This is a genomic window from Agrobacterium vitis (assembly GCF_014926405.1).
Classification (GTDB): domain Bacteria; phylum Pseudomonadota; class Alphaproteobacteria; order Rhizobiales; family Rhizobiaceae; genus Allorhizobium; species Allorhizobium vitis_H.
On sequence record NZ_JACXXJ020000003.1, the window covers coordinates 1,104,730 to 1,220,072 of the forward strand.

Sequence of the window (115,343 nt, forward strand, 5' to 3'; positions counted from 1 at the left end):
TTGCAAGCAACATTGTTTTCCACAATAACAATATTACCCATATTATTTGTCGACATGTCTATGTCGCATTCAGCACAGAAACGGGACCGAGGCCATTAGTGCAGATGTGCTATACGCGACATCGAACTTCGCAGAGCGATCAACCTCTCCACCTTCGCTCCCGCGTCAGAGCCGTATTCTTGAAGTTTGGAGCCGGTGGGAACGGGTCGGTTTTAGACCTTAAAGCGAACCTGAAAGACCCCGGCACGCCTTGGGCCACGCATTGATAAACTGGTCATCGCAGGCGCGTGACGAGATTTATTGAGCGCCCTCATTTCTCTTCACCACATTGAGAGAGGAAAAAAACCAAGCTACAGGCGCATCAATTGAATAATTAAAATCTATAAAATCGATAGATTAAGAATGATAAATCTTTCCCTGATTTCCATGCTCGTCTAGCTTGTTGTTACAGCTTCTCACCAATCAAGGCAGGAACGCACCGTGACCATCGCAGCGACAAAGCGCGCCACCTGTTTGCGCTCAAAATCAAAATAACCTCCGCAAACGGGGCTGTCCGTCCGTCCCGACATAAGACGCCACCCGACCAGGACCTAATTCATGATCAAACATTCCGATTCTCTGGCTGTTTCCCGACGCAGGTTGCTGCTTGCCGGTTCTGCAATCCTCTCTGTCGCTCTTGTCACATCAACTGGCTTGAAGCCCGCTCATAGCGCGGACAATGCGAAAGACGGCGGCGATATTACGTTCCTGATCGACTCGTTGGGCAATACCTGGATACCCAACAACAGCGCGATCTCCAGCTTTCAGGGGCATGTCTGGGGCCACGTGGCCGACAAGCTCGTCTATGTAGATGCCGATGGCAAAGTGAGCCCGTGGATTGCTGAGCGCTGGGACCAGAATGAAGGTGCCACCGAGTTCACCCTTCACCTTAAAACGGGCGTGACCTTTTCCGATGGCACGCCACTTGATGCGGCTGCTGTCGTTGCAAATCTCGACATCTGGTATGCAGGCCGCAAGAGCGAAGGCATCAACCCGATCGGCCTTTTTCCCAAGACCTACGATCACGCAGAGGCGATTAATCCCTCCACGGTGAAAGTCGTCTTCAAAAAGCCGACACTCGGCTTCATTCCAACCCTCGGCTATCACGGCTCGATCCTGATTTCCCCCAAGACCATCACCCAGCCAGCGACACAGCAGGCTGACCTCGGCAAGACCTCTGGCAGCGGCCCTTACGTGGTTGAAGCCTGGAAGGAAGGCGATTTCGTCAAACTGGTGAAGCGCAAGGATTACAATTGGGGACCAGCAGCTGTTGGCCATACCGGACCAGCATTTCTGGATAGCATCACCTATAAACTGGTCTCCGAACCATCGCTTCGGGTTGCGGCGGTTCAATCCGGGCAGGCCGACATTGCCTATAATGCCTCGCCCCAGGAGTTGAAGTCGCTCAAGGACGATGGCTTCACCGTTGCCACGCCGCGCTATCTCGGTTTCGTCAATGGCTGGGCGGTGAATACCAAGCTCGAGCCCTATAACGATGTCAGGGTGCGCCAAGCCCTTCAGTCTGGCATCGATCGCCAGGAAATCATCGATACGGTCTATACATCGGATTGGAAGCTGGCGACCTCGTTTATCCAGAGCAACGTGCCGGGCGCAACCGACCAGAGCACACTTTTGGCCTACGACTCCGCCAGGGCGGAAAAGCTGCTGGATGACGCAGGCTGGACGAAAGGCACAGATGGTATCCGCGCCAAGGATGGAAAGCCGCTTTTGCTGACGCTTTACTCCAACCCCTATCTTGCCACGTCGAAGGCGGTGGACGAACTCATTGCCCAACAGCTCGGCAAGATCGGCTGGAAGGTCAATATCCGCACCTATGACGTGGTGACCTTCACCGAAAAGGTCAAGTTCGCAGGCCCAGCCGTACCAGCCTATGAAGTCACCCGCAGCTTTATCGATGCCGGGACCGTGGCCAGCATTCTGACCGATGCCAATAATGGCGAAAACTGGTTCGCGCTGGACCAGAGCGACCAGAAGATCAATGAGCTACGCGATAGAATTGCAGGTGCCCCTTCGTTAGAGGTGCGTGATCCGCTGCTGAACGAACTACAGAAATACGTCATCGAGCAAGGGTATTTCATCCCTCGCACCCAGATCGTTCAGCGCATTTATGTCCAGTCCCCGAAGCTTTCAGGCGAAGTCTATAACGGCATTGCCTATGCCAGCTACTACACCGCAAAAATCAGCCAATAACCAGCAATGTAAGGAGGCCTCGGTATGCGCAACGCCTACTTGACATATGCTGCAAAACGACTGGCCCAAGCTTTTGTGGTCATCCTGATGGCCTATGTCTTTACATTCGTGGTGGTCAGCATTCTGCCGGGCGACCCGGTCACCTCCGTCCTGCGTGATCCGCAAAACGGCTTCACCGAGGCGGAGATTGCCGAGATCATCGCCGCCCAGGGATTGGACAAGCCGATTTCGGTCCAATTGTGGACGTCACTCTCTCACTTCGTCACCGGCGATTTCGGCCTGTCGATGCGCTCCAGCCGCCCGGTGGCGGCGCTGATTGCCGAAGTCCTGCCCTCAACGCTGATCCTTGCATCGACGGCCCTTGCCTTCGCGCTTGCCCTGGCGCTGGTGATTGCCTACGGCACGCAGTTTCTGCCAAAACGGTTCGGACAGGGCCTGCTGCGGGGGTTTCCCTCCCTGTTCCTATCGGTCCCGAATTTCGTCATCGGGCTGGCCCTGATCCATATTTTCGGCTTCCAGCTGGGCATTTTCCGGGTCATTGAACCGGATAGTGTCTGGGCAACCCTGTTTGCGTCAATTGCACTCGGCATTCCCGTCTCCGCACAGATAGCGGAAGTTCTGATTGCCAACCTCGACCATGAAGCAAGCCAGGACTATGCCACTGTGGCGCGGGGTCGAGGTCTTTCCCAGGCGCAGATGTTTTTCAAACACCTGTTGAAGCCCTCATCATTGCCGGTGGTCACCGTGATTGCCCTGACCGTCGGCGAGTTGCTGGGTGGTTCGCTGATAACCGAAACGGTTTTTGGGCGAACGGGCATCGGCAGCCTGGTGCAGCGCTCGGTCACAACACAGGATCTGCCTGTTCTTCAGGCGGTCGTCTCGCTGGCAGCAGTGGCCTTCGTTCTCGTCAACCTGATCGCAGACCTCGTCTATCCCCTGCTTGACCCGCGAGTGAAACTCCTCGGCGTCCAACGGCCTCGCACGTCCGCTGAGGACACAAGCTCTACCGAAACCTCCCGTGCGGTGACGATATGACGATCGCTTTTTCCTCCTCGAATGGTGGTGTGCAGGCAGCCAAAAAATGGTCGGCAGTCCACATGCCGCCAACGGTGTTCATCTCGTTCGCCATCATTGCCCTGGTGATCGCCTGGGCGCTCGCCCCCGGCTTGTTCACAAGCCATAGCCCCGTCGTCGGCGTTCCCGCTCAAAAACTGCTGGCACCCAGCGCACAGCATTGGTTCGGCACAGACCAGCTCGGGCGCGACCTTTACGCGCGCGTCGTCTATGGCACTGCGTCTTCGGTGACCAGTGCGCTGATCGCGGTTGTCATTGGCGTTGTCGTCGGTGGCCTCATTGGCCTTCTGGCCGGCTTTCTCGGTGGCTGGGTCGATATCGTGCTGGCGCGCCTGGTCGATATGCTGCTGGCGATCCCCAGCTTCCTGCTGGCGATTATCGTCGTCACCGCACTCGGCTTCACCACCACCAATGCCGCCATCGCGACCGGCGTCTCCGCCGTGGCGGTCTTTGCCCGGGTGATGCGGGCAGAGGTGATCAAAACCCGGCAAGCGACCTTCGTCGAGGCATCGTTTCTGCTGGGAGGGTCACGTTGGTATATCCTTCTGCGCCACGTGTTTCCAAATGCGTCACGCTCGCTTCTGACGCTTGCCGTCCTGCAATTTGGCCTTTCCATTCTGGTGATCGCCGGTCTTGCCTTCCTCGGCTATGGCGATCCGCCACCCGCCTCGGATTGGGGCCTGCTGATTTCAATCGGCAAGGATTACCTCAAATGGCCGTGGCTGGTTTACGCGCCTGCGTTCGCCGTGATCGCAACCGTCCTCTCCGTCAACAGGATCAGCCGATGGCTCCGCAAGACAGACTGACCTCCACACTCCCCTGGTTTGCAACCGCTGCTCCATCGCTCCAGCCATCCGCTCCGCTGCTGAGAGTTGAAGACCTGTCGGTATTCTATGGGGCTCGCCAAGTCGTGAAGACTGCCGGGTTTGAGCTGGACCGAGGCAAGAGCCTGGCGTTGATTGGAGAATCCGGCTCGGGCAAATCAACCATCGCGCGGGCCATTCTGAGGCTATTACCCCAAGGCGGACATGCGACGGGAAAAATCGAGTTCAACGATCAGAACATCTTGAGCCTTGCCGAACGTAAGTTCCGGCCTCTGCGGGGGCGCGCTATCGGCTTTGTTCCGCAAGATCCCGGCAACGCGCTCAACCCGGTGCGCACCATCGGCGCGCAAGCCATGGAAGCGGCAGCCCTTCTCGGTGAACAAGACAAAGCCATCCGCAAAGCGCTGATCCTGGACACATTCGCGGAGGTCGGCCTCGACAAGCCGGGTCGCGTCTACGATTCCTATCCGCATCAACTGTCAGGCGGCATGCTTCAACGGGTGCTGATCGGCCTTGCCGTACTGCCGCGCCCGGCCCTTCTGGTGGCGGACGAGCCGACCTCCGCACTGGATGTGACGATCCAGAAGCGCATCCTCGACCTTCTGACACGACTTCAGCAGGATCTGGATATCAGCCTCCTGCTGATCACCCACGACCTCGCAATCGCTTCCGAGCGGGCAGATCAACTGGTCGTGCTGAAGGATGGCGTTGTGCAGGAGGCGGGCAATACCCAGGCTGTCTTTGCCGCACCGGCTTCGGCCTATGCCAGAAAGCTGCATGCCAATGTTCCCGCCCTCAATCCTGATCGTTATGCCAAGCTGCGCGATGGCGGGTTTCATAGGCTAAACAATGCTGCGGGTACTGACACCAAAATCGAGGTCAAAGGTGTGACGAAGACCTTCACGGTCGATGGCAAATCCCTGACAGCTGTCGATAATGTGACATTCTCCGTACCATCAGGCAATACACACGCTCTGGTTGGTGAATCCGGCTCTGGCAAGACAACGACGATCCGGCTGCTTCTGGGCCTTGAGGAACCCGATACCGGCCAGATCTCGGTCGCCGGTGAGCAGTTTTCAAGCCGTAATCCCCAGTCCAGACGAGCCGTTTGGCGCCATCTTCAACTCGTCTACCAGAACCCTTTCACCTCACTCGATCCCACCTGGAAAATCGAGAATCTGGTACGCGAGCCGCTGGACCGGTTCAAGATTGGCACTGCAAAGGAGCGAAGCGAGCGGGTGCGCGAAGCCCTGTCCAATGTCGGGCTGGGCGAGCATTTGCTTGGCCGCAAGCCGGGCGCACTGTCCGGTGGCCAGCGTCAGCGCGTCGCCATCGCCCGATCGCTGGTTTTAAAGCCGGATGTTATCGTGCTGGATGAGCCGACTTCAGCGCTCGACGTCAGTGTCCAGGCCGATATTGTTGACGTGCTTTTGACGCTACAGGCCAATCTGGGCCTGACCTATGTGTTCGTTTCCCACGATCTCGCCCTGGTGCGCCAGTTGGCCCATACCGTCTCGGTCATGCATCGCGGACGCATCGTCGAGCACGGCACCGTCAAAGCCGTCTTCGACACTCCCCGCCAATCCTATACCCGGTCGCTGCTGGCCTCGATCCCCTCAGGTAGCACCCACGCGACGCGCTCGGGTGCCCGCGCTGTTTTCAAACAGGACGAACTCGCGTGATCGCAACCGCGCAGGACAAGACCTCAGCATAGCGTTCACCAAAGACTCAAAACCAAATGGAGTATGCACAGAATGGCTGCCGAATTCATTAGCGCAAGTTTCGCCAACGGATCGAATGATCTTCGCCCCATCCCCGATGCGCCGGTGGACCCCGATTTCCTGCAACGCTACGCACGTGCGCTGGACGATTACGGTTTCAACTACACACTGATCCCCTATTCTTCCGCTTCCTTTGATCCTTTCACGCTGGGTGCGACCATTCTGGCCCATACCAAGCAAATCAAGATCATTGTCGCCCTGCGCCCGAACACCATCTACCCGACCGTTGCGGCGAAATCGCTGGCAACACTGGACCAGTTGAGCGGCGGCCGTGTTGTCGTCCATTTCATCGCCGGCGGCAGTGATGAGGAGCAGGCCCGCGAGGGTGATTTTCTGACCAAGGAGCAACGCTACGAGCGTCAGGAAGAATATATCCGCATTCTGCGTCTGGCCTGGACCTCGACAGAACCCTTCGATTTCGATGGGAAATACTACCAGTTCAAACAGTTCCGCAGTGCCGTGCGCCCGACCAACGGCCTGATCCCGATCTCGCTCGGCGGCTCGTCGGATGCTGCCTATCGGATTGGCGGCTCGTTATGCGATATTTTTGGCCTTTGGGGCGAGCCTTTGGCAGAAACCAAACAACAAATCGACCGCATCTATGCCGAGGCGGCCAAGGCCGGACGCAAGGATCGCCCGCGCATCTGGGTCACCTTCCGTCCGATCATTGCCGAGACTGACGAATTGGCCTGGCAGAAAGCCCACCGCATTCTCGACACGCTGAACGAAAATCGCGAGAAAGGCCTCAGCAGGACACCCTTGTCCGCGCCGCCTCCAGCCAATGTCGGCTCACAGCGTCTTCTGGATATCGCCAAACGCGGCGATGTTCACGACCGGGCTCTCTGGTATCCGACAGTGACGGCCACAAACGCTAGCGGCGCAACCACCGCCTTGGTCGGTTCTCCTCGCACCATCGCCGATTCCATATTGGACTATATCGACCTCGGCGCCGACCTGATCTCGATCCGTGGTTATGACAACTACAATGATGCCGTGGATTATGGTCGCTATGTCCTGCCGCTGGTCCGCGAAGGCATCCGTGAACGCGAAGAGGCCAGGAAGAAGGCCGCCGCGTGATGAGCGTCACCCGGCGGCTTTATAGACAGACATTCAAAAGGCTTCAAAACCATGGCCCATGATCAAACCCTGCTTGACGCAACCGTGCGGATCGTTGCAAAGGCCGCGCCGGATGCTGACCGCAGCGGACAGTTTCCGTGGGCGGGCATTCGTGCCGTTCACGACAGTGGACTTCTCGAAAGCACCGTTGCGACGCGATATGGCGGCCAGGGTGGGACGCTCTACGATGCCGCACATATTCTGGCGGCTCTTGGCCGTGGCGATCCATCGGTTGCTCTGATCAGCGCCATGACAATCTTCAATCACCTCGGCCAAGCCTCAAGAAACCATTGGCCTGAAGATCTCTATCAACGGCTCCTTGCCGAGGCAAAACAGCGCCCCTTGCTGCTAAACGCTGCCCGGGTCGAGCCGGAGCTTGGATCGCCAGCCCGTGGCGGCCTGCCGGCAACACGTGCCCGCCGCACCTCGACAGGCTGGTCGATCACTGGTCGTAAGCGTTTCGTAACGGGTGCGCATGGCCTTACGCATTTCCTGGTCTGGGCGCATACGGACGAAACGCCAACCCGCGTCGGAACCTTTATTGTGCAGAATGGACTGCCCGGCATAAGCGTCATCGAAAACTGGAACAGCCTCGGCATGCGGGCGACAGGCTCGCATGATGTTGACTATGCCGATGTCGAAATCCCTCTCGAAAATGTACTGGATCTGACCGGTACAGAAATCGCCCAGCAGGACAATCGCGGCCATGCGCCGATTACACTTGCGCTGACGGCGATCTATCTTGGGGTTGCTGAAGCGGCACAAGCCGCCTTCAACCATTTCGCCCATGACCGTGTTCCAACCAATCTGGGCCATCCCATCGCCCTTACCGAACGGTTCATAACGCTATCAGGCGAAATCGACCTGCTGGTCGGCGGCGCGCGCCAGATTATCTTCGATGCGCTTTTGTCCGGTCAAGGCGATGCGGAACGACTGATGCGTGCCAGACTTATCGCTGGCCGCCAGTTGCGGAGCGCCGTGGAAATCGCCGTGCGCGGCATCGGCAATCCGGGCCTTAACGCCGATATCGGGCTTGAACGCCACTTCCGTGACATTCAGGCCGTGCTTGTTCATGCTCCGCAGGAAGATACATCCCTGTCGATCCTCGGCCGTGCGGCGTTTGACCGCTGGCAGCGCCAGGAAACGGCACAGCTAAATCCGGTCGCAAAACACTCCGCGCTGAAAACCGCCTGATGGCATGGTGGTGTTTGGAAATGCCGTCAAAACGAGGATACGTAAGCATCCTCGTCTTGGTATAAGCCTTACCTCATCAAGAGGACAGGTTTGGCCGGGATACGCCCAGATGATCGCGTAATGTCACACCACTATAGTCTGTCCGGAACAGGCCACGTTCCTGAAGGATTGGCACCACCAGACGAGTGAAATCCTCCAGGCCCTCCGGGAAGAAAGGCGGCATGATGTTGAAGCCATCGGCGGCGCGTGTTTCAAACCATTGCTGCATACGGTCGGCGATATCTTCGGGCGTGCCGAGCACGATATGATGTCCCCGCCCGGCGGCAACCCGTAGGGCCAATTGCCGAATGGTCAGATTCTCCCGGCGAGCCAACGCGGTTAGCAGTTCGGCGCGGCTGCGCAGCTGGTCGGAAATCGGCAGGTCCGGCAGCGGGCCGTCAGGATCGTAATCGGCAAGACTATGGCCTATCCGCTCTTCGAGCAGCGGCATGGCACTTTTCAGCTCGGTCCATTGGTCGAGTTCGGCCAGCTTGTCGGCAGCCTCCCGTGCCGTGCGGCCGATGACCGGCAGAAAGCCCGGCATGACCGCGACATCATCGGGATGCCTGCCAAAACCGGTGACACGATCCTTGAGGCTTTTGTAGAAAGCCTGTGCTTCATCAAGGCTTTGCTGAGCCGTGAACACCACATCGGCGGTCCGGGCCGCGAGGTCTTGCCCCGGACCGGATGAGCCGGCTTGAATCAGAATTGGATGGCCCTGCGGAGACCGTGGAATATTCAGCGGACCTTTGACCGAGAAATATTTGCCCGCGTGGTCGAGGAGATGCACCTTATTGGGATCGGCATAGATGCCGTTCTGCTTGTCCTTGATGAAGGCATCGTCATCCCAGCTATCCCAAAGACCGCGCACCACATCGACAAATTCTTCGGCGACGGCGTAGCGTTCGTCATGGCCTGGATGGGATTTGGAAAAATTATTGGCGGTCCGGGCATAGGATGTGGTGACGATATTCCAAGCGGCACGCCCATGGCTCAAGTGGTCAATGGAGGAAAAGGCGCGGGCCACATGGTAGGGCTCGCCATAGGTGGTCGAGGCGGTTGCGGCAAGGCCGATCTTTTCGGTCACCATGGCAAGTGCCGCCAACAGGGTCAGCGGTTCGAACCGGGCAATGGTCGAGGGATGCGCATCGACGCCGCTCGTCAGCCCGTCGGCCAGGAACACCATGTCGAATTTCGCCTGCTCGGCGAGCTGCGAGACGCGACGCAGCAGGTCGAAATTTTCGCTACCGGCTTCCGCATTCGGATGCCGCCAGCCGGAGACATGGTGGCCAGCCCCTTGCAGGAACAGGCCGAGGTGAATTTCTCTCTTGCGGGTCATGGCACAGTCTTTCGTCACGTTTGGGTATGGCGTCATTTACGGGTATTGGAGGCGTCCTGGTTAAGAAGGGCAAGCAGGTGGCGCAGATCGGCACTGCTGCGCATATCCCGGACGAGCGAAGGGATTTCGGCAAAGGAGGCATCCGCCGCGGTCGCCTCGCGGAATTTGTCGGCTGGATCGGCAAGCCCAGGCAGGCCGTCGAACCGGCGCTGGATGGTCCCGCCGTCTCTCAGCACGATATCGAGGATGACAAACCGCGTCTTCGGATCGCTCGACATCCGGGGAGCATTCTCCTGATGCCGCCGACCAGCGCGGGCAGCGAGTGCCATCAACCTTGGCTCCACAGGCCGCTCATCGAAATGGTCCAGCCGCAAGGCTCCGTCGATCAGGCTGGCGGCAAAGACATATTCCGGGCTGAAGCGCGCCTCGATCCCATTTGTCGGCTTGGTGACGACGAGTGCAGCATCGGCACCGGGCGGATAGGTGAAGGTGATCGTGTCGATGGCGTCAGCGGCAAGGCCCTCGCGATGCAGGTCTATGCCGAGGGAGGCGACCGGATGGCTGGCCGTGCAGCAGGGATAGGCTTTCAGCGTCAGGCCGGGCGACACGATCTGCCAGGGCGTACCCCAGTTCTCAACGATTGATTCAGGATGCCCGGCTCCAAAAGCATAGGCGGAATGAAAGCCAACCGGATTATCGAGGAAATCCGGCGCGCCTCCGAAACCTGCCGAGGCCAGCCGCGCCGCCAACAGGCCGGAGCGCGCCGCCATGCCCGCATGATAGGGCTTGGCATCGAAACCAAACTGCAACCTGAGGCCGGAGGATTGCGTGGCGGCAAGGCCAAGCGCCACCGCCGTTTCTTCCGGTGATGCCTGCGTCACATGGCAGATCGCTGCCGCAGCACCCACAGTGCCAAGGGTCGCCGTGGCGTGAAAACCGTTTTCGTAATGCCGGGAACCGAGCGACAGGCCAAGCCGGGCCATGGCCTCCAGCCCGACAACGTAGGATGCGATCATTGCATCTGCGGTAAATTCGCGCTCCGCAGCCAGGGCAAGCAATGCCGGAATGATCACGGTCGTCGGATGGCCGCGCACGCTGGAATGCACATCGTCATAGTCAAGCACATGACCCGCATAGGCGTTGACGACAGCCGCAACCAACGGATCGGCGCGGCGCGCGCTGCCGATCAGGATGGCGTCGCCGCCGATACTCCCGCCGAGTGCGGTTGCGACGATAGCCGTTGTCCGCTCGCCCGCTCCAGCGATCGCGCAGGCCAGAAAATCAATGATCGCGGTACGCGCTGCTGCCATCGCCGCATTGTCGCGGCCCGGCTCAGACTGCACAATTGCCCCTGCGAAAGCGCTGGTCAGTGGCGCGGCTATGGTCGTCGTCATGGCGGCTCCTATATGCCTTCGCCTTCGCGCACCGTACCCCGGCCCGACAACCCGCCAACGAACTGGCGGATACGCGGATTGTCGCTCTTATGGAAGATCTGCTCCGGCGAGCCTTGGCCAACGATGCGGCCATTCTCGGTAAACACCACCGTGTCGCTGATCTCTTCGGCAAAGCGCATTTCATGGGTGACGAGAATGCTGGTCATGCCCTCGCGGATCAGGTCACGGATCACCCACAAGACCTCGCCGACGGTTTCGGGATCGAGCGCCGATGTGACCTCGTCGAACAGCACGAGATCGGGTTTCATCGCCAGCGCCCGGGCAATCGCCACGCGCTGCTGCTGCCCACCGGAGAGCTGGCCCGGATAAGCATCAGCCTTTTCGCCAAGCCGCACCTTGTCCAGCAATTCACGCGCGACCTTTTCCGCTTCGCGTCTTGCCGTCCCCAGAATGCGGGTCGGGGCAAGCATGATATTGTCGAGCACCGTCAGGTGCGGAAAGAGATTATATTGCTGGAAGACGATGCCGACCCGCTTGCGCAGCGCAATGCGTTCGCTTTCCTTGGTCAATTGGTCCACGCGGGTCCCCGCCACGGTGATGCGACCGCTTTGGGCCGTCACCAGCGCGTTGATGCAGCGCAGGATGGTGGATTTGCCCGAGCCGGAGGGACCGATGATCGACACGGCATCGCCCTTGTTGACCGTCAGGTCGATGCCCTTCAGCACCTGCGTCTGGCCGAAGGACAGGTGCACGTCTTCCAAGCGGACGATGGCATTGTCGGTATTTGCAATCATTCTCTCAAATCCTCAGGCCGCCTTGAAACGGCGCTCCAGGCGGCGGGTCAGGCGGGCGATCGGGTAGCAAAGCGCGAAGAAGGCGGCCATTACCACAACATAGGCAATGACGGTAAAATCAAGCCGGCGCACGGATGTGCTGGCATCGGTGGCAGCATGGAGAAGTTCATGGACGCCGACCAGCGAGGCCAGCGAAGTCCCCATGGTGATTGAGGCAAGCACATTCATCCATGGCGGCAGTGATCGGCGCAGGCATTGCGGCAGGATGATCCAGCGCAGCGCCTGCCAGCGTGAAAAGCCAAGGCCTTGCGCCGCCTCCCATTGCGCGGTCGGAATGGACAGAATGGCACCACGGGTGATTTCGGCGATATAGGCGCTTGCCGGGATGGCGAGACCGACCATGGCTTTCACCCAATCGGGAAAGGATAGATAATTGCCAAAGACGATGATCTCGAAGGGAAAGATATAGGTTGTCGCAAAGATCAGCACCAGATGCGGCGCATTGCGAAACACCTGCACATAGACCGCAGCCGGGTAGCGGACCAGCCGGAATGGCACCATTTGCAGCATGCCAAGCAGGATGCCCAGCACGCTTCCCAGCGTCATCGCCGACAGGCTGATGACGATGTTCATCGCAAAGCCGGAGCCGAGATAGGGAAGCCATTGCACCAGTTCACGGCCAAGCGACAGATCGGCCAGCGCCCAGATAAGGATCGCTAGCGGCAATGCGACAAGAGCTATATTGCGCAGCGCGGGGCTGCGGCCCGCATGGTTGTGAAGCATTGGCGACATCATAGCCCATATCCCGGAATGGCGAGCTTGCGCTCCACCCAAAGGCCGACGCGGGCGACGACCAAATTGATGAGGCTGAAGAAGGCCAGGATAACGATCATCAACTCTATGACATTGTCACGCTGGGTCCAGACCATGATCGACGCATAGGTGATTTCGCTGACGGCAATTGCATTGCCGACCGTCGTCAGCTTGACGAGATTGATCAGGTTGTTGACGATGGCCGGTAGCGACGCCCGAAAGGCAAGCGGCACCTCGACGTAACGCAGGATCTGGAACTGGCTGAAGCCAATGCCGCGAGCCGCCTCAATCGTCGAAGCTGGCACGGCTTCGATCCCGGCGCGGATCGCTTCGGAATGCAAGGCCGCCACATGCAGGCCCACCACCGCAACCACCCAAAAAAACGGCGTCAGCGGATTGTTCTGCGTGCCACCGACAAGATTGGACACAACCGTGTTCAACACCAGAAAGCTGAACATCAGCTGTACCAGCGTCGGCGTATTGCGGGTCACCTCCACGAACGCCCGCACCGGCGCGGAAAGCCATGACCTTCCCGATGTCAGGCAGGCCGCAAACAGCAGACCAAACAGCAAACTGACGGGAATGAGCAAAGCCACCAGATAAAGCGTGGTCAAAAAACCATCCCGCCAGATCTGCGCCTCATATCCCGTTGCCAGGAACTCAAAATTAAGACCGATACTGCCCGTCAGACGCACGAACAGATCGGTGAGATTGATATCCTGCATGTGTCTCTACCGTTGCGCCGCTGATACAACGAGTCTTGTACCATAAGTCTTGGAAAATGACGCGCCGTATTTCATTTTCGAATATCCCAAGCCTTTGATGGGTTTGAGATATTCGAAATCCTCTGAAGTCGAAGATGCCTGAGCATCTTCGCGCCTTCGTCTTACTTGGTCGCAGCGAGCGCCTTGTGTTCCTGCTCGAGATAGTCGGTATTCAGCAGGCGGCTGGACTTGGCGAAATCGAGCAGTTTGCCGGAAACATGCAGTTTTTTAACGGCGTTGTCGAGGGCGGCCTGGGTATCCTTCTCGCCCTTGCGCAGCCAGATGACCGAGTCCGAGGGAACCAGTTCGGTTGGGAACGGAATAGCATAGTCCTTCCATTCCTCCGGGCGATCCTGCAACAACAGCCCCACAGTTGCGCCGACATGCACAGCAGCCACGCAATTGCCGCCTTGCAGCGCCAGCAGCGATTCCGGCTGGCTTGGCAGCGCCTTGACGATGGCACCATATTCCTCGATCAGCGGCTGGGTATAGTTGGAACCCTGCGAGACGCAGACCGGCTTGCCCTTCAGGTCCGCCCAATCCTTCAAACCGCTATCCTTACGCACCACGGCAGCACCGCCGCTGCGATCATAAGGCGTCGGCACAAAATCCAGCACCTTGGCACGGTCTTCGGTATACTGCATATTGGCGATCAGGATATCAACTTTGCCCTGCTGGAGAAACTGCACGCGGTTGGGCGGCGTAACCGTCACCGTTTCCAGCTTGACCCCGAGATCATCAGCCAGTGCCTGGGCAATATCGACGTTAAAGCCTTTCTGCTCCTGGCTTTTCGGATCGATATAACCAAAAGGTGCGCCAGACAGGATGACGCCGACAGTGAGCTTGCCACGTCCCTTGATGCGGTCAAGCGTGGCATCGGCCGAGGCATGGGTTGCTGCAAGGGTGGATATCGAAAGAACAAGCCCAAAGATTGTCTTGGTCATGGTGGCGGACAGCATGGAGAGGCTCCTTATTTTTGGCGACACCGTATTGAAGAGCCGCACCGATCACGAGCAATGGCGTTCCTCCATACGCAGCCATCAAGGATCGGTCTACCGGAGATTACGACTAAAGTAGAATTTTCTTCATTCCTCCCTGGCTTCGCCTGTTTGGCAGACGCACGATCCTGGTAAGTTTGAGACTGCACCAACAAGGCAACACTTGTTTCCCCTATAGGCTCCGAGACCTGTCTTTACCGATCACGACGGGCGCGCCGTTTTGAAGCTCAGGGCTAGCACGGAGAAAATCAGCAGGCCCGTTGCAACCTGTTGCCAATAGAAATTCAAACCGGACAGCAGCAACCCGTTCGAGACGAGGCCAAGCAGCAGAACGCCAAGCACGGTGCCAACCACATTGGGACGGCGCAGCGGATGGAGTGTCGTGCCGATAAAGGTCGCGCCAATGGCATTCAGCAGGAAGGCATTCCCGGATGATGGAATGTAGACATTGACCGTTGCCGTCAAAAGGATGCCAGCAATCGCGGCAATCAGGCCGGCCAGAATATAGGCGCTTGCAACAACTGAGGCGACAGACAGGCCGGAATAGCGCGCCACGCTGGCTTGGGTGCCGATGGCCGTCAGGACCCGCCCGAAACGGGTCATTGACAATAGCACACCAGTCAAAACAATCAGCGACAGCGTGACGACCAGCGGCACGGGTACGCCAAGCAGCTGCCCATGACCGATAAACGAAAAGCCTGGCGGAATGGCGACTTGGGACAGATAGACCGGATTGCCGCCATTGGTTAGCAATTGCTGCACGCTGCGGCCGATGAACAGCGTTCCAAGCGTCGCCAGAAACGGTGAGATGCCGATTGCCGAAATCAACAGACCATTCAAGGCACCGACCAGTCCGCCGACAAAGATTGCCGCCAGCACCGCGAAGCCGACGGGCACACCACCCAGCACCAGCGAGACAAAGGTGAAACTGGCAAAATCCACCGCCGTCGCAACCGAAAGATCGATGCCGCCGGAGGCAACGGCAAAGGTCATCGCAATCGACACGATGGCGAGCAATGCAACATTGTTGACCAGCACACTCAACAGGTTGGCGCCCGTCAGAAAGCTTGGCGCCACCGTTGAAAATATCGCGATGACCGCGAGGATGGCAAGGATTAGCGCATAGCGCACCAGATATCCGATCCGCAGGTAACCGGACGCCAAGGCCCCAGCCGTCTGCGTTTTGGTGTCAACCGTTGACATGATGACTCTACCTCCTGCGTAGCAAAGTGGTGGCCGAGACGACCAGAAGGATCAGCGCGCCCTGGACGCCAGCCACCAATGTGCTCGACAGATTGAGCAGTTGAAACCCATTGATCAGCACACCGACAAAGATCGCCGAAACCAGCGTACCGGGAATGGTCGGCACCAGCCGCCGTGAAAACACCGAGCCCAGCAGCGTGGTCACCACGACGGTCAGCAAGATATCGCCAGCGCCGGTGGAACTGCCGCTGAGATAGGACGTATTGAGGATACCGGCGATACCGCCCAGCAGACCCGCCGCGATGAAGGCACCTGCCGTCAGGGTTTTGACCCTGAGGCCCGCCGCCCTTGCTGCTTCCGGAAATTCACCGACCGCGTAAAGCCTCAATCCCAGCGGGGTATATTGGACGACAGCTCCGACCAGCAAGGCTGCCCCCAGCAGAACATAGGCCAGCACCGGCAGACCGAATGGCCCTGTGGCTGAAAGCAGTGAGAGAAAATCGGTGGAGGCAGGAATGACGGTGTTTTGGGTCAACACCAGTTCGAGACCGGCCACCACATTCATCACCGCAAGCGTTGCCAGAAGCGGCACGATACCGACAATGACAACAGCCAATGCATTGACGAGACCGATGACCAATCCGGTGGCCAACGCCCCCAAAACAGCAATGCCATCGCTCCATCCCAGTTGCACAAGGCTGGCATAGACCGCTGCGCTGAGGCCCATATTGGCGGCCAGCGACAGATCGATCCCGCCCGTCACAACATTCGACCCGCCCGCGATGATCACAAGAGTCAGCCCGAAGGCCAGCACTCCGAGAATGGCCGACTGCGCCAGCACATTGCCCAGATTGCCGAGGCTAAAAAAGAAGGGCGCCGCCAGCGAAAAGAACAGGAAGACGCCGAGGATTCCGAGTATGGACCCGGTCCGTAGCAGCCAGGCCGCGCCCCAGGGTGCACCCTTGCGGGGCTGGGCAAGCTCACCTCCCTGGGACGAGCCGTGATGACGTGTGCGGGTGGCTGTTGGCGACCTCACGCCAATCGAAACGGAATTGACCTCAGTCGACATGGCGCAATCCTTCCTTCGACCCCGTCACGGCATCCGAGCCGGTCGCGCTCGCAAAGACTGCGTCCGCCGTCGTCTGGCTCGATGTGAGTTCCGCCGTGATCCGGCCCCGGAAAAACACCAGAATCCGGTCGGTTATGCCAACCAGTTCCGGCAGGTCGGACGACAAGATGATGACGCCAGCACCCTTTTCGATGAGTTCACCGATAAGCTGGTAAATTTCGACTTTCGCGCCGATATCGACGCCAACAGTCGGCTCATCCAGAAGATAGATTTCCGATTGACGGCTCAGCCATTTTGCAATCGCCACCTTCTGTTGATTACCACCGGACAGGGTTCGGACCGGCGCTTCGCCGCCTGCCGTCTTGATCTGCAATTGCCCGATCAGCTGGTCCACAGCAGTCTTTTCGAGACCGGTCTTCAGAAAACCCGCCCTCGAAAAACGGTCGAGACTGGCAAGCGTGGTGTTTTCCGCCACCGTGAGGTCCAGGGCCACGCCATTACCGCGCCGGTCTTCCGGAACAAGCGCCAGATTGCGCAACACGGCTTGGCGAGGATTTGCAAATGACACCACCGTCTCGCTCGTTTGAATCTCACCAGCACTTGCTGTTTCCAAACCAAACAGCGTTTGCAACAATTCCTTGGCACCGGAGCCTAAAAGACCGGTAATGCCGAGCACTTCGCCCCGGTGCAGGCTGAAGGACACGTCCTCATACCGGCCTTCGGCTGTCAAACCACGAACGTCCAGCAGACGCTCACCCATGGCAACGACCGGTTTTGGAAACATCTCGGCAATGTCGCGCTCCACCATCAGGGTTGCGATCTGTTTTGCCGAAAGACCGGCAAGCGCGCGGCTAGCAACCACCTCACCATTGCGCAGCACGGTTACGTCGTCGCAAAGCGCTTCGATTTCGGCCAGGTAATGCGAGATATAAACGATCGTCACCCCCTCGTCCCGCAGCCGCCGGATCAGGGAAAACAGCATATCGGCCTCGCGCCGCACCAGCGCCGCCGTCGGCTCATCGAACACCAGCACCGTGGGCTTTGCCAGCAGCGCGCGTGTGATCTGGACGATCTGCTTTTGCGCGGTGGTCAGCTCGCCGACCAATGCATTGGTCGGCAGGCTCAGGCCGAAATAGTCCTGCAAAATCGCCTGCGCCTGGCGTTTCATGGCCCGCCGATCCAGAAATGGCGTGCCAGCAATCTTCGGTTCGCGCCCCAGAAACAAGGCCTCGCCAACCGTGAAGGACGGGACCAGAAGGCGATCCTGATGAATGAAATGGATGCCCAGTTTTTCGACCAGCGGCGGCGTCAGATCCGGTCTTCCAACCCCGTCGATCTCGATCGTTCCGTCATCCTGCCGGTGAAGACCGGCAAGAATTTTGATCAGGGTCGATTTTCCCGCACCATTCTGGCCGACAAGCCCATGGATCGTTCCAGCGCGGACGCCAAAGGACACGTCGGCAAGCGCTCTTGCTCCACCAAACCGTTTGGAAATGCCATGGAAGCGGATTGCATCGCCATCCGCAGGCTGTCTGTCACGCATGAAAATGTCCTTCGCAAAGCCACTTATACCAAGTCTCGAAGATGCTGACGCATCCTCGCCTTGAATGAATTTCGAATATCTCAAATGCGTCAAGGGCTTGAGATATTCGAAAACGGCATACGAAGAATCATTTTCAATGATTCTTCGTATTAGCGCCCTGGCATAAGCTGTGGCGTTCCAACAGCTGCCTTGGCGATCAGCCGATCCCGAGCTTCTTGGTGACCTCGTTGACAGTCTGCTTATTGGCCAGCAGGGCTGGCACATAGCTCTCACGCGGCAAGGTCTTGCCGGACAGCAGCAGCGCCACATTCTGAATGGCCTGGCGACCGAGTTCGGCGGGCTGTTGGGCAACATCTGCGGCGGCAGGCGAGGCCGGATCCGCCACCAGTTGCAACACTTCAGGGCTACCATCGACGCCATAGGTCTTGATTTCCGTGCGCCCGGCTGCCGCCAGCGCCTGGGTTGCCCCCAATTGCGGAATATCCCAGGCGGACCAGATGGCTTTGATCGAGCCTTTTTCCGGATATTTGTTCAGAATGGCGGTGACCTGGGCGAATGCGTCCTGCACGGTATTGGGGATGACGTCGCGCAGTTCCGGCTGGATAATCTTGACCTTCGGGAAATATTTGATGACGTTGACAAGCTGGTCATAGCGGATGGCGCAGGGCGTCACGCCATAAAAGCCATTGAAAACCACGACATTGCCTTCACCACCGATGTCAGAGACCAGTTGCAGGGCCAGATCCTTGCCGATACCCCAATTGTCGGAGGTCGAATTGTTCAGCGAATGGCTGGAGCCGACATCGATGGTCAGAACCGGAATGCCTGCGTCACGTGCCCGTTTTAGCCAGGGGTCGATAACCGTCAAGGTGCCGAGCAATTGCACGATGGCATCCGGCTTTTGGGCGATCAGGGTTTGGAGTTGCGCCACCAGCTTGCCATCGCTACGGCCCGCATCGACGGCAAGTGGTTCGCCGCCTAAGCGCTTCACTTCAGCGATCTGGGCGTTATAGGCCTGGAGGTCGAAGAAATGGTCGGTCCCTGCCGTGCTGATGCCGATCCGCTTGCCCTTCAGGCTGAGAGCTTCATCTGCTGCATGGGCAGCATTGACACCAAGCAGGCTTGCCCCCGCAACTGCTGCGCCAGCAAAGGCCGAGAGCTTGATGAGCTGACGCCGTCCAATTTCAGTGTTGAATTCGTCGCCCGACATGTCGTCTTCTCCGGTTGTCTAGTTTTTCTATAGAGTAAGATTATTTGCTGTTTGGCCGAGAAAGGATTTTGCGTCTTGATAAACCAAGTGGAAAAAACAGACCCAATCAGCACCGAAATGGCGCAGCGATCATCCCAGCCAGCTTTTCGCTGAGACGTTAAGAGGCAGCAGACGACCGGCTCTTCCCTCAGGCGCAATTTCTAAGCGGTGTCGAAAGAAGGGAAGAATATTTCTCTACTTAATCGGTGGATTATTCCATCATGCAACCGTCACAGAGGCCAAAGGCATAGCAAAAATCCAGGGCGGTGACTGGCGGAAATTCAACACAGGACGGGAGTTATAGATGAGCAGCAAACCATTGCATCCAGAAACGCTGGCCCTTCATGCCGGCTGGCGCGCCGACCCGACGACGGGGGCTGTCGCCGTTCCGATCTATCAGACCACGTCTTTTCAGTTCCGAGATACGGAGCATGCGGCCAATCTGTTTGCCCTGAAAGAGCTGGGTAATATCTATAGCCGCATCGGCAACCCAACGGTGGATGTGCTTGAGCAGCGCATTGCAGCCATCGAAGGCGGCGTTGCGGCATTGGCGCTTGCCTCCGGTCAGGCGGCGTCTGCCTTTGCGATCCAGAACCTTGCCAAAGTCGGCGACAATATCGTCAGCTCCACCGATCTCTATGGCGGCACATGGAACCTGTTTGCCAACACGCTGAAAGATCAGGGTATTGAGGTTCGTTTTGTTGATCCGACAGACCCGGAAAACTTCCGCCGCGCCACAGATGAGCGCACCCGCGCCTATTATGCCGAAACCTTGCCCAATCCGAAACTGACCGTTTTCCCGATTGCCGAAGTGGCAAGCATTGGCCGCGAATTCGGCATTCCGCTGATTGTTGACAACACCGCAGCCCCCTTGCTGGCGCGGCCTTTTGATCATGGCGCTGCTGTGGTTGTTTATTCCTCCACCAAATATCTTGGCGGCCACGGCACGTCCATTGGCGGTTTGATCGTTGATGGCGGCAATTTCGACTGGGAAGCCCACAAAGAGCGCCAGCCAGCCTTGAACACACCAGACCCAAGCTACCACGGCGCAGTCTGGACGGAAGCCACCAAGCCGCTTGGTCCTATTGCCTATATCATCAAGGCGCGTGTGACCCTGCTGCGTGACCTTGGAGCCGCACTCTCACCCTTCAACGCCTTCCAGCTTTTGCAAGGCATTGAAACCCTGCCGCTTCGCATTGAGCGCCACGTTAAAAACGCCGCAGCCGTTGCGGAGTATCTGGCCAAGCGGCCGGAAATCGCCAAGGTGATCTATCCATCTCAGCAGAGCGGCGTATGGCGCGAGCGGGCCGATAAATATCTCAAGGGTGGTTATGGCGGTCTTGTCGGCTTTGAGCTGAAAGACGGGCTGGACGCTGGACGCCAGTTCATCGACGGGCTCGAATTACTCTATCACGTTGCGAATATTGGTGATGCCCGCAGCCTCGCCATTCATCCGGCCTCGACCACCCACTCCCAGCTGACCGCCGAAGAACAGGCCGCAAGTGGCGTTTCGCCGGGCTATGTGCGCCTTTCCATCGGCATTGAGCATATCGATGACATCATCGCCGATATCCAACGTGGTCTCGATGCGGCATCTTCTGGCGTGCAGAACAGCAAGGCAGCCTGATCAAACATGGAAAACGGAAGCACCGCTAGGTGCTTCCGTTTTTGTCTGCGCAGAGCCTGCTTGGGAGGGAGGTGCTCAAAAAGCAGCAGACGGAATCCAGCTTGCCGTGACAGCAGAGCTTGTCGAGAAGCTTGGAATTTTCTTGGCCAAATCTTCGATGGTCTTGACGTTGGCATCCCGCAATTGCTTTTGCGTCACCAGAACCGGATCGACAATAATCTGATGCGGCACCGTTTCGCCGGCAATCTGCAAGGCGGCAGCGCGGATGGAAACGGCACCCACGACTGCCGGATTGGTGGCAGCGGTTGCCACCCACGGGCTGCCATCCTCAACAATTTCCTGAATGTCAGCGGTGGAAATATCCGCCGAATAGATTTTCAGCTTGGCGCTGATGCCCAGATCGGCGGCAGCGAGTTTGACACCACGGGCGAATTCATCATAGGGCGCAAACACCACGGAAATATCCGGGTTGGCACGAAACACCGCTTTGGCCTGATCGGCGGTAGAAGTGGCTGTGGTATCGCTCACCGTGCCGAACCGCGCCTTTTCAACAATGCCGCTGTTGGCCGCTTTGACCTTGTCCCAGATTTCATTGCGGCGATCCAAGGGTGCAAAACCAGCGACATAGGCATATCCAGCATTGAAACTCTTGCCATTGTCCTTGATCGCCTGATCCAGCGCCAACTCGGCCAGTTTGTGGTCGGATTGTTCCACCTGCGGAATTTTCGGGTTGTTCAGGTTCACATCGAAAGCCACGACCTTGACGCCCTTGTCGAGGGCCTGCTGCACCACATCACCAAGCGATTCCGGCAGGCCGTGGTCAATGACAATCCCTTGCACGCCAAGATTAATGGCCTGCAAAATCTGCTCGCGCTGCTCGGCAGCATCCTGACGACCGGGGAAAATCCGCAGATCCACGCCCAGTGCCTTGGCCTGCGCCTGTGCGCCCGCCTGATAAGCCTGAAAGAAATCGCCAGCGGAAATATAACTGATCAGCGCCAGCTTGACGCCGCCTTGGTCAAAGGGCGCAGGTGCGCCAGCAATGCCAGCCGCGACAGCCGATTGCGTTAAAACCAACGGTGAAAGAGCGGTAAATGCCAGAAGGCGCAGGATCGATGTCATCGGGTTCCCCATATTGAACAAAGGCCACCAATCGGGCCGCATGGGGATTATTATCAATAAAATCTACCATATTTATAGATTTTTGATATGTGAAATTCCGGTCAAGAATAGATTTCTTTGCCCTTTGTGCCGCATTCTCCGGTTATTTTATCCGGGGAGTTTGCGATGACGGCTACTCCAGCAATCGTTGATAAATGCCAGTTCTGATCGCGCTATGCGACAGTATAATGATCAGCACACCACAGCAGTCATCGTTCAGTCCATCTCTTATGCAAATTTATTCTATATATTAAATGATGTTTGAAACCGCCATTCTTGCTGGCGGTCACCAAGGGTTTATCACCTGATCAACACAATTGGTGAGCCCGCAATGCCCCTTCTTGACGTCAAAGATATTTCCCGTTCCTTCGGCTCGACCAAGGCCTTGATCGACGCATCGCTGGTCATTGAACCCGGCGAGATTGTTGCCCTGATGGGCGCAAACGGGGCCGGAAAATCTACGCTGGTGAAAATCCTCTCCGGCGTGCAATCTGCTGATTCTGGCAGTATTTTGCTAAAAGGTCAGCCTTTTGCGCCACAAAGCCCGGCAGAAGCCGCCAAATTTGGTGTGGTGACTGTTCACCAGTCCACGGATGTGGTGGGCATTCCCGGTTTGAGCGTGGCCGATGCGCTGCTGCTCAATCACTATGTCGATGGTCGTCAGCCGTTTTTTCTCTCAACCAAAAGCGTGCGGCGTGAGGCAGCTCGCGTTTTACGTGAAGCGGGTTTCGACCTGCCTCTGGATCGCGATTTTGCCGATCTTGGCGCGGCTGATCGGCAAATGGTGGCCATTGCCCGTGCCCTTGCCAACAAGGCGGAATTGTTGATTTTGGATGAGCCAACAGCCAGCCTCTCAACGCAGGAAGCAGCGCGCCTCTATGCCATTCTGCTGGGTTTGAAAGCCCGTGGCATCGCCATTCTCTATATCTCGCATCGCACGGCTGATCTGGCCGCTCTTGCCGACCGCGTGGTTATTCTTCGAGGCGGGCGCAATGTCGGCACCTTCAGCCGCCCGATTGATTTTGATGCAGCGCTTGAGACCATGATTGGCCGGTCATTAAACACGGCGCGCCCGGATCGGCGTACAGAATTCGGCAAAACCGTGCTGGATCTGCGCGGCATTCGGCTGCTGAACAGCAGCAAGCCCTTTGATCTCTCCGTGCGCGAAGGCGAAGTGGTTGCCATCACAGGCGTGCTTGGTGCGGGCAAAAGCAGGTTGCTGTCTGCACTGTTTGGAGCGGGGCAAATTGCTGCGGGAGAAGCCGTACTCGATGGCAAGCCCTATGCCCCCAAAAGTCCGGCGGAGGCCATTGCTACGGGAGTGGCACTTGTGGCGGAAGATCGTCATCGTTCAGCCTTGATGCCCGCCGATTGGCCGGGCGAAAGCGTGGCGGCCACCATCAGCCTGCCGCATCTCAAACGCTGGTATCCTTCGGGTTTTCTGTTGGCGGATGCGGAGAGGATGAAAGCAAAGGCTGCCATTTCCCGGCTCGGCATCAAGGCATCGAGTCCAGACGCTTCCGTCTGGTCGTTGTCGGGCGGCAATCAGCAAAAGACTGTGATTGCTCGCTGGGAAGTCGAGCAAAGCCGCTTGCTGTTGCTGGATGAACCGTTTCAGGGCGTCGATGTTGGCGCCCGGCAAGACATTATCGCCACCATTCGCAGCCACGCGGATCGTGCAACCCTGATTGCGACATCGGATTTCGAGGAAGCACAGGAAGTGGCCGACCGTATTTTGCTGATTGATCAACATACCCTGATTGAGCTGACGCCCATGGCTGCATCAGTCAATCACCACAAGGAAATCGCCTGATGACGACGGTGAACGAAATTCCCAAAGACGCGCTCTCAAAAACGCATGACCGCCAAAGCGTCGCAAGCCTTGTGCGTGAAACAATCCGGCGCGGTGCTGTCTTCATTCTGCTGGCAGGTCTGATTGTTACCTTCAGCCTTGCCCAGCCCGCCTTCATCAACATCAACAACCTGATGAGCATTTTGCAAGCGGTTGCCGTGGTGGCCATCATTGGGGCAGGCGTTACGGTGACACTAGCGATTGGCGGTTTTGATCTTTCGGTGGGTGCGGTTGCCGCCTCCAGCGTGATGGCATCCAGCTATGCCATGATTGTCCTGGGCCTGAACGCTTATCAAACCGTGCCGCTGGTGCTGGCCTTTGGCGCATTGATTGGCTTTGCCAATGCCTTTTTGATTGTGAAGCTCAAAGTGCCCGATCTTCTCGCCACGTTGGCGATGATGTTTCTGCTCTCGGGTCTGCAATTGATACCGACAGCCGGACGCTCCATTTCGGTCGGTCTCATTCTGCCCAATGGAACAACAGCGACTGGCAAATATGATCCGCAGTTTCTGACCATCGGGCGCTCCAGCCTGTTTGGCCTGATCCCCTTCCCGGTCATTCTGCTTGTCATTGTGGCTGTGACGCTGTTTGTTCTGACAGAGCGCACCCGTCTTGGTCGGCTGCTATTTGCCACCGGCGGCAATGAAGTAGCAACCCGTCTGGCCGGGGCCAATACGGCAAAGATCAAGACCTTCGCCTATGTCCTCTCCGGCACGCTAGCGGCCTTTGGCGGCATTATCGTGGCGGCGCGCGTCGGTCGTGGCGATGTCTCTTCGGGTGCCTCTCTGCTGATGGACTCCGTTGCTGCCTCATTGATCGGCTTTGCCGTGCTGGGTCTGCGTCGTCCCAATGTGCTGGGCACCATCATTGGCGCGGTCTTTGTTGGCATTTTGCTCAATGGTCTGACCATGCTCAACGCCCCCTATTACACACAGGATTTCGTCAAGGGTTTCGTGCTGGTTGGCGCGCTTGCCCTGACCTATGGCGTCAGCCGCGCCCGCACCTGAACATCCAAACACATCACTTGAATGGAACCAACATGATCAAGACTCTTCGTACCCTTGGCGCAGTTCTTCTGGCCGGATCGATTTTTGCCACCCAAGCCTCTGCCGCAGGCATCGCTGGCGCGCCCGCCCCATTCGACAAGAAAACCGTCAACATCGCCGTTGTCAGCTATCTCGGCGGTGGTGACTGGCTGCAAGCCTTTGAAGCAGGCGTCAAGCGGCAGGCCGATGCGCTTGGCATTAACCTCACCGTTTCGCAGGCCCGCAATGACAATGATGCAGAACGCGCGCTGATTGAACAGGCCATCAACCTGAAGGTCGATGGCATCATCATCAACAATGGCCGCCCGGAAGTGTTGCAGGATGTGGCGCAAAAGGCGTTGGATGCGGGCATCAAGGTGGTGGCCTATGATGTGAACCTTGATAATCCCAACATTCCGCAAATCGAGCAAAGCGATGCCGATATGGCCAAGCTGGTGCTGGATCAGGCCATCAAGGACAAGGGCGATGGCTTCAACGGTGGTGCGATTTATGTGGCCGGTTTTGCGCCGCTGGATCGCCGCTATGCCGTGTGGAAAGACTATGTTGCAAAACATAATTTGAAGGAAAAGGCTGTCTGGGGCGTGGTCAATGACACGGTTCCGGCCACCGTCGCCGACCAAACCAAGGCCGTGCTGCGCGCCAACCCCGATATTTCGGTGATTTTCACCCCATGGGATGAATTCGCCAAGGGCGCGAAATTGGCGATTGATGAGCTTGGCCTGTCCAGCAAGGTCAAAATCTATGGTGTCGATATTTCCACGGCCGATATTCAGTTGATGATTGAGCCAGACAGCGCCTGGGTGGCAACCGCCGCCACCAATGCAGCCGTGGTTGGCGAGGTTTCGGTGCGGGCAGTTTCGCTTGCTGTTGCCGGGCAAAATCCCGGCCATTCCGTGTTGCTCAAACCCACGCAGATCACCCGCGATGATCTGGTCAACAACAAGATCGGCTCGATTGAGGAATTGCAGCAGAAATTCCCAGCCTTCTTGAAGAGCGATGCTGCCACGGCTGCGTGGATTCCATCGGTTGCCAAGTAATCGAAGGCAGAGAAAGCTGAAAACCATGACAGACCTTCTGAAGCCAGACTTTGCCCGCAATATGAAACTGATAGGCCATAGCGATATTGGCGGACGCGGCGATGGGCTACAATTGATGGTGCATCACGGCCATGCCTATGTGGCGCATCCGTGGTCGCAGGGCTTCTCCATCATCGATGTGCGTGATCCGAAACATCCGAAAACTGTCAACTATGTGCAGGCCCCCGCCAACACATGGAACATCCATCTGCAAACCCATGGTGATCTGCTGTTGGTGATCAACGCCCTTGATCTGTTTGCCGATGTGGACAGCTTCACCGATGAAAAGGCCTATTACACCCAATCAGTCGGCGATACAGTCGCTGCCAGCAAGCGCGAACGGGCGTGGACGGCGGGCATGACCGTCTATGACATTTCCACGCCTGCCACCCCGCGCAAGATCGGCCAATTGGATGTGGAAGGCGTGGGCTTTCACCGGCTCTGGTATGTTGGCGGGCGCTATGCCTATGCATCGGCGCTGCTCGATGGCTTTTCCGATTATATTTTCGTCACCATCGACATGGCAGATCCGACCAAGCCAGAGCTGGTGGGCCGCTGGTGGTTGCCGGGCATGAACACGGCCGATGGCGAAAGCCGCACATGGGCAGATGGCAAGCGTTATGCCCTCCACCACGCACTGGTGCATGGCGACACGGCCTATGCCTGCTGGCGCGATGGTGGGCTGACGCTTCTTGACATCAAGGACCATGCAACCCCCAAGCTGATCAAGCACCACAATTGGTCGCCACCCTATGGCGGCGGCACCCATTCGCCTTTGCCGCTACCGGGGCGTGATCTGCTGGTGGTGGCCGATGAAGCGGTGTTGGACAATGAGGAAGATGGCCGCAAGCACACATGGGTGTTTGATATTCGCGTGCCGGAAAACCCGATCAGCATTTCCACCTTCCCAATTCCGAATGAGATCGATTACACTCAGAAAGGCGGCCATTTCGGCCCCCATAACCTGCATGAAAACCGCCCCGGCTCATTTGTGTCAGAGACGCTGATTTTCGCCACCTGGCAAAATGCGGGCATTCGCGCTTTTGATATTTCTGATCCCTACCATCCGGTGGAAACTGGCGCTCTGGTCCCTGCCGCCCCAACCTCAATGACCGATCGCAGAGCCGGTCGCCCCAAGGTTATCCAATCAGCGGATGTGTTTGTGGACGCCAATGGCTTGATTTACGCCACCGATTACAATGCAGGGCTGGAGATTATTGAATACGGCGGCTGATTTTCGCGCCACCTGAAATGAAAAAAAACGGCCTGAACATTTCTATTCAGGCCATTTTTGTTTGTCCTTACACCACTTGATCGTGGGAAGGTTTTTCCCAAAGGTTGATGCCGCCTTCGACGGCGTAGCGATCAATCTCGGCCAGCTCTTCGGCTGTGAAGGAGAGATTGTTGAGCGCATCAACATTTTCCTGAATCTGCCGGGCAGAGCTGGCTCCAATCAGGGCGGATGTCACGCGCGGATCGCGCAGCACCCAGGCAATCGCCAACTGCGCCAGCGATTGACCACGCCGAGCGGCAATCTCATTCAGAGCGCGGGCGCGAACAATGTTTTCTTCCTTCAAATGCTCGGGCCGCAGGAAATCCCCGCCGGGGCGGTTGACGCGGGCGTCCTCTGGAATGCCGTTGAGATATTTGTTGGTCAGCAGGCCTTGCGCCAGTGGCGTGAAGGCAATGATGCCAGCGCCAACCTCATCGGCGGCATCAATCAGATCTTTTTCGATCCAGCGGTTGAAGAGGTTATAGGCGGGCTGATTGATCAACAGTGGCACCTGCCGCTCTTTCAACAGCGCTGCAATCTCGCGAGTCTTGGTGCCGGAATAGGATGAAATGCCGACATACAGCGCCTTGCCCTGCCGCACGGCCTGCGCCAAGGCATCGGCGGTTTCTTCCAAGGGCGTTTCAGCATCATAGCGGTGGGAATAGAAAATATCGACATAATCCACACCCAGCCGTGTCAGGCTCTGGTCGAGGCTGGAAAGCAGTGCCTTTTTCGAGCCGCCGCCGCGACCATAAGGACCGGGCCACATATCCCAACCTGCCTTGGTGGAAATAATCAGCTCATCGCGCAAACCTGCAAAATCTTCGCGCAGGATGCGGCCGAAATTAATCTCGGCACTGCCCGCTGGTGGGCCGTAATTGTTGGCCAGATCGAAATGGGTAATGCCAAGATCGAAGGCCTGGAACAGAATGGAGCGCTGGGTTTCCATCGGGGTGGTATCGCCAAAATTATGCCAGAGGCCAAAGGATAGCGCGGGGAGTTTCAACCCACTTCGGCCTGTACGGCGAAAATGGGCGTTATCATAGCGCTTGGGATCGGGCAGGTATGTCATGTCATGGTTTCCTATGGTCAAGAAAAGGCCGGGTGCAGAGGTATGCACCCGGCGGATAGAAAATCTGAACGTCAGATGGCCCCGTGGCGTGGGGGCAGCTGATCATTCAGGTAGAAATTGCCGATATGGTGATATTTCCAGCGCACTGGATCATGCAGCGAGTGGGTGCGGGCATTGCGCCAATAGCGATCCAGCCCATAAGCTTCCAAAGTGGAGCGGGCGCCGCCCAGTTCAATGAGCTTGGTGGATGCCAGTTGCGCCACTTCGGTTCCCAATGCTTTCACTTCGGCAACCGCAATCGAGGCTTCCGCCACTGTTTGCGCATTGGGATCGGCGGTGGCAATATCCAGAATGCGCCCTGCCCGCGCTAGAAGCGCATCGGCGGCATGCACGCGGATTGAAACATCTCCCACGGCATGGATGGTGTGCGGGTCTTCATAGCCATGCTCAACGGTCAGCTCGAAAAACGGCCTTGCATGGGCTCGGACATAGGAGATGGTTTCCGCCAAAGCACCCCGCGCAATGCCCACTTGCACTGCCGAATGGATGATTTGCGCAAACGGCCCCATCGGCGTTGGCTTATCGAAATTCTCATCATGATCCACCACCTGAAACGAGGTGATCTCGACATCATCAAAGGTCACGGTGCCGCTGCCGGTGGAGCGCTGACCAAAGGAGGTCCAGTCATCCACGAGATCAAGGCCGGGCGTGGCACGATCAATAAACACCAGATGCACACGTCCATTCGGACCTTTGGCAACGGCCACAATGATGTGGGCAAACAGCGATCCGGTGGCGTAGAATTTCTGCCCGTTTAACAGCAGCTTACCATCACGCTCCGCGAAATGGGTCTTGTAATCCACCGGGGTTTTGGTGCCGATTTCGGTAAAGGCATTGCCCAACCGATCCCCATCAAGAACCTGCTGGAAATAATGGGCCTTCTGTTCATCGGAACCAGAGAGCCGCAGCGCTTCCACCATATAGAAATGGTTTTGCGGAATCTGCCCAATGGAGGAATCTGCTGCCGAGATGATTGCCGTCACCTCCGCCAGCGTCACCGTCGATACGCCAGCGCCGCCGTAAGCCTTTGGCACCGTAATGGCCCAAAGGCCGCTTTGCGAAAAGCGCTCAATCTCGGCCACCGGCAAACGCCGCTGCCGATCACGCTCCGCAGCGCCCACCGCAAAGTCGCGCGCCAATTCCTTGGCAATTGCGATTGCCTCGGCATCATCCTTGATCACATGCGCCTTGATGCGGCGTGGCGGAATATGGGGTGCCGGGCGGCCAGCCGTGAGGGCTGCCTGACGGTGGAGTGTACGATCTGTCGTGCTCATAAGCCTGCCTCAGTTCCCCACTCAATTCCATGCATGGCGCGGTGGATGCTCGCCATTCAGGTAATAATTGCCGACATGGTAGAATTTCCAACGCACCGGATCATGCAAGGTATGCACCCGCGCATTGCGCCAGTGGCGATCCAGACCATGTTCCGCCAATGTCGAGCGGGTGCCCGCCAGCTCAAATAGCTTGTTGGTGGCGAGAATGGCAATTTCAGTGGTCAGCACCTTGGATTCGCCGGTCTTGATAGTTGCTTCAGAAACCGTGTCCAGCGTTGCATTGGCCCGCGCTGCATCAATGCTGCGGCCAGCAATCTCCAGCAGTGCTTCCGCCGCATGCAGGCGGATTTTCAGATCGCCAATGGCTGCAATGGTAAACAGGTCTTCGCTGGCTTTTTGCTTGCCGCTATCAATCCACGGACGGCTAAGGGTTTTGACAAAGGTGATGGTGTCATCAATTGCGCCACGGGCGATGCCCGCATCAATGGCCGACTGGATGATCTGCGACACCGGACCACCCACCGTGGGATGATCAAACGAGGTGACTTTCAGAGCACGAACCTTCGGCACCCGCACATTCTCGATCTTCACCGAGCCAGAGGCCGTGGTGCGCTGACCAAAGCTGGACCAGTTGTTGGTGACCGTCAGGCCGGGCGTTTCCCGATCTGCAAACACCAGATAGCCTTGGCCGGTTTCATCGACGCTGACAATCGGCACGACATGGGAGAGAAGCGCACCGGTGGTGTAGAATTTCTCGCCATTGACCACCACGTCGTCACCGTCATGGGCCACCTTGGTCTCAAAATCGGCCACAGTTTTGCTTTTCAGCTCGGAAAACGCATTGCCGTAGCGCAGGCCTTGCAATGTCCAACCAAAGAACAGTTTTTTCTGCTCTTCCGTACCATCCAGATCAACGGTTGCGACAATCGCCAGATGGTTCTGGGTAATTTGGGCAATGGCTGGATCAGCAGCTGCAATGGTGGAGATCACCTTGGCAAGCGTGGCATAGGAAACCTCCGGCCCGCCATAGGCTTTTGGCACATTGATGCTCCACAGTCCACTTTGGGAATATTCATCCAGCTCGTCAATCGGCAGCAGTCCTTCCCGGTCACGCAAGGCGGCCCCCACCTTGAAACGCTCGGCAAGCCGCTGCGCAATCTCAATGGCCTCGGCATCGGATTGAACTATATGCGCAGGCGTGGTTGGGCGCGGGCGCGGCGCCACCGGATCGTTGGAATTGACGCGCGGGTGAACGGTGTAGTCGATCTTGGTGTCAGTAACGGTACCCATATCGTGCCTCGTTGCTTGAAATTGGGATAAGAATTTAGCTGGCATTGGCCAGCGGAGCCTTTTGGGCGCGCTTGAACGCTTCAATATCGCGGTATTGCTCGGCGGGATGGTTGGCAGGCAAATATGGCCCTTGGCCGAACAGCTTTTCGCGCAGCGTTCCCGGCTTGTAGGCAGTGGGATAGGCCCCGCGCTTTTGCAGTTCTGGCACAATGTGGTTGACCACATCCTCAAAACTGCCGGGCGTCACCGCATAGGCAATGTTGAAACCATCGACATCGGTGTCCGCCACCCATTCTTGCAAAATATCGGCTACCTGATCGGGCGCGCCAACAAACACCGGACCCAACCCGCCAATGCCGCCGAATTTTGCCAGTTCTTCAATGGTCCAGGATTTATCGCCACCTGCGATATGCTCCACAAATGAATGGATGGCGTTGGTCTCCACCTTCTGGATCACATCGGTTGGCGCATATTGGCCAAAATCAATACCGCTCCAGCCAGACATGAACACCAGAGAGCCATCGTAAGAGACATATTGCTTGTAATCTTCAAACTTGGCCTTGGCTTTCGCCTCACTCTCGTCGGTAATGATGGTGATCAGCGTGTAGATTTTTAAAGAATTCGGATCACGCCCCGCGGCGGCAGCTTGCTGGCGAATCTCGGCAACATAGGCTTTCAGCACCGATTTGGTGGGTGCCGCCACAAACACGCATTCAGCATGTTCAGCGGCAAATTTTTTGCCCGGACCGGAAGCCCCTGCCTGATACAGCACCGGGGTCCGCTGTGGGGAAGGTTCGGTCAAACCATAGCCGGGAACATCGAAATGCTTGCCCTTGTGGCCGATTTCATGAACCTTGGCTGGGTCCGTGAAGACCCGCCCCTTTGGATCCCGGATGACTGCGCCCTCTTCCCAGCTGCCTTCCAGCAGCTTGTAGATCACCTCAAGATATTCATTGGCGATTTCATAGCGATTATCATGGCGCTTCAGGCCGGATTGACCCACGTTTTTCGCACCGCTTTCGAGATAGGACGTGACAATGTTCCACCCTACCCGGCCCTTGGTGTGGTGGTCGGCCGTCGCAAGCCTGCGGGCAAACGTATAGGGATGCTCAAACGAGGTTGATGCAGTAATGCCAATGCCCAGATGCTCGGTGGCCAAAGCAATGGGTGCCGCCAGTTGCAGCGGATCGTTGACTGGTATCTGTGCAGCCTGCTGGATGGCGTGGAAATTGGAGCCTTTATAGACATCGTAATAGCCGATGACATCCGCAATGAAGATGCCATCAAAAATCCCGCGCTCCAGGGTGCGCGCCAAATTCTGCCAATAATCCAGATCTTTATAGGTATAAGACCGATCCTCTGGATGCGCCCACAATCCAGGCGATTGGTGTCCGACACAATTCATATCGAAGGCGTTGAAGTGAATTGTCCGGGTCATCGGCGCCGTCCTTTGCTGCAAACATGCCGAGGTAGCATCGCAGACATTGACGGTTATTGAAGTTAATCTATGTTTTTTATGCACTAAATGAAGGTATGTTTTTCTGTCAGGCTGGGCCATGGAGAAAAACGCACTGCCAATGCGGCGGACTCGTCATGGGCATTAAAGAAGGCTTTCAGATGCAGGGCCTTCAGTCAGGAAACATTGCCAGGCATAAAAGTTCTCGCCGCGATGTCGTGGCGCTACCTTTCCGTGTGGCGATAGAGGCTGCCGGCATGGCGGGCGGGAAGCCGGTTGCCTTCGCTAAACAGCCGATGGCGCAAGGAACCGTCGCCATAGCCTGTCTTGTAAGCGCCCCTGCTTTGCAGTTCCGGCACCACAAACTCGATAAAATCCTCGTAGCTTTCCGGCGTCACGGTGCGGGTGAGATTGAAACCATCGATATCGCCTTCATCGATCCAGGATATCAGTTCCTCTGCCACTTCGCCAGGCGCGCCGGTGATCAGTGGATAGCGCCCGCCGATGGAAAGCTCGTTCAGCAATTGCCGCTTGGTCCAACCCTTCTGTTTGGCAAGCTGCGTGACGGATTGGATGGCGTTGGTGGGGCCGTACTGGATAGGATCATCAAGCTCGTAGCGGGAGAGATCGATACCGCTTCCGGCCGAAAAATGCGCCAGGCCCGCTTCCGGGCTGGCATAGCGGCGATAATCCGCCAGCTTGTCGGCGGCGGCTTCCCGACTTTTGTCGGTCACCACAGTAACACCAAGAAAGATCTTGATATCATCAGGACGGCGACCTGCGGCAACCACCTCTTCCCGCAGAGCCCGGGAGGTTTTACGCGCCGCGGCCTTGTCCGTGGCTCCGATAAACACGCATTCGGCGTGGCGCGCGGCAAATTTCCGCCCCCGGCCCGATGTGCCGGCCTGATAGAGTACCGGCGTACGCTGGATAGAGGGCTCGCTCAGATGGTAGCTCTCGGACTGGTAATAGGGCCCGTTGTGCTGCACCTTGTGAACCTTGGCAGGATCGGCATATATCCGTGCCTGTTTGTCGAGGCGCACGGCCCCCTCCTCCCAGCTGCCTTCCCAAAGCTTATACAGCAGGTCCATATAGTCATCGGCCTGGTCATAGCGGGCGTCATGCTCTGTCATGCCGGTCTTGCCCAATGCCTTGGCGGCGCTGTCGAGATAACCGGTGACGATATTCCAGCCGATCCGGCCTGAGGTGAGATGATCGAGCGTCGAGATTTTCCTGGCAAAGGTATAGGGCGCCTCAACACTGGTATTTACGGTAATACCGAAACCAAGATTGTCGGTCACAGCAGCCATGCCAGATACCAGCAGCATCGGATCGTTGACGGGTAGCTGGATCGATTCGCGCAATGTCAGGTCGACCGAGTTCTGGTAAATATCGTAGACCCCGACAATATCGGCGAGAAACAGCCCATCGAACAGACCACGCTCCAGTGTGCGGGCCATATCAGTCCAGTAGCGCAGAGATTTATAGTCATGCGAACGGTCGCGCGGATGCGCCCAGAGCCCGTGATTGATATGCCCCACGCAATTCATGTTGAAGGCATTGAGGATGATCTGTTTTCTGGGAGACATATTGGACATTCACCCGGATGAATTGAGGTTAAAAATTATCCCGCTCGCAGGCGGCCCGCGATGAAATCGCCAAGAAACTTGTAGCAAGAAGATGGTGCGGGTCACAATGACAATGAGTGAAATCACAACTGCCGATCGAACTGCTGATCAAATGATGAGACACTTTACATACATGCAAAACTCACGCCACTGGCCGCTTTGAGGCCTCTATACCCGAGCGAATGGCGAGACTGTCAATTTTATACAGAAAGACGTCATAAAAAGCCTGATGGCGTTAACCGCAGTTTATCCAAATTGGCTTTCAATGAGTTGAAATTTGCAACCATTGGAACTTACCATGACGCTCTCCATCAGAAATGTGCTCATTAGCGTTTTCGCCCTGCTCAGCCTTATGCTGAATGTGCTGGTTGGAAATTCCATGCTGTCTTCGTACCGGACCTATCAGGTCAATGCCGAAGTTTCGGAACTAACCGGTTTTGACAAGGCTTTGTTCAAGGCGCTTTTGGCATTTCGCAGCGAGCGCGGCGACAGCGCCTCCGCCCTGTCGATCTCCATTGCCGATGGCGCTGGCTCCGTCCAATCGGTGCAGAAAAACCGGGCGGTTGTCGATGCTGGTATGAATGAGGCAAAAGTGATCGCTGGAGGGATCACGGCTACCGACTTATCGCAGCCGATCGCAACGGTGTTGGCCACTTATGAAAAAGTCGCGACCTATCGTAAAACCATCGATGCCGAATTGGCAAAGCCGCTTGAGGCTCGTGACGCAAGCATCACCAAGGCGTCAATGGATCTGGGCGGAACGTTCCTGGCAGATCTTGAAAAGGCGTCCGAGGCCGCGGAAGGCCGCATGCGCACGCTCGACGCGGCGTTGATGCCGATGATCCAGATGCGCGCCTATGCATGGTCGACCCGTGCCCTTGGCGGCGGCAGTGCCTTGATCCTCAACAACGCCGTGACCTCTGGCCAGCAGATTTCGGCTGAGAACCAGGTCAAACTGGCCGCCGGAGACGCCAATGTCGCCTATGCCTGGAAAGCAGTTCGGGTGCTTGTCGATCATAGGGATACGCCCCAGGCCATCAAGGATGGTTTCAAGGTTGCCGATGCAGCGTATTTTACCGGTGACTACGCTAAGATGCGCGCCGACGTCATTGCCAAACTGAGTGCGGGCGAAAAGTCGCCGCTGACAATCGATCAATGGAGAGCGCCGACCACGGCTGCCCTGGGGAAGGTTGCGGATATCGCATCGCTTGCCATGGATACGTTGAACGCCAATGCCGCAACGGCAAAGTCTACAGCGCTGACCCATACATTGTCGTTCCTGGCGCTCTTCCTGTTGGTGTTGGCGCTCGGCATCATCGGCTTGGCCGTCATCGTCCGCAAGGTCATTCGCCCGATCGGCGCGTTGACACGTTGCATGGGCGCATTGGCCGACGGCGACCTGTCGGTTGTCGTTCCCGGCGCCAAACGCCGGGACGAAATGGGCGAAATGGCGCGTTCCGTGGAAGTGTTCCAGATTGCAGCCATCCGCAACAAGGAGCTAGAGGCCAACGCCGAGGAAAACCGCAGGATCGCCGAGCGCGATCGCATCGAGACGCAGCGCCGTATCGAAGAGGAGGCCGAGGAGCGACTGACCCGCGCCACCGGAGCGCTGGCAAGCGGTCTGCAGAAACTTGCCTCCGGTGATATGCTCTGTGAGATTTCCGAGGAGTTTGCGCCGCGCTTCGAGGAACTGCGCCAGGACTTCAACGCCTCCGTCAGCCAGTTGCGCACCACACTTCTGGCCGTCGGTGGCTCTGCCCTGGCCGTGTCGGGTGGCAGCAGCGAAATCTCGCATGCATCGGACGACCTGGCCAAGCGAACCGAGCAGCAGGCTGCTTCGCTCGAAGAGACCGCCGCAGCCCTTGAGGAAATCACCGCCAATGTGAGAGCGACCTCGAAGCGAACCGGCGAGGCCCGCGATCTGGTGCGTGATACCAAAAGCCGTGCCGAGCAATCGGGTGTCGTCGTCAATAATGCTGTCACAGCAATGGAGCGCATTGAACACGCCTCCCGCCAGATCGGCCAGATCATCGGCGTGATTGATGAGATTGCCTTCCAGACCAATCTGCTGGCATTGAATGCCGGGGTGGAAGCCGCCCGCGCCGGTGAAGCAGGTAAGGGCTTTGCCGTCGTCGCCCAGGAAGTCCGTGAACTGGCGCAACGTTCGGCCAATGCCGCCAAGGAAATCAAATCGCTGGTCTCCAATTCGGAAGTCGCCGTCAGCGAAGGCGTCAAACTGGTCAACGATACCGGCGAAGGGTTGACGGCGATCGCCAGCCTCGTCCAATCGATCAATCAGCATATGGATGCAATCGCCACGGCAGCGCAGGAACAGTCCGTGGGGCTTGGGGAAGTCAATACCGCTGTCAACCACATGGACCAGGCGACGCAGAAGAATGCGGCCATGGTCGAGGAAATGAACGCGGCCGGCGCTGGCCTGGCCCAGGAAAGCGGCAAGCTGACCGAATTGCTCGGCCAGTTCCGCACGGGAGATAACCGGCAGGCCGGACACGCGCCCACTGGACGAGCCCCTGCCAGACCTGCAACTCGGCCCGCCGCACCATCACGCCAGACCTATGCCACTCAGGGCAATGCTGCGCTGAAGGGCGAGAGTTGGGAAGAGTTCTGAGGATGGCTCTGTTTACAATGGACGCCGTCCTGATGCTGTCCAGTTGGTGAGCGCGTCACGCCTGACAGAAATGGTATAGATACCCTCTGACACGCGGAAACCGTGTCAGAGGGTATCAACGATACAGCGCAAACGCCTTAAACCCCGCCTGAGCGAAAGCCTCGCTTCGACATTCTGTTTCAGAGGCCTTCGGTTTACGATGCCCGTCAGACGCGCTCATATGACATGGTCATTCGCAAGCTGATTGTTCTGCCCGAGATAAAAGGATTTCACATCATCTCGCTCGCGGATCTCGCGGGCAGTGCCCGTCAACACATCCTTTCCATTTTCGAGAATGGTGGCGCGATGGGCATAGGTGAGAGCAATCGCCGAATTTTGTTCGGCGACGAGAATGGATAGCCCCTCCTCCCGGTTCAATCGGCGCAGGGTGCGAAATATGTCCTGCACCACGATGGGGGCAAGACCCATGGACGGTTCGTCAAGAACAAGCAGACGGGGACGCGACATCAGAGCCCGGCCAACTGCCGTCATTTGTTGCTCGCCACCGGAGGTGAGGCCCGACAGTGTCCGGCGCTTTTCTTTCAGTCGGGGAAAGAGCCCATAGATACGCTCGAGATCATTGGCGATTTCCGCGCGCGAACTGCTACGTCCCAGACCGCCACATGTCAGATTTTCCTCGACGGAAAGGCTATGGAAGCAATGGCGCCCTTCCAATACCTGTACAAGGCCGGCGCGCACCAGCGCCGCCGGGCTTGTTTTGGTGACATCTACGCCATCAAAGTGGATAGACCCGGCATTGATCTGTCCGCGCTCTGCCGAAAGAAGGTTTGACACCGCCTTCAGCGCCGTCGTCTTGCCCGCTCCATTGGCGCCCAAAAGGGCTAGAATCTCGCCCCGCGCAAGCGAAAAGCTGACGCCATGCAAAGCGGTGATGGCATGATTGTAGGTGGCCTCCAGCCCGTCCACTTGCAACAATCTGGCGTCTTTCATGAGATCGATTCCTCGTTGGTCTGGCAAAAAATTGCCCCGTCGCGGCGTCACTTCAATTGAGCGCTGAACCGCAAAATCAGCCCATCTCGTTGTCGATGGGCTGATTTTCCAAGGCAAACATCTCAAATCCATCAGATGCTTGAACTATTTGCAAAAGGACTAGGAACTGACATCTTCAGTCCCTACTGGCGTTAATTGGTAACGCCATCCGCATCGGCAGCCGTGCGGATCTTGATGCCTTTATCCTTGGCATAAGCCTCGGAGGACTTTTCAATGATCGGCCGCAGCAACGCCCAATCCGGTGCGATCCAATCAGACACGACGTTCCATTTCTTGCCGTCCCATTGCTGGAAGGTCACATAACCATTGCCCTCGTGATTGTCCCAGGTGACATTGATGGAGTGAAACAGGTCTTTGGCGCCAAGTTCCTCAACGCGCTTCTGGTCCAGTTGCAAATGCTCGAAGCCCCAGCGTACTTCGTCGCCGGTCAGCGTGCGCTTGCCGAATTTTGCCTGCGCGATGCGGATCGCCTCGACATTCAGGATACCATTGACGATACCCAGGTTGTGATAGACGGAGCCGATGCGTTTTTTGTCTTCCAGGTTGCCCTTGCCACTATCATAAAGCGTCTTGACGATTTCCTTGACGACTGGATACTCGGCACCGGACGCCTGGGTGGTGATGGCGGTATAGCCTTTGGCGGCATCGCCTGCCGGGATCACATCTTCTTCAGAATTGGACCAGACATTGCCAATGATATGGTCCACCGGAAAGCCGGTCTTGGCCGCTGTTTTCAGGGCCACCGGGTTCATCACGCCCCAGCCGCGCAACACGACATAATCAGGTTTGGCGCGACGAATGGTGAGCCATTGGGCCTGTTGTTCGTTACCGGGATGCGGCACCTCGATCTGCTGGACATCAAAACCATATTTCTTGGCCAGCAATTCATAGATCGGAATGGTTTCCTTGCCATAAGGCGAGCCGTGATAGAGAACCACGATCTTCTTGCCCTTCAGGTTTTCGATCCCGCCGAGCTTGGAGCCAATATAGTTCACGATACCGGAGGTTTCGCTGTAGGGATTGAGCAACAAGGGGAAAACATAGGGAAATACGCGGCCATCGGTGGAATCCGTACGACCGTGGTTGATGGTGATCAACGGTGTCTTGTCGGCGGTAATGCGGTCGATCATCGCATAGGCGATGCCCACGGATAACGGGTTCCAGGCGGCGACGTTCGGATTGCTTTTCAGCCGCTCATAGGCTTCGACGCCACGCTCGACCTCGTATTGGGTTTCGGCCTCCGACCAGGTGAGCTTGACGCCATTGACGCCGCCATCACGGGTGTTGATCAGGTTGAGATAATCGATAAACCCGCCAAAGAAACCGGTTCCACCTGCGGCATAGGGACCGACGCGGTAGCTCTGCAAGGGAAAATACTGCTCATCGGCATGCGCTGCGGGAAGCGCGACACTCAACGAGATGCCGATCACCAATGCTGTGGCCTTGAATTTCGAAAGAATGCTCATGCTTGGATACACTCCTGGTATTGCCCGGTGCGATGCGCATCGGACGTGTTCATGGATGATGGATGGATTGCGGATAAACGGCGTGCTGCGAGGGAGCCGGATCAGGCTGGCCAAACCGGCACGCCGAAGCGTTTTCGGATCCTGTCGATAAGGGCGGCAAGCCCATCAGGCTCAAGGATCAGGAAAAGAATGATGAGTGCGCCGAGCACGATACGCTGCGTCATATCGAGCACGCCGCTATCGAACAGGTCACCAAAGACGAAGGCCCCAAACCGCGACAGCACCACCGGAAACACCACGATCAGGGCCGCCCCGAAAAAGGCACCGCGCAGCGAGGCCAGACCGCCAATGATAATGATGAACAGCACCTGGAACGAACGATCCAGGTTGAAACCCGCCGGTTCGACGGTGCGCAGATAGGCAAAGGCCCAGAGCACACCGGCGATACTAATGATGAAAGACGACACGGCAAAGGCCAGAAGCTTGGTGCGTAACACCGGAACGCCGATAATGCGCGCCGCCGTTTCGTTATCTCGCACCGCGATGAAATTGCGACCCGTTTGAGAAATCACCAGCCGATGAGCGAGAAAGGTGACGAGTGTAACGATGATCAGCGCAAAATAGTAGCGCCCGACCGGCCCTTCAAAGGTAAAACCGGCAAGCGTCAGCGGCGGCGCATCGATGACACCCGAAGAGCTATCGTTGGAAAACCAGCTGAATTTCGTCAACGCCCACTGAACGAAGAACTGTGCAGCGAGGGTGGAAACCGCGAGATAGAAGCCGCGCAGCCTAAGGCTTGGCAAGCCGAAGACAATGCCAATGGCCGCAGCGGATAGACCCGCGAGCAGGATGCTGACAATAAGCGGCAGGGAACCGGCCCGCAGGTCAAAATTGAAGCAGGCAAACGCGCCAACCGCCATGAAGGCCGCGCTGCCAAGCGACACCTGGCCTGCATAACCGGTCAGCAGATTGAGCCCGACCCCTGCGAGGCTAAGGGCCAGAAAGGGCAGCAGGATACCATCGAACAGGTAGCTCGTGCCAATCACGGGAAGAATGCCATAGGCCACCAAAAGCACCAGCAGGGTGGCGACGGAGATCGGCATCGCTTTTGCTGGCGTGATCCTCGCAGGCGTCACGTTGGGCGAAACAGCAGACATGGATCAAACCCTTTCCACGAGCTTTTGGCCGAAAAGACCGGAGGGGCGCACAAGTAAAAACAGCAGGGCAATCACATAGGCGAACCACCCTTCGATCCCCCCGCCAAAATAGGCGCCGATATAGACTTCGGCCAATTTCTCCGAAGCGCCAATCAGCAGCCCACCGATAATCGCCCCCAGGATGGAATCAAAACCGCCCAGCACCAGCACAGGCAGTGCTTTCAGCACGATCAAGGACAAGGAAAACTGCACGCCGGAGCGCGCGCCCCACAAGAGCCCGGCAACCAGCGCCACAAGCCCGGCGGCGGCCCACACACTTGCCCAGATCCAGGGAAGTTTCAGGCCCACGGCGAGAGCCGCAAACGGATCATCGGCCACCGCACGAAAACCAAGCCCAATGCGGGTATAGCGAAAGAACACGGACAGGGCGACAACAAGCCCAAAGGCGACGACCGCTGCGAAAATATCGAACTTGCTGATAAACACACCCGCGATATCGAAAGGAACATCCTCAATGCCCAGATCAAGCCCATGCACCTGCGTGCCCCAGAGCAGTTGGGCTGCTCCTTCAATCATGTAGGACAGGCCAAGCGTGGCCATGAACATGGTAATCGGCGGCTTGTTGGTGAGCGGACGAAGGACCGTCCGCTCAATGCCAATGCCGAGCAGGATCATGATGGCGAAGGTAACCAGGAAGGCGAGCGGAAAACCAAACCCGCGCTCTGTGAGACTGACGAAGGTCAGCGCTGCAAACAGCAGCATGGCACCCTGCGCAAAGTTCAAAACACCCGATGTCTTGTAAATCAGCACGAAACCGATTGCCACGAGCGAATACATCACGCCGGACAGCAATCCGCCGACAAGCACTTCGGTAAAAAACAACCCGTCAAAATCGGCCATCAAATGCCGTCTCCGTCTTCATTCTCTGGTGCAACACCGAGATAAGCATCAATGACTTTTTGGTCAGCGGAAATTTCCGCTGGTGTGCCATCGGCAATTTTACGCCCGTAATCCAGCACCGCCACATGGTCGGAAAGGCCCATAACGACGCCAATATCGTGCTCGATCAACACCACAGTGGTGCCAAATTCATCCCGTGCGGCGCGCACATAATGCGCCATTTCGTTCTTTTCGGTGGCTGTCATGCCTGCCATTGGTTCGTCCAGCAGCAAGATGTCGGGCTCTGCAACCAGGGCACGGGCAAGCTCCACCCGCTTTTGAAGACCGTAAGGCAAAGTACCCGCAAGGCGATCCCTGAGGTCGGTGAGATGCAGAAAATCGAGAATTGCCACCGATCTGTCGCGGGCATCCTTATGCTCGCGGGCAGCCCTTCCATAGCCGATGATCTGCTCCACAAAACTGGATCTATTGCGGTAAACGCGGCCCGCAATGACATTGTCCAGAACACTCAACCCCTTGAACAGGGCGAGGTTTTGAAAGGTTCGGGCAATACCAAGCTGCGCTAGCCTCTGGGTCGGCACGCGGCTGAAATGGAGTTCGCCGATGGAAACGCGGCCGTGATCCGGCTGATAGAGACCGCTGATCACGTTGATGATGGAGCTCTTACCAGCACCGTTCGGGCCTATAATTGCGCGGATTTCACCTTTGCTCACCTTAAGATCAATGTCGCTGAGCGCTATAACGCCTCCAAAAGACAGAGTGACCCCAGAGAGGGCCAAGGCATTTGAGGAAGCCTTTGCACTGTTGACCGCAGGCACATCATCCACCGATGCGCTCAGATCAGCCAAGAAAATGGCACCAGATCTGGCCGCCAGCATAGCAATCGTCATGTTGTAAGCCCTCCTCATCTCCAGAGCGCTGCGCCCAAAGAGCGATTTACTGTGCTTGTCTGGTCTTAGAGACTGTCTGGTTCATATTGAACCAGACAGTCTCTCAGTTCTCTTGTTTTCGTTTGTCTTTTCGGGAAAACCAGGTTCCACTTTCCCCTGACAAACTCTGGCGCACAGCAAACGTTTCCGTGCCGTCCGATGTCTCCAGATCTTATGGAGGCGGCATTTGGCCCGTTTGATAAAGTCCCTTCAGAACGCACCCGTGCAGGATGTACACTTGGCGAAATGACAGACGTTTCCTTCTGCTGTCTGCGAGCGGCATAAACCGACATGATGCAAGCCGAACAACCGCGTTGATCCGATTTTCACCACTCAATAGAACCGCAATAGATACATCCGCACATCAATCAAAAGCCTGTTTCGCACCCAGAAAGAAACCGGTCTTTATTTAAGATCAAAACCGACCCTTATTGAGATTAATTAGAAACACAGCATACGAAGCGCGTGGAAAACAAAATATATTTTCATTTTCCTATACTTTTGACTGCCGACGCCCCCTTTTCAATTCCGTACTTGTTCAGTGCGATTATTTATCTATAATTTCCATAGATTTTAAAGGTTTTATTTTCTAATTTTTGCGCTTAGTGAAGAATGACCGTTGGGCTGAACGCGCCACCAAACGCGCTATAATCTAAGCTGGAAACCGATGCGCCTTGTCACGAGATTTCGCAAAATCCACTGAAGGCGTTGAGATCAAATCCATACATATCAACGCGAATGGCAAGATGCCCGTTGATCGCACAGCCCAAATCGCCTGTATCCCGGTTTTTTTAAGAAAGGCACATCATCGGGATGATCGGCGAAAGTGGCTTGATCCGCGCAATATCAAATTGCAATCGAGAGTGCGCGTGCGTATGTCCGGAACATTGTCTTGTGTTAATCGCGACAAAACATAAGCGCTGATCGATTGCGCTATTTTTTCAATAGGTTGGGCGATGGCTGTCACGCCATCATCATAGAGGCGAAACAGTTCCACATCATCGAAACTGACGATGGCGATGTCTTCCGGCACCCTTGCCCGGTGTTCCCGGACCCATTCCAGAATGCCGTAGGTCATTTTATAATTGGCTGAGAAGACCGCTGTTGGCGGCTCAGCCAGCGCCATGAATTTCTGAATGGCAGAATATCCGCCTTCTTCGGTCCAGTCGCCGGAATGCAGGTAGGACGGGTTGAAAGGAATCCTGCCCTCTTCCAGGGCCTGCTGATAGCCATTCAGGCGCTGCAATCCCGAGGACGTATCCAATGTGCCAAAGGCGGTGGCGATCCGTGTATGTCCAAGATCGATCAGATGGCGGACAGCACGGTAGGATGCCTTGGCATTTTCAACGAACACGCGGTCAACGCGCAACCCCATGATATCATTGTTGTAGACGGTTACGGGAATACCGCGTTCCACAAATCTCTCGACTTCATTGGGAATGTCTCCATGTCCCGCAAGAATGAGCGCATCGACGTTCTGCCCGGCGAAATAGGAGAGGGATTCACTCAGCAGCCTGATGTCACCATCATGGCAATAGGTCAGCAGCGTCCTGCCACTCTGGCGAAACAATCGGGCCAGATGATTGAGGAGTTGGGCATGAAATTCGTCGAGCTCCGGTGTCAAAAAGCCGATTACATCGGTCTTGTCACTTTTCATCGCCCGTGCAGCGGCGCTACGCTGAAAAGACAGGGCCTCGATGGCCCGCTCAATTTCGGCGCGGTTGCCATTGCGCACCGTTTGCCCATTGAGATAGCGGGACACTGTGCCGATGGCGACGCCTGCCGCCTCGGCCACATCGTGGATGGTGGCCTGTTTTCGCTTGCCGGTTATTTCCACAGGTCCTCTCCCAGGTCCATTGGTAGCTTCAGCAAGGACAACCAACCCATGGCCTCACATCATCCGGGTGCCATTCCGTCGATAACAATCGCACGGTGAATGGAAATACCTGGCAGATCAACCGTGATTGCGCCATCTGCTTGTTTTTTCCAAGCAAATGTCTCACCCGAAATCGCATCGTAGACGGATGATGGCGTTCCAGGCAGCCGTATCGTGAAGGATACCGGTCCGATGGAGGGAATATCCTCGATCATTTCCATGGGTCTTGCTGTCGGCTGCCAATTGATCCGCACCGACTGACCGCGGATTTGCGGAAAACCGCAGAGAAGATGAACGATGCTGCGATTTTCATGGGCCTGTACCGTCAGCGTCGCGCGGCCTGCGGAGGGCAAAGTGGTTTCAAGCGTCCGCCCCGGCATTAGCCGTTCGATCAGCGCATCGACCAGATATTTGTAGAGAGGCTGTCCCATGGCGCGGTAAAGTGCAAAGACCGGATAGGCGATGGTGCCCACCTTGCCATGCATGGCGCATGCCACGCCAATAGAATCGGCCTCAGGATCGTCAGGCGTATGCTGATGCGAGCAGAAATGGTTGAAGGCACGATTGAAATAGGGCGGCCTTATGCTTGCCAGAATAGTGGCGCCCGCCGCTTGCAGTTTTTCGGCCTCGGCATAGACCACGAAGGGGCTTGCCGGCAGGCGCGCATCGCTTAATGCTTCGGTGATCTGGGCATAGGATGGCTCGAACGCAATGTTTTCGCCTGTGAGTGTTAGGCCCGTCTCAAAGGCAAAAGCGCCGCTGTTCGGTATGCGGCCGGATTGACCGGAAATGAGGACGGCGCCACCCGAAGCGAGATAGGCATCGAATTTTGCCTTTAATGCAGCATCCACCGGAATCGTATCTGGCAAGATAATCAGGCGATGGCGGGAAAAATCCATCTCCGGGTCAATCACATCGAAACATCTGTGCAATTCCAGCAGCATCTGCACCGCGCCGTCATCGCTATCGCGCACACGCTCCACACCGTCCCGATGGAAATATTCGGTGGCGAGAATAGCAATGTCTGAAACCTGTTCCGCACCGTCCAGAAAGGGTTCAAGAGCAGCGATCCGGCGAAAGGCCGGGGCGATGCTGCGATAGGTATCACCATTGATCCGGCCATTGGGATGGAGCTGATCACCAACCAGGCATTTGGAGCCAAGCGCCACCATCATCGCACATTCGTATTCCAGCGCATCGGGGTGTTTGAAGCCGCCAAACTCACCCCAACTGGTGTGGAATTTGCCGGTGTGACTGACAAAATCCAGGCCAAGCCGCGCAGCATAGCGGGCGCTGGAGGGAAAGTGATTATAGCCCCAGCCACCCGTGGGCAGGCTTTCCAGCTCAAGATGGGTGTAGGGCGCGAAACGGTCCTTGCCATATTTGTTGATATGGCCGCTGTTGTAAAAAATGCGCGCCTGCGGAAATTCGCGCCGCAAAACGGTGCTCATCCCCTCGCGGAACTGTGCATTGACGGCCTCGTCATTGGCCAGCCGATCCGCCTTGTTCAATGGGTCGAGATTGAGGCGTGCCATGCGGGAAAGGCAGGCATTGCAGACACAATCCGGTGTCTGGATAATGTCGAAGAACAGCCCGGCAGTTGGGTAAAGCGTCAGAACCTCCCGCGCCTCAGTGATCAGGTGGGTACGAAACTCGTCGTGGTTGAGGCACAGGGTGTGCCAAGCGGCGCTTAACTGGTTCTGGGCCGAACGATCATGGTCATCGGCATGGTCAAGATGATTGTTGGCCTTCATCACCCGCCATTCAGGATGCAGGCGGGCGGTGCGCTCATCCCATTGCACCGAGAGATAGATCGGCGTTTCAATATCAGCAGCGTTGCAGGCGGCAATCATCTCCCCCAGCAGATCGGGGCGAGACAGATTGGGATGCGGCGCACCCACCTTGGTCGGATAATAAGACCAGCCATGGTGGCATTTGGCAAACAGCGTGATGGAATTGACATGCGACTGCTTCAACGTGTCAACGAACGCTTCAGCGTCAAACTCACTGCCAATGCCCGGAATATGCTCGGATGTGTGAAAATCGAGATGAATTTGACGATACCGCAAGGGGCGCAATGAATTCTGCGACATGATGGCTCCTTTTCTCCGGCACGAAAGCCGCGAAAATCCTGTTAGAACACCAGAAAATGCATGTTGAAATATCGGCTATCGACCTTCCCAAACCTCGCCTTCCCTCAGTTGAACCTCAAGGACACCAGCAGGTTGGCGGATGGTCAAAGGCCCGGAATGACCAGCCGTGATGCGGAGTGAAGACAATTTTCCTGCTTGCCAGCTGAGATCAACCGTGTGACCGCCACGGATGCGCACCCCCTTCAGGCTGCCGCTTGACCATTGTTCCGGCAAGGCGGGCAGGAGGCGAAGCTCGCCGGGGCGCGATTGCACCAGCATTTCGACAATCCCAGCCGCTCCCCCAAAATTTCCGTCGATCTGGAAAGGCGGATGGGCGTCCATGAGGTTTGGATAGGTGCGCTCCGGTGTCAAAAGCTTGGCCAGAACCTCTGCGGCCCGATGGCCATTACCCAGTCTGGCCCAAAGATTAAGCCGCCAGCCAATGCCCCAGCCCGTTGCATCATCGCCGCGCCGCTCCAGAACAATCTGTGCGGCCTTGGCCAGTTCAGGCGTTTCCAATGGGTCGATTTGCAAGCTCGGATAAAGCCCATAGAGATGAGAGACATGGCGATGCTGCTGCTCTGGCGCGTCCAGATCCCAGTCGTCCATCCACTCCTGTAATTGACCGCCTTTGCCGATACGGTCTTCCGGCAAACGAGCGCGGGTGGCGGCGGCCTCTGTGCGAAGCTCGCCGTCCCGGCCAAGCGTGGCGCTGGCATCCGCGAAGGCCTCAAACAAATCGCGGAGAATCTGGTTGTCCATGGCCGGTGCGGCGCAGAGTGAAGAACCAAAAGGATGGGAGTTTTCCGGCGACAGTGATGGGCAAGTGCCGAGGTAATTGCTATCAGGCAAAGCAACCAGCGTATCCAGCGCAAATTCCACCGCCCCCTTGATCAAAGGATAGATGCGCTCCAGCACGGCACGATCAGGATTGAAGCGATAGTGATCATAAAGCTGGGCGCAGAGCCAGGCACCGCCCATCGGCCACAGCCCCCAATGAGGGCCGTCAATCGGGCCTGTGGCACGCCAGATATCGGTGTTATGGTGCAGAACCCAGCCGCGTGCGCCGTAATGGGCCTTGGCCATCTCGCGGCCGGTTTCGGCCACATCTTCCACCAGCTCCGCCAGCGGCAGGAAGGTCTCCGACAGATTGGCAACATCGGCCAGCCAGTAATTCATTTCCAGATTGATGTTGACGGTGTATTTGCTGCCCCAGGCAGGAAGGATATCTTCATTCCAAATGCCCTGGAGATTGGCCGCCTGCGTGCCTGGTCTGGAACAGGAAATGGCAAGGTAGCGGCCATATTGCAGGTAGAGCGCTGCCAATGAGGGATCATTGCCTTCGGCATAGGCGGCAATGCGCTTGTCGGTCGGAAGCGTTGGCACGAGCTTGTCACCGAGGGCAATTTGCATCCGGTCAAACAGGCGGCGATGCTCTGTGACATGGGCTTCCAGCAGCGCCTCATAGGACAGCACAGCCGCCGCATCCAGACGTGCTTTGATCTGCGCCTGCGGATCACCATCAATAGTCTTGTAGTTTTGAAAGCTGGTGCCTGCATCGATCAGCAACATGACGCTGGACGCTTCACGCACCCGAATGGTTTCCTCGCCAATATCGACAAAGCCCCCCTCGACAAGCACCCGCACCCGGAAAGCGAAGCGCAACGCGCTATCAATGCCGTTTTGCCGACGATTACGCCCGTCATAGCCAAGGGTGGCATCGGCGATATCAATGGGATCGCCGTTTTGCGGGCTGCTCAGCATCACCGTCATCGACAAGGCACCCGGCTGATCCACGGCAATCCGACAAACGATCACATCCTGAATGGCGCTGGCAAAGACATCGCGGCGAAAATGCACGCCGTTGCAATCATATTGCGTGACAGCAACAGCCGTTTCCAGATCCAGCGAACGGCGATAGTTGGTGACGGTCATATCATGGTGCAAATCAAGCCAGACATCGCCAATCGGCTGATAGGAGGTCTGCCGATCCGGCTTGGCCATGGCCCCTTCATAGGCCTTGCGGTCTGCCTCCTGATACCGTCCGGCAAGGATCAGATTACGCACCTCAGGCAAGGCAGCGCGGGCATCGGGATTGATCGGCTGGTAAGGGCCACCGCTCCAGAATGTGCTCTCATTGATCTGGAGGCGTTCATTCCATGCATCTCCGAACACCATAGCCCCCAACCGACCATTGCCAACGGGAAGGGCCTCGGTCCAGACAGATGCGGCACGGTCGTACCAGAGTTCATTATCGCTCATGAATAAAAATCCTTTTGAAATATCAGCTGAATGACGTGTCACCGAAGGCGCGCACCACTGGCCGGATCAAACAGCAGGGCTTTGGACGGATGAAAGCCGGTGTGGATGGTATCGCCTGCCCGCACGGACCGATCGCCCTTCAGATCAACCGTCAGAGCGTCTTCGCCACGTATATTGCTGTAGCCGTAGGAAACGCCGCCAAGGCTCTCCACCATGTCCACCCGCAGGTCGAACTGGGCTGATCCGTCAGAGGAAAAATTCTCTGGCCGCATGCCAATGGAAACCTTTGCGCCGGGGGCAAGATCCGCACCCAGCGCAAGCTCGAATTCCACGCCCTTGAACTCGCTGAGCTTGACGCGGATTGCCGCTGTGCTGCGCGCCACCACATGACCGGCCAGAAAATTCATGCGCGGTGAGCCGATGAAACCGGCCACAAACATGTTGTCGGGGTCGTCATAAAGGCTGATCGGCGTACCAATCTGCTCGACATTGCCCGCCCGCAACACCACGATCCGATCAGCCAAGGTCATGGCTTCCACCTGATCGTGAGTGACGTAAATCATGGTTGACGCCAATGACCGATGCAGTTCGGCAATCTCAAGCCGCATCTTCACCCGCAATTCGGCATCGAGATTGGAGAGCGGTTCATCGAACAGGAACACATTGGGATCGCGCACGATGGCCCGCCCGATGGCCACCCGCTGGCGCTGGCCACCAGACAAGGCGGCAGGCTTGCGCTCAAGCAGCGGCGTAATGTGCAAACGGTTTGCCGCCTGTTCCACCCGCCGTCCGATGTCGGCGCTTTTCATGCCCGCCATGCGCAGTGGAAAACCGATATTGTTGCGCACCGTCATATGCGGATAGAGGGCGTAATTCTGAAACACCATGGCCACACCGCGCTCGGTGGGCGTGGCATCGTTGATGCGTTGACCATCGATGAGAATGTCGCCGCTAGTGATCGGCTCAAGCCCGGCAATCATCCGCAGCAAGGTGGACTTGCCACAGCCGGATGGACCCACGAAGACAGTCAGGGAGCCATTTTCAAGGTCAAGATCAATGTCATCGATGTCCTTCAAGGCACCGTAGCGCTTGCCGACCCCTTTAAGTTCAACGGTTGCCATATGATTTCTCCTCCCGATGGCCGGGTTTTGGTCGGGGTATGAACACTGTGGATGACGCGATCATTCCTTGCCTCCCGAGCGATTGCGGGCGTCTGCCGCAAAGAAGCGCTGAAACACGATGAAGACCACCAGAGGCACCGCCATAGTGACGATGGCCGCCACCGATTGTTGGTCAAGGTTGGGCTCGAATGAGCCTGCAATGCGGGCCAGAAGCACCGTCAGCGGCACATCGGAGCGCAGATACAGCATGGGCAGCAGCATGGAATTCCAGCACCACAGGAATTGCAGGATGCCAACGGTTGCCATGGGTGTGAGGGAATTGGGCAGAACGACATGAAGAAAGGTTCGGATCGGCGTACAGCCGTCAATTTTCGAAGCCTCGATCAATTCACGTGGAAATTCCGCCAGGAAACTCTGCACCAGAAAGATCGACCAGGCGAAAGACAGCCCGACAAAGGGAATAAGCACGGCCCAGACATTGTCGATCATGTGCAGATCACGCCAGAGCGTGAACAGCGGAATGATCACCACCTGCTGCGGCAACACGAACGAATTGACGATGATGAGCAGCAGAATGCGCCGTCCGGGAAACTTGAGAAACTGAAAGGCATAGGCCGCAGCCGGTGCTAGAATAACAGTCAGCAGCGTCGCAAGCCCGGTCAGTTTCAGGGATGACAAAAAGGCGGGGGCCAGCGGATATTTTGTCCAGACCGTCTGCCAGGCATCCAGCGTGAAGCGCAGGGTGTGCAGTGACCACCAGCCACCAACGGCAATATCGCCAGCGGGCCGGATGGAGGTCAAAACCAGACCGACAACCGGCACAATCCAGAGGATGGCCAGAAGGCCGACAAGAATCGGAATCCAGAGAGGGGCACGGGCGTTCATGTCGCCTCCTTGGTGCGCTGGCGCAGCAAGGGAATCGAGACGAACAGCACAACAACCAGCAACACGACGGTGGCCGCGGCGCCGTAGCCAAGCTTGAACTGCATCATCGATTCCCGAAACATGAAATAGCCAACCGTCTCGGTGGAGCGCACCGGGCCACCGCCCGTCATGACGAAGATCATGTCAAAGGCGCGCAAGCTGCCAAGAAGATTGATGAAAACCGCCACTTTCAACCCCGGCAGCGACAAGGGTAAAATGATATGGCGCATGATGGAAAGCGGCTTGGCCCCATCAATATAGGCCGCTTCCTTGATGCTTTTGGGGATGGTCTGGATCGAGGCAAAGCAGGTCATCAGCGGCAGACCCACTTGGGTCCAGGCATAGGCAATCACCAGACATGCGAGGGCTGTGGACGTATCGCCCAGCCACGCGCGGGTCAGGTTTTCCAGACCGAGCGTATTCAAGACGGCATTCAGTAAGCCGCTGTCTCCCGGCCGGTAGATGCCGAGCCAGATGAAGCCGCTGACGGCCTCAGCAATGCCATAGGCGCAGAAAATCATCACGCGAAACGGCAATGTGGTGCGCGGGGCCAGCGAACACAGCACCGCCAGACCCCAGCCGATGCCCACAGACAGGGCTGTTGTGCCGACCGTCCAGACAATGGTGGTGATCACGGCGACACGAAAACTGGCATCCGCCAACAGGTTTGCGTAGTTGGAAAGCCCCACCCATTTTGCCGGTGCAAGACCGCGAATATCGAAAAACGACAGACGGATCGTATCGATCAACGGATAGACGACCGCGCACAGAAACAATAGCACCATTGGTGCCAGCAGGACGAGAGCCGCTCCCCCGTCCGTCTGGAAGAAGCGCCGGTTGGCGCTCCCTCCCGTCCGTGGCAGATCGGTGATGGCCCGCATCAATACGATCCTTTTGCCTTGGCCTCGATCGCTGCCGTCACCCTGTCGATATTGGCATCGCTAGGATCGCCCAGGAATTTCTGGAGCTGGATGCGGTACTCATCGGCCAGATCGCCGGGCAGGCCATCACCCAGCACGAAGGCCGTATCCGCCCCGGTCACAAAGGTATTGGACGCCTGAATGGCAGGGCTATAAAGCCCAACATCAACCGCTTTGGAGGAGGATGCTAGCCCGCCCTTGGCAATGATGTTGGCACCTTCACGGCTTATGGTGAAATCCATGAAGGCATCCGCAGCCTCGCTATTGCCGCCGGATGCCAATGCGACAAACTCCTTGGCATCGACACTGGCGGCATTGTCATGCCCCTGCCCTGTGGCTGGAAACTGGAACAGGCCGAACTGATCCGGGGCAAGCTTGTAGACGGTCTCGGCGCGGTTGTTGATCCACATTCCCATCTGGACAAAGCCTGCTTTGCGCTCTTTCAATACCCGGTCGGAGGCATTGTCCCACTCTGTTCCAAGCATTGTGGAGGCATCGCCGCAGCAACCGGCGCTCAACAGCTCGCGCCATTTGCGAAGGGCCGCCTTGACGCGATCATCTGTCCACGGAATTTCATGGGCCACGAGTTTGCGTGAAAGATCCGCACCGCCTTCTCGCAAGATCAGCGTTTCAAACACTTCGGCATGCGCCCAGGTCTTGGCAGGGACGGCCATTGGCACCACACCGGCGCTTTTCAGCTTGGCGATAGTGTCGAGAAACTGCGCCCAATCCTTGGGCGGCGTGGCAATTCCTGCCTTTTTGAAGGTTCCGGTGTCATACCAAAGACCGCTACGGTCGCCATAAGTGAAGGTAACGCCGTAGAGTTGGCCGGAGACGGACCCAAGATCCTTCCAGCTGTTGTCGAGACGCTCTCCCCATTTCAGGGCGGAATAGGCATCATCCAGCGGGCGCAAAAGACCGGCGGTGACAAGTTCTGTGCGGAACGCTGGCCAGGTGTTGATCATCAGGTCGGCCTTTTCGCCGCCCATCAACGAGGTGCGAAGCCCACCACGCGGATCGCCGGACCATGTCACCGGCACTTCCTTGATTTTCACATCCGGATATTTGGCCATGAAGGCTTTTTCCAGATTTTGGATCACCTCAAGGTCAGACCCCGCCATCCATTGCAGGATGACCAGATCACCTTTGGGCGCGGCCAGCGCCGAACCGCTTGAGGCCAATGCAAGAGTAAATGCTGCCAAAGTGAGACGCGCACAGCGTGACGCCTCCCCGGCAACAGCCGTGAAACTGGTAGTCATCATAGGGGCTCCTCCTCCCGTTATGACGTTATACTGTCATCTAAAATGAAACGATGTCAACTAAATTGACTCAATCGATGACAACTGGTGAACTCAGGCAACGCTTGAGCAAAGCAAAATCGTCCAGATTCATGGTCATTTGTTTATTTTTCAATATCTTGAAGCAGAACATGCTGGCCGAGAGATCATACGGCCTGTCAATTCTCCAACCACCGCCTTCGCGATGCCGTCAGATGGGCATACATTGCAGCCTGTGCTGCGAGCGGGTCTCGCGCTTCCAGCGCATTCAGAATTGCCTCATGCTCGATCAGCGCCAGTGACCAGGTTTCGGGCGTCTCAAAGCGGCCCCGTATATGGTCCGAGATAGGACTATGGCGTTCGTCAAAGAGATTGGCGACGATCTCCGCCAGCACCGAATTGCCCGATTGTTCGGCGATGGTCAGATGAAACAGCCGATCCTGATCGATCGGCTTACGCCCCTCGGCAATCTCCTGACGCATTGACTCGACAATCCCGACAAGCGCCGCAAAAACCGCATCGCTCATTGCGGCAGCGGCCTTGACGATAACAGCACTTTCAATGACGGCACGCGCCTGCATCAGTTCCGTCGGGCTCTCTCCCAGTGATCGCCCAGAGGCGGCGGACTTGTTGGCGGACAGGACATAAATGCCCGATCCCATGCGAATCTCAATCGTCCCGTCAATTTCCAGCGCAATCAACGCCTCGCGCAAGGAAGGACGCGAGACCCCGAGGGTTTGCGCCAGCTCACGTTCCGGGGGCAGCCTCGACCCTGCCGGATAAGGGCCACTTTGGATCAGATGCCGAACCTGGTCGGCAATCTGTTGGTAAAGACGTTTGGGCAATGTCATTTTGGTCAGTCCAATTTAAAGAATTTCATCAATAACACGATATTTATCCGAGATATTGCAGTGCATGCAAGCGCGAAAGAATAATTGGCTTGACCAATTATCGCGGCATGCCCTATGTCTGTCTATCGAAAGTCTGGGAGGCTTTCACGAATTGGAGGACACCGCGATGGGAGGAGTGTCGCTTGCCGCTGGCGAGTGCAAACCCGCGCCGCTGCTTTTAAAACTGGAGGGCGTCACCAAGGAATTCCCTGGTGTGAAGGCCCTGCAGGACGTCAGCCTTGATGTCAGGGCCGGTGAAGTCCATGCGGTTTGCGGAGAGAATGGAGCCGGAAAATCCACGCTGATGAAGATCATCAGCGGCGTCTACCAGAGAGACGCTGGCAACATGATCTACAAGGGCGAGACGGTTCATTTCACCTCCACATTGCAGTCGGAAGCAGCCGGAATTGCCATCATCCATCAGGAACTCAACCTTGTTCCGCATCTCTCCGTTGCCGAAAACATCTATCTTGCGCGGGAACCACGGCTAAGTTTTATCGGTGGGGACTTCATGGTCAACAGGCGCAAGCTGCGCCAGGACGCCAAGCGATGCCTTGACCGACTGGGGGTCGATATCAATCCCGACGCGCAAGTGCGCACGCTCTCCGTCGCGCAGCGGCAGATGGTCGAGATTGCCAAGGCGCTTTCGCTCAACGCCTCCGTTCTCATCATGGATGAACCGACCTCCTCGCTAACACAACAGGAAGCACAGCTTCTGTTTCGCGTCATCCGCGACCTGAAACGCGAGGGAACCGGTATCATCTACATATCGCACCGGCTCGATGAGATGGCAGAGATCGTCGATCGCGTCACGGTGCTGCGCGATGGGCGCTATATCTCGACCGATGATTTCCATGCGATTACGGTGGACTATATCGTCGCCCGCATGGTGGGCCGCTCTCTTGAAGAGAAATTTCCGGCACCGACCCGTTCACCAACCAAGGACACCATCTTTTCCGTTTCGGGTCTTAGCCGCCATGGCGCTTTCTCCGATATCGGCTTTGAACTTCGCCGCGGCGAAATTCTGGGTTTTGCGGGATTGATGGGCGCCGGTCGGACGGAAGTGGCCCGGGCAATCTTCGGAGCCGATCCGTTCGACAGCGGAACAATCCAGCTCGAAGGACGGCCCCTTTCGATTTCCGACCCACGTTCGGCCATTGACGCAGGGCTTGCCTATCTTTCCGAGGACCGCAAGGCGGGAGGTCTGGCCGTCAAGATGCCGGTCGATGCCAATCTGATGATGGCCAACATGGAGGCCGTCTCCAATCCGTTCGGCGTGATCGACAAGGAACTGCACCGCCAGTCGAGCCAGCACTATGTCGATCTGCTCAATATCAAAACGCCCAGCCTGAACCAACCCGTCCGCCTTCTGTCGGGCGGAAACCAGCAAAAGATCATTATTGGAAAATGGCTGTTCCGGCAGCCAAAGATCATGTTCTTCGACGAGCCGACGCGAGGCATCGACGTGGGTGCCAAGCTCGCCATCTACCGGCTGATGGATGAGCTTGCTGCCAAGGGCATCGGCATCATTCTGATCAGTTCCGAGCTTCCGGAAATCCTCGGACTATCGGACCGCGTTGCGGTTTTCCACGAAGGCCGCATCACCGCAACACTGACGACGCGCGAGACGTCGCAGGAAGAGATCATGCTTTATGCCTCCGGCCGTGTCCGGGAGAACGCGCGAGGAATGACCCATGGCTGAGATCACCACCGACAAGCCACCCCAGGCGGGCCAGGAAAAGGGATCCAAAAGGGGATTAAGCGACCGGCAGAAGGATATCATCCAGAAATTTGCAGCGCTTGGCTGCCTGGTCGTTCTGGCCGCTGTCTTTGCCCTCACTTCCAATGCTTTCCTGAGCGTCAATAACGGCATGACGATCGCGCTACAGGTGACGTCGATTGCCTTTCTCGGCATCGGGGCAACCTATGTCATCATCACCGGGGAATTGATCTCTCGGTCGGCTCGGTGCTGGCTCTGGCCGGGGTGGTCGCCGCCCTTGCCGTCAAGGAACTCGGCGCGCCGGTGTGGATCGGCATGGTACTCGGCGTTCTCACGGGCACGGCCTGCGGGGTCATCAATGGCCTGGTCATTACCAAGCTGAAGCTGCCACCGTTCATTGCCACCCTTGGCATGATGCTGATTGCGCGTGGCGTCGCACTACAAATCACCGGCGCACGCGCCGTCTCGGGCCTTGGCGAATCCTTCGGGGTTTTGGGCAATGGCTCGCTGTTGCGCTTCGAAAGCATCGACGATCAAGGATTTCCGGTGGTCAGCTTTCCGGGCATTCCCTATCCCGTGGTGCTGATGGTCATCATTGCCGTGGCCGCAGCCTTCGTGCTGAACCGAACCGTGCTTGGTCGGCATATCTATGCCACTGGCTCGAATGCGGACGCCGCCCAGCTTTCAGGCGTCAATGTCGCCCGCGTCACCGCCTTCACCTATATCGTTTCCGGCACGCTGGCCGGTCTCACCGGCTGCGTGCTGATGTCTCGTCTCGTCACCGCCCAGCCGAATGAAGGCGTGGCCTATGAGCTGGATGCAATCGCGTCTGCGGTGATTGGCGGAACCTCGCTGATTGGCGGTGTCGGTACGATTTCCGGAACATTCATCGGCGCCTTTGTCATCGGCATCCTGCGCAATGGCCTGAACATGAATGGCGTCTCCGCCTTCACCCAGCAGATCATTATAGGCCTGGTCATTCTCGGCACCGTCTGGATCGACCAGATCCGCAATCGAAAATAATACCCGCCGTCAGGCGGGGGCAGAACGAACATGGGAAGGGAGGAGCCTTCCCCCGCATCGGTCCCCGGCAGGGCCCGTCACACTGAGGAGGAAAACTATGCGTAAACTAGCCCTGGCCCTTGCGGCGTCAGTCTTTACACTGTCGGGCGCGTTCACTGCTTCGGCGGGCGAAATCGCCGTGATCGTCAAGACCGTCAATTCCACCTTCTGGCAGAACGTCCAGAAGGGCGCGGATGCCGCGATTGGCAAGCAGAAGGCCCATACAATAACCTTCCAGGGTCCGGCAGCGGAATCCGCCATTGCCGATCAGGTCAACATGGTCGAAAACGCCGTGAACCGGAAGGTCGATGCCATACTGCTTGCGCCATCCGACCCGGACGCACTGGTTCCGGCGATGAAGAAGGCCTGGGAAGCCCGCATTCCCGTCGTCATCATTGACTCGATGCTCTCGAAGGATGCCGAGAAATATTACCAGGCCTTCCTGGCGACGGACAACAAGGCCGCCGGCGAACTGGCGGCCAAGGCGATGATCCAGAAGGTCGGAACCGAAGGCAAGATCGCCGTGATGTCCTATGTCGCGGGTGCCGGTTCCGAAATCGGCCGCGTTGGCGGCTTTACCGACTATATCAAGGCAAACTCGAAACTCCAGATCGTCGGCCCCTACTATTCGCAGTCGCAGATGGCGACCGCGCTGAACCAGACGACCGACGTTCTTGCTGCCAATGCCGATCTGAAGGGCATATTCGGTGCCAATGAACCGACCGCCATCGGCATGGGCCGGGCGATCAAGCAGGCGGGCAAGGCTGGCAAGCTCGTCGCCATCGGCTTTGACGGCAACCAGGACCTTCAGGAATTCGTCAAGGACGGCACGCTGGAAGCCACCGTCGTCCAGGGTTCCTATCAGATGGGTGAAAAGGGCGTGGATACGCTTTTGAAGCTTCTCTCGAAAGAAAAGGTCGAAAAATTCATCGACACCGGCGTCGTGGTCGTCACCAAGCAAAACATCGCCAAGCCGGAAGCCAAGAACGTTCTTTATTGATGTAATTGCGGCACGCGGGTTCATCTCGCGTGCCGTTTCCCCGGATTTTTTCAGTGTATAGGCAGGACAATGCAGGTCAACGACAGGCGCAAGCTGCGCAATCGCGATGTTTCCTTCACGGTGATGGGTCTGGGCTGTGCGCAGATGGGCAATCTCTATCGCTGGACGAGTTACCAGGAAGCGCTCGGGGCCTTCGATGCCGCCTGGGATGCAGGCATTCGTTACTTCGATACCGCTCCCTTCTATGGCTACACCCGCTCCGAACGCCGTCTCGGGACGATGCTGACCGAGCATGAGCGCGCAGACTACGTGTTCTCCACCAAGGTGGGCCGTGTGATGATTCCCGATGAGACCGTCGGACCAGAGGAAGACACCTATATTCAGCCCCTGCCGTTCCGTCCGGTCTACGACTACACCTATGACGCCATTCTGAAATCCTTTGAGGCAAGCCAGCAGCGCACGGGCGTGCTGAAGCCTGACATTCTCTATGTCCACGACATCGGCCAGATGACGCATGGTGAAAAGCACGGGCATTATTGGGAGCAGTTGACCAAAGGCGGCGGGTTCAAGGCGCTCGGCCAATTGCGCAAGGCCGGCCTCGTCAAGGCCATCGGCCTCGGCGTCAATGAGTGGCAGGCGGTCTGGGATGCCATGGATGCGTTCGATATCGATGTCGCCATGCTGGCCGGGCGCTATACGCTGCTGGAACAGGACAGCCTAAAATTGCTGGACCGGGCCGAAAAAGCCAATGTCGGGATCGTAGTGGCCGGGGTCTTCAATTCGGGCCTGCTGGCGGGAAACCGCAAGTTCAACTATGCCGAGGCACCCGCCAACATTCTTGCCCGCGTCGCCGAAATCGAAGCGGCATGTGCCGCTGAAGGCGTATCGCTCCAGGCAGCGGCCTTGAACTTTCCACTGCTGCATCCCGCCGTCGTCTCCGTGGTATCCGGCGTCCGCAACGCCGAGCAGATCCGCGCCAACGTGGCCTGGATGCAGGAAGACGTCCCCTCCTCCGTGTGGCGATCCCTGAAGGACAAGGGCATCATCGCCGATGGCGTGCCGATCGGAGCGTGACCATGATCATCGATGCCCATCAGCATTTCTGGCTCATGAAAAACCGGCAAGGCCAATGGCCCCCACCGGAGCTTGCCGCCATCTACCGGGACTTCGGGACCGTAGACTTAGAGCCGCAGCTCGCTGCGACGGGCGTTGGGGGGACGGTCCTGGTTCAATCACTGCCAAACGTCGATGACACGCGCTTCCTGCTGGATCTGGCGCAACGCCATGATTTCATTCTCGGCGTGGTGGGCTGGGTTGACCTGAAGGCGGCGGATGCTGCTACCGTCATCACGGAACTGGCGACCTATCCGAAGCTGAAGGGCCTGCGCCCGATGGTGCAGGATATTGCCGAGGATGACTGGATTGATGACCCTACACTCGACCCGGCCATCGGGGCGATGCTGGCGTCGGGTCTCACCTTCGATGCGCTGGTTCTGCCCCGCCACCTCGCGCCATTGGAGAGGTTTGCGCGCCGTCATCCCGCTCTGCCTGTCGTCGTCGATCACGGTGCAAAACCCGTTATCGCGCAAGGGCTCTATCGCGACTGGCGCAAGGCGATGACGCGACTTGCCGACCTTGAAAACGTCTCCTGCAAGCTATCAGGCCTGCTGACCGAAGCCGGTTCGCAACAGCCCGAAGCCATTCGTCCCTATGCCGAGACGATCCTCGAACTCTTAGGACCGGAACGGGTAATGTGGGGCAGCGACTGGCCGGTACTGACCCTCGCCAGCGATTACCAAAGCTGGTTTGCCCAGGCCCGGGCCATCGTGCCGGAAGCCGCCCATGATCGGGTGTTTTGTGAAAACGCCCGCCGCTTTTATGGCCTTTGAGGGACGAATATTGACCCGTTTTTAAGTGAGCAGAAGAAGGCACCCATGCTTGTTTCAATTCGCAGATCCGACGCAAATGCGCATCACCGCTTTGCGGATCTGCCCGAGAGGCTGATATGACCCGCATTACCAATCTCAATGTTTTCGACCTGCGCTTTCCGACATCCGCAAGCCTCGATGGCTCCGATGCCATGAACCCGGACCCGGATTATTCGGCAGCCTATGTGGTCCTCGAAACGGATGTCCCGGGCCTGGAAGGCCATGGCCTGACCTTCACCATTGGCCGTGGCAACGATATTTGCTGCATGGCAATCAAGGCCATGCGCCATCTGGTGGTGGGCGTGGATCTGGACGAGGTGCGGGCTGCGCCTGGCCAGTTCTGGCGAAAGCTGACCGGCGATAGCCAGCTGCGCTGGATTGGACCTGATAAGGGCGCCATGCATCTGGCCACCGGCGCTGTCGTCAATGCCTTCTGGGATGCCATGGCAAAGCAGGCCGGTCTGCCGGTGTGGCAGTTCGTATCGACCATGTCGCCGGAAGAGATCGCCGACATCGTCGATTATCGCTATCTCACCGATGCGCTGACCCGCGAAGAGGCTGTTGCTATCCTGCGCAAGGCGGAAGACGGCAAGGCCGACAGGATCGCGCTTCTCGAACGGGAAGGCTATCCCTGCTACACGACCTCGGCCGGATGGCTGGGATATGACGATGACAAGCTGCGTCGTCTGGCGCAGGACGCCATCGACCAGGGCTTTGATCATATCAAGATGAAGGTTGGACGTGATCTTGAGGATGACATTCGTCGCCTGACGATTGCCCGCGAGGTGATCGGGCCGGATCGTTACCTTATGGTCGATGCCAATCAGGTCTGGGAAGTGGGCCAGGCGATCGACTGGATGAAAAAGCTCGCCTTTGCCAAACCCTTCTTCATCGAGGAGCCAACCAGCCCGGACGATGTGGCAGGCCACCGCAAGATCCGCGATGCTATTGCGCCGATCAAGGTCGCGACCGGCGAGATGTGCCAGAACCGTATCATGTTCAAGCAGTTCATCACCGAGGGGGCGATTGACATCGTCCAGATCGATTCCTGCCGGATGGGCGGGCTCAATGAAGTTCTGGCCGTGCTGCTGCTGGCGGCAAAATATGAAAAGCCGGTCTGGCCACATGCTGGCGGCGTCGGGCTCTGTGAATATGTCCAGCATCTTTCGATGATCGATTACATCGCGGTCTCCGGCACCAGAGAGGGCCGCGTGATCGAATATGTAGACCATCTGCACGAACACTTCATCGATCCCTGCGTCATCCAAAATGCTGCTTACATGCCGCCATCCCGTCCTGGCTTCTCCATTGAGATGAAGCCGGAATCGATTGCCGCCTATACGTTTCCCACGTCAAAGACGGTCTGATGCGTCAGTTTCCAATCACGCGACCCGTCATCCACTGAATAAAGGACATCCTGATGAAAGCGCTCATCTGCGAAGAACCCGGCCGCCTCTCCCTTATCGAGCGCGCGCCGCCACCGCGTGCAGAAAATGAGGTTCTCGTGCGCATCCGCCATGTCGGTATCTGCGGCACGGATTTTCACATCTATGCGGGCAAGCATCCCTTCCTGGAATATCCTCGGGTCATGGGACATGAATTGTCGGGAACGGTTGCGGAGGCGCCCGCAGGCAGCCGGTTGAAGACCGGCGATGCCGTCTATATTGTCCCATACCTGTCCTGCGGCGCCTGCCATGCCTGCCGCAAGGGGCTGTCAAATGCCTGCCAGAACATCCGGGTTCTTGGCGTTCACTGTGATGGTGGTATGGCCGAATATGTGAGCGTGCCGGAAGAAAACGTCGTACCGACCGGTGGCATTTCACTCGCTGACGCGGCGATGATCGAGTTTCTGGCCATCGGCGCTCATGGCGTGAAACGCGGCAACATCCAACAGCAGGATCGTGTTCTCGTCACCGGCTCCGGGCCGATCGGCATGTCGGCAATCATCTTTGCCAAGGCAAGAGGCGCGCATGTGACTGTTATGGATACCCGCGAGGATCGCCTGGCCTTCGCCGTGGATCGCCTCATGGCCGATCAATCGCTGTTTGCCGATGCGTCGGCTGAGGCCGAAGTTGAGAGGATGACGGGTGGCGATGGTTTCGACGTGGTGATCGATGCCACCGGCAATGCCATTCCGATGCAGCGCGGTTTCAAATTCCTCGCCCATGGCGCACGCTACGTCCTGCTCTCCGTCGTTCGCCAGGACATCACCTTCTCTGATCCGGAATTCCACAAGCGCGAGGCAACGCTGATCGCCAGCCGCAATGCCCAACCGGACGATTTTGCCGAAGTCGTCCGCCAGATCGAGGCTGGCAAGGTGCCGACACGGGCTTTGAACACCCATACCGGCCACCTTGATGATGGCGTCAAGCTTTTTAATGAATGGTCCCAGCCTCAAGCCGGTGTGATCAAGGCCATCCTGGAGGTTGAGTAGGTTCAGAGGTTGGCAATTCAGGAGATAGATCGCACTTGAACCTGCCTGTTCTTTCGTGTCCTACACTCAACAAAATCCGTTGAGCTTAAGGATTTTATGGGCGTCGATCGAAGCCTGAAGCTTATCCTCGGAGTTTCGATCGCCGTTATTTGCATCCGGATGATGCATTTTGAGCTTCTGCTTATAGCGGCTTCTGATCTCTTCCGGCGTTGCATCCGGCGAAAGGCCAAGCGTCTCGAAAGCCTTCGCTTCCAGCACCTTGAGCTTACGGCGCTGAGTATCCAATTTTTCCGCTTGGCGCTGTGCAGCGCTTTTACGTGCGTTTGTGGCCTTTGCAGAGCCGGAGCGGGCCGTGGAAGGCAGCGGAATTTCCGACGGCTTATTGACGCTGGTCCCCCACGTCTGCAGCTTGCCGCTCGCCGCATCCTTCTGATAGCGCGCCGTTACGGGGTCGGACAGATTGGGTGCGAAATTGTAACCTTTGGTGTAGGTTTTCACATGATCGGCACAGAACAGCAGATAGAGACCCTCGGCATTTCGTCCGACAGGAGCACGATGCGTTCCACCCTTGTCGCAGCCATCCCATTGGCATTTCGGACCTGTCGATCCACGGTCTGGAGCAGGCTTTTTACGTGTCGACCGGAGGCCAACAAAAATCTTTGAATCAGAGGTCATGGTGCCTTATATGGCTTTACGGCTGCGGTCGGCAAGGAATTTGGACAAGGGTGCTTTACAGAAAATGCGTCAGCCGTCACGATTGGTTGACCAATCAAGATAAGCAGCACTTCATCAGGTTATTGGACGGAACCTTTGGCGGCTGGAAGTGCAAGCACCGCACGCAAGCCAGTCGGGGCAAGCCGCTCTAGTTCAAACGATCCCCCATAGAGACCAGCCATTTCCGTTACAATCGTCAGACCAAAACCATCGCCAGGAACCCGTTCGTCTTCCCGAACACCGGGCAGTAGAACTGTATGGAGACGCTCCAACGGGATGCCGGGACCATCGTCTTCGACGCTGATCCTCACCATAGGTCCATCCCGCTCAGCAACGACTGAAACACGCTCCGATGCCCATTTAAAGGCATTGTCGATCAGGTTGCCAAACATCTCCTCGACATCCTTGTCGTCGCAGGCGACACACAATCCATCCGCCACTTCCGTTTGAAAGCTAATCCCACGATCCGCATGGATCAGGCTGATCGCGCCATAGACGTCGGCAATTGACTGAGCCACATTGGTGCGCGCAACCTTAGCCGCCGATGCCATCACCCGACGGGCGGCACTGAGATGGTGCTTGATCCTGTTGTCTATTTTAGCGACGAGGTCGCGCAGCGAACCGTCCTGATCGTTGCCGCTATCAAGCGCCAGCAGCAGGCTGGCGACGGGTGTCTTCAATCCGTGCGCCAGATTGGCAAATTGAATGCGTGTTGCGGCCAGTCTCTCGTCATTGGCCTCAATCAACGCATTGGTCTTTGATGCCAGTGGCGCGAGTTCGATGATGGGTATATCGGGAAGCCGAGACCTTTCTCCACGGTTGATGGCGTCGATGTCGGCTGCCATCGATGTGAGGGGGCGAAGGCCAAAGCGGATCTGCCAGAGCGTGCCGATCATCAGCACAGCGCCCAACAGCAGCATACTGGGTGCCAGCCAAAGCAAAGCGCGAACAGCGGGATCGGCGAGCGCTGCTTGAGGCGCGGACACTGTAATCGTCATGATGGCGCCACCGACATCACGGGTGCTCTGACGCAAATAGAGCTTTTGTCCATGGTCATGCCCCTCTCCAGGGGTCGGCGTGGCGGTGATCATCTGGAAGAAATCTTGGCTTAGTGGTGGAGTGTCTATGGTTCCACCCAACAGCGAACGTGAGGTGAGCTGCTGCCCCATGCTCTCGATCTGCCAATACCAGCCTGATCCGGGGCGATCGAACGGCGGCGCGTCCAGCGGTGTGGAAAGCGTGAGCCTACCGCCTTCATCCCGCACCACCGCACTGGCCAGCGCGCTGATCTGCGTGTCAAGGCGCTGATCGATCTGCTCGCGGATGACGGTTTTGAGCGCCAGCCACAGAACGACAGACGCCACCACGAGGGCCAGAGTGACGAAGACGCCGGAGAAAATCAGCAGTCGTCCGGCAATTGATTTGGGGCGGTTGAGCGTAGGAAACGTCATGATTGCACCGGCGCTGTCAGCATATAGCCCCGACCGCGGACGGTCTCGATAATGTCAGAACCAAGCTTTTTGCGCAGCCTTGCGATGATGACTTCGATGGAGTTGGAATCCACCTCAGCGTCTCCGTCGTAAACCCGCTCATTCAGCTCGCGCCGATCAACAACCATCTCCTTCCTGAGCATGAGGCATGACAGGACCCGCCATTCCAGCGCAGTCAGTTTGACTGGAAGTCCATTCAGCTCAAATGTGCCAAGCTGGGCGTCAAACATCAGTGCGCCACATTGAATGCGTGAAGAAGCATGGCCGGTTGCCCGGCGCACCAGGGCCCGCAGCCTCAGCACCAGCTCTTCAATTTTGAACGGCTTTGAAAGGAAGTCGTCCGCGCCAGCCTTGAAGCTCGACACCTTGTCCGGCCAGCCGTCACGCGCCGTCAGGACAAGGACGGGGAGATTGCGTTCGCTTTCGCGCCACCCCTTTAGAACCGTGACGCCATCGATCTTCGGTAACCCGAGATCAAGCACGGCAATGTCGAACAACTCGGTCAGTCCGGCATGGAGCGCGTCCTCGCCATTGCGGGCGATGTCGACCACGAAGTTCTCCGACCTGAGCGCAGTGGCGATCCGGCCACTCAGGTCTTCATCGTCTTCGACGAGCAGTACGCGCATGAGAACTAACTTTCATTTGTAGGAGAAGAGCCAGACTTATCGAAAATGGCTGAACTGAATCTGAACCAGAAGGTTCAGCGGGGTAACGGCAGAGGAAGTGTAGATATCCCTGGAGTTTGTCAGGGGAAATGGAAACCGGTTTTCCTGAAAAGACAAACGAACATGACAGACCCTAGACCATTTCCAACACAGCATGCAGCGGTTTTGCAGTCGGAAATGCTCTGGTCAATCACCAAGGAGAATGAATGATGACGGTCGAACATCCTAGCGACGAGCATCCGGAAAAGGCCGGCAGGCCTGCTCCTCCGCACGAGCGACGAAAACGATACTGGATGGCTCTTCCCGCAATCGCCGTGGCGCTCGCCATCGGCGCGGTTGGGGGTGCCGGTGCCATGAAGCTGGTGCGCCCCGCTCCCGAAATGGCTCCAATGTCTCCTGTTGCGATTTCAATGATGCCGGCATCAAGTCTGGTCACCATCAAGGGAAAAGTCAGCGAGATTTACGGCAACAAGTTCATCCTGCAGGACGACAGCGGCAAGACTCTGGTCGAAACCGGACCGGCTGGAGACGGTGGAGGCCTTGTCAAGAAGGATGACGTCGTGACCATCCAGGGTCGGTTTGACGATGGCGTCGTGCATGCGAGCTACCTTATCGATAGCAGCGGGAAGACAGCGGCTCTTGGTCCGCCAGGTCCGCCGCCGCATAGACCGTTCGGTGACTTCGCCAATAAACCTGCTCCTTGAGCAACCTGAACCAAAAGCAGGCTGCCACGTTAAGTGATGCGCTTTCCATCCCCACCAAAGGAAAAACCTATGAAACGTTACATTCTTTCCGCCGTCGCTCTTGCTGCACTGGCCGGAACCGCATTTGCCCAGCAGCCGCCAGCACCGCCACAGCCGCCAGCACCACCCGTTGCGGGCGGCATGGCCCCCGATGCCGATGTCGGAACCCCACCACCGCCGCCGCCAGGCATGCCCGGCGGACCGGAAGAGCGTGCCGGACCGCCGCCGCGTGGCCCAGAAGGCCCGATGGGTCCGCGTGGCCATCGCCCACCACCACCACCGGCGCCTTCCAAGGCGGCCCATTTCCGGGTTGAGGATGGCGACACCAGAATTGACATCAAATGCGCTGACGATGAGCCGATGAAGGCCTGCGCCGATATCCTGCTTCAGGTTATTGATCGGTTAAATACTCCTGCGCATCCCTAAGCATTATAACCCTCGCTGTCGCACGGATGGCAACCGTGCGACAGCATCACCCAAAGCGGACAGCCACAAGCCCCGACGGCAATGGTGTAAAACGCCTGCACCTCATCACTCGTTCACGTCGGGCCTATGAAATCGAGCCGGTTTTGTCTCGGCCTCAACGCCCCCCTGCAATATACTTGAGTACATTCCGGTCGTTCTGAATTCAGTCGGACTGGCTCCGAAATGACGCCTGAAGACCTTGGAGAAATAGTTCGGCTCTTCGAAGCCGCACATCGTCGATATCTCCTTTACGGAAAGATGCGAGCCCTTTGTCAGCAACTTGACCGCTCTTTTCAGACGTTTGTGCAGCACGAATTCCGCTGGCGGCATGCCTTCGCTCGCAGCAAAGACCCGTGAGAAATGGGCTCGGCTGAGACCAGACACTGCCGCCAGTTGCTCAACGGAAAGAGACTGATCCAGATTGGCCGAAATATGATCGATGACATGCTGCATTGTGCGATATTCCGCGCTCAAGGTCGGATGTGAGCCAAACACATCGTCATAAAGCGCCATGGCGGCCTCATAGGCGATTGCAGAGGCCCGTCCCGGCGTCTCCGCGCCCCCGGCAATGAGGCGTTGGCTGCAATCGGCAAGATGCTCGACGGTCTGCTGGTTCAGATTGAGAATAGGTCCCATGGCGGCGAGGATCGCGTTATGGATTCGCAGCGCTTCCTCGCCATTCATCGAAATCCAGAAGAACTCCCAGCGCCCCCCTGGCTCCAGCCAATATCGATGATTATGCGGCACCAGGACCAGCAATGTCTGGCCCGGCAGGACCCGATAGGTGCTGTTTTCATAGCGCAGGTTTCCAGCACCCGAGATCGTGTATTGAAGAACGGTAAACGGTGTTTGCCCGCGCTTCCTGCCATCCCAGTCATAGGTGGCATCGCTGCGCACTTCATAGCCTGTGCTTGTCGGCATGGTATGCAGGCTATGGCGGCCCCGAGGCAGCGAAACGGTGCGCATGATCGGCCCAGCGTCAATCATCGTCTTTAGCACAGAATTACCCATGAAAGCATAATACCTCTCTGGCGGTCTGAACGATTTTACAGATAATGCCGCCCAAGAGGAAAATATACATTGATCGTAGCAATATTCGTGGGGAATGCGACCGGCATCGACGGGGCGCTTCATTTCGCCTGTGCGAATCAATTTTACCCTCTCCAGACAAAACGGTCTAACATATGTGGAGGAGCATTGTATGAGCAGCTTCAAGATCGCCATCATCGGGGCTGGCAGCGTCGGCTTTACCAAGAAGCTTTTCACCGACCTTTTGAGCGTGCCGGAGTTTCACAATGTGGAATTTGCGCTCACGGATATCAGCCAGCATAATCTTGATATGATCAAGACAATTCTGGACCGGATTGTCGAGGCAAACAGGCTTCCTGCCAAGGTCACGGCGTCTACGGATCGCCGCGACGCCATTGCCGGGGCGCGCTATATTATCAGCTGCGTGCGCGTCGGCGGTCTTGGGGCCTATGCCGATGATATCAGCATTCCGCTGAAATATGGTGTTGATCAATGCGTGGGGGATACGATTTGCGCCGGCGGTATTCTCTATGGCCAGCGCAATATTCCGGTCATTCTGGATTTCTGCAAGGATATCCGCGAACTGGCCGAGCCGGGCGCAAAATTCCTCAACTATGCCAACCCCATGGCGATGAATACCTGGGCGGCGATTGAATATGGCAAGGTCGATACGATCGGCCTTTGCCACGGTGTGCAGCATGGCGCAGAGCAGATAGCCGAGATTTTGGGCGCAGGCCCGGGCGAGCTGGACTATATTTGCTCTGGTATTAATCACCAGACTTGGTTTGTCGATGTGCGCGTCAAGGGCCGCAAGATTGGCAAGCAGGAGCTGATCGACGCCTTTGAGGCCCATCCCGTATTTTCGCAGCAGGAAAAACTGCGTATCGATGTTTTGAAACGCTTCGGGGTGTATTCGACCGAGAGCAACGGCCATTTGTCGGAATATTTGCCATGGTATCGCAAGCGGCCGGAAGAGATTACCCGCTGGATTGACATGTCCGACTGGATTCATGGCGAAACCGGCGGCTATCTGCGCTATTCGACAGAGACCCGCAACTGGTTTGAAACCGAGTTTCCGCAGTTTCTGGAAAGTGCGGGCAAGCCGCTTGATCCGGCCAAACGCTCCAATGAACATGCCAGCCATATTCTCGAAGCGCTGGAAACCGGTCGAGTTTATCGCGGCCATTTCAACGTGAAGAACAATGGCATTATCACCAATCTTCCCTCGGATGCGATTATTGAATCACCCGGATTTGTTGATCGCTTCGGCATCAACATGGTGGCGGGTATCACCCTGCCGGAAGCCTGTGCAGCCACCTGCATTTCCTCCATCAATGTCCAGCGGATGTCAGTGCATGCGGCTATTTCGGGGGATATCGATCTTCTGAAACTCGCGGTGCTGCATGATCCGCTGGTGGGGGCGATCTGCACGCCGGAAGAAGTCTGGCAGATGGTGGATGAAATGGTGGTGGCCCAGGCCGAATGGCTGCCGCAATATGCCCATGCCATTCCGCAGGCCAAGGAGCGCCTGAGCCGCGCCACCGTCAAGACACGCGACTGGAAGGGCGTTGCCCGACGCGATGTGCGCTCCATTGATGAATTGCGGGCCGAAAAACAAGCGACAAAGCTGAAGGCCGCAAGCTGATCCAGACAAAAACATGACATCCGGTTTCTGAGGAGGGACTGGATGCCATGACCCGCAAGGGAGCGCCGCGCATTTTGCGGCACAGCTACAAGAAGTGAGGAGGGAACAACCATCATGAAAAACGTCATCCATACCGGAAAGTCCGCTGCCCTGTTGCTCGGCGTGTCGGTTTTTGCTGTTGCAGCCTTTGCGTCCGAGCCGACTGTGGTGCCCGAGGCTCCGCCCTTTCCGGGGCAAGGCAAGATCACCTATGTGCCGCGTGACTCCATTGAGGAGTTCAAGGCCTTGCCGAATTACAGCGAGCCGGATTGGGTGACGGAGAAATTCGTCAAAACCGGCAAACTGCCGCCGGTGAAGGAGCGGCTGCCGAAAGAGCCTCTGGTGTTCAAAACCGGCAATATGCCCGACGGCATCGGCGTCTATGGCGATACCTTGCGCCACGTGATTGGTGGCAGGCCCGAGGGCTGGAACTATTCGGCGGGCCAGACCCAAGGCTGGGGCGGTATCGATATTGCCATGTCCGAATGCCTGACGCGTACAGCCCCGCTGTTTCAGGTGAAGGCCGATGATGTCGAACCTTTGCCTAATCTCGCCAAGAGCTGGGATTGGTCTGCGGATGGACACAAGCTGACCATGCATCTGATTGAGGGCGCAAAATGGTCGGATGGGGCACCGTTTACCTCTGATGATGTGATGTTCTACTGGAATGACAATGTGCTGGACAGAAATGTCACACCCTTGAACGGCGCAACGCCCGAAACCTTTGGTGAAGGCACGACACTGAAGGCCATTGATGATTATACCGTCGAATGGACCTTCAAGGAGGCGTTTCCGCGACAATATATGTTCGCCATGGCTTACGGAACATTCTGCCCCGGTCCAGCCCATATCCTCAAAACAAAGCACCCGAAATATGCCAAGGACTTCACCTATGATCAGTATAAGAACGGCTTTCCGCCTGAATATATGAACATTCCGGTGATGGGTGCCTGGGTGCCCGTGTCCTATCGTTCTGATGATATGATCGTGCTGCGCCGCAATCCCTATTACTGGAAGGTGGATGAGCAGGGGCATCAACTGCCCTATATCAATGAGATCCACTACAAGCTCTCCACATGGGCCGACCGCGATGTGCAGGCGATTGCCGGCTCCGGCGACCTCTCCAATCTTGAGCAGCCGGAGAATTTTGTCGAAAGCCTGAAGCGGGCAGCGCAGCCATCTGCCCCTTCCCGCCTTGCCTTTGGCGCGCGTCTGATTGGCTATAATCTGCGGCTCAACTATTCGGCCAATGGCTGGGGTGATCCCGATGCGCGTGGCCAGGCCGTGCGCGAGCTGAACCGCAATCCCGATTTCCGCAAAGCCATTACCATGGCACTGGATCGTAAGAAGATCGGGGAATCGCTGGTCAAGGGACCGTTCACCGCCATTTATCCGGGCGGATTGTCGTCAGGAACGAGCTTTTATGATCGCCAGTCAACGATCTATTATCCCTTCGATCTGGCCGGTGCCAAGGCACTTCTGGCCAAGGCCGGGCTGAAGGATACCGATGGCGACGGCTTCGTCAATTTCCCGGCGGGCGTGGCGGGTGGTCAGGATGTGCAGATCGTTCTGCTGTCCACTTCAGACTATGGAACCGATCGCAATCTTGCCGAAGGCGTGATTGGCCAGATGGAAAAGCTCGGCCTGAAAGTGGTGCTGAACTCACTGGATGGTGTCAAACGCGATCAGGCCAATTTTGGCGGCCGGTTCGATTGGATGATCCGCCGCAATGATCCCGACATGACATCCGTGGTGCAAAACACCGCGCAATTGGCACCGACCGGGCCACGCACCAGCGGGCATCACCGCGCGGGGAAGGACGGCACGGTTGATCTGATGCCCTATGAGAAGCAGCTAGTTGCCATCGTCAACAGGTTCATTGCGTCTCAGGACAATGTCGAGCGACGGGATTTAATGAAACAATATCAGAAAATCGCCACTGAAAATGTCGATACCATTGGACTGACGGAATATCCCGGTGCGCTGATCATCAACAAGCGGTTCTCCAACGTTCCGGTCGGCGCTCCGATCTTCATGTTCAACTGGGCGGAAGACACCATCATCCGCGAACGCATGTTTGTCGCCGCAGACAAGCAGGGTGATTTCGAACTGTTCAAAAACCAGCTTCCCGGCAAGCCGGGCGAAAACAAACCTCTCAACTGATCAGCAGCGCTTCAGCCTGTGACTTTTGCGCAGGCTGAAGGCAACTCCCTGAAACACAAGAGAGCACATTCCCATGTTTAGATTTCTGCTTGTGCGCATAGCCTCTGCCATTCCTGTGCTGTTTGTTCTCAGCGTTGTGACCTTTGCCATCATCAAGGCCCCTCCGGGGGATTACAGCGACTACATCCGTTCCCAGATGATCAATCAAGGCGGCGCATCGTTTGAAGCCGCCGATGCGCAGGCGCAGGCCTATAAAATTGCCAATGGGTTGGATAAACCGATCCCCATCCAATACATCAACTGGATTACCGGCATCGTCACCCGGGGCGATTTTGGCCATAGCCTGTTCTACAACAAACCTGTGTCGGAAGTGGTGGGCGAGCGGCTGCCCCGGACATTGGCGCTGGCGCTGGTTTGCCATATCCTTGCCTCCGTCATTGGCATCACCTTCGGCATTCTGGCGGCAACCCGGCAATATACCTGGGTGGATAGTCTGCTGTCCGGCATCTCGTTTCTCGGCATGACCGTGCCACGTTTTTTGATGGCGCTGATCATCGTCTACATCATGGTGTTCCATTTCAATGCTACGGAAATCAACAGCTTCAACTCTGCCAAATATGGTGGAGCGCCATGGTCCTTTGCCAAATTCCTCGACCTCTTGCAGCATGTATGGCCGGTGATTGCCATCGCCACCTTTGGCGGGCTGGCTTATAATATGCGGGTCATGCGCGGCAATCTGCTGGATACGCTGAACGCGCAATATGTCGAAACAGCCCGCGCCAAGGGCCTCAGCGAGCGACAGGTGATCTTGCGCCATGCGGTGCCAAATGCGCTGCATCCGCTGATCATGTATCAGGGCGTCGTGCTGCCCTATATGCTGACCGGCGAGATTGAAACGGCGATTATTTTTGCCCTGCCAACCGTTGGCCCGGCCATTGTTGGCTCCATGTGGGTCGGCGATGTCTATGTCACCGCAACCTTCATGCTGGTCCTCTCCGCCACGCTGATTGTTGGTAATATCATTGCCGACATGCTGCTGGCGCTTCTTGATCCTCGAGTTCGATTGGGCGGAGGGGCGCACGCATGAAAGCCGATGTTCAAACCATAGCCATGTCCTCTCCCGCCAACACACACAGCAACGAAACCTATCTGGCGCTGGTCTGGCGACGCCTGCGGCGCTCCTGGACCGGAATGATGGGCCTTGTGCTGGTCTGCCTGCTGATGCTGATGGTGGTGTTTGCCGAGTTTTTCGCTCCCGTTGATCCGAAGCTGACCGGCACAGCCTTTGCGCCACCGCAGACCATCAGCATCACCGACCAAGAAGGCAATCTCGTATTGCCCCGCACCTATCCACTGGGAGAAAGCACGGCGCTTGACCCTATTACCTTCCAGCCCATTTCTGGGCCAGACTATGATAATCCCGTCAACCTTGGCTTTTTCGTCAAGGGTTTCAGCTACAATCTGTTCGGCCTTTTGCCCACAGATCGGCATTTCTTCGGCGCAACGGATGGCACACCGGTGAATTTTCTTGGCACCGATAAATTTGGCCGCGATGTGCTGTCACGTATCTTTTACGGCTCCCGCGTGTCGTTGATGATTGCCTTGACGGTGGTGTTTATTGTCACCCTGGTGGGTACAACGGTCGGCATGGTCTCCGGCTATTATGGTGGCCAATTCGATACATGGATGCAGCGCTTTGTGGAGCTGGTTCTGGCCTTCCCGCAATTGCCCCTCTATCTGGCGCTGACTTCGCTGATCCCGGTCACAGCTCCCACCAATGTGTTTCTGGGCTTTGTCATCGTTGTCATGTCGGCGCTGGGTTGGGCGCAGATGTCGCGCGAAGTGCGCGGCAAAACACTGGCGCTGGCGCGCATTGATTATGTGCGGGCTGCCATGGCCATTGGGGCCACGGATCGGCGCATCATCCTTCAGCATATTTTTCCCAATGTGATGAGCCATGTCATCGTGTCCGTCACACTGGCCATTCCAAGCGTAGTTCTGCTGGAATCCTTCCTTGGTTTTCTGGGCTTTGCGGTCAAGCCGCCGCTGATTTCCTGGGGCCTGATGTTGCAGGATACCTCGACCTATTCCGTCATTGGATCCTATCCGTGGATCCTGTCTCCCGTGGCTTTCGTGCTGATCACCGTCTTTGCGTTCAATGCGCTGGGCGATGGGTTGCGCGACGCCGTTGACCCTTATTGAGGAGGCCAAGTCATGCCAAACACCACCAATGCATTGGCGCCTGATCAGAGGCACGATCACACCAGCCTTCTCGGCACGCCGATTATCGATGCCCGCCAACTGGCCGTCTCCTTCAAGGTGGAAGGCGGCACAGTCGAGGCAGTCAAGAATGTCTCTTTCCAGCTCTACAGAGGCGAAACCATCGCCGTTGTTGGCGAATCCGGTTCTGGAAAGTCGGTCACAGCCCGCAGCATCATGGGGCTGTTGACCAAGCGCGCCACCTTGTCGGCTCGTTCTAGCATTGCCTACGATGGGCAAAACATCCTGAAATTCTCGGATCGTCAGCGCCGGGCGCTGCGTGGCAATCGGATATCGATGATTTTTCAAGAGCCGATGAGCTCGCTCAATCCAGTCTACACCATCGGCACACAGATCGCGGAAGCCATCCGCGTGCACCATAAAATGAGCGGCAAGCAAGCCATGGCGCGCGCACTGGAGCTGTTACGGCAGGTGCAAATCCCGGAGCCGGAGGCCCGTCTCAACCAATATCCGCATCAATTGTCCGGCGGTCAGCGTCAGCGCATCATGATTGCCATGGCGCTGGCCAACAACCCGGATGTGCTGATTGCCGATGAGCCAACCACGGCGCTGGATGTCACCGTGCAGGCACAGATTCTCAACCTGATCCGCGATTTACAAAAAAAGCTTGGCATGGCGGTGATCCTGATCACCCACGATCTCACCGTTGTTCGGCAGTTTTCAGACTATGTCTATGTGATGCAAAACGGCGAGGTGAAGGAGCATAACACCACAACGGCGCTGTTTGAACATCCGCAGCATCCCTACACCCGCCATCTGCTGGCATCGGAACCCAAGGGCATGGCCAATCCCATGCCGATTGACTCCGCCACCATTCTGGAAGGCCGCGATGTGCGCGTGTCTTTCATGCTCAAACATGGTGGCTTCTTCAAACCGCAGTTGAAAGAACTGGTGGCCGTCAACAGCCTTTCCATCACCCTGCACCGCCATGAAACATTGGGTCTAGTGGGCGAGAGTGGTTCCGGCAAAACCACCTTTGGCCAAGCCCTCGTCAAACTGATGAGTGTTGATAGCGGCAAGATCCTGTTTGACGGCCAAGCCATAGAGAACAACAGCCGCGAACAGATGCGGCCCTTGCGCTCGCGTATGCAGGTGGTGTTTCAAGACCCGTTTTCCTCGCTCAACCCCCGCATGTCGGTGGGCCAGATCATTGAGGAAGGGCTCGTCGTCAACAATATCGGCACAAGCCGCAGTGATCGGCTGGACCGCGTGCGCGAGGCGCTGATCAGCGCCGGCATGCCCGGCAACATCCTGTCACGGTTTCCGCATGAATTTTCCGGCGGCCAACGCCAGCGGATTGCCATCGCCCGAGCGGTCGCACTCGAGCCGGAATTCATTCTGCTGGATGAGCCGACATCGGCGCTCGATTTATCCGTTCAAGCCCAGATCATCGACCTGTTGCGCAAGTTGCAGGACGAAAAGGGCCTGAGCTATCTCTTTATTTCCCATGATCTCAAGGTTGTTCGCGCGCTTTGCCACCGGGTTGCGGTGATGCAGCACGGGCAGATCGTCGAGCAAGGACCTGTTGAGGACATTCTCAGCCATCCCCAAACCGCCTACACCCAGCGGCTCGTCAGAGCTGCTTTCAACGTCGCCACATAATCCCTAAGACAGCGAGACCCCTATCATGACAAAACAGCCCAAAATCACCTTCATTGGTGCCGGTTCCACCGTGTTCATGAAGAATATCATCGGTGACGTTCTGCAACGTCCGGCACTATCAGGTGCGCGGATCGCACTGATGGATATCAATCCGCAGCGTCTGGAAGAAAGCGAAGTTGTTGCCAGGAAGCTGATTTCCACCTTTGGCGCATCCGCCACGGTGGAGACCTTTGCCGATCAGCGTCAAGCGCTGGAGGGAGCCAACTTCGTGGTCGTCGCCTTTCAGATCGGCGGTTATGAGCCTTGCACCGTCACCGATTTCGAGGTGCCAAAGAAATACGGCCTGCGCCAGACCATTGCCGACACATTGGGCGTTGGCGGCATCATGCGCGGTTTGCGCACCGTGCCGCATCTGTGGAGCATTTGCGAGGATATGATGCAGGTCTGCCCGCAAGCGATCATGCTGCAATATGTCAACCCGATGGCCATCAACACCTGGGCGATTGCCGAGAAATATCCGGCTATCAAACAGGTTGGCCTATGCCATTCGGTGCAGGGCACGGCCATGGAACTGGCAGAGGATCTGTCCATTCCCTATGAGGAAATCCGCTACCGCTCTGCTGGCATCAACCACATGGCGTTCTACCTCAATTTTGAGCATCGCCAGCCGGATGGCTCCTATCGTGATCTCTATCCCGATCTGCTGCGAGGCTATCGGGAAGGGCGTGCACCCAAGCCAACATGGAACCCGCGCTGCCCCAACAAGGTGCGCTATGAAATGCTGACCCGTCTGGGCTATTTCGTAACTGAGAGCTCGGAGCATTTTGCCGAATACACGCCCTATTTCATCAAGGAAGGCCGTGAGGATCTGATTGAGAAATTCGGCATTCCGCTGGATGAATATCCCAAGCGCTGCATTGAACAGGTTGCTCGATGGAAAGATCAGGCCGCCGCCTATCGTTCCGCAGACAAGATCGAGGTCAAGCCATCGAAGGAATATGCCTCGTCGATCATCAATTCGGTCTGGACGGGTGAGCCCTCGGTGATTTACGGCAACCTGCGCAACAATGGCTGCATCACCTCGCTACCGGACAATTGCGCCGTGGAAGTGCCCTGCCTTGTCGATGACAACGGCATTCAGCCCACCACCATCGGCGCCCTGCCACCGCAGCTCACAGCCCTGATGCGCACCAACATCAACGTGCAGGAACTGACGGTGGCTGCCTTGATCAACGAAAACCCCGAACACCTCTATCACGCCGCGATGATGGACCCGCATACAGCAGCCGAACTCGACCTCGACCAGATCTGGTCATTGACGACGGACCTGTTGAAGGCTCACGATCAGTGGATTCCGCAATGGGCCCGCATCGGAGGGGTGGCGTAATGACGACAACCTGTCAGGTTCAGATTGAACCTGACAGACTCGAGGGAAAACCAGTGTCCACTTTTCGCTGGTGCGATCGTTCAATTCTGTCTCATCGGTGCGGATACGGGGTAAACAATAACACATCGTTTTGCATCCGCGAAAGGTCACGGCAAAACAGCCGTGATCTCAAGCTCTTGATCACCAAGACTGACGACATCACCGACAGCCTTGCCGATAAGCGCCCTTGCCACCGGGGAGACGTAGGAGATCGATCCTGCCTTCGGATCTGCTTCGTCTTCGCCGACGATACGATAGGTTTGGACGCGTCCATCATCACGGGTGAACGTCACGGTCGTCCCAAAAGAGACGCTATCAGCGGTGATCGGATCGGGCATGACCTGAGCCGTGTGAAGCCTCTCTTCAAGGTAGTTCAAATCCCGAAAAGGGCCGGCCATCTGCCGACGCCGTTCATTGACGTCGTCAATTGCCCGCGCGGCATCATAGGCCTCACGTGCTTGCAAACGTTGCCGTTCCAGAGCTTTTAATCCCGATTCCGTCACAAGATTCGGATGTGGCGAAATCGGGCGCTCGGGCAGTAGTGTTTCAGCTGCCGTTTCCGCACTGTCTTCCTTGGTAAATGCAACACTCATATTCGATCTCTATTCAGACTTTTCGACGCCTACAGTTTAATGTCGCCCTTCAAGGCATTGACAACCAATGCGAACGCCACGGACACCGGCGCTTTGAGCGAACGGCTATCATCGTGCGGGATAGTGTAGCATGAGACACGGTGTGCTCGTAGCGCCCACAGCAGAAAACTATCGCTGTTGCAGGAAACCTTGAAGGCGCGGTGCCATGAAATCGAGAAAGACACGAACGCGATGCGCCAGACGGCGTCCACCGAGCAAGCAGGGCCAGACTCCGTTCGTAATAGATCAGCCCCTCATCGGTCAGTGACAATCGGCGTGTCGACCGCTCCAGCAATCGGACGCCCAATCGCTGTTCGATCCGATTGAGGAGTTTGCTGACCGTTGACGGCGTCATCTGCAGCAGGCATGCCGCCTCGGAAAAACTACCCGCTTCCACCGCCCTCGTGAAAACCTGAATCTCGCCGATCCGGCGACCGAAGCAGGGGCAAACGTGCTGACTGCGGCAGTCCCGAAGATCGACATTCTCATCAACAATCTCGGCATCTACGAATCCAAGGATTTCAGCGATGACGATTGGCGCCGGTTTTTCGAGATCAATGTGCTGAGCGGTGTCAGGCTCTCGCGGCATTACCTGCCGGACATGCTGGCGCGAAATTGGGGAAGAATAATCTTCATCTCCAGCGAAAGTGGCGTGCTGGTTCCGCCCAACATGATCCATTACGGCATGACAAAGACGGCGCAGCTCACCATCTCGCGCGGCCTTGCTGCAACCACCAAGGGCACGCGTGTCACTGTCAATACCGTCATGCCGGGGACCACACGCTCTGCCGGAATTGAGGATTTCATGCGCAGCGTCGCGAGCGATCCAAACCTGTCAGCCGACGCGATGGAAAGCGAATATTTCGCCAAGGAGCGTCCGAGGTTGTTGATCCAGCGAATGATCGAGCCAGAGGAAATTGCCAATCTCGTTGCCTATGTGGCAAGCCCATTGTCCGCTGCAACGAATGGCGCTGCCCTGCGCGTCGATGGCGGCATCACCCCGACGATCGTGTAATACGATGGAAAATTCGCAGCTTGCCAATCTCATTGGGCATTAATCCCAACGGTAGGCGAGTATGCACAACCGGAAAAGTCGCCGCGTTCGCGTTAATCATCGCGACGCGGTTGTCGCCCGACCCTTCGCATTATTTCAATAATCGCAATTAAATCTCAATTAATAATGCAATTGTTGGCAAGGGTGTTTGGCGGCAATATGCCCTCATCAGACGAACAAAGGGGTCTGACGATACAGAAACAAGATCGCAGGACGCGAACATGACCGACACCACTCTTCTTTCCCGGACACGTCGTGGCGTCCTGCTTTCCGGATCGGCCGTCGCCGCGACCGCGCTCACCGCATCATTCAGCTTTGCAGCCAAGCTCGCTGCGTCCACCAACACCTCAACCGAAGGAAACAAGACCATGGGTACTATCACCACCAAGGACGGCGTTGAAATCTTCTACAAGGATTGGGGCTCGAAGGATGCCCAGCCGATTGTTTTTCATCATGGCTGGCCGCTGTCATCGGATGACTGGGACGCACAGATGCTGTTCTTCCTCGCCAACGGTTACCGCGTGATTGCCCATGACCGGCGCGGCCACGGCCGCTCGGCGCAGGTTTCCGATGGTCATGACATGGACCATTATGCAGCTGATGCCTTCGCGGTCGTTGAAGCCCTCGACCTCAAGAACGCCGTCCATATCGGTCACTCCACCGGCGGAGGAGAAGTCGCCCGGTATGTGGCCAAGCATGGCCAGCCAGCCGGTCGCGTCGCCAAGGCGGTTCTGGTGTCTGCCGTCCCGCCGCTGATGCTGAAGACTGACGCCAATCCCGAAGGCCTGCCGATGGAAGTTTTCGACGGTTTCCGCTCAGCACTGGCTGCCAACCGCGCGCAGTTCTTCCGCGACGTTCCCGCCGGTCCATTCTATGGCTTCAACCGCGACGGCGCCAAAGTCCAGGAGGGCGTGATCCAGAATTGGTGGCGGCAGGGTATGATGGGCAGCGCCAAGGCGCATTACGACGGCATCAAGGCTTTCTCTGAAACCGACCAGACCGAGGATCTGAAGACGATAACCGTCCCAACTCTCGTCCTGCATGGCGAGGACGACCAGATCGTGCCCATCGCCGATGCAGCACTGAAAGCTATCAAGCTGCTGAAGAACGGTACGCTCAAGACCTATCCTGGCTTCTCGCACGGTATGCTGACCGTCAATGCCGACGTGCTCAACGCCGACCTGCTGGCTTTCGTGAAGTCCTGATCCAAAGGCATGGCCGCGGTGAAAAGCCGCCGCGGCCTCGCTTCTCTTGTTGTCGATTGTCTTTCGGGAAAACCGGGTTCCACGTTTCCCAAGGCAAACTCTCATCCCTCGTCGGAACGCGGATTGATACGATGATGCAGTTAACGCCCGAGCTTGTTGCCCTGACGATCAGAGGCGTCCGCGATGACGGCCCGGAGCCTAGCTGGACACCCCTTACGGAAGCTGAACTTGATGAACTCGTCGACAGGATTGAAAGTGAGGCAGGCGGCGATCCTCTGCTGGTTTTTGCTTACGGCTCGCTGATCTGGAATCCCGAATTCGAACCAGCCAGTCGCCAACGCGCCACCGCTTACGGATGGCACAGGTCGTTTTCCCTCAAAATCGAGCGCTGGCGCGCCACCAGCACACAGCCCGGATTGATGCTGGCCCTGGAGCGCGGCGGACAGTGCGATGGCATTGTCTTCGAGCTTTCGGCTGAACGATGCCGCCGGGATCTGCGCGCCCTCGTCGCTCGGGAGATCAAGTATCGGGAGGTGAGGAGCATGGTCCGTTGGGTTTACGTGAAGACGGCAAACGGTGTTCAACGCGCCCTGACATTCTGGGCAAGCACCAGCCGGCTTGGACTAACCAAACCCTTGCCGGACGAGCAGTCAGCGTCCTTGATAGCCAGCGCCTGCGGCCAGGGTGGCTCATGCGCCGAGTATCTCCACAAGACCATAGTCGACCTTCAGGCCGAAGGGATCCGTGACCGCAATCTCTGGCGTTTGCAATCGCTGGTCGCTGCGGAAATAACCGCGCGGTACAGTGCCATGGCACAGTAAAGCTTGTCACAGATAAAGCAGGAGATACACCCGCAGATCTTCGACAGGGGATCCCTCAATTGAGCGTAACCATTTGAGCGGCCACCTGCTCCTCGAAAAATTTCGAGAAAGACGCGATCCGAGGCGGTAGAGCCTGATAGGGCGGATAATAAAGTGTCAGCCATAGATCGGGCGGCGACCACCCTCGAAAGACGTGAACCAGGCGCCCTGTTTTCAAATGTTCCGAAACATGAAATCCTGGCAGCATCGCCACCCCGGCGCCATCTGCCGCCATATCAGCCAGAACTTCTCCACTGTTGGCGCTGAACGCCCCTCCGGCTGAAATCGTCATGCTTGATCCGCCGTCCGAAAGGACCCAGTTTTCCCGCCGGCTCTCGCCGCTATAGGCAAGGCAATCGTCGGGTGTCAGTTCGCCAGGATGCCGCATATCGACGAATTTACTTGCCGGTGCTGCAACAAGAATACGCGGCACGATATGGATCTTGCGCCAGATGGTGAACTTATCCGATGGCTGCGAGGAGATGCGGATCGCAAGGTCATAATCGTCGTCAACAATGTTCACCAGGCCATCCGACAAGGAAATCTCAAAGCTCATTTTTGGATAGAGCGTCCTGAAGCCAGACAGGATCGGCGGCAGCATGGCCTTGCCGAACCAGGTTGGAACGCTGATCCGCAGCCGTCCCTCATCACTCTTGTTTGCGTTCCTGATATCGCGCCGCGCACTATCCAAGGCGGCCACCGCTGGCTGGATCTGAGCGGCAAAAATGGCGCCATCTGTCGTCAGGGCAACCTGACGGGTCGTTCGAACGAAGAGCTGGACACCAAGATCCCGCTCCAAGGCGGCGATTGCCCGGCTCACGGCGGCTGGTGTCATGTCGAGTTCGCGGGCGACCTGCGCAAAATTCCGCTTCTCGGCAGCCAGCAGAAACACTTTCAGCGCTTTATAGTCATTCATCTCGATTATTTCAAAATAGACATCTTATTCCGAATAAATATTGTAATTCTGCACATCAATCAATCCACTCGCCACGAAGACTCCGGTGTGACCGAACCGGCTACGAATTCGTCTCTCTCATCCTGCGTGTCTCCAGCGCCGCGACCATGACGACCGAACGAAGCTCTGCCGGTCGCACGGGCTTTGACAGGATTGGAATATCAGCCGATCCCAGGTCCTCTCTGACCCGCCCCTCGTCATGGCCACTCATCACCACTGCGGGCATCTGCCGGCCGATCAGGTCCTGGACGATCTGGATGCATTCCGTGCCGGTGACGCCACCGCCGAGATCAAAATCGGTGATCAACAGGTCAAAATCCCCCACATGCCTGGGTATTGTCGCTTCGGCCTGGACGTGGCATCCCCATTTTCGCAACAGGCTTGCCGTGGCAATCAATACGGCCTCGTCGTCTTCCACCAGCAATATGCGCAGCCCATTGATGGCCGCCGGATAGTGTCCCGCCGCCAAGGGCGATTGCGACCATTCTTGTTTATGCGTGATACGCAAATTGCCGAGCGTGACGCTGGTTCCCTTGCCTGGATCCGACTTCAAATCCACATCAATGTCGAGCAGGCGACCGAGACGCCGCACGATCGGAAGACCAAGGCCGACCCCATCAATGTCCTTGTCGCCCCGCTCACGCACCTGATAGAATTCCTCAAATACCCTGGATTGATGGTCCCGGGGAATGCCGGGTCCTTGATCGCAGATCTGGACGGCCAGCCGGCCACCACGATGCCGGCAGCCAATGACGACATCGCGTCCCGCCGCATATTTGATGGCGTTGTTGACGATGTTTTGCACCATGGTGGTCAAAAGAGCCCTGTCTATCTCCACAACTGCGCTGCAACTGACCGTCCGCAATGTAATGCCGCTCTGCTGCGCCGCTTCCCGGTTCTGGCGCAACACGTCATCGATCACTTCGGCAATCGCGATCCTCTCATATTTCGGAGTGACCCTACCGCTATCCAGGGTCGAAATATCCAGCAGCGACTTGAACAGGCGCGATACGCTCTGGAGCGATCGGTCGATATTTTCAACCATTTGCAGTTCTTTCGGCTGCAGGTTGGCATCGCGCAGACAAGCAGTGAACAAACTGATGGCGTGGATCGGTTGCCGAAGGTCATGGCTCGCTTGCGCCAGGAACCGCGATTTCGACAAGCTGGCCTCCTGGGCAATTTCATAGGCTTTGCGCAATCGTCCAAGCAAAGCATAGATATAGGCGGGTACGAGGACGGTCGTGGCCACCAATGTCAGGACCATGAAGGGATTTTCGCGCCAATAGGCATTGAAGTAGGTGATAATGGCAATCCCGGCGAGCGTGGCTGCCGTTGAAATTTTGAGATATGCTGGTCCAAAGCGCAGACCGTTGCCGACTGTCACCCACAACATGATTGCAAACAGCGGCAGAAACGTTTGACCTCCAACGGCAATGGTAAAGGTCAGAGCACCAAGGTCATGGGTAATGGTAATGGCGCGGCGCACTCTGTTTTCGCCGGGCCAACGTGCTATCCACCAGTATGCCGCAAGAGAAAACAGAAAATAATAGCTGAGAAGAGGCACGACGTTCCATGCCTCGACCGGTGTCGCTCCCATTAATATCGCTGGCAGAATGTAACTGATTGTCCCGGTGACAATAATGATACGAACCAGCGCTTGCGCCTTCTCCGTGTCAAACTCTTCATCCGCACGACCACTACGCACCGGCGCCTTGATACGAAAGGCAGTCTTCATCACGTTGCGAAAGTCGATCATGTCCCGTTACCCGTTCATCGACAAGGCCTTACCCCGGTTCGCACGGAAACGATCATCTGGCTACTAGCACATATGGACTGTGGATCGGAACAAGAGTTGCCCCAAATGCTGCGCACGAGTCTGTCATGCTTTAAAGTAAAGGGGATGAGAAGAGCCATTTTTCAATGGCGCTTCTCATAACAAGCTGCGGTGAGCAAGCTATTCAGCAGGCGAAAATCCAGACTGACACGGAGCGACAATCATGCCTGTCGTGAGACCCTCGCCAAGCCAAACACCAGCGCCAAAACGCTCACAAACCAAAACGCTCACAAACAATGTCGGACAAGCCCAACTCGACATCAGGCAATGTCAGGCAAGCCACCGAGCAGCTTATCGAGGGTAATCGGATAGTGCCGCACCCGAACGCCCGTCGCATTGTAGATGGCATTGGCGATTGCCGCGGAGACACCACAGAGCCCGAGTTCACCGATACCCTTTGCCTTCATCGGCGAGGACATCGGATCGGTTTCGTCCATGAAGATAACCTCCTGATGCGGAATGTCAGCATGAACCGGAACCTCATATCCGGCAAGGTCGTGATTGACGAAAAAGCCCCGCTTTGCATCGACCACCAGTTCTTCCGACAGGGCGCCTCCGGCACCCATGGTCATTGCACCGATCACCTGACTGCGCGCTGTAATCGGATTGAGGATACGACCAGCCGCACACACCGCCAACATGCGCCGGATGCGTGTTTCGCCAGTGGCGACATCGACGCCCACCTCGACGAAATGCGCACCGAAGGTGGATTGCTGATGGGTCTTGGTGAGATCGCCCCACTCCATCGTATCTTCGCCGACGAGCCCATCCGGGCCAGCGGCCTCGGCAAGCAGGACCGACCGGTTTCCAGCTTTGACGACCCCATCCTCAAAGACAATATCATCGGAATTGAACCCAAGTTTTTGGGTGATCGCCTCACGAAGCTTGACGCAAGCCGCATAGACGCCCGATGTCGCCGAATTGGCTCCGAACTGGCCACCGGAACCCGCCGAAATCGGGAAACGAGAGTCTCCGAGATGCACGGCAACCTTATTGATGCCAACGCCCATCATTTCTGCGGCGGTCTGGGCGATGATCGTGTAACTGCCGGTTCCGATATCGGTCATGTCGGTCTCGACTGTAACAACGCCCTGGTTATCGAGTTTGACCCGGGCGCCTGATGGAAGGACCATGTTGTCGCGGAACGCGGCGGCGACGCCCATGCCGATCAACCAATTGCCCTGCCTGCGAGATCCGGCCTTCGGTCGATTATCCCAACCAAAGCGATCGGCACCGCGCTTCAGACAGCCGATCAGGTCCCGATGCGAGAATGGGCGCTCGGGATTTTCCGGGTCGACCTGGGTGTCATTGGCGATGCGAAACGCGATCGGGTCCATGCCAACCTTTTCGGCCATTTCATCCATGGCAATTTCCAGCGCCATCAGGCCGGGCGCCTCGCCCGGAGCGCGCATGGCGTTGCCCTCTGGAAGATCGAGGGTCGCAAGACGCATGGCCGTCATCCGGTTTGCACCGGCATAAAGAAGCCGCGTTTGATTGACCGCCACCTCAGGACCACCTCCGGCAAGATCGCCTGACCAGCTCTCATGCGCGATGGCGGTGATCTTTCCATCCCGCTCAGCGCCGATGCGAATGCGCTGGATCGTTGCCGGACGGTGGGTGGTGTTGTTGATCACCAATGGACGCGGCAAGGCGACTTTCACAGGGCGTTTCGCCGCCCTTGCCGCGAAGGCGGCCAAAACGGCATCAGCCCGGAGAAACAGCTTGCCGCCGAATCCGCCGCCGATAAACGGCGACATCAAGTGGATCTTCTCCTTGTCAACGCCGAGGGTAGTAGCAAGATCGGAGCGCCACCAATCGATCATCTGGCTGGATGTCCACACGGTCACCTCGTCACCATCCCAAGCGGCGATCGAAGCATGCGGTTCCATCATCGCATGAGATTGGTCAGGCGTCGTATAGGATTGCTCGATGGTGACTGGAGCGGATCGGAAGGCTGTTTCAAAATCGCCGACTGCCGTGTCGGGCTTTTGGGACTCATCCGGCTTTTTCGCCGTCTCTCGCGCCGCACTGAGATCAAATGTCCCTTTCTCCTCATCATAGTCCACTTTGACCAGGGCCGCAGCAGCCCGCGCCTGCTCGAAAGTCTCCGCGACCACGACGGCGATTGCCTGATGATAATGCTGAACTTCATCGCCACCGAACAGGTTTGCAGTATTGAACTTGCCCTTCTCGCGCTTACCGACATCCAGAGTTGTCACCACAGAAATCACGCCATCAGCTTTCCTGGCTGCTGTCACATCCATGGCTTTGATCCGGCCTTTGGCAATCGCTGCCCCAACCGGGTAGCCATAGGCATAACGCGTGTTCGGATCACGCCACTCATAGGCATACATCGCCCGGCCGGTTGTCTTCAATTGACCATCGATGCGGTGAATCGGCTGACCGACGACCTTGAGGCGGTCGATTGGATTGGTTGTTGCAGGTGTATCGAACTTCATGGGTCACCCCCTTGCTTCGGAAAGGACGGCGCCAAGCGCACGCTCGACAAGATCGACCTTGAACCGGTTCTGTTCAGTCGGACGGGCATCGGCGAGAATGGCTTTCGCCGCATCGCGAGCGCCTCTTGGCAGTTCCGCTTCCGCGGCTTCAATCCGCCATGGCTTATGGGCGACGCCGCCGACGGCAACACGTCCCGTACCATCCGCTTGAATGACAGCGCCGACTGAAATCAGCGCAAACGCATAGGACGCCCGGTCCCTGACCTTTCGATAGATATGCTTTCCGCCGATCGGTGGTGGAAGCAGGACGGCGGTCACGAATTCGCCGCGCTCCAATACGCTTTCGATATGCGGGGTCTCTCCTGGAAGACGATGGAAATCGGCAATCGGAATAGACCGGCGGCTGCCATCTGCTTTTACTGTTTCGATGGTCGCATCGAGCGCCCGCATGGCGATTGCCATATCGCTGGGATGGGTGGCGATGCAGGCATCACTTACCCCGATAACAGCATGTTGACGGCTGAACCCACCAATGGCCGAGCAGCCGCTGCCCGGCTGACGCTTGTTACACGGCTGGTTCGGATCATAGAAATACGGACAGCGGGTGCGCTGCAACAGGTTACCGGCCGTGGTCGCCTTATTGCGAAGCTGGCCGGAGGCACCGGCAACCAGGGCTCGTGACAACAGACCGTAGTCGCGGCGAACAGTCATGTGTGCGGCAAGATCGGTATTTCGCACGAGAGCACCGATGCGCAGACCGCCGTCATCAGTGGATTCGATTTCATCGAGACCAAGTCCATTCACATCGATAATATGGGTTGGCGTCTCGATTTCGAGTTTCATCAGATCGAGCAGGTTGGTGCCACCGGCGATAAACCTGGCGTCTGGGTTGGCAGCAGCCGTTTTCACTGCGGCCTCGATCGAGGGCGCGCGCTCAAAGGTGAAAGCTCTCATGCCTTGATCCCTCCAACTTCGGAAATGGCGTCGACAATGTTGGAATAGGCGCCGCATCGACAGATGTTTCCGCTCATCCGCTCGCGGATTTCGATGGCTGTCAATTGCGCAGACCCGTTGAGGTCGGACGTCACGTGACTCGGGATATTCGCCTTGATTTCCTCAAGCACCGCTATGGAGGAACAGATTTGGCCGGGCGTACAGTAGCCACACTGAAAACCATCATGCTTGACGAAGGCTGCCTGCATCGGATGAAGGTGGCCAGGCTGACCGAGGCCTTCGATCGTGGTAATCTCGTCGCCATCATGCATGACAGCCAGCGTCAGACAGGCATTGATCCGCCGACCATCGACCATGACGGTGCACGCTCCGCATTGACCATGGTCACAACCCTTTTTCGTGCCCGTAAGATCCAGGTGCTCCCGTAGAGCGTCGAGAAGGGTCGTGCGGTTATCGACCTCAATCTCACGGCGCGCTCCATTGACGTTTAGCGTCACAGGTGTCGTTAATTTCATCTTGTCTCCTGCAGGCTGTGCTGCCACGCTCCTTTCGCCGGCTCCTGTGACCACGGCCGCTACAGCCGATGAGATAAGAAGATCCCGGCGGGAAAGATCCATTTGGTTGCTGTTCGACATGTCCGCTCCCCTTTTCGGCGACGTGGAATGAGGTCAAGACCACAGAACTCTTGCGTCATTTTCTAACGTAGGGTTGCGGACTTTCACGATGAGGTGCTGTTCACTAAATGAACTTGTCGCTCCGTTCCCTAAATGGAGGTCCGGCAGGATAGTTCCCGCGATGGCGATAGGAATGCAACGCAAAGGCGCATGCTACGAATGTGGTCAGGTCGGTTAAACCTTTCGCACAGGTGAACGGAAGGGCTCGATGGTGTCGCGTACCGAAGGCAGAGGTCAGCTGTCGATCAGGGTGTCAGGTTCTTAGCTTCAAGACCGATGGTAATGGCCAGAAAGAACGCCACGACTGTCGCAGCCAGGAAAGCCAGGGTGAAGGCGCCAATCGCCTTCAATCCTCCAATAGCCAAATCCTGCTTAAACCATCGAACCTCGGCTTGCGCGTACCAGAGTGTGGCAGCAGTCAGGGTCAGGAGACCGATCAGGACACCTTGTCCGTCGGGCATGAACATCAAGTCGAACGCCAGCCCGATGATGAATGCGAACGGCGCCGCGACATAACACTGGCTGAAAAAGGGTGGGCGTAGCGAGCTTCTGGTGATCCTTACCGACTTGCGCCGTAAAAGGGTGACTGCCATGCAAAGGGGATAGATCCCGAATAACACACCACGCGCAATGAGCAAGTTGGACACCGATCCCAGTTCCTTGGCGGCAACCGTGGTATCGTAACTGGACGGAAAGGCCGTCGACAGCCCTTGGGACAGAAGCAGCGTGATAAGCAGGAACAAGGGAGGGCTCAGGGTATCGTCGTATTGATCCTCCGGTCTGTCAGCAAGTTCGAGATCGGCGTATCGCATCATGCTGAGAGGTCTCGTCACCGAGCGCCACATGGTAAGAGGATAAAACAGCAGCCAGGACACCAACTCGTAGAGCAATTCCTCAAGCGACTTGAGCAATTTCATGAAATCCAAGGCAGCCTCCCATTTCGCCGCGTTGCCCATTTCACCGCGCTGTATGTCCGATACTCTTTGCTTAACAGCGCCGAGCAATCCCGTCACGAGACGATTGCGAATTCTCAAAGAGGCAGCTTTTGACGGGTGGACTCAATGGCCAATCGATCCGGTTCTAAAGTCCACCGATTACAAAAAACCTCGCCGAAAACTCTAGGCATCATTGATCGGCCTGCGGCAAGCGTGACATGGCAGGGCGCTGAAGACGTCAAGGTAAGACACGAGATCAAACAGCTAGCCTGCCGTTCGATACCACAATCTATAACTCGATGGTTGTCACGTCGAATTGCGTCAAGATGGCGGGGCCGAAGGCAGTTGAAAGCGCCACGTCCGTGGCATCCCGTCCGATCGCCATGAGAATGCGGCCTATCCGGGGCTTGTTGTGTCGGGCATCAACCGTATGCCAGCGACCGCCGAGATAGACTTCAAACCATGCACTGAAATCCATTGGGTTCGGATCATCAGGCACGCCGATATCCCCCAGATACCCGGTGCAATAACGCGCCGGAATATTCATGCAACGGCATAGGGTGATCGCAAGATGCGCAAAATCGCGGCAAACGCCCGTTTGATCGGTAAAACCTCCGAAAGCCGTGCGGAGAAGATCAGCCTTCTGATAGTTGAAGGTGATATGGTTGTGGACGAAATCCAGGATCGCCTTCACCCGCGGCCAACCCAAGGGGGTAAAAGAAAAGGTCTTCCAGGCGAAATCTGAAAGGCGGTCCGTATCGCAATACCGGCTGCCGAGCAGAAAGACGAGCACGTCATCCGGAAGATCCTTGATGTCGTGCTGCCACGCATTCTCAGGCACCGGATCTGGAAGACCGCTATCGTAGATCTCGAATTCCGTAGAAATCGTCGTCAGGCCCGGCGGTGCGACGATGCGGCTACAAGCATTGCCGAAGCCATCGAAATAACCCCAGGCCTCAATCGGCCGGTCGAAACTCAGGACCTGATCCTGCAGAAGATCGGTGCGACGGGATGGATGGATATTGAGCACCAGCAGCATAGCCGTCTCTTGCTGGCATTCGTAACCTATGCGAAATCCCGCGCGTATATTCATGATGAATAGGCATCCTCTGATAAAAAACTTCCGAAATGCGGGCTATGAATGTTCGTTCAGGCGGCAAAACGCTCAGGCGACCGAGCAGTTCCATCTATGCAGCAGTATCGCTCAGCTCATCGGTGGTAACGTTGACCTGGACGGACATCGTGTCGAAATCCGACGCGTCGCCATCGTAGCTTCCGGAAAGCGGCACCGCTTGTTTTGGGTCACGCGCCACACCAACACGGATAAGATCGCGGTTTCCGACAATCCCGTTGGTGGGATCGAATTCCACCCATCCGGCACCGGGAAGATAGACCTGGCACCAGGCATGGGTGGAGCCACCGCCAAGCTTGGTTGAGCCGTCGCGGTCGGGTACATAGATATAGCCCGTAACGAAACGGGCAGCGAGCCCGAGCGACCGGGCCGCTTCCATCATCAGCAGCGCAAAATCCCGGCACGTGCCACGGCGAAGCCGGAGCGTCTCAAGCGGCGTCTGCGTTCCATGCTCCAAGCGCCGGGCGTAGATGAAACTCTCGTGGATCGCATAACAAAGGGTCATCAACAGGCGACCGGTTTCGGTCGGCTGACCGATCCGCACGAACTGCCGTGTCCATCTGCCAACCTCATCGTCTGGATCCGCAAAATGCCGTTTGATTGTCCGTTCCAGGTCGACCACTTCCTCCGGGTCGTATGCGAAAGGGTAGTGGAGAGCTTCTGCATCGATCTGCAGATCCATTTCAACCTGCTGGGTATGGTCCAGGCGGATATTTGTCCCGAAGCAGAGTTCCCGCGCCTTGCCGGTAAACCCCACCAGCGCAACGCAATTGCCAAACACATCATGGATCCACCTGATGTAATCGGGTTTTGGATCAACATCCAGATGAGAACTCAGAAGTGTCTGGTCAAAACTATCCCGCGGCCGGAACATCAATCTGTGCTCGCCGAATTCGACCGGTCTCTTATACCGATATGAGGTAATATGCCGGACAGAAAATATCGTCATTCAATCGCCAAACTGGAGTAGCGGTGGCACAGGATATCGTGGAAAGCAGCACGACTGCTGTAACACGCCCCTCGCCTTATCCAGGCATTAGACTCCACTGACGGCTTTGCCGCAACGGATATTCCTAAAATTCGGAGTGTTTGCGCATCTTTGATGTGTGATGCAAACAGCAGGTGAGCGGCTGACCATCCCTTAAAATCACCTAGGTCGGGCAAGGCTTTCGCTATTGGCAAAAGCCCGGAACGTGATGTCACAGGAATAATTGATCAACGGCTGTCGGCGCGCTTGGCGACCGGAAGGAGATCAGGAGCTGTCTGGATACAGTCCCGCCCCGCCGCCTTGGCTGCATAGAGCGCCGCGTCAGCCTGCAGAAGGAGATCCGTCTTGCGCAGGCCCGGCATCGATTTCAGATTGGCGGCACCGACGCTCACTGTGACGATGCGCTTTTCGCTTCCAACATGCTCGATGGCCAGAGTACGCACGGCTGTACAAACGAGCCGAGCGACTGCCTCGGTTTCGGATATTGATGCGTTCGGCAACACGACGGTCAATTCCTCACCACCATATCGCGCCACAATGCTTCCCGCAAATGACCTAGACGTCGCATGAACCGTGTTGGCGACAAGCTGTAGACATTTATCCCCGGCGGGATGGCCATAGGTGTCGTTATAAGCCTTGAACCAATCGACATCGATAAGGAGAAGGCCAATATTGGCGCCCTGATCCTTGGCTCGGTCAAAAGCTTGATCCATGGACGCTTCCAAACCACGGCGGTTCATCAAACCAGTCAATTCGTCCGTATCCGCCAAGGCCGACAAGCGATCGTTCAACTCGTGCAACCGTGCCTCACGTTGGCAATGAAGAGTGATATCCGCGTAAACGATCATCGCCTCCCCCTCGCCCGTGACACGCGTTCTTGCCTCGATTGAACGCCCGTCGGCCAGTTGGATCAGGCGATCGCTGGGCCGGAACAGGCCTTCCACAACCCGATCGATGATAGGATCGACATCCGATTCCACGCGCGCTTCTTCATTGCGTTCGAAGGATGTCCGCAAGATTTCCCGGATGTTTTTCCCGGGCACCCTGACATCCGCCGTTTCCTTGAAGATATCGAGGTATCTTTGATTGGTGAAAACCAACACCCCATCGCGGTCGAAAAGTGCCAAGCCATCCGCCATTGTCGCGAGCGCATCGGCGAGACGGATCTGTGCCGCGGCCAAATCACTTTCAAGCCTTGTCCGCTTCATCTCCTGCGCCATGGCAACAGCGGATAACAGGGTGGCCCCAAACAAGACCACCATGAATGGACCGACCGTTACGACGATCAGGTTGCCCCAGACCTCAAAGGGACGCACGACAAAGAAGCCGGCTACGCCGCTGACTGCGACGAACAGAGCAAGTGCTGCGATCTGCGGGAAAGTCGGGATCTTGCCACGAAGCAATCGGCTTGCGACGACACCGATGCATGCAGCGGCGATGATTTGCGGGATGCCAACCGTTATCCCCATACCTCCGATCATCAATCGCCTGATAATTCCCACGATAAGCGGTGGAAAGGCCGCAATGGGGCCACCGAAGAAACCCGATATAGCGAGAAATGTATACCGGGTGTCCAGGAAAACACCTTCGGTGAAGCGAAACGGCAAGGCCATGGTCGCGAGCAACCCAACCGCCATAAGGCAGCCAAAAGCCAACGAAAAAGCGCGTGCTCCTTGGCCAGCGAGGTGTGGCCGGACGAATGTCCAGGTCGACGTTGTGATGGCAACAATTGCCAGATTCGCAAGGAGTTCAGACCAGGGATACATTCAGTGCTCGCACGGTGATGCGATATTTATATCGGACTACCCTAAACAAAGCGATAGCGTGAATGGTTAAGAAGCTCTCGACCAGGGATAGCGTTGGCGAGGGGTCCTGAAATCGAACGTTTTCTGGGTGACATCGTTACTGAGGACGGCGAAAATATCGACCTCAAGGAGGCTGTTTCCATCCTATCAAATTCAAATGGAAGTATGATCGGTAATTTTGCCGGTCATTAGAGTTTGTCAGGGAAAAGTGGAACCCGGTTTTCCCGAAACGACAAACGAAAACAAGAGAGCCTCGAGTCTGTCTGGTTCAACCTTAACCTGACAGACTCGAAAGAGTGATCGCATAAAACCCCTGAATGGTACAGTAATCCAATCCTGCGATGCCGCCTTCAGCAACTCACATTCGAACAAAGGATGGCGGTGATCAATCCGGCCAGCGCAGCATGGAATCGAAGCGATGGCGGCCCCATTCTTCATGGGGTGTGTTGATCACTTCATTCGACGCTCTCGCCTTGTCGAGTTCTTCCACCAGACGGTCACGCACGATGACCTCTTGGCCCGGATGCAGATTGCAGGGATCAAGATAGAAATAGTGATGTTCTGCCTCGTGGTCGCGAACGATGATTGGCGGATTGCCACGGGCCAGCGCGCCTGCCAGATCATAGGCGCTGATATGCGCTTCTTGCGGTGAGAGGATCACCCGCAGGCGATCCAGAGGATTGTGGGTTGGGTCTGGCTCAATCAGCGCCGTTACACCGGGGCGGCCATCCAGTGCCTCTTTCCACAGATGCAGATAGCCGGTTTCAGTGGCGCGCACGCTCGCGTGGTCGCGCTTTTCCCACGCTTCCAGCGCTGCCATGACGCCAAAGATGCTTTCCTTGCCCACTTTCATGCCACGGCCAATACCCATGTTTTGCAAATAGGCATTGCGCACCAGATCCTTGCGCCCGGCAACAATGCCCGATGTGGGGCCGCCGAGGAATTTATGGCCGGAATAAAGCGCAATATCGGCTCCCTGATCGAGGAAGATCCGAAGGTCATATTCCGATGCGGCATCGACAATCACGGGCACGCCGCGCGCATGGGCAATTTCGACAAATTCCTTCAAGTGCAGAAGGCCGTAATGCACCACATGGTGAGAAACGACATAGACGGCGGCGGCAGTGTTTTCGGTAATGGCATTTTCCATATGGTAGCGGTGCGCAGATGTTGCCTGCCCCACCAACACCACCTTGCCACCGCCCAGACGGATGGATTGATCCACCGGCGCACCGTAGCTAACGAGGTGGCCCATTTGCAGGAGCACTTCATTCTTCGTCGTGCTGATATCCGGCAGTTTTTCAATGGCCAGCAGATCCGGCCCGGTAATGGTACCTGCCACAGCAAGGCTGATGCCTGCCGAGCAAGACGCGGTGATAAAGCCCGCTTCAGCCCCGGTTAGCCGCCCAATAATAGCGCTGGCCTTGCGCTGAAGATCACTGATTTCCACAAATTGCGGCAGAATCGCTGTCATGGCGGCAATGGCCTCTGGCACCACAATGGATGCGCCAAGGCTGGTCATGGTGCCGGAAACATTGATCACTGGGCGTAGGCCGAGCTGGGTGCGAATATCGTTGGTCATAAGCTTTTCCACTTGTTGTGGGCAAAGGCCCGTCATTTCTACAATCGACAGCTATGCCGTTATAATGTAATAGCCGATCATTCAGGTAAGGATCGCATGATGGATAGCAAGGCACGCACGGTATCGGTTGCCGCAGACAGCCAGCCCGCGGAGGCCCGGGCGGAGCGGCGCTCGCGCGTCAGCGGCATGGATCGCGCCTTGCAGGTGCTGGATCATCTTTATGAAACCGGCGCTCCGGTTGGCCCTTATGCCATTGCCAAGGCGGTCGGCGCGCCTTTGTCTACCATTTACACCATCATCGATGATCTGGTGGACAAGAACATGCTGACCCGCAGTGGTGACGGGGCCATCTGGCTCGGCCCACGTCTTTACCATTATGGCCTTGCCTATTCCCGTTCGCTGGATTTCATCGGCATTGCCACGCAGGAAATGCATGATCTGTGCCGCGAAGCGGGCGAGACCGTGCAGGTGTGCGGGCGCGACAATGACCATATGCTGGTGCTGGCCATGGCCGAGGGGCCAAGCCATTTTCAGGTCGCCTCGCGGGTTGGAACCCGTGTGCCGTTGAACTGGACGGCCTCTGGCCGTCTTCTCGTTGGCCATTTGCCTGCGAGTGAGCGCATTGAGTTGTTTGCCCATTGCGCCCGCTCGTCGCCAACCGGCCGGGCGGAGATTGATGCACAAACGCTCTCCGATGCGGCGGCGCGCGCCTTCCAGCAGCGTCTGTCGATTCAGGCAGGCGAATCCGATTATGCGGTGGCCTGTATTGCCTCGCCGATTTGTGATCGGGATGGTGTGTGCGTCGCCACCATCTCCATCGTCTTGCCAGAGCAAAAGGCGTTTTCTGACGGCAATCCCTATGTGGGCCATGTTCAGGCCTCGGCGGAGCGCATTGAAAAACGCATGGGCTGGCGCGGTCACTGAGAGGGCCTTTTTCATTCGTGCAACGCCACAATCACTTCGATTTCCACGGTGATATTGCCGGGAAGCGAGCCAAACCCAACCGCCGAGCGGGCGTGCTGACCCGCTTGACCAAATACCTCCATGAACAGGTCTGAACAGCCATTGATCACCTGCGGATGATCGCGAAAATCCGGCGCGGCATTGACCATGCCCAGCATTTTAACAATTCTGCGCACGCGGCAGAGATCACCCAAGGCATCATGCATCACGGCAATCAGGTTGATGCCAGTGAGGCGGGCGTGGCGATAGGCATCTTGCGGCGTCACATCATCCCCGACCTTGCCGGAATAGAGAAAGCCATCTGCCTCGCGCGGTCCCTGACCGGATAAAAACAGCAGATTGCCTTCCCGCACATGGGTGACAAAATTGGCGATTGGCGGTGGGGATGGCGGCAGCGCAATGCCCAGAGCGGCAAGGCGCTCATAGGGTGTTGGCAATCCGGCATCGGTAGAGGGTGAAGTCATGCTCACGCGGTTTCCAGTTCTAGAATTATCAAATGTATTTCAACGCCACGAATACCCATGGCTGTGGCGCACCAGTTTGCGGGCGCGCGGAATGTAACGGCTGGCGGCAATGGCCTCACGGCCAATCACGGCATGGCGCGGCTCAAACAACTGGGTGAGACGGGCAACATCGCCATTGGAATCGGTTGCTTCGAGATCGGCATCAATCAGATCGAAAATGGTGAAATCAGCCCGCGCTCCCGGCACCAGCCGATCCTGCATCGACAGGCGGATAACGGAGGCTGGTGCATGGGTCACCGCCTCGACCACCTTCTCAAACGGCATGCCCACCGAGAGCAGTTTGGACATGGTGGTGGCCAGATCCCAGACCGGGAAATTCATCGAATGCCCATGCAGATCGGTGGAGATGGAAAAGGGCAAAAGCCCACGCTTGATCGCCGCCTCTGCCACCTTGAACGAGAAGGATGCACCGCCATGGCCGATATCCAGCCGGATTCCTTCGCCAGCGCAGCGCTCGGCGAGATTATAAAGGTCTTCGTCTTCCATAATGCTAGACCCGGCCTTGCCGTTGAAGCAATGGGTGACGACATCGCCGGGGCCTAGAATTTCCAGCACTTCATCGTAAAGTGCTGGCGGTTCGCCAACATGCACCATCATCGGAATTTTCAGGATTTTGGCGATTTTCTTGCCGAGTTTGACCGGAGTTACACCCCATGAGCCGGTAATGACATGGCTGGCGCGCACTTTCAGGCCCACGATATGCTCGCTGTTGTCCGCATAGCATTCCAGAATGCGGTCTAGATCGATATCCTTGATGTCGCGCAGTTCCGGCACGCGGTTGCAGGCCACCAGACCAATCGAGCCGAGGTTCAAGAAGGCTTTGATCCGCTCTCGTGATGGTTCAATGATATATTCGCGAAAGCCGTGAAAGTTCGCCTCTCCGGCGGAGCCTGCATCCACCAACGTGGTCACGCCGCGCTCGGCCCCGCATTCCGATGGGCGAATGGAAATATCCGTGCCGCCATGCCAGATGTGCACATGCAGATCGACCCAGCCGGGCGAGATCCATGCGCCTTTGCCATCGATGACTTCGGCCTCTTCTGTCAGGGCAATATTTTGCCCGACCTTGATGATCTTGCCATCTGCACCAATCAAAATATCGATGGCCTGCGGGGGTGTTGCCTCGCCAAAGGCCAGAGGGCGTAGGTTTTTCAACAGCAGGAGGCCCAAGCCTTGTTCCTGTGGCAGCATGGTCAAATATCCTTTTGCAGTCTTGGGTCGAGCATGTCGCGCAAACCGTCTCCGACGATCTGAAGCGACATCACAGAGAGAATGATGGCAAAGCCGGGAAACAGCGTCATCCAATCGGCCTGATCGACATATTGCCGACCAGCCGCAATCATCGTGCCCCAGGTGGGGATTTCCGGACTAACGCCAACGCCCAGAAACGACAGGCCCGCTTCGGCCAGCATGGCGCTGGCAAACAAAAATGTAGCCTGCACCAGAATGGGCGACATCAGATTGCGCAGCACATGCCGCACCATGATGTGTGTGGTGGAAATACCAAGCGCGCGGGCTGCTTCGATATAGGGTAGCTCGCGGATCACCAATGTTGAGGCACGCACAATGCGGGCCAAGCGGGGTGCATAAACCACTGAGAGGGCAATGATCACTGTGGTCAGCGATGGCCCAAGGGCCGCTACCAATGCGATGGCCAGCAGAATATCGGGAAAGGCCATCATCGCATCAATTAGCCGGGCAATCGGCGTATCCAGACGATGAAAAAAGCCTGCGAGCAGCCCAAGCGTGACGCCAATCAGCGATGACAGCACCACCACCGACGCCCCAACCAGCAGAGAGAGCCGCCCCGCATAAATCGTGCGCGAAAACACATCGCGTCCAAACTCATCGGTGCCAAACCAATAGGTTCCGCTTGGTGGTTTCAGCCGGTTCATGATCGAGAGTTTATAGGGAGAATAAGGGGCGATCCATGGTGCCAACACCGCCAGAAGCACGAAGATGGCAAGAATGCACAGGCCAATCGCCACCGTCTTGCGGCGTAAAAGGCGTCGCAGAAAACGCATGGTTTCCGATTGCGGTGGGGGCGTGCTCTCTAAGGATATGGGTTGGGTCATCAGTAACGCACCCTCGGATCAATCAGCAGATAGAGCATATCAATGGCGAAATTCACCAGCACATAGAGACCAGCAATCACCAGCAAGGCCCCTTGTATAACCGGATAATCCCGGCGCAACACGGCAGAGACCACGAGGCTGCCAATGCCGGGCAGGCCAAACACCGTCTCGGTGACAACGGCTCCCGAAATCAGCACCGCCGCCGTCAGCCCCACCACGGTGAGGATCGGGATCAAGGCGTTTTTCAGCGCATGGCGCAGCACCACATGCCGCTCCTGAAGCCCCTTGGCGCGGGCCGTGCGCACAAAATCATCGCCCAGCACATCCAGCATGGAGGCGCGGGTAAAGCGCAGGATCAGGGATGATGAGACCAGACCCAGCGCGATGGCTGGCAAGGCCAGATGATACATCCGCTCCAGAAAGCTTGTTCCCGGTCCGCCATAACCGGAGACGGGAAACAGCTGTAGTTTGACCGCAAAGAACTGCATGAGGATCAACCCAAGCCAGAAGCTGGGAATGCTGGCCGCCAGCATAGCAATGGCCGTCACCGCTTGATCGAGCCATGAGCCGCGCCGATAGGCGGCATAAATGCCAATGGGCAGCGCCAGCACGCAGGCAATCAGCAGCGCAAACAGCGTGAGGAAAAAGGTCGGTTCCGCCCGTTGCAACAGGGCTGCCCCCACAGGCATATCCAGAAAGATCGAGCGGCCCAGATCACCCGTCAACAAGGCCCCGATATAAAACACGTATTGCGAGATCAGCGATTGATCCAGCCCCAGTTTGGAGCGCAGATCGGCAACATCTTGCGCTGACGCATCCGGCCCCAGCATGACGGCTGCGGGATCACCGGGGGTGACACGCACGATGATGAACACAATGGTCACCACCAGAAACATCACCACAATCATGCCAAGCAGGCGCTTGACGATATAGCTGATCATGATCTGCCCTCTCGTCGCTTGGGATTATAGGGCATTGGCGGCAATCACATCGCTGAGCCAATGGTAGGACTGTTTGGGAATGCGTTGCAGGGTGGGGTAATCGACGTAAACCAAGCCAAACCGCTTGGAATAACCGCGGCCCCATTCAAAATTGTCCATCAGCGACCAGGCGAAATAGCCTCTGATGTCATGGCCCTCATCCAGCGCGTCCAGCAGCGCATTCAGATAGAGGTTGAAATAGGTGATGCGGTCGTTGTCGATCACCTTACGGTCTGGGCCAAGGGCATCCGGGTAGGAGGCGCCGTTTTCGGTGATGTAAATGGTTGGCTTGCCATAGCGGGCGCTGGTGTCGCGGATCTGTTCCAGAAAGGCCGCCGGATCGACCACCCAGTTGACATCGGTGAGTGGTCCCATGCCCGTGGGCGGTGCTGTTTCCGACACGCCAAAGGTTGTGTTTTTTATTCGGGCCAACAAACACCGGATTATAGTGATTGAGGCCGAAGAAATCCATTTTTTGCGAAATGGCGTCCATGTCACCCGATTGAATGAAGGGCTGCATGGCATCCGCAATCGGCTCCGGGTAGGTGCCGAGCCAGAGCGGATCAACCGTGACCCTGCGCCAGAGGCAATCGCCGAGAATCCGTGCTTCTTCATGGGCGGCATCGTCATAGTGTGGACGTACCGGACCAAGGGAAACAATATTGCCCACCTCAGCTTGTGGTGCTTCTGCCCGCACTGCTGATACCGAATAACCATGGGCAAGATTGAGTGTGTGAATGGCCTGAAGGCTGGAGGGATAGTCCTGTTTGCCGGGCGCATGACGCCCGACATTATAGGCCACCCAAGGAATCACATTCGGTTCATTGATCGGTGCAAAACGCTTGACCCGATCACCAAAATGCCTGGCGACAACGGCGGCGTAATCGGCAAAAATCTTCGCCGTATCGCGATTGCGCCAGCCGCCATTCTCTTCCACAGCGACGGGCATGTCCCAATGATGCAGGCAAATCCACGGCTCGATCCCCTCATGCAAGGCCAGATCGATCACCCGGTCGTAGAAATCCAATCCCCGTTGATTCACCTGCCCGCTGCCCGTTGGGAAAATGCGTGGCCATGCGGTGGAAAGCCGATAGGCCTTCACCCCAAGCCCGCGCATCAGCGCGATGTCTTCCGGGTAGCGGTGGTAATGGTCGCAGGCAATATCAGCGGTATCGCCATTGGTGGTGCGGCCCGGTGTGTGGCTGTAAACATCCCACACGCTGGGTCCGCGCCCATCGGCATGGACAGCACCTTCCGTTTGAAAGGCAGAGGCCGCCACGCCCCAGAGAAAATCAGGAGGAAAGGATCTCGACATGATGTATTGCTTCACTTTGAAGGGTAAGAGCCGGGAAGGGTAAGAACCGGCTTATTTCTTTGAGCTGACATTCCAGAAGTAAGGCCATGGCGATGGATGGAAGCCCTCAAGCGTCTTGGCCTTGGCCGAAAGCGCATTGAAATCACCCACCTTGAACACAGGCGCATCCTCATAGAAGGTCTTCTGAATCTCTTTGAACAGCTTCTGGCGTTTGGCCGGATCAGATTCTGCAATGAATGGCTCAATTGCCTTGGTCTTTTCTGGCGTTGACCACCAGCCGGGGTAACTATCCGACATCCAGCCGTTCAGCACAGGCTCTGGCGGGAAGGGGCCGTGGGTGATGAAAATATCCCAAAGGGCAGGATCAGCACGGCGCGTTGTCAGTGTTGCCCAATCATAGATTTGCAGATCAACCTTGAAGCCTGCGGCTTTCAGATATTCCGCTGCCACCTGCGCCATTTTATAGTGAAACTCATATTGGCGGCTGGTGAGAATGCGCACTGGCTTGCCATCATAGCCCGCCTCTTTCATCAACTTGGCGGCGGCTTCAGGGTCACCACTGCCATAGCGGGCAATGCCTTCCTTGGTGTGCCAAGCATAGCCTTCAGGATAGATCGCGCCATCAACGGCAAAGAATTCCGGGTTGCCAAAAGCGGCCAGCAACATGTCTTGCGGGTTCAATGCTACCTGAACGGCATGGCGCAGGGTCTTGCTGGTCATGATGCCCTGTTTGGTGTTCATCACAAACACAGGCGCACCGTAGGGCTTGAGCACCACGGGATCGGAGGCTTTTGAGCCTTTCAAGCGATCATAGCTCTCCGGTGCGAGAGAATCCGTGTAGTCAAACTGGCCGGAGACAGCGCCTTCAAGCCGTGTATTGGCATCCGGCACGGGAATGAAGCGGATTTCATCCAGAATGGCTTTGCGTGCGCCGCCAAAGCCGTTTGCGGCATCGGTTCTGGACACATAGCCATCAAACCGCACCAGTTGGATATATTGGTCTGGCTTGCGCTCTTTCAGCATATAGGGGCCGGTGCCGATGAATTTTGTCAAAGGATCGGCAATAGTGGATTTTGGAATGATCACCGCTGCGGAATTGTTGAAAGCCAGCAGCGACAACAGCGGCGCATAGGGCTTTTTCAGCGTGATGCGAATGGCATTGTCGCCCTGCGCTGTTACCTTGTCGATATAGGCCACAACCTGTTTGCCGCGCGATGCCGTTGCAAGCCAACGCTCAATCGAGGCCACCACGTCAGTGGAGGTCATCACCGAGCCATCATGAAATTTCACGCCCGAGCGCAAGGTGATGTCATAGGTTTTGCCCTCATCGGTAATCGTGGGCATGGTCTCCGCCAACAGCGGAATGACATTCCATTTATCATCGAAGGTAAACAGCGTTTCAAACATATGCTGTGTGGTCATACCGACCAGATCGGCGGTGGAGGCCATCGGGTCCAGTGTTGGCGGCTCGCCAATGGTGGCAACGTTGATAATCCCCCCTTTGTCCTGCGCGAGACCATGCCCCGGCAGAAGTGCGAGCCCTGGTAAAAGTGCAAATGCCAGCGTTGCCAGCAATCCCAATTTAGATTTCATGACGTTCCCCATTTATTATTCTATAATTACGCAATACAGATCATAATTAAAGACTATCGGAACATCGCGGTCTGTCAATGCCTGTTAGCAGTGATGCACGAACTCAAAACAAAAAGCCGCATTGCCCCAACGGACCGAGCAAACCGGCAAAAAGGCAGAACCGGTCTAGCGAGGAGCTTCAGCGTGTTTGGCTGAGTGTCGTTTCGGTCAGAAACGTGCGGTCAACCAAATTCGTGACAAACAAAAAGATATCTGAATCAGAAAAACCAATGAAGGCCTCCGGATTGTGCGTGCTTTTAGCTCCGTATATACAGAACCTCGAAAAATATATTTTCACGGAAATAAGATAGAAGTGTCGCGATGACAGTACGATCCCGCACCCTCGAAACCTATGAGGTTCTGCGCCACGACTTGCTCAACGGCCGCTTTATCCCTGGGTCGAAGCTCAAGATCGATACTTTGTGCCGGCAACTTGGCGTCAGCCCAGGGGCGGTGCGAGAGGCTTTGGCACGTCTGACATCAGATGGTCTGGTTGTCGCAGAGGCTCAGCGCGGATTTCATGTTACCCCGATCTCGATCGAAGATTTACAGGATTTGACCGAGGTACGGATAGAAATCGAACTTCGCTGCCTTTGCCGATCGATTGCCAAGGGGTCTTTGGCCTGGGAAGGTCATATCAAAGACATCAGCCATCAACTGCACCATACCTCGATGTCTGATCCTGATGGCAGCGATACCGTTAGTCCTGCCTGGACTGAACTTCATGCGGCATTCCATGATGCCTTGGTTCTCGCATGCGATAGTCGCTGGTGGCTGAAGCTTCGCGACTCTATGTTCTGGCAGGTCGAGCGATATAGACGCATGGCGGTCCCATTCATGAAAGAGCCCCGTCACGTTGACATTGAGCATGCTGAAATCGCTGAAGCCGTCCTGGCGCGCGACACAGAACTCGCATGTTCCCGGCTTGAAGCGCATCTACGCAAGACGAGTGATCTCCTTTTGCGTCTAGACGGCCCCTTTGAAGGCCTCTTTTCAAAACCGGGAAGCAACGTCAGTCATTCACTTTCACAAGCCGGATCGCCAGTCCCCACATCAACGTAAACCCCAGACAGTTCCCAACCATCAACGCCAGGCATTGTCATGCAATTTGGCGGCTTCCTCGCTCAGCAAAGGGCCGATAACCTCGACGCGGCGCTGGCCCGCCTCGAAAACCACACGGCATGGCAGGTCGAGTGTCGGATTTTCAGGATGATTGCCTGTCATCGCCTTCAATTGGCTCTCGCTCAAACCAAAAACCACCCGCCCAATCCCAGCCCAATAGGCCGCACCGGCACACATAGCACAAGGCTCGGCTGACGTGTACATGGTGCATTGATTCAGACGTTCGGGCGTGTAGGCTTGCGAGGCGCGGGTCATCAGAACTCGTTCTGCATGCCCCGTCATGTCGCGCGTCGGGTTATAGGCGTTTTCCTGTTCCATCAGCACCTTACCATCCGGCCCAACCAGAATAGCACCGAAAGGATGGTTGCCTGTTTCCTGGGCCCTCAGCGCGACCTTGAAGCTGAGACGAAGGAAGTATTCGTGATCGAGACCGGTCATGGGCGAAAACGTCATTGTCATACTCCTTGCAAAATCGGCTTGAAGGTGCGCGATGAAAAGTCGAATGACAAGCACAGTTTTCCGGCTTTATCGTTCGAGAAAATGAAACGGTGGGCCGCCAAATGCAACTCATCTCCTCTTCCGTAATCCTGCTGGATGCCGTTGCCCGCGCTGGTTCTTTCCGGGGAGCCGCTGAAAAACTGAATATGTCCGCCTCGGCGATCAACCGGCAGATCATCAGTCTGGAGCACGACACAGGACTGCCCTTGCTGGAAAGATTGCCGCATGGTGTGCTGCCCACAGCAACGGGGGAGCGTCGGCTGGCGGTATGTAGTTTTCGCAGGAGGAATTCAGGGCTTGAGGAGAGAGGGCCTGCTTTCTCAGCTGACATAGGGTCGTGGGGTTGCAAGGGTCTGGCCGGTTCAGGTTGAACCAGACAGACCCTAAAAGCAGGAGGAACTCAATCGGCTATCTGCCGATCAACGTTGATGGATTATCGCTCTTCGGCAACGAACCGGTTTTCGATTGAACCCAACCCGTTTACCTCGACGCGAACGACGTCGCCCGGCTTCATGAAGGTATCGGTTGCAATCCCGACATTGGACGGTGTTCCGGTTATGATGATGTCACCCGGTTCGAGAGTCATAACGGTTGAGAGATAGGAAATCTGATCCCAGATATCGTAGATCATGTCGCCCGTAGACGTGCGCTGTCTTTCCTCGCCATTCAGAGAGAGGGACAGCGTTAAATTGTGCGGATCCGGAACTTCATCCGCCGTCGTGATCCAGGGGCCGATGGGGCCGTGGGTATCAAAGCTCTTGCCGAGCGTATAGGTCGGTGAACGGAACTGCCAGTCTCTGGCGGTGACATCATTGGCAACGAAATAGCCGGCGATCACCGATTGCGCGTCTTCGCGCTTCACATGACGGCACCGCTTGCCAATGATGAAACCCAGTTCAGCTTCGTAATCGACCTTTTCGGACACGCTGGGCAGCACCACGTCGTCATAGGGTCCATTGATGCAAGTGACCTGTTTGTTGAACCACAATTGCGACTTTGGCGTCGGTATTCCTGCGGCGGCCGCTTCCTCGGCATGGGCCCTATAATTCATCCCGATGGCGAGAAACTTCCTGGGATCCGTGATTGGTGCAGCAAGCTGAACATCAGCCAGCACAAAAGAAGGGCTATCAAGCGCTTCCAAAGCCGGTCTTAATTCATCCAACCGCTCAATCAGCGCCTTCATTGAGCTTCCGCATTCACGAGCCACGGAACTCAGATCAATGATCTCAGAGCCCACGACTTTACCGAGCCGAGGCTTTCCCTCGACAATAAATCTTGCCAGTTTCATTCTATTATCCTTATTCCTGATCACCCGGCTCTACGGGACGAATGCTATTGACCGAAACGCCAATTCCCGGACCTGAGAAGGCCACCATTTCGGTTTTGACGATTTCAAAACACGGCATATCTGCCACGGCGTTGACGATATGAAAGGTTGTCGGGAGCTGTTCAAACGTTGCCTTGTGCCAGTTGAAGCTGCCCTTGGCCCGCCAGCGCTTGAACTCGTATCCGTCGAAATTGATGGCATCCGGCTTGCCCGCCCCCGGCGGTGGCGCTGGCGTCGTGATATAAGCGACGTCTGCTCCTCCACCCTGAAACGGGTTCGTCCGAGGTACGTATTTATAGTACATGGCCGCGCCACCGCCGGAACCAGGCAGGCTCGGCGGGGCATCGTCCTCTTCCATTTCACCAAGAGCAATGTCGAAAAATTTAAAGCCGAACCAGGATGCTTCGCAGGATGCGGTGGCTTTTTCCTTATCCCAGGTGATTTCCGGCATATCGCAAAACAGTTTCGGAAAGCCCATTTCATCCCGCCCAGTCAGGATCGCATCGGGAGCGCCCTCCCAGATAACCGGGCAGAAAGACCCTTCCAACCGTTCGGTCTTGCCTTGATACGTTACGGGGAAATCAATCGACAAAATGCCGTAGCCACGCCCCGCAAGCCAATAAAGATTCTTGAACCAGGCACAGGAGACACTGATGAGCGGTTCTCCGCGCAAGCTCATCCCGGGAGGCAGAAGCGCCTCTAACTTATCCGCACTGGTGCGATAGGTAATGGCCATCCATTCGGCATTCATCGTACCGGTTTCTTCCAGCGCCCACATGCCGCCGCCCGGCTTTTGCCGGGGACCTACGGCCGGCCCGAATACCGTGGGCATCCGATAGCGGAACTCCTGATTGAATTTGAACCCCATAAATCGATCTCCCATCAAATATGACAGATGCCTCTCAATGGTGACGTCACCATCCAACTGGCCTCTGATAACTGGCTACACGTCTCCGCGATCCGCGCCCGCAAAAGAGAGTCGCCGCAGATGCGCAATGCGGGTGGCATTACGACGTTTAGGGGTAAATCAGACAAGTCATAGGAACCTCCCTTCCCAATTATAAATATTTTACTTTAAAAAATATATTTTTTAAAGCCTCGTCAAGCAAAAAGGTTAAAGACTGTTCCCTGACTTTGCTTAGGGACCTCTCCGGGGAGAAAGCCCAAGGACGGTACTCAAGTCAAATGCGAGCGCCGCATAAATAACGACGCCATCCTTCTGCCTTGCGGTAGAAAAATCAGCGAAAGCAGAGTTCGGATTGATGATATAGGCCGCGCCAAAATCGAGAATGCCATTGCCAAAAACACCCGTGCTTCCATGCACGTCGAACATGAACATGTCTTTTGGCTGCTTCTGATCAACGCCTGAGAAGAATAGACGGGCATTCCGTTCATATTCAGCTCGCTTTTCACTGAGACGAATGTAGTGAAAAGAAGCACCAATTGTCGCCAGCGGATTTGCTTTCCAGAAACCAGAATACTCGATACCCGCATAAGCTTCCCATGGGTAGGAATGACCGTCACCAAAAACATGAAGCACGCCGCCGTAGACCGCCACGTTCTCTGGAAACATGCCGTTGGCAGGATCGCTCCATATGACTTTACGCGTATGTGTATAGATGGCCGCGGTTCCGCCATCGTGGGTGATCGTCTTAGTATTGGCTCCGAATGTCGGGTTTCCCCAACCGCTATTGTAAAGTGCATCTTCGTAAGGGGTTGAGCGGTAATAGACACCAGTCTCAAATTTTAATGGCTTTGCACTTTCCAGAAATGTTTCTTCATGACGAATATTGGCAACTGTTATAGCGCCTTCTGCATCCCCTGCACCCCAATTCCAACCCTCACCATGCTGCCAGTTATCTGGATTATCCTCGATTATACCAAACCCCAGCGTCGTGTTGGGGGCGAGTTTGTAAGCACCCCGCGCACCCCAGACGGAGCGCACATCGTCGGGAAGATTGAGGCTCACTCCCTGCGTCGCGTTTATACAGCTTATGCCACTGCAAAAGCCCTTGATAGAGAAGTCTCGCGCCAATCCAATACGGCCAGCTTCGACTGTCAAGCGGTCGTCCAAAAAGTCGGCCTCAAGAGAAAAACGAGCAAGAGCAGTATCAGTGACACCGACAACTGGAGGAAGAAAAGCTGTTAAATTGCCAGTGACATTGTCGTTTGGCAGATTGACCGTTTCTGCAAACTTAACCCGGAGATCCGGGGTCAGACTTCCCGTTACATCGATGAAGAACGATCCATACCCCACCTTTCGGAAGTCGAAGGAGGGCGCTCTCTGAGCGATATTGATGTAATCCAGTCGCAGATCGATCCCATTGTCATGGAGCCACCTACCAGCCTCGGCAAGCGGACCAGAATAAACAGGCGCTGGTAAAGCATCAAGATTGGGTTGGTCCTGCGCACCAATCTCTGGATCCATGGCTAACACTGAAGTCACTGTTGCAAACAGCAATGGTATAGTGATCATGTATAGAATTCGCATTATTATCCTCCCCTAAGAATCGAACCTGCTCACTCCGTTGCGTTTGGTTTGATTGACTGCTCCTCATTGCGACTGTGCTGCGGTGAAGCCTCTGACAAAGCGGTGACGCAGACTGACAAGTCGATCAGGACCACCTCCCGTATGGTCCTGATGAAGCGAAGACGGCTATGCTGATCCGACGCCGATCGCCCCTAAGTGCCGGGACCGACATCATCGAAACAATGCTCGCAACGCTGCGTATGAAAGATGAGACATAGGATGCCGAAAGATTGGCCGTCCTTTCGACCAACACCAGCGCAGCGGTCTTGGTTATCATGGCTTCGGCTGTTTCATCCGGTGAACGTCTGACAAAAGCGCGGCGCCTTCAGCGCGGCAGCGAATAACGGTCGAACACAAGGTTCCGCCCATTTCTTCAGCATGGCGATTGTTGTCGAAATGACTCTTCGTCCCAGGATTGGCGACGGCATGCGTCATCGTTCCTTGTTTCAAGGCTTTCTCCTCCTCTTCTTTTAAATGTCGCGTGCGGCCTCCCAGCGCACGCTTCTCCTCGATCGGATCAACCAGCTGAGCCGGTTGATCCGCCACCCCTCCCCGAATAGCGGGGAAGAATTTACTCAAAAGCTGCTATCCGAGGTTTCCGGACCAGCATTGTCAGCAGCAATATTAAGTCACAGCATGACGATAGGTCGTCTCCCGGATACCGTGCTCCTCAACACAAGCCCCAAGAAAATCCATCGCCGAGCCGGGTAACGGCAAAATGTATAGGCCTCGTCTTTCCCGACCGCGGCTCTGCCAATCAATCGTCCCTCGCGCTGCCCGGATCAGACCTTAGGATCAAAGGCTATGCCGGGACGCAGGAAACCGGGTGTGGGAGGCGTGCCCCAAAGATTGAGCCAGCGTCCTGCCAGACCCTCCGAGATATCCCAGGTCCGTGGCTCGTAGGTCGCGTCATTGTCAATGCGGTCAAGCTCGATGGAATTTTCCACCAGGCAACCATGCGGGTCGGCGTAATAGGTGAAGATATTGCCTCCGGCTCCGTGACGGCCCGGACCCCAAACCATCGCCCGGTCCTTGAGGGTGAGATTGTCAGCAATGGCTGCGAGATCTTCAAGAGAATGGAGATCAAAGGCATAATGGTGCAGCCCGCTTTCACCCGGCCCCATCGCGATCGTGTGATGGAAACCGTCTTCGGCGCGGTACCACCGCAAACCGTCTTCGCCCGTCATGTCCGAGAGCTTCATACCCAGCACCTTTGCGCAGAACTCGCCGAAAGCATGAGTATCGGGCGCGAATGCGTTGATATGCTCGATGCGGCGGGGTCTGGCGCCGGGCGTCGAGTAGTTATACCGGCGTGGCTGATTACGGGCGATCGGCGTATGCACCTCGAAAATCGCACCCCCAGGGGCGACGATCCGCACGGCCTTGTCGTAGTGCTTTCCAAGCGGCTTATCGTCGAGAACGGTCAGCCCGTCCGACAGGGCGCGACGCTTGACCTCGTCCACGGCGTCGGCGCTGACGGCTTCCAGGCCGCAGGCCACGGCCTTGCCATCGCCCTTGATGTAGGTGAGTTCGTGATGGCGGTCGTTGCTGGAGAGATAGACCGTATCGCCGTCCTGCTCCGTGATACGAAGGCCAACCACATCACAAATATCTTTGGCCGCACCAAGCGGATCAGGCGAGGAGATGACAACATGTCCCATCTGCCGAATTAAATAGGTCATTTTCGTTCCTTCTATTTCACATCAAGTGCCGGGCTTTTCACATCAGGTTCCGGCCGCAAAGCCACCGAAAGCACCACGGCAGAACAGCAAGGGCGGGCGATCCCGGACCACACTCAGTGTGAGCACATTGCCCATGACGAAGAGATGATCTCCCGCCTCATGCGCGCTATGCAGGGTGCAGTCGATCCAGGCGACAACGCCGTCGAAAACCGGCAGGTCAAGGCTGGAACGGCTGTGCGCAATATCCTGAAAGCGATCGGCATCCCGTTTCGCAAATCGCCCCGGAAGGTCGGATTGGTCATCGGCCAGGATATTCACGCAGAATGCGCCAGCTTTCGCGATCAACGGCCAGGTTTGCGAGCTATGCGCAGGCAAGAAACCAACAAGCGGTGGGTCCAGGGACACCGACGTGAATGAGCCAATTGTCATGCCAATCGGCTTATTGTCATGGTGCGCGGTCACAATGCAGACGCCGGTAGGGTAGTGACCCAGCGCGCGGCGAAATTCCGCCTGGTCGTGAGGGCTGAGTTGCTCAGCGGAGGCTCGTGCTTGGTTCAACATAGGATACCTCTCGTTATTGTGTCGCCAATCATGGGAAGGGTTGTTCGGGAGCGCGCCCTGATCCTGCTTTGCTGTGCAATACCGGATCATCACACCCCTTCCCCTGACCCTGGTTTACTTTCCAGAGACTTCCGCCCCGGTCGGCCATTCTGGTGGGTAATTGGGTAAAAGGGCTCCCAGCGCAACGGCAACCACTGTCAGTCCGGTCAGAATGGCAAACGGGACGAAATAGCTACCAGCCGCAGTCGCCATTGCGCTGGTCAGGAATGGCGTCAGACCGAAGGACAGTGAGCAGATTGCCAGCGTCAAACCTTGAATTTGAGCAAAGGCTTTGGGTCCGAAATAACGGGCAACCAGGAACGGGCCGAGCGCAGATTCCGCACCCGTCGCAAATCCAAGAGAGCTCATTGCCACATAGAGCAGGAAAACCGAACCGTGATTGAAATAGGCAATGGTTAAGCCGATCGGAACCATGGCAAGCAAGGGTGCGATCACCCAAGGGCGTCTGCTGCGATCAAGGATCATGCCGCCAAGAAAAAGACCGACGACCGAAGCCACGAACAAAACAGATTGCGAAAATGCGATGTCGTTGAGATCAAAACCACGTTGCTGGAAGAAATCGACGGAGTTCTGTCGGACAGTCATCGGGCCTGCAGCGGTGATCGCCAGAAAAAGCGTGATGAATATCCAGGTCTTGGTCCTGATCGCCATCTTGAGAGGTATTCCGGCTGCATTCTCCATATTCAAGTGGGACCCAGGCATGGGCAGGCGCTTGGCAGCAGACGGCTTGGCAGGTTCCGAGATGAGAAAGAGCGCTGAGGGAATGCCAAGAACAGCGATGGTTGCTGCGACGACGAAGTAGGAACCGCTCCAACCGATGCCGCCCAGTTGATGGAGGCCCGAAGCCGACCCATCACTGTTCGTCGCTCCATAAATCAACCACTGGAACAAGGGAGAAAAGAGCGCATTGGCGAAGCTTGAAAGCACCCCAACCAGTGCAAATCCGATCCCCCGATGCTCCGGAAACCAGCATGTGATGATTTTGAAAATCACGGCTAGGCTGGACATGAAGCCGAATAACGCGGCCAGGATGATCATGGGGGTCAAGATCCAGATCGTTCCGCTGACCAGCGGGATCATCGCGGTTGTCATGGCGTATAAAATGACTGCGGGTATAGCAACTGCTCTTGCCCCCCACCGATCTACCCAGGCGCCAGCAAGCGGCAGGATCAGGGGGGAGAGCAGCAATGGCAGCGCAACAAAAATCAGCAGCGCATCGGACTGCGCCCGATGGGTCTCCGCTGAGAAGGCTGCGATCACAAAAGGTGTCATAGCCGAAAGACCGGCAGGACTGATAACCATCAAGATCAGGCATCCCGCCAAAGCCATCCTGGCTTTCCTGGGCGCACCAACCAAGCTTTTGAAATATGTTCGTAATGTATTTCCCTCGAAAGGTGAAATAGTCGAAATCTGCGCCTGTTCCATGGAACATATGCCCCTTTTTAAATGCAGACGCCTGGCGATCCCTCCTCCAAAGACGGGGCTCGGCGCTGGTTTTATTGTCGATGATTGCGGCTGTCTGTTTCCTATCAATAAGAGATTATCTGCCCACTCCATCGGGCCGCTCAGCTGGCAAGCTCATCCCAGCCAGCGCGGGATGGTGTGTTGGACTTAGCGCCAAATGAGTTCGATCAGACACACTCGCGACATGTGTTCACGGGAGTGTGCAAACCTGCTGATTTCCTTAGTCTAGAGCGCGCCTTGCACGATTGCTGGAACCGAAGCCGTGGTGCAAATTATGCAGGGCTTATGCGTGCTGGAATGAGTTTGCGTGCCTTATCAAACGCAACACCCAACAGTGGTTGCCAATAGAAACTGGCAACCGTCCTCTCTAAAAGGCCATCTCCAACAAAGAGCCCGAACAACTGCCTGGCTCAAATCAACCTGACAGACTTTAGTGTGGGGGCTTTGGCGGTATCATGGGTGCGCCCATCTTCTGGAAGGCACTCCAATGCTCACGCAGCTTTCCATTCCGCACCCGAAAAACGGTGAGAATATACCAATCGTAGGTTTGCCCTGGGGCAGTAGGATCAGGCATCGGATGCTTCATCATCACGCATCCCAACTCCCCCTCGACGACGACGCTGACCACCGGAGGCGCCGGACCTCTATCCACCGGCACTTTTTTGAAATACTCGATCAGATTGGCCAACCCATTACCGTTCGCATTCGGATCATGCTGAATATAGTCGTTGTCGGCATATTTCGTCATGATCTCGACGACATTCTCTTCGACCGCCTTGGCGCGCACCATCTTGGCAAGGTCGACCTGAAAATCGACAAGAAGGCGCTTTTTTGCAGCCACTTCCGGTGACGGCGATGCCGACACGGCCGCAATATAATCCTCCCTGTCCAGCCAGGTTTCATAAAGTTTCGGCTCGTGAATATGAGCGACACCGTCAATAATCGTGAAATCGCTCATATACTTAAGACCCCTTCGCTTCCAGATTAACGCGTTCCGGCACGGCACCGGCAAACATTGGGAAAGGTGTAATGCCCAGGAGACGCCGACCATTCACCTCCGCTTGAGGATCAAGCCGAACGGCACCGTGGGATGCCAGTACACGAACGTCACGGACAAAGCGCTGGATAGGGTTGCTGAGCGACATGGTCGATGACCCAAGCGTCTTCTGCAGCAGGTTAATGGCGTCTTCGCAAAGGCTTGCAACGTAAGCGAGGGTCAAGCTGATCTCGGAGTCCTCGTCATGGGTAAAGTCTTGACCCTCCGCTGTCCGGGCATCGACCTGGTCTGCATAGCTCTCAATTGTCGCCTGGGCGACCTTGATCATGGCAAGAGCCTTGCCAGCAGCAACTTGCGCCGACGCCATGTCCGAGATTGTCGGATACGGAAGTGAAAAAGGCGGACGCTTCTTGGCCTGCTCCGCAAAACACGAAAGTGCTCCACGCGCCATACCGAGCGCAATCGACATATCACACAAGGACACGGTCACCAGATTGGCAAGCCCGCGCTGCTGATATCCAAAGCCCTGGTATCGCGTATGCAATTGCTGGAAACGCAGAGGATATTGGCTCAGATCGAGAAACCGACGATCAGGCACAAAGACTTCTTCCTTGATGGCAAGGCTATTGCTGGCACTGCCAGACAAGCCCATGACGTGCCAGTCGTCCAAAATCTCATATTTCGAACGGTCAACGACAACAACGCCGCGCCCAGTACCACCAGCAACCTTCGGATCATATTCTATGCCCAGCATCGCCCATTTGGCGTGCTTGCACCCGCTACCGAATGCCCAGCGACCCTTGACCATCCAGCCGCCTTCGACTTTGCGACCTTCTCCGACTTTCGTCGCAAAAACGGACGCGCCGACAACGGTAGGGCCAGCCCAACCTCGGGTATCTTCAAGAACTTCTCCAACAACCTCGCCCTCAAGGGCCAGCAGGTTCTTCACTCCAACGGCGACGAAACCAGCCCAGCCAGCCGATCCATCCGCCTCGCCCAGCGTGGCGATAATCTCGACCAGATCCCGCGCACCAAGGGCATATCCGCCCCATTCAGCAGGCATGGCCATCTTGTAGATACCGATATCGCTGAGCGCCTTGAGAACATCCGGCGTCAAGGCGCCAATCTTCTCGCCTTCGCGCGCCTGCTCCCGAATAAGGGGAATAAGCGCCCGGGCCTTATCGCGGATATCACGACCCTTATCGGTCAACCATTTCGACTCGACAGGCGCTGAAGGCACTGCGGGCGACATTGGGGGAAGGCCAGACATGGGCGGCAAACCGGGCATGGGTGGCATGCCTGGAGCGGGCTGCCCACTGGGCGCGGGCGGCAGGCCGGGCATAAGCGACAAGTCACTAGAAAGAGCGGACATCCTTGAATTACCTCCATATTTCCAAGACGTGATGCTGTTCTAAACGGTACAGTACAGTTATGTCAATTGATTTTTTTCAAAGCCTCGGAGATTGCACTTTTGTGAAGGAAGGTTAAGAAACTAAGCCCTTGATTGCCCCTCTTTTTGGACAGAGACCACGCGCCGTGCCTGTGACATGCCTCCCTTGGGGGCCTTGAATGGACTGCTGCGCTCATGTAGGAGCTGAGGTATGCCTCATCCACGAAACAAGAATTCTAGATCAAAACGAGAGTTGATCATGGCCGCTGCCGTCGATCTGCTTTTGGCCAATGGATATGAGAGAACCTCTATGGATGCGGTGGCCGCCAAGGCCGGCGTTTCAAAGACGACTGTCTATGCGCATTTTTCCGACAAGCTTGAATTATTTCATGCCGTCATGACACATGCCGCTTCCGATTTCGCGCTGGACCTCGGCAGCGTTGTGGAAAGTCGATCCGTCGCAGATCCCCTGGAGCAACTGACAAGCGTGCTGCTTGAGGTCGTCAAAGCCGCATCCGCCCCCGAGCTGACCGCCTATTTCCGGGTTCTCATTGCAGAAATTGACAGGCGCAGCGAACTGCAAGCCATGTCTGATCAGGTCCAGTCAGATATGCCTGACGTGATCCGCATCATTGCCTCGCTCATCGTGAAAGTTGCCGCCACCCGCGGCTATGTCGTTGAAGATCCTGAACGCTATGCCACATTGCTGGTGCGCATGACAGCACCGGGAACTCAGTTCGACATCCTCGTCGCAAACTTCCGGCCCTCGGACGAAATCCTCGCAGCCCATATCGGCCTCATCGTCAGCATCTTCTTCGATGGCATCGGACCGAAAGACAGCGACACCAAGGTCGTAAACCTACCCCCGCTCTATCTCTATCCAATCAGACGATAAAATTCAGGCCTGGGTTTTTAACAGCATCAATAATCGACCGGCATCCACAAATCGTGCTTGCTGTCCACCGGGCTTTCCACAAGGCGACAACTGTATTATCAAAAAGATGATCATGTCGTTCTCGTCGAATGGACTTGACATTTGCTAGGCCAACTGTGGCAATCTGGAGTGCGCGCAAACGGAATCAAATGTTGAAGTGGGACCACTGGAGCATTTCGAGGAAAAGTGGCGCGCGGCTTTACATCTAGAAATTTATAAAAACAAAGATTTAGAGAATTTCTGCGTTTCAACCAAATGCAGAAAGTCTGTAGCATCCGACATCAAAGGCCGTGGGAGGTTTAATCAGCCTATCGAATGATTGGGAGCAGTATATTCGCAGACAAGCACGGGGAGGAGACCGGGTGGAAAAGAATACGAGTGCGACTTCGATCATCTGCGTATCATCTCATGACGCTGCGCCAAGTGTGGGCACGGCAGACACAGAATTGGCAAGCCCGACACCGGGACAGATACGCGAGGCGCTGGATCAACTCTGCAACGGCAATACATTCGCAACGGCAAAGCGCTCCCGACAATTGCTACAGTATCTTGTCGAGGAGGCGCTCGCGGGTCGCGCGAATGCCATTGGCGAACATGCAATCGCTCAGGACGTATTCGGCAAAGATGAGCATTTCGATCCGCGGATCGATACATGTGTCCGGACCGAAGCCTGGCGTCTTCGCAACAGATTGCAAAGCTATTACGAACATGAGGGACGCTTCGATGTCGTGAGGGTGGCCTTCATGCCCCGCTCACTCGTGCCAATCTTCTCCTCGCAGCCATCCTTACCCGCGGCGGATATAAAAGATTTTCCGCGCCGGATTGCCATTCATCTGGACAGCGAACCCAATGCGGGCGAGAACGAACAGCGTCTGGCGCGACAGCTATCCGAAGAGATCGCCAGCAGCCTTTTCAAGCTTTCTTCGATAGTCCCGGTCCTTCCCGGTGGAGCGAGTAGATCAGAGCTGGAGTTACGCTGCGCCATTCGCTCAGATGAGCAATGGATCAGGATCGTGACGACAATGGTCGATCTGGATGGCTTGGTTCAGGGAAGCAAAACATTTTCTTTCCCACAAAATTCCGAGAGACCCTCTCCCACCTTGATAGCCAATGCCATCGGCGAAATGGTTTCAGATTCGCTGTCACGCAACATCCTGAGTCAGGCGGTGAACATACCATGCCATTCTGACGAGAACGAGAACCGGTTTCTTGACCAGCTTCTGCGCGGTTCCCACATCAACCGGCGTGAGCGGTTGATCGAGCTGCGCGCCGCCGTCTTGCGCTATGAACAAATCATCTCCGACGACCCCTTGGATCAATTGTCTCACCGGAGGCTTATTGGCGCTTTAGGACAGTTTTTATCGCTTGCGCCGGGCTCAATATCCAGGGTGATGCCCAAGCTGGCCGCTTCTGCCCACAGCGCTTTGTCGCTGAATGGCAACCTCAGCGACGTCTGGCTGATCTTGGGTTGGGCTTCGAGCTACGCCTATGACTGGCCACAGACCGAAGGCGCATGCCGCCAGGCCATTGCCATCACCCCGCTCGACCCTTCGCCCTATATATTGCTTGCATTGACCTATCTGCAAAGTGGACAGATCGTTTCTGCGCTGCAAATAGCGGAGGAAGCGATCAATCTCGATCCTTATTCCCCAATGGTGGCCAATGTCTATGCGCTAACGCTGAATGCAGCCCGCCGTTTCAGGGAGGCAGCGAAAGTCGCACGCGACGCCCTTGATGCCGAACCCGGATTTGTTAAGTTACGGCTTACCTATGGAGAAGCCAAGCTCAACATGGGTCAGATTGATAGCGCTATCGAAGAATTTACCGCCGCCTCACGCATCATGACCGAAGATGCCACGGCCTGTGGGCTGCTGGGACTAGCCTATGGGCTTTCAGGCGAAAGATCAGAGGCGGGTCGTCTTCTTTCCAGGGTGAAGCAGTCACCAAATCTGCGAGGCCAAGCTGTGCATGCGGAGGCGATGATCCATCTCGGATTAGGCGCTCGCGATGAAGCCATTAGCGC

The 115,343-nt window shown here is 56.6% G+C and carries 95 protein-coding genes and 3 pseudogenes (1 of these 98 running past the window's edge); 35 read left to right on the plus strand and 63 right to left on the minus strand.

Annotation, left to right across the window (positions count from 1 at the left end):
- The first annotated feature begins 597 nt into the window (after positions 1 to 597).
- The 6 genes from IEI95_RS06275 (at position 598) to IEI95_RS06300 (ending at position 8,239) form a co-directional block, all read left to right on the plus strand.
- Positions 598 to 2,250 (plus strand): ABC transporter substrate-binding protein, encoded by a 1,653-nt coding sequence (locus tag IEI95_RS06275; protein WP_156537896.1) that lies wholly within the window; start codon positions 598 to 600, stop codon positions 2,248 to 2,250.
- A 24-nt stretch (positions 2,251 to 2,274) separates the two neighbouring features.
- Positions 2,275 to 3,285 (plus strand): ABC transporter permease, encoded by a 1,011-nt coding sequence (locus tag IEI95_RS06280; protein ID WP_156537897.1) that lies wholly within the window; start codon positions 2,275 to 2,277, stop codon positions 3,283 to 3,285.
- Complete coding sequence (locus IEI95_RS06285; RefSeq protein WP_156537898.1) at positions 3,282 to 4,130, plus strand: ABC transporter permease; 849 nt, start codon at positions 3,282 to 3,284, stop codon at positions 4,128 to 4,130. Before IEI95_RS06280 ends, IEI95_RS06285 begins: the two co-directional genes overlap by 4 nt.
- Complete coding sequence (locus tag IEI95_RS06290; RefSeq protein ID WP_194416163.1) at positions 4,109 to 5,830, plus strand: ABC transporter ATP-binding protein; 1,722 nt, start codon at positions 4,109 to 4,111, stop codon at positions 5,828 to 5,830. The genes IEI95_RS06285 and IEI95_RS06290 overlap by 22 nt, the downstream gene beginning before the upstream one ends.
- A gap of 72 nt (positions 5,831 to 5,902) precedes the next feature.
- Complete coding sequence (locus IEI95_RS06295; protein ID WP_156532019.1) at positions 5,903 to 7,006, plus strand: LLM class flavin-dependent oxidoreductase; 1,104 nt, start codon at positions 5,903 to 5,905, stop codon at positions 7,004 to 7,006.
- A gap of 51 nt (positions 7,007 to 7,057) precedes the next feature.
- Entirely contained in the window at positions 7,058 to 8,239 is a 1,182-nt protein-coding gene (locus IEI95_RS06300) for an acyl-CoA dehydrogenase family protein (RefSeq protein ID WP_156532018.1), read from the plus strand.
- 76 nt (positions 8,240 to 8,315) lie between these two features.
- Here the strand turns inward: IEI95_RS06300 and IEI95_RS06305 are convergent, their stop codons facing one another.
- The 10 genes from IEI95_RS06305 to IEI95_RS06350 form a co-directional block, all read right to left on the minus strand.
- Positions 8,316 to 9,617: an LLM class flavin-dependent oxidoreductase gene (locus IEI95_RS06305; RefSeq protein WP_156532017.1), complete on the minus strand. Its 1,302-nt coding sequence runs from the start codon at positions 9,615 to 9,617 to the stop codon at positions 8,316 to 8,318.
- A 32-nt stretch (positions 9,618 to 9,649) separates the two neighbouring features.
- Positions 9,650 to 11,011: an MmgE/PrpD family protein gene (locus IEI95_RS06310; protein ID WP_156532016.1), complete on the minus strand. Its 1,362-nt coding sequence runs from the start codon at positions 11,009 to 11,011 to the stop codon at positions 9,650 to 9,652.
- Positions 11,012 to 11,019: 8 nt separating this feature from the next.
- Positions 11,020 to 11,805 carry an amino acid ABC transporter ATP-binding protein gene (locus IEI95_RS06315; RefSeq protein WP_156532015.1) on the minus strand — a complete coding sequence of 262 codons (786 nt, stop codon included), beginning with the start codon at positions 11,803 to 11,805 and terminating at the stop codon, positions 11,020 to 11,022.
- Between the two features lie 12 nt (positions 11,806 to 11,817).
- Positions 11,818 to 12,600, minus strand: a complete 783-nt coding sequence (locus IEI95_RS06320; protein ID WP_087729799.1) for an amino acid ABC transporter permease — start codon at positions 12,598 to 12,600, stop codon at positions 11,818 to 11,820.
- The gene (locus IEI95_RS06325; RefSeq protein WP_156532014.1) at positions 12,597 to 13,343 is read right to left on the minus strand and encodes an amino acid ABC transporter permease; all 747 of its coding nucleotides are present in this window, start codon (positions 13,341 to 13,343) and stop codon (positions 12,597 to 12,599) included. The genes IEI95_RS06320 and IEI95_RS06325 overlap by 4 nt, the downstream gene beginning before the upstream one ends.
- 161 nt (positions 13,344 to 13,504) lie before the next feature.
- Positions 13,505 to 14,341: a transporter substrate-binding domain-containing protein gene (locus IEI95_RS06330; protein WP_156532013.1), complete on the minus strand. Its 837-nt coding sequence runs from the start codon at positions 14,339 to 14,341 to the stop codon at positions 13,505 to 13,507.
- Positions 14,342 to 14,581: 240 nt separating this feature from the next.
- Positions 14,582 to 15,583: an ABC transporter permease gene (locus IEI95_RS06335; protein WP_194416164.1), complete on the minus strand. Its 1,002-nt coding sequence runs from the start codon at positions 15,581 to 15,583 to the stop codon at positions 14,582 to 14,584.
- A gap of 7 nt (positions 15,584 to 15,590) precedes the next feature.
- On the minus strand, positions 15,591 to 16,652 hold the full coding sequence (locus IEI95_RS06340) for an ABC transporter permease (protein ID WP_156532012.1): 1,062 nt from the start codon (positions 16,650 to 16,652) through the stop codon (positions 15,591 to 15,593).
- Complete coding sequence (locus tag IEI95_RS06345) at positions 16,642 to 18,195, minus strand: sugar ABC transporter ATP-binding protein (RefSeq protein WP_156532011.1); 1,554 nt, start codon at positions 18,193 to 18,195, stop codon at positions 16,642 to 16,644. The genes IEI95_RS06340 and IEI95_RS06345 overlap by 11 nt, the downstream gene beginning before the upstream one ends.
- 196 nt (positions 18,196 to 18,391) lie before the next feature.
- Positions 18,392 to 19,405, minus strand: coding sequence for a sugar ABC transporter substrate-binding protein (locus IEI95_RS06350; protein ID WP_156532010.1), 1,014 nt, complete (start codon positions 19,403 to 19,405; stop codon positions 18,392 to 18,394).
- A 343-nt stretch (positions 19,406 to 19,748) separates the two neighbouring features.
- On the opposite strand from IEI95_RS06350, the gene IEI95_RS06355 reads away from it, so the two are divergent.
- Positions 19,749 to 21,071 (plus strand): O-acetylhomoserine aminocarboxypropyltransferase/cysteine synthase family protein, encoded by a 1,323-nt coding sequence (locus tag IEI95_RS06355; RefSeq protein ID WP_156532009.1) that lies wholly within the window; start codon positions 19,749 to 19,751, stop codon positions 21,069 to 21,071.
- Positions 21,072 to 21,146: 75 nt separating this feature from the next.
- Here the strand turns inward: IEI95_RS06355 and IEI95_RS06360 are convergent, their stop codons facing one another.
- Complete coding sequence (locus tag IEI95_RS06360; RefSeq protein WP_156532008.1) at positions 21,147 to 22,193, minus strand: substrate-binding domain-containing protein; 1,047 nt, start codon at positions 22,191 to 22,193, stop codon at positions 21,147 to 21,149.
- 370 nt (positions 22,194 to 22,563) lie between these two features.
- Between IEI95_RS06360 and IEI95_RS06365 the strand changes: the two genes are divergently transcribed.
- Genes IEI95_RS06365 through IEI95_RS06380 form a run of 4 tightly spaced genes read left to right on the plus strand, consistent with a single transcriptional unit; the run spans position 22,564 to position 27,440 of the window.
- Positions 22,564 to 24,045 carry a sugar ABC transporter ATP-binding protein gene (locus IEI95_RS06365; RefSeq protein ID WP_156532007.1) on the plus strand — a complete coding sequence of 494 codons (1,482 nt, stop codon included), beginning with the start codon at positions 22,564 to 22,566 and terminating at the stop codon, positions 24,043 to 24,045.
- Positions 24,045 to 25,091: an ABC transporter permease gene (locus IEI95_RS06370; RefSeq protein WP_156532006.1), complete on the plus strand. Its 1,047-nt coding sequence runs from the start codon at positions 24,045 to 24,047 to the stop codon at positions 25,089 to 25,091. Before IEI95_RS06365 ends, IEI95_RS06370 begins: the two co-directional genes overlap by 1 nt.
- 32 nt (positions 25,092 to 25,123) lie before the next feature.
- Entirely contained in the window at positions 25,124 to 26,167 is a 1,044-nt protein-coding gene (locus IEI95_RS06375) for a substrate-binding domain-containing protein (RefSeq protein WP_194416165.1), read from the plus strand.
- Positions 26,168 to 26,192: 25 nt separating this feature from the next.
- Positions 26,193 to 27,440: an LVIVD repeat-containing protein gene (locus tag IEI95_RS06380; protein WP_156532004.1), complete on the plus strand. Its 1,248-nt coding sequence runs from the start codon at positions 26,193 to 26,195 to the stop codon at positions 27,438 to 27,440.
- Positions 27,441 to 27,507: 67 nt separating this feature from the next.
- On the opposite strand, the gene mgrA is transcribed toward IEI95_RS06380, so the two are convergent.
- The 5 genes from mgrA to IEI95_RS06405 form a co-directional block, all read right to left on the minus strand.
- A complete protein-coding gene (gene mgrA, locus IEI95_RS06385) occupies positions 27,508 to 28,551 on the minus strand; it encodes an L-glyceraldehyde 3-phosphate reductase (RefSeq protein WP_156532003.1) in 1,044 nt (347 codons plus the stop codon).
- Positions 28,552 to 28,622: 71 nt separating this feature from the next.
- Complete coding sequence (locus tag IEI95_RS06390) at positions 28,623 to 29,885, minus strand: SfnB family sulfur acquisition oxidoreductase (protein ID WP_156532002.1); 1,263 nt, start codon at positions 29,883 to 29,885, stop codon at positions 28,623 to 28,625.
- Positions 29,886 to 29,906: 21 nt separating this feature from the next.
- Positions 29,907 to 31,175: an SfnB family sulfur acquisition oxidoreductase gene (locus tag IEI95_RS06395; RefSeq protein WP_156532001.1), complete on the minus strand. Its 1,269-nt coding sequence runs from the start codon at positions 31,173 to 31,175 to the stop codon at positions 29,907 to 29,909.
- 34 nt (positions 31,176 to 31,209) lie between these two features.
- Positions 31,210 to 32,613 carry an LLM class flavin-dependent oxidoreductase gene (locus IEI95_RS06400; RefSeq protein WP_156532000.1) on the minus strand — a complete coding sequence of 468 codons (1,404 nt, stop codon included), beginning with the start codon at positions 32,611 to 32,613 and terminating at the stop codon, positions 31,210 to 31,212.
- 242 nt (positions 32,614 to 32,855) lie between these two features.
- On the minus strand, positions 32,856 to 34,220 hold the full coding sequence (locus IEI95_RS06405; protein WP_156531999.1) for an LLM class flavin-dependent oxidoreductase: 1,365 nt from the start codon (positions 34,218 to 34,220) through the stop codon (positions 32,856 to 32,858).
- Positions 34,221 to 34,557: 337 nt separating this feature from the next.
- Here IEI95_RS06405 and IEI95_RS06410 point away from each other — a divergent pair, with 337 nt between their 5' ends.
- Positions 34,558 to 36,888 carry a methyl-accepting chemotaxis protein gene (locus IEI95_RS06410; protein ID WP_156531998.1) on the plus strand — a complete coding sequence of 777 codons (2,331 nt, stop codon included), beginning with the start codon at positions 34,558 to 34,560 and terminating at the stop codon, positions 36,886 to 36,888.
- Between the two features lie 216 nt (positions 36,889 to 37,104).
- Here IEI95_RS06410 and IEI95_RS06415 read toward each other — a convergent pair whose 3' ends face one another.
- The 13 genes from IEI95_RS06415 to IEI95_RS06475 form a co-directional block, all read right to left on the minus strand.
- Positions 37,105 to 37,878: an ABC transporter ATP-binding protein gene (locus IEI95_RS06415; protein ID WP_156531997.1), complete on the minus strand. Its 774-nt coding sequence runs from the start codon at positions 37,876 to 37,878 to the stop codon at positions 37,105 to 37,107.
- A 191-nt stretch (positions 37,879 to 38,069) separates the two neighbouring features.
- Positions 38,070 to 39,404 carry an ABC transporter substrate-binding protein gene (locus IEI95_RS06420; protein WP_012653566.1) on the minus strand — a complete coding sequence of 445 codons (1,335 nt, stop codon included), beginning with the start codon at positions 39,402 to 39,404 and terminating at the stop codon, positions 38,070 to 38,072.
- A gap of 101 nt (positions 39,405 to 39,505) precedes the next feature.
- Positions 39,506 to 40,507: a branched-chain amino acid ABC transporter permease gene (locus tag IEI95_RS06425; RefSeq protein ID WP_420360081.1), complete on the minus strand. Its 1,002-nt coding sequence runs from the start codon at positions 40,505 to 40,507 to the stop codon at positions 39,506 to 39,508.
- 57 nt (positions 40,508 to 40,564) lie between these two features.
- Positions 40,565 to 41,461 (minus strand): branched-chain amino acid ABC transporter permease, encoded by an 897-nt coding sequence (locus tag IEI95_RS06430; RefSeq protein WP_041698430.1) that lies wholly within the window; start codon positions 41,459 to 41,461, stop codon positions 40,565 to 40,567.
- Complete coding sequence (locus IEI95_RS06435) at positions 41,461 to 42,351, minus strand: ABC transporter ATP-binding protein (protein ID WP_156531995.1); 891 nt, start codon at positions 42,349 to 42,351, stop codon at positions 41,461 to 41,463. The genes IEI95_RS06430 and IEI95_RS06435 overlap by 1 nt, the downstream gene beginning before the upstream one ends.
- Positions 42,352 to 43,195: 844 nt before the next feature.
- Complete coding sequence (locus tag IEI95_RS06440) at positions 43,196 to 44,227, minus strand: LacI family DNA-binding transcriptional regulator (protein WP_174112267.1); 1,032 nt, start codon at positions 44,225 to 44,227, stop codon at positions 43,196 to 43,198.
- A 59-nt stretch (positions 44,228 to 44,286) separates the two neighbouring features.
- Complete coding sequence (locus tag IEI95_RS06445; protein WP_194416166.1) at positions 44,287 to 46,359, minus strand: alpha-amylase family protein; 2,073 nt, start codon at positions 46,357 to 46,359, stop codon at positions 44,287 to 44,289.
- Positions 46,360 to 46,434: 75 nt separating this feature from the next.
- Positions 46,435 to 48,660, minus strand: a complete 2,226-nt coding sequence (locus IEI95_RS06450) for a glycoside hydrolase family 95 protein (RefSeq protein WP_156531992.1) — start codon at positions 48,658 to 48,660, stop codon at positions 46,435 to 46,437.
- 38 nt (positions 48,661 to 48,698) lie between these two features.
- Entirely contained in the window at positions 48,699 to 49,781 is a 1,083-nt protein-coding gene (locus IEI95_RS06455; RefSeq protein WP_194416167.1) for a sn-glycerol-3-phosphate ABC transporter ATP-binding protein UgpC, read from the minus strand.
- Between the two features lie 60 nt (positions 49,782 to 49,841).
- Positions 49,842 to 50,666, minus strand: a complete 825-nt coding sequence (locus IEI95_RS06460) for a carbohydrate ABC transporter permease (RefSeq protein ID WP_156531990.1) — start codon at positions 50,664 to 50,666, stop codon at positions 49,842 to 49,844.
- Positions 50,663 to 51,586 (minus strand): carbohydrate ABC transporter permease, encoded by a 924-nt coding sequence (locus IEI95_RS06465; protein ID WP_234890930.1) that lies wholly within the window; start codon positions 51,584 to 51,586, stop codon positions 50,663 to 50,665. Before IEI95_RS06465 ends, IEI95_RS06460 begins: the two co-directional genes overlap by 4 nt.
- The gene (locus tag IEI95_RS06470) at positions 51,586 to 52,887 is read right to left on the minus strand and encodes an ABC transporter substrate-binding protein (protein WP_156531989.1); all 1,302 of its coding nucleotides are present in this window, start codon (positions 52,885 to 52,887) and stop codon (positions 51,586 to 51,588) included. The genes IEI95_RS06465 and IEI95_RS06470 overlap by 1 nt, the downstream gene beginning before the upstream one ends.
- 194 nt (positions 52,888 to 53,081) lie before the next feature.
- Complete coding sequence (locus IEI95_RS06475) at positions 53,082 to 53,753, minus strand: FadR/GntR family transcriptional regulator (RefSeq protein WP_156531988.1); 672 nt, start codon at positions 53,751 to 53,753, stop codon at positions 53,082 to 53,084.
- 166 nt (positions 53,754 to 53,919) lie between these two features.
- Between IEI95_RS06475 and IEI95_RS06480 the strand changes: the two genes are divergently transcribed.
- The 7 genes and pseudogenes from IEI95_RS06480 (at position 53,920) to IEI95_RS06510 (ending at position 61,936) form a co-directional block, all read left to right on the plus strand.
- Complete coding sequence (locus tag IEI95_RS06480; protein ID WP_156531987.1) at positions 53,920 to 55,494, plus strand: sugar ABC transporter ATP-binding protein; 1,575 nt, start codon at positions 53,920 to 53,922, stop codon at positions 55,492 to 55,494.
- Positions 55,487 to 56,535 (plus strand): annotated as a pseudogene (locus IEI95_RS06485) (ABC transporter permease). Before IEI95_RS06480 ends, IEI95_RS06485 begins: the two are co-directional and overlap by 8 nt.
- 97 nt (positions 56,536 to 56,632) lie before the next feature.
- The gene (locus IEI95_RS06490; RefSeq protein WP_156531985.1) at positions 56,633 to 57,574 is read left to right on the plus strand and encodes an ABC transporter substrate-binding protein; all 942 of its coding nucleotides are present in this window, start codon (positions 56,633 to 56,635) and stop codon (positions 57,572 to 57,574) included.
- A 69-nt stretch (positions 57,575 to 57,643) separates the two neighbouring features.
- Positions 57,644 to 58,648, plus strand: coding sequence for an aldo/keto reductase (locus IEI95_RS06495; RefSeq protein WP_156531984.1), 1,005 nt, complete (start codon positions 57,644 to 57,646; stop codon positions 58,646 to 58,648).
- Positions 58,649 to 58,650: 2 nt separating this feature from the next.
- Positions 58,651 to 59,463: an amidohydrolase family protein gene (locus tag IEI95_RS06500; RefSeq protein WP_156531983.1), complete on the plus strand. Its 813-nt coding sequence runs from the start codon at positions 58,651 to 58,653 to the stop codon at positions 59,461 to 59,463.
- A 116-nt stretch (positions 59,464 to 59,579) separates the two neighbouring features.
- On the plus strand, positions 59,580 to 60,869 hold the full coding sequence (locus tag IEI95_RS06505) for an L-fuconate dehydratase (RefSeq protein WP_156531982.1): 1,290 nt from the start codon (positions 59,580 to 59,582) through the stop codon (positions 60,867 to 60,869).
- A gap of 53 nt (positions 60,870 to 60,922) precedes the next feature.
- The gene (locus IEI95_RS06510) at positions 60,923 to 61,936 is read left to right on the plus strand and encodes a zinc-binding alcohol dehydrogenase family protein (protein ID WP_156531981.1); all 1,014 of its coding nucleotides are present in this window, start codon (positions 60,923 to 60,925) and stop codon (positions 61,934 to 61,936) included.
- 66 nt (positions 61,937 to 62,002) lie between these two features.
- On the opposite strand, the gene IEI95_RS06515 is transcribed toward IEI95_RS06510, so the two are convergent.
- The 3 genes from IEI95_RS06515 to IEI95_RS06525 form a co-directional block, all read right to left on the minus strand.
- Positions 62,003 to 62,611 (minus strand): J domain-containing protein, encoded by a 609-nt coding sequence (locus tag IEI95_RS06515; protein WP_156531980.1) that lies wholly within the window; start codon positions 62,609 to 62,611, stop codon positions 62,003 to 62,005.
- Between the two features lie 119 nt (positions 62,612 to 62,730).
- Positions 62,731 to 64,101, minus strand: a complete 1,371-nt coding sequence (locus IEI95_RS06520) for a sensor histidine kinase (RefSeq protein WP_156537909.1) — start codon at positions 64,099 to 64,101, stop codon at positions 62,731 to 62,733.
- The gene (locus IEI95_RS06525) at positions 64,098 to 64,766 is read right to left on the minus strand and encodes a response regulator transcription factor (protein ID WP_156531978.1); all 669 of its coding nucleotides are present in this window, start codon (positions 64,764 to 64,766) and stop codon (positions 64,098 to 64,100) included. The genes IEI95_RS06520 and IEI95_RS06525 overlap by 4 nt, the downstream gene beginning before the upstream one ends.
- A gap of 245 nt (positions 64,767 to 65,011) precedes the next feature.
- On the opposite strand from IEI95_RS06525, the gene IEI95_RS06530 reads away from it, so the two are divergent.
- Complete coding sequence (locus tag IEI95_RS06530) at positions 65,012 to 65,509, plus strand: hypothetical protein (protein ID WP_156531977.1); 498 nt, start codon at positions 65,012 to 65,014, stop codon at positions 65,507 to 65,509.
- 69 nt (positions 65,510 to 65,578) lie between these two features.
- Complete coding sequence (locus tag IEI95_RS06535; protein ID WP_156531976.1) at positions 65,579 to 65,974, plus strand: hypothetical protein; 396 nt, start codon at positions 65,579 to 65,581, stop codon at positions 65,972 to 65,974.
- Between the two features lie 105 nt (positions 65,975 to 66,079).
- Here the strand turns inward: IEI95_RS06535 and IEI95_RS06540 are convergent, their stop codons facing one another.
- The gene (locus IEI95_RS06540) at positions 66,080 to 67,024 is read right to left on the minus strand and encodes an AraC family transcriptional regulator (protein ID WP_156531975.1); all 945 of its coding nucleotides are present in this window, start codon (positions 67,022 to 67,024) and stop codon (positions 66,080 to 66,082) included.
- A gap of 190 nt (positions 67,025 to 67,214) precedes the next feature.
- On the opposite strand from IEI95_RS06540, the gene IEI95_RS06545 reads away from it, so the two are divergent.
- From IEI95_RS06545 to IEI95_RS06570, 6 genes are all read left to right on the plus strand, one after another.
- On the plus strand, positions 67,215 to 68,687 hold the full coding sequence (locus tag IEI95_RS06545; RefSeq protein WP_156531974.1) for an alpha-glucosidase/alpha-galactosidase: 1,473 nt from the start codon (positions 67,215 to 67,217) through the stop codon (positions 68,685 to 68,687).
- 114 nt (positions 68,688 to 68,801) lie between these two features.
- On the plus strand, positions 68,802 to 70,889 hold the full coding sequence (locus IEI95_RS06550) for an ABC transporter substrate-binding protein (RefSeq protein ID WP_194416168.1): 2,088 nt from the start codon (positions 68,802 to 68,804) through the stop codon (positions 70,887 to 70,889).
- A gap of 73 nt (positions 70,890 to 70,962) precedes the next feature.
- Complete coding sequence (locus IEI95_RS06555) at positions 70,963 to 71,976, plus strand: ABC transporter permease (protein WP_156531972.1); 1,014 nt, start codon at positions 70,963 to 70,965, stop codon at positions 71,974 to 71,976.
- Positions 71,973 to 73,091, plus strand: coding sequence for an ABC transporter permease (locus IEI95_RS06560; RefSeq protein WP_156531971.1), 1,119 nt, complete (start codon positions 71,973 to 71,975; stop codon positions 73,089 to 73,091). The genes IEI95_RS06555 and IEI95_RS06560 overlap by 4 nt, the downstream gene beginning before the upstream one ends.
- 12 nt (positions 73,092 to 73,103) lie before the next feature.
- Positions 73,104 to 74,771 (plus strand): ABC transporter ATP-binding protein, encoded by a 1,668-nt coding sequence (locus IEI95_RS06565; RefSeq protein ID WP_156531970.1) that lies wholly within the window; start codon positions 73,104 to 73,106, stop codon positions 74,769 to 74,771.
- A 25-nt stretch (positions 74,772 to 74,796) separates the two neighbouring features.
- Positions 74,797 to 76,158 (plus strand): alpha-glucosidase/alpha-galactosidase, encoded by a 1,362-nt coding sequence (locus IEI95_RS06570; RefSeq protein ID WP_156531969.1) that lies wholly within the window; start codon positions 74,797 to 74,799, stop codon positions 76,156 to 76,158.
- Positions 76,159 to 76,304: 146 nt separating this feature from the next.
- Here IEI95_RS06570 and greA read toward each other — a convergent pair whose 3' ends face one another.
- Together greA and IEI95_RS06580 are read right to left on the minus strand one after the other, a co-directional pair.
- Positions 76,305 to 76,790: a transcription elongation factor GreA gene (gene greA / locus IEI95_RS06575; protein WP_156531968.1), complete on the minus strand. Its 486-nt coding sequence runs from the start codon at positions 76,788 to 76,790 to the stop codon at positions 76,305 to 76,307.
- A 256-nt stretch (positions 76,791 to 77,046) separates the two neighbouring features.
- Positions 77,047 to 77,256, minus strand: a pseudogene (locus tag IEI95_RS06580) (LysR family transcriptional regulator); the annotation flags it as partial.
- On the opposite strand from IEI95_RS06580, the pseudogene IEI95_RS06585 reads away from it, so the two are divergent.
- The 3 genes and pseudogenes from IEI95_RS06585 to IEI95_RS06595 form a co-directional block, all read left to right on the plus strand.
- Positions 77,248 to 77,844 (plus strand): annotated as a pseudogene (locus IEI95_RS06585) (SDR family NAD(P)-dependent oxidoreductase); the annotation flags it as partial. The pseudogenes IEI95_RS06580 and IEI95_RS06585 sit on opposite strands and share 9 nt — an antisense overlap.
- A 407-nt stretch (positions 77,845 to 78,251) precedes the next feature.
- The gene (locus IEI95_RS06590) at positions 78,252 to 79,088 is read left to right on the plus strand and encodes an alpha/beta fold hydrolase (RefSeq protein ID WP_420360296.1); all 837 of its coding nucleotides are present in this window, start codon (positions 78,252 to 78,254) and stop codon (positions 79,086 to 79,088) included.
- 134 nt (positions 79,089 to 79,222) lie between these two features.
- On the plus strand, positions 79,223 to 79,909 hold the full coding sequence (locus IEI95_RS06595; RefSeq protein WP_156538044.1) for a gamma-glutamylcyclotransferase: 687 nt from the start codon (positions 79,223 to 79,225) through the stop codon (positions 79,907 to 79,909).
- Between the two features lie 55 nt (positions 79,910 to 79,964).
- On the opposite strand, the gene IEI95_RS06600 is transcribed toward IEI95_RS06595, so the two are convergent.
- From IEI95_RS06600 to IEI95_RS06645, 10 genes are all read right to left on the minus strand, one after another.
- A complete protein-coding gene (locus IEI95_RS06600; protein WP_156531965.1) occupies positions 79,965 to 80,864 on the minus strand; it encodes a LysR family transcriptional regulator in 900 nt (299 codons plus the stop codon).
- A gap of 100 nt (positions 80,865 to 80,964) precedes the next feature.
- Positions 80,965 to 82,659: a hybrid sensor histidine kinase/response regulator gene (locus IEI95_RS06605; protein WP_234890929.1), complete on the minus strand. Its 1,695-nt coding sequence runs from the start codon at positions 82,657 to 82,659 to the stop codon at positions 80,965 to 80,967.
- Between the two features lie 338 nt (positions 82,660 to 82,997).
- On the minus strand, positions 82,998 to 85,196 hold the full coding sequence (gene paoC, locus IEI95_RS06610) for an aldehyde oxidoreductase molybdenum-binding subunit PaoC (protein ID WP_156531964.1): 2,199 nt from the start codon (positions 85,194 to 85,196) through the stop codon (positions 82,998 to 83,000).
- A gap of 3 nt (positions 85,197 to 85,199) precedes the next feature.
- Positions 85,200 to 86,150, minus strand: coding sequence for an FAD binding domain-containing protein (locus IEI95_RS06615; protein ID WP_156537915.1), 951 nt, complete (start codon positions 86,148 to 86,150; stop codon positions 85,200 to 85,202).
- The gene (gene paoA, locus IEI95_RS06620) at positions 86,147 to 86,785 is read right to left on the minus strand and encodes an aldehyde dehydrogenase iron-sulfur subunit PaoA (protein ID WP_156531962.1); all 639 of its coding nucleotides are present in this window, start codon (positions 86,783 to 86,785) and stop codon (positions 86,147 to 86,149) included. Before paoA ends, IEI95_RS06615 begins: the two co-directional genes overlap by 4 nt.
- Positions 86,786 to 87,069: 284 nt before the next feature.
- Positions 87,070 to 87,750, minus strand: coding sequence for a permease (locus IEI95_RS06625; RefSeq protein WP_156532157.1), 681 nt, complete (start codon positions 87,748 to 87,750; stop codon positions 87,070 to 87,072).
- Positions 87,751 to 88,048: 298 nt separating this feature from the next.
- A complete protein-coding gene (locus tag IEI95_RS06630) occupies positions 88,049 to 88,852 on the minus strand; it encodes a transglutaminase-like domain-containing protein (RefSeq protein WP_156531961.1) in 804 nt (267 codons plus the stop codon).
- Positions 88,853 to 88,946: 94 nt separating this feature from the next.
- Positions 88,947 to 89,840: a transglutaminase family protein gene (locus IEI95_RS06635; RefSeq protein WP_156531960.1), complete on the minus strand. Its 894-nt coding sequence runs from the start codon at positions 89,838 to 89,840 to the stop codon at positions 88,947 to 88,949.
- Between the two features lie 266 nt (positions 89,841 to 90,106).
- Positions 90,107 to 91,645 carry a diguanylate cyclase gene (locus tag IEI95_RS06640; protein ID WP_156531959.1) on the minus strand — a complete coding sequence of 513 codons (1,539 nt, stop codon included), beginning with the start codon at positions 91,643 to 91,645 and terminating at the stop codon, positions 90,107 to 90,109.
- Positions 91,646 to 92,069: 424 nt separating this feature from the next.
- Complete coding sequence (locus tag IEI95_RS06645; protein WP_156531958.1) at positions 92,070 to 93,266, minus strand: aminotransferase class V-fold PLP-dependent enzyme; 1,197 nt, start codon at positions 93,264 to 93,266, stop codon at positions 92,070 to 92,072.
- Between the two features lie 96 nt (positions 93,267 to 93,362).
- Between IEI95_RS06645 and IEI95_RS06650 the strand changes: the two genes are divergently transcribed.
- Positions 93,363 to 94,190, plus strand: a complete 828-nt coding sequence (locus IEI95_RS06650; RefSeq protein ID WP_156531957.1) for an IclR family transcriptional regulator — start codon at positions 93,363 to 93,365, stop codon at positions 94,188 to 94,190.
- 11 nt (positions 94,191 to 94,201) lie between these two features.
- On the opposite strand, the gene IEI95_RS06655 is transcribed toward IEI95_RS06650, so the two are convergent.
- The 7 genes from IEI95_RS06655 to IEI95_RS06685 are packed head-to-tail and all read right to left on the minus strand — an operon-like array spanning position 94,202 to position 100,716.
- Positions 94,202 to 94,693, minus strand: coding sequence for a RidA family protein (locus IEI95_RS06655; protein ID WP_156531956.1), 492 nt, complete (start codon positions 94,691 to 94,693; stop codon positions 94,202 to 94,204).
- Between the two features lie 39 nt (positions 94,694 to 94,732).
- Complete coding sequence (locus tag IEI95_RS06660; RefSeq protein ID WP_156531955.1) at positions 94,733 to 95,944, minus strand: amidohydrolase/deacetylase family metallohydrolase; 1,212 nt, start codon at positions 95,942 to 95,944, stop codon at positions 94,733 to 94,735.
- A 2-nt stretch (positions 95,945 to 95,946) separates the two neighbouring features.
- Positions 95,947 to 96,828: an ABC transporter permease gene (locus IEI95_RS06665; protein WP_156531954.1), complete on the minus strand. Its 882-nt coding sequence runs from the start codon at positions 96,826 to 96,828 to the stop codon at positions 95,947 to 95,949.
- Positions 96,828 to 97,769 (minus strand): ABC transporter permease, encoded by a 942-nt coding sequence (locus tag IEI95_RS06670; protein WP_070163424.1) that lies wholly within the window; start codon positions 97,767 to 97,769, stop codon positions 96,828 to 96,830. The genes IEI95_RS06665 and IEI95_RS06670 overlap by 1 nt, the downstream gene beginning before the upstream one ends.
- Positions 97,770 to 97,793: 24 nt before the next feature.
- Complete coding sequence (locus IEI95_RS29580) at positions 97,794 to 98,135, minus strand: family 1 glycosylhydrolase (RefSeq protein ID WP_273545162.1); 342 nt, start codon at positions 98,133 to 98,135, stop codon at positions 97,794 to 97,796.
- Positions 98,035 to 99,123, minus strand: a complete 1,089-nt coding sequence (locus IEI95_RS06680; RefSeq protein WP_194416170.1) for a glycoside hydrolase family 1 protein — start codon at positions 99,121 to 99,123, stop codon at positions 98,035 to 98,037. The genes IEI95_RS29580 and IEI95_RS06680 overlap by 101 nt, the downstream gene beginning before the upstream one ends.
- A 51-nt stretch (positions 99,124 to 99,174) precedes the next feature.
- Complete coding sequence (locus IEI95_RS06685; RefSeq protein ID WP_234890928.1) at positions 99,175 to 100,716, minus strand: ABC transporter substrate-binding protein; 1,542 nt, start codon at positions 100,714 to 100,716, stop codon at positions 99,175 to 99,177.
- A gap of 360 nt (positions 100,717 to 101,076) precedes the next feature.
- Between IEI95_RS06685 and IEI95_RS06690 the strand changes: the two genes are divergently transcribed.
- Positions 101,077 to 101,817, plus strand: a complete 741-nt coding sequence (locus tag IEI95_RS06690; RefSeq protein ID WP_156531951.1) for a GntR family transcriptional regulator — start codon at positions 101,077 to 101,079, stop codon at positions 101,815 to 101,817.
- A 21-nt stretch (positions 101,818 to 101,838) separates the two neighbouring features.
- Here IEI95_RS06690 and IEI95_RS06695 read toward each other — a convergent pair whose 3' ends face one another.
- Both IEI95_RS06695 and IEI95_RS29585 read right to left on the minus strand, forming a co-directional pair.
- Positions 101,839 to 102,330, minus strand: a complete 492-nt coding sequence (locus IEI95_RS06695; protein ID WP_420360080.1) for a nucleoside deaminase — start codon at positions 102,328 to 102,330, stop codon at positions 101,839 to 101,841.
- Between the two features lie 2 nt (positions 102,331 to 102,332).
- A complete protein-coding gene (locus IEI95_RS29585) occupies positions 102,333 to 102,602 on the minus strand; it encodes a hypothetical protein (RefSeq protein ID WP_272950858.1) in 270 nt (89 codons plus the stop codon).
- Here IEI95_RS29585 and IEI95_RS29590 point away from each other — a divergent pair.
- Positions 102,522 to 102,746 carry a LysR family transcriptional regulator gene (locus IEI95_RS29590; protein ID WP_272950856.1) on the plus strand — a complete coding sequence of 75 codons (225 nt, stop codon included), beginning with the start codon at positions 102,522 to 102,524 and terminating at the stop codon, positions 102,744 to 102,746. The two genes, IEI95_RS29585 and IEI95_RS29590, sit on opposite strands and share 81 nt — an antisense overlap.
- A gap of 62 nt (positions 102,747 to 102,808) precedes the next feature.
- Here the strand turns inward: IEI95_RS29590 and IEI95_RS06705 are convergent, their stop codons facing one another.
- The 9 genes from IEI95_RS06705 to IEI95_RS06745 form a co-directional block, all read right to left on the minus strand.
- Positions 102,809 to 103,663, minus strand: coding sequence for a fumarylacetoacetate hydrolase family protein (locus IEI95_RS06705; protein ID WP_012653512.1), 855 nt, complete (start codon positions 103,661 to 103,663; stop codon positions 102,809 to 102,811).
- A gap of 10 nt (positions 103,664 to 103,673) precedes the next feature.
- Entirely contained in the window at positions 103,674 to 104,570 is an 897-nt protein-coding gene (locus tag IEI95_RS06710; protein ID WP_012653511.1) for an acetoacetate decarboxylase family protein, read from the minus strand.
- A 270-nt stretch (positions 104,571 to 104,840) separates the two neighbouring features.
- Entirely contained in the window at positions 104,841 to 106,178 is a 1,338-nt protein-coding gene (locus IEI95_RS06715) for a carbohydrate porin (protein ID WP_234934173.1), read from the minus strand.
- Positions 106,179 to 106,505: 327 nt separating this feature from the next.
- The gene (locus IEI95_RS06720; protein WP_156531948.1) at positions 106,506 to 106,811 is read right to left on the minus strand and encodes a hypothetical protein; all 306 of its coding nucleotides are present in this window, start codon (positions 106,809 to 106,811) and stop codon (positions 106,506 to 106,508) included.
- A gap of 203 nt (positions 106,812 to 107,014) precedes the next feature.
- Positions 107,015 to 107,914: a VOC family protein gene (locus IEI95_RS06725; RefSeq protein WP_012653509.1), complete on the minus strand. Its 900-nt coding sequence runs from the start codon at positions 107,912 to 107,914 to the stop codon at positions 107,015 to 107,017.
- Positions 107,915 to 107,956: 42 nt separating this feature from the next.
- Complete coding sequence (locus IEI95_RS06730) at positions 107,957 to 108,475, minus strand: flavin reductase family protein (protein ID WP_156531947.1); 519 nt, start codon at positions 108,473 to 108,475, stop codon at positions 107,957 to 107,959.
- A gap of 114 nt (positions 108,476 to 108,589) precedes the next feature.
- On the minus strand, positions 108,590 to 109,960 hold the full coding sequence (locus tag IEI95_RS06735) for an MFS transporter (protein ID WP_194416172.1): 1,371 nt from the start codon (positions 109,958 to 109,960) through the stop codon (positions 108,590 to 108,592).
- Between the two features lie 469 nt (positions 109,961 to 110,429).
- Positions 110,430 to 110,957 carry a nuclear transport factor 2 family protein gene (locus tag IEI95_RS06740; protein ID WP_156531945.1) on the minus strand — a complete coding sequence of 176 codons (528 nt, stop codon included), beginning with the start codon at positions 110,955 to 110,957 and terminating at the stop codon, positions 110,430 to 110,432.
- 4 nt (positions 110,958 to 110,961) lie between these two features.
- Positions 110,962 to 112,368 (minus strand): acyl-CoA dehydrogenase family protein, encoded by a 1,407-nt coding sequence (locus tag IEI95_RS06745; protein WP_156531944.1) that lies wholly within the window; start codon positions 112,366 to 112,368, stop codon positions 110,962 to 110,964.
- 277 nt (positions 112,369 to 112,645) lie between these two features.
- On the opposite strand from IEI95_RS06745, the gene IEI95_RS06750 reads away from it, so the two are divergent.
- Both IEI95_RS06750 and IEI95_RS06755 read left to right on the plus strand, forming a co-directional pair.
- Entirely contained in the window at positions 112,646 to 113,281 is a 636-nt protein-coding gene (locus IEI95_RS06750) for a TetR/AcrR family transcriptional regulator (RefSeq protein ID WP_139191577.1), read from the plus strand.
- A 1,061-nt stretch (positions 113,282 to 114,342) separates the two neighbouring features.
- Positions 114,343 to 115,343 carry the 5' portion of a tetratricopeptide repeat protein gene (locus IEI95_RS06755; RefSeq protein ID WP_194416173.1) on the plus strand. The gene runs 124 nt beyond the window's last position, so the window shows 1,001 of its 1,125 coding nt (coding positions 1–1,001); its start codon is at positions 114,343 to 114,345; its stop codon lies beyond the right edge, outside the window.

Excerpts from the sequence above, each read along its gene's own strand:
- IEI95_RS06275 (WP_156537896.1), top strand. The coding sequence starts at position 598 with ATGATCAAACATTCCGATTCTCTGGCTGTTTCCCGACGCAGGTTGCTG.
- IEI95_RS06280 (WP_156537897.1), top strand. The coding sequence starts at position 2,275 with ATGCGCAACGCCTACTTGACATATGCTGCAAAACGACTGGCCCAAGCT.
- IEI95_RS06285 (WP_156537898.1), top strand. The coding sequence starts at position 3,282 with ATGACGATCGCTTTTTCCTCCTCGAATGGTGGTGTGCAGGCAGCCAAA.
- IEI95_RS06290 (WP_194416163.1), top strand. The coding sequence starts at position 4,109 with ATGGCTCCGCAAGACAGACTGACCTCCACACTCCCCTGGTTTGCAACC.
- IEI95_RS06295 (WP_156532019.1), top strand. The coding sequence starts at position 5,903 with ATGGCTGCCGAATTCATTAGCGCAAGTTTCGCCAACGGATCGAATGAT.
- IEI95_RS06300 (WP_156532018.1), top strand. The coding sequence starts at position 7,058 with ATGGCCCATGATCAAACCCTGCTTGACGCAACCGTGCGGATCGTTGCA.
- IEI95_RS06305 (WP_156532017.1), bottom strand. The coding sequence starts at position 9,617 with ATGACCCGCAAGAGAGAAATTCACCTCGGCCTGTTCCTGCAAGGGGCT.
- IEI95_RS06310 (WP_156532016.1), bottom strand. The coding sequence starts at position 11,011 with ATGACGACGACCATAGCCGCGCCACTGACCAGCGCTTTCGCAGGGGCA.
- IEI95_RS06315 (WP_156532015.1), bottom strand. The coding sequence starts at position 11,805 with ATGATTGCAAATACCGACAATGCCATCGTCCGCTTGGAAGACGTGCAC.
- IEI95_RS06320 (WP_087729799.1), bottom strand. The coding sequence starts at position 12,600 with ATGATGTCGCCAATGCTTCACAACCATGCGGGCCGCAGCCCCGCGCTG.
- IEI95_RS06325 (WP_156532014.1), bottom strand. The coding sequence starts at position 13,343 with ATGCAGGATATCAATCTCACCGATCTGTTCGTGCGTCTGACGGGCAGT.
- IEI95_RS06330 (WP_156532013.1), bottom strand. The coding sequence starts at position 14,341 with ATGCTGTCCGCCACCATGACCAAGACAATCTTTGGGCTTGTTCTTTCG.
- IEI95_RS06335 (WP_194416164.1), bottom strand. The coding sequence starts at position 15,583 with ATGTCAACGGTTGACACCAAAACGCAGACGGCTGGGGCCTTGGCGTCC.
- IEI95_RS06340 (WP_156532012.1), bottom strand. The coding sequence starts at position 16,652 with ATGTCGACTGAGGTCAATTCCGTTTCGATTGGCGTGAGGTCGCCAACA.
- IEI95_RS06345 (WP_156532011.1), bottom strand. The coding sequence starts at position 18,195 with ATGCGTGACAGACAGCCTGCGGATGGCGATGCAATCCGCTTCCATGGC.
- IEI95_RS06350 (WP_156532010.1), bottom strand. The coding sequence starts at position 19,405 with ATGTCGGGCGACGAATTCAACACTGAAATTGGACGGCGTCAGCTCATC.
- IEI95_RS06355 (WP_156532009.1), top strand. The coding sequence starts at position 19,749 with ATGAGCAGCAAACCATTGCATCCAGAAACGCTGGCCCTTCATGCCGGC.
- IEI95_RS06360 (WP_156532008.1), bottom strand. The coding sequence starts at position 22,193 with ATGACATCGATCCTGCGCCTTCTGGCATTTACCGCTCTTTCACCGTTG.
- IEI95_RS06365 (WP_156532007.1), top strand. The coding sequence starts at position 22,564 with ATGCCCCTTCTTGACGTCAAAGATATTTCCCGTTCCTTCGGCTCGACC.
- IEI95_RS06370 (WP_156532006.1), top strand. The coding sequence starts at position 24,045 with ATGACGACGGTGAACGAAATTCCCAAAGACGCGCTCTCAAAAACGCAT.
- IEI95_RS06375 (WP_194416165.1), top strand. The coding sequence starts at position 25,124 with ATGATCAAGACTCTTCGTACCCTTGGCGCAGTTCTTCTGGCCGGATCG.
- IEI95_RS06380 (WP_156532004.1), top strand. The coding sequence starts at position 26,193 with ATGACAGACCTTCTGAAGCCAGACTTTGCCCGCAATATGAAACTGATA.
- mgrA (WP_156532003.1), bottom strand. The coding sequence starts at position 28,551 with ATGACATACCTGCCCGATCCCAAGCGCTATGATAACGCCCATTTTCGC.
- IEI95_RS06390 (WP_156532002.1), bottom strand. The coding sequence starts at position 29,885 with ATGAGCACGACAGATCGTACACTCCACCGTCAGGCAGCCCTCACGGCT.
- IEI95_RS06395 (WP_156532001.1), bottom strand. The coding sequence starts at position 31,175 with ATGGGTACCGTTACTGACACCAAGATCGACTACACCGTTCACCCGCGC.
- IEI95_RS06400 (WP_156532000.1), bottom strand. The coding sequence starts at position 32,613 with ATGACCCGGACAATTCACTTCAACGCCTTCGATATGAATTGTGTCGGA.
- IEI95_RS06405 (WP_156531999.1), bottom strand. The coding sequence starts at position 34,220 with ATGTCTCCCAGAAAACAGATCATCCTCAATGCCTTCAACATGAATTGC.
- IEI95_RS06410 (WP_156531998.1), top strand. The coding sequence starts at position 34,558 with ATGACGCTCTCCATCAGAAATGTGCTCATTAGCGTTTTCGCCCTGCTC.
- IEI95_RS06415 (WP_156531997.1), bottom strand. The coding sequence starts at position 37,878 with ATGAAAGACGCCAGATTGTTGCAAGTGGACGGGCTGGAGGCCACCTAC.
- IEI95_RS06420 (WP_012653566.1), bottom strand. The coding sequence starts at position 39,404 with ATGAGCATTCTTTCGAAATTCAAGGCCACAGCATTGGTGATCGGCATC.
- IEI95_RS06425 (WP_420360081.1), bottom strand. The coding sequence starts at position 40,507 with ATGCCGATCTCCGTCGCCACCCTGCTGGTGCTTTTGGTGGCCTATGGC.
- IEI95_RS06430 (WP_041698430.1), bottom strand. The coding sequence starts at position 41,461 with ATGGCCGATTTTGACGGGTTGTTTTTTACCGAAGTGCTTGTCGGCGGA.
- IEI95_RS06435 (WP_156531995.1), bottom strand. The coding sequence starts at position 42,351 with ATGACGATTGCTATGCTGGCGGCCAGATCTGGTGCCATTTTCTTGGCT.
- IEI95_RS06445 (WP_194416166.1), bottom strand. The coding sequence starts at position 46,359 with ATGTCGCAGAATTCATTGCGCCCCTTGCGGTATCGTCAAATTCATCTC.
- IEI95_RS06450 (WP_156531992.1), bottom strand. The coding sequence starts at position 48,660 with ATGAGCGATAATGAACTCTGGTACGACCGTGCCGCATCTGTCTGGACC.
- IEI95_RS06455 (WP_194416167.1), bottom strand. The coding sequence starts at position 49,781 with ATGGCAACCGTTGAACTTAAAGGGGTCGGCAAGCGCTACGGTGCCTTG.
- IEI95_RS06460 (WP_156531990.1), bottom strand. The coding sequence starts at position 50,666 with ATGAACGCCCGTGCCCCTCTCTGGATTCCGATTCTTGTCGGCCTTCTG.
- IEI95_RS06465 (WP_234890930.1), bottom strand. The coding sequence starts at position 51,586 with ATGCGGGCCATCACCGATCTGCCACGGACGGGAGGGAGCGCCAACCGG.
- IEI95_RS06470 (WP_156531989.1), bottom strand. The coding sequence starts at position 52,887 with ATGATGACTACCAGTTTCACGGCTGTTGCCGGGGAGGCGTCACGCTGT.
- IEI95_RS06475 (WP_156531988.1), bottom strand. The coding sequence starts at position 53,753 with ATGACATTGCCCAAACGTCTTTACCAACAGATTGCCGACCAGGTTCGG.
- IEI95_RS06480 (WP_156531987.1), top strand. The coding sequence starts at position 53,920 with ATGGGAGGAGTGTCGCTTGCCGCTGGCGAGTGCAAACCCGCGCCGCTG.
- IEI95_RS06490 (WP_156531985.1), top strand. The coding sequence starts at position 56,633 with ATGCGTAAACTAGCCCTGGCCCTTGCGGCGTCAGTCTTTACACTGTCG.
- IEI95_RS06495 (WP_156531984.1), top strand. The coding sequence starts at position 57,644 with ATGCAGGTCAACGACAGGCGCAAGCTGCGCAATCGCGATGTTTCCTTC.
- IEI95_RS06500 (WP_156531983.1), top strand. The coding sequence starts at position 58,651 with ATGATCATCGATGCCCATCAGCATTTCTGGCTCATGAAAAACCGGCAA.
- IEI95_RS06505 (WP_156531982.1), top strand. The coding sequence starts at position 59,580 with ATGACCCGCATTACCAATCTCAATGTTTTCGACCTGCGCTTTCCGACA.
- IEI95_RS06510 (WP_156531981.1), top strand. The coding sequence starts at position 60,923 with ATGAAAGCGCTCATCTGCGAAGAACCCGGCCGCCTCTCCCTTATCGAG.
- IEI95_RS06515 (WP_156531980.1), bottom strand. The coding sequence starts at position 62,611 with ATGACCTCTGATTCAAAGATTTTTGTTGGCCTCCGGTCGACACGTAAA.
- IEI95_RS06520 (WP_156537909.1), bottom strand. The coding sequence starts at position 64,101 with ATGACGTTTCCTACGCTCAACCGCCCCAAATCAATTGCCGGACGACTG.
- IEI95_RS06525 (WP_156531978.1), bottom strand. The coding sequence starts at position 64,766 with ATGCGCGTACTGCTCGTCGAAGACGATGAAGACCTGAGTGGCCGGATC.
- IEI95_RS06530 (WP_156531977.1), top strand. The coding sequence starts at position 65,012 with ATGATGACGGTCGAACATCCTAGCGACGAGCATCCGGAAAAGGCCGGC.
- IEI95_RS06535 (WP_156531976.1), top strand. The coding sequence starts at position 65,579 with ATGAAACGTTACATTCTTTCCGCCGTCGCTCTTGCTGCACTGGCCGGA.
- IEI95_RS06540 (WP_156531975.1), bottom strand. The coding sequence starts at position 67,024 with ATGGGTAATTCTGTGCTAAAGACGATGATTGACGCTGGGCCGATCATG.
- IEI95_RS06545 (WP_156531974.1), top strand. The coding sequence starts at position 67,215 with ATGAGCAGCTTCAAGATCGCCATCATCGGGGCTGGCAGCGTCGGCTTT.
- IEI95_RS06550 (WP_194416168.1), top strand. The coding sequence starts at position 68,802 with ATGAAAAACGTCATCCATACCGGAAAGTCCGCTGCCCTGTTGCTCGGC.
- IEI95_RS06555 (WP_156531972.1), top strand. The coding sequence starts at position 70,963 with ATGTTTAGATTTCTGCTTGTGCGCATAGCCTCTGCCATTCCTGTGCTG.
- IEI95_RS06560 (WP_156531971.1), top strand. The coding sequence starts at position 71,973 with ATGAAAGCCGATGTTCAAACCATAGCCATGTCCTCTCCCGCCAACACA.
- IEI95_RS06565 (WP_156531970.1), top strand. The coding sequence starts at position 73,104 with ATGCCAAACACCACCAATGCATTGGCGCCTGATCAGAGGCACGATCAC.
- IEI95_RS06570 (WP_156531969.1), top strand. The coding sequence starts at position 74,797 with ATGACAAAACAGCCCAAAATCACCTTCATTGGTGCCGGTTCCACCGTG.
- greA (WP_156531968.1), bottom strand. The coding sequence starts at position 76,790 with ATGAGTGTTGCATTTACCAAGGAAGACAGTGCGGAAACGGCAGCTGAA.
- IEI95_RS06590 (WP_420360296.1), top strand. The coding sequence starts at position 78,252 with ATGGGTACTATCACCACCAAGGACGGCGTTGAAATCTTCTACAAGGAT.
- IEI95_RS06595 (WP_156538044.1), top strand. The coding sequence starts at position 79,223 with ATGCAGTTAACGCCCGAGCTTGTTGCCCTGACGATCAGAGGCGTCCGC.
- IEI95_RS06600 (WP_156531965.1), bottom strand. The coding sequence starts at position 80,864 with ATGAATGACTATAAAGCGCTGAAAGTGTTTCTGCTGGCTGCCGAGAAG.
- IEI95_RS06605 (WP_234890929.1), bottom strand. The coding sequence starts at position 82,659 with ATGATCGACTTTCGCAACGTGATGAAGACTGCCTTTCGTATCAAGGCG.
- paoC (WP_156531964.1), bottom strand. The coding sequence starts at position 85,196 with ATGAAGTTCGATACACCTGCAACAACCAATCCAATCGACCGCCTCAAG.
- IEI95_RS06615 (WP_156537915.1), bottom strand. The coding sequence starts at position 86,150 with ATGAGAGCTTTCACCTTTGAGCGCGCGCCCTCGATCGAGGCCGCAGTG.
- paoA (WP_156531962.1), bottom strand. The coding sequence starts at position 86,785 with ATGTCGAACAGCAACCAAATGGATCTTTCCCGCCGGGATCTTCTTATC.
- IEI95_RS06630 (WP_156531961.1), bottom strand. The coding sequence starts at position 88,852 with ATGAATATACGCGCGGGATTTCGCATAGGTTACGAATGCCAGCAAGAG.
- IEI95_RS06635 (WP_156531960.1), bottom strand. The coding sequence starts at position 89,840 with ATGACGATATTTTCTGTCCGGCATATTACCTCATATCGGTATAAGAGA.
- IEI95_RS06640 (WP_156531959.1), bottom strand. The coding sequence starts at position 91,645 with ATGTATCCCTGGTCTGAACTCCTTGCGAATCTGGCAATTGTTGCCATC.
- IEI95_RS06645 (WP_156531958.1), bottom strand. The coding sequence starts at position 93,266 with ATGACCAACGATATTCGCACCCAGCTCGGCCTACGCCCAGTGATCAAT.
- IEI95_RS06650 (WP_156531957.1), top strand. The coding sequence starts at position 93,363 with ATGATGGATAGCAAGGCACGCACGGTATCGGTTGCCGCAGACAGCCAG.
- IEI95_RS06655 (WP_156531956.1), bottom strand. The coding sequence starts at position 94,693 with ATGACTTCACCCTCTACCGATGCCGGATTGCCAACACCCTATGAGCGC.
- IEI95_RS06660 (WP_156531955.1), bottom strand. The coding sequence starts at position 95,944 with ATGCTGCCACAGGAACAAGGCTTGGGCCTCCTGCTGTTGAAAAACCTA.
- IEI95_RS06665 (WP_156531954.1), bottom strand. The coding sequence starts at position 96,828 with ATGACCCAACCCATATCCTTAGAGAGCACGCCCCCACCGCAATCGGAA.
- IEI95_RS06670 (WP_070163424.1), bottom strand. The coding sequence starts at position 97,769 with ATGATCAGCTATATCGTCAAGCGCCTGCTTGGCATGATTGTGGTGATG.
- IEI95_RS06680 (WP_194416170.1), bottom strand. The coding sequence starts at position 99,123 with ATGTCGAGATCCTTTCCTCCTGATTTTCTCTGGGGCGTGGCGGCCTCT.
- IEI95_RS06685 (WP_234890928.1), bottom strand. The coding sequence starts at position 100,716 with ATGAAATCTAAATTGGGATTGCTGGCAACGCTGGCATTTGCACTTTTA.
- IEI95_RS06690 (WP_156531951.1), top strand. The coding sequence starts at position 101,077 with ATGACAGTACGATCCCGCACCCTCGAAACCTATGAGGTTCTGCGCCAC.
- IEI95_RS06695 (WP_420360080.1), bottom strand. The coding sequence starts at position 102,330 with ATGACGTTTTCGCCCATGACCGGTCTCGATCACGAATACTTCCTTCGT.
- IEI95_RS29590 (WP_272950856.1), top strand. The coding sequence starts at position 102,522 with ATGTCCGCCTCGGCGATCAACCGGCAGATCATCAGTCTGGAGCACGAC.
- IEI95_RS29585 (WP_272950858.1), bottom strand. The coding sequence starts at position 102,602 with ATGCGGCAATCTTTCCAGCAAGGGCAGTCCTGTGTCGTGCTCCAGACT.
- IEI95_RS06705 (WP_012653512.1), bottom strand. The coding sequence starts at position 103,663 with ATGAAACTGGCAAGATTTATTGTCGAGGGAAAGCCTCGGCTCGGTAAA.
- IEI95_RS06710 (WP_012653511.1), bottom strand. The coding sequence starts at position 104,570 with ATGGGGTTCAAATTCAATCAGGAGTTCCGCTATCGGATGCCCACGGTA.
- IEI95_RS06715 (WP_234934173.1), bottom strand. The coding sequence starts at position 106,178 with ATGATCACTATACCATTGCTGTTTGCAACAGTGACTTCAGTGTTAGCC.
- IEI95_RS06725 (WP_012653509.1), bottom strand. The coding sequence starts at position 107,914 with ATGACCTATTTAATTCGGCAGATGGGACATGTTGTCATCTCCTCGCCT.
- IEI95_RS06730 (WP_156531947.1), bottom strand. The coding sequence starts at position 108,475 with ATGTTGAACCAAGCACGAGCCTCCGCTGAGCAACTCAGCCCTCACGAC.
- IEI95_RS06735 (WP_194416172.1), bottom strand. The coding sequence starts at position 109,960 with ATGGAACAGGCGCAGATTTCGACTATTTCACCTTTCGAGGGAAATACA.
- IEI95_RS06740 (WP_156531945.1), bottom strand. The coding sequence starts at position 110,957 with ATGAGCGATTTCACGATTATTGACGGTGTCGCTCATATTCACGAGCCG.
- IEI95_RS06745 (WP_156531944.1), bottom strand. The coding sequence starts at position 112,368 with ATGTCCGCTCTTTCTAGTGACTTGTCGCTTATGCCCGGCCTGCCGCCC.
- IEI95_RS06750 (WP_139191577.1), top strand. The coding sequence starts at position 112,646 with ATGGCCGCTGCCGTCGATCTGCTTTTGGCCAATGGATATGAGAGAACC.